This is a genomic window from Blautia sp. MSK17_66, from assembly GCF_020538025.1.
Lineage (GTDB): Bacteria > Bacillota > Clostridia > Lachnospirales > Lachnospiraceae > Blautia_A.
Window position 1 is genome coordinate 1 of the sequence record NZ_JAJBNQ010000012.1, and the last position, 102875, is coordinate 102875.

The window sequence follows — 102875 nt, forward strand, 5'->3', positions numbered from 1 at the left end:
GTTACAGGCGTATCCGCCGATATTTAGCCTTGTCGCTTAAAGCGACTGAGGAGCACGTGACTTTAGTCATGTGAGATCCACGTATATGTAAACCCGAACCTGATTGAAGTCTTTGTAAATGACGGTGAAGCGGTAATTTCCAATACCGTGTATGATCTGGGCAAAGAAATAGAGACAGATGTAAAAATGAGAATAGAAACTCTGGAAAAATAAAGAACTCCGGTCACGAAGAAATTTGTGACCGGAGTAACTGTTTACAGGTAATATTCCGCAATTTTGGCTATAACAAAGACTTTCATGTCACGAATCTGATATTTTCAGCTTGTATTTTGTATATTCAAAATATGATATAGGGTATAGTGTAAGAAAAATCAGGCGAAGAATAGCTGGAACAGGAGATGAGAGATATGAGATATGGATATTTTGATGAAGCAAAAAAGGAATATGTGATCACACGTCCGGATACACCGGCACCGTGGGTAAACTATCTTGGCTCACCAGAGTATGGGGCAATCGTTTCAAATAACGCAGGAGGATACAGTTTTGCAAAATCCGGAGCAAATGGAAGAATCCTGAGATATATTTTCAATCAGTTTGATCAGCCGGGACGGTATATTTACCTTCGCGATAATGAAAGTAAAGATTACTGGTCTGCATCCTGGCAGCCGGTAGGCAAAGATCTGGAGACGTACAAAAGTGAATGTCATCATGGAACAGCATACACAAAAATGATGGCAGATTACAGTGAAATTCACTCAGAAGTAAGATATTATGTGCCGCTGGAGCGGTCTTATGAAGTATGGAGTCTGGCAGTAACAAACTATTCTGAGAAAAAACGTGAACTTACAGTAACAGGATATGCGGAATTTACCAACAACAGTAACTATGAACAGGATCAGGTAAATCTTCAGTATTCTCAGTATATCACACAGACGGTTTTCAGAGGGAACCGTGTACGTCAGATGATCCACGCAAACCTGGATCGTCTGGAAGAAGGTGAAAACATTGATAACAAAAATGTATTCGATAGATTCTTCGGACTGGCAGGAGCTGACGTGAATTCCTGGTGCGGAGACAAAGAAAGCTTTCTCGGAAGATATCACGGATATAACAATCCAGAGGGCGTGATCACGGGAAAACTCAGCAATAAGGGAAATTATAATGAGAATAGCTGTGGAGCACTTTCAACAGTTTTAAGCCTTGCTCCGGGGGAAACAAAAGAAATCACTTTTCTTGTTGGAATGAAAGGTGATGCAGAAGCGGGCGAGATCGTGGAGCATTACAAAAACTGCCAGGATGTATGTAAAAGAGAACTGGAAGAACTGATCGAATACTGGCATGGTCAGCTTTCTCACTTCCAGATCAGAACCCCAAGTCCGGAATTTAATACCATGATCAATACATGGAATGCATACAACTGTTTTATGACCTTTATCTGGTCACGGGCAGCTTCTTTTACCTACTGTGGACTCCGCAATGGATATGGATACCGCGATACAGTTCAGGATATTCAGGGAGTGATTCATCTGGCACCGGAGATGGCAGTGGAAAAAATCCGATTCATGCTTTCAGCACAGGTGGATAACGGCGGTGGACTTCCGCTTGTAAAATTCACACATAACCCGGGACATGAAGATACTCCGGACGATGCTTCCTATGTACAGGAAACAGGACATCCGGCTTATCGTGCAGATGATGCACTGTGGCTTTTCCCTACAGTCTATAAATATGTTTCAGAAACAGGCAATGTGGCATTCATGGATGAAGTGATTCCGTTTGCAAACAAAGGTGAGGCAACCGTATATGAACATCTGAAACGTGCAATTGCATTTTCTGAAAACCATCTTGGAAAACATGGAATGCCGGCAGGTCTTTATGCAGACTGGAATGACTGTCTCAGACTTGGAAAAGATGGAGAGTCAACTTTTGTAGCACTGCAGTATTATTATGCAATGACGATCCTCAGAGAATTTGCAGACTACAAAGAGGATAAAGAATATATTGAATATCTTAACGAAAGTCAGAAGAAACTTGGAAAACTGATCCAGGATCTCTGCTGGAATGAAGACCGCTTTATCCGTGGATTTACAGAAGATGGAGCTGTGATTGGAAAGCGCACAGATCCGGAAGCGAATATGTGGCTGAATCCGCAGAGCTGGGCGGTGATCAGCGGTCTTGCAGACGATGCACAGGCAGATCTTGCACTGGATATGGTTTATAAGAGACTGAATACAGAATATGGAGCAATCCTGATGGATCCTCCATATCATGCTCATGCATTTGAGGGTGCGCTGGCTGTGATCTATAATGCAGGAACAAAGGAAAATGCAGGGATTTTCTCACAGTCACAGGGATGGATCATTCTTGCAGAAGCTCTGAAAGGACATGGAGAGAGAGCTTTTGGCTACTTTATGGAAAATGCGCCTGCAGCACAGAATGACAGGGCAGAGATCCGAAGACTGGAACCATACTGCTATGGACAGTTTACAGAGGGAAAAGCAAGCCCGAATTTCGGACGCTCTCATGTACACTGGCTGACAGGAACAGCATCTACCGTTATGGTAGGGTGTGTAGAAGGTATCCTTGGTATGCGTCCTGACTTTGGCGGACTGCGAATTGCACCATCTGTTCCGAAAGAATGGGATAAATTTGAAATTGATAAAGATTTCCGCGGATGTAAACTTCATATCACAGTCCATAATCCGGGACACGTGGAATCTGGTTTCAAGAAGATGATCGTCAATAGAGAAGAACTGGGAGAAAATTATATTCCTCAGGAAAAGCTTACAGAGATTACAGAAGTAGAACTGTTCATGTCATAAAAAGGAGACAGCATGAAATATATAAAATTTCAGGATAAAAAAGGAACGTTTACCATTCAGAGTCCGGAAAACTACAGTGGTCTGTATTTTCCGCTGGCGGGTGATGGAGGACTGAAATCCAGTATCACTCCGAACCTTGGAGGAGACAGCAAGACAGATCAGAACCATTTTCTTTTGGAACCGGTAAGTATTGAAAATCTTCACAATAATCGCAGTACCAGAAATTTCTGGTATCGTATAGAAGGTAAAGGATGCTGGTCTGCAACGGGAATTTCAGCAGAGCAGGAATTACAGAAATTTACAGAAGCTCAGGATAAAAGCATTCTGGAAGCCGGTTTTATGTGGCAGAAAGTGACCAGAACTTCTGCAAAATATGGTCTTCAGTCAGAAATCACTTCTTTTGTTGATGTGGACGGAGCAGCAGAGATTGAACTGGTCAGAATAAAAAATATATCTGAAGAAGTGACAAAAATAACTCCGATCGCTGCAATACCACTTTATGGAAGAAGCGCGGACAATATTCGAGATCATCGTCATGTGACATCGCTTCTTCACAGAATCAATACAACAGAATATGGTGTGGAAGTCACACCGGTTCTGTCTTTTGATGAAAGAGGTCATCAGAAGAATCATACCACCTATTTTGTATATGGATATTCAGAAAAAGGCGATGCGCCGGAGGCGTTTTATCCTACTGTGCAGGAGTTTGTAGGAGAGGGCGGTACTTATCTGAATCCAGAAGCAGTAAGAGAGAACAAGCCAGGCAGAAAGGCAGGAAGCAGAGCTGAGGGAAAAGAGGCAATGGGAGGCATCCGCTTTGCGGATGTTGAGCTAAAGCCGCAGGAAACAGCAGGTTTTATCATACTGGCAGGACTGACAGAGAAGAAAGAGAGTATTGCCAAAACTGTCGCAAAATACAGGACAGAAGAACAGGTGGAGAACGTTCTTGAAGAGGTGAAATCCTACTGGCAGAAAAAAGTAAATGTATCTTATGAAACCGGTGATGCAGATGCTGATAACTATATGAAATGGATCAGCTTTCAGCCGGTACTGCGAAGAATCTATGGCTGTTCTTTTCTCCCATACCACGACTATGGAAAAGGCGGACGAGGATGGAGAGATCTCTGGCAGGACTGTCTTGCACTCCTGATCATGAATCCGGCTGTAGTGCGTCAGATGATTGTTGCCAATTATGGCGGTGTCCGCATTGACGGAACAAATGCCACGATTATTGGAAATAAACAGGGAGAATTTATCGCGGACAGAAATAATATTGCCCGTGTCTGGATGGATCATGCATTCTGGCCGTTTGGAACGACGAAGCTGTATATCGACCAGACCGGCGATATGGATATTCTGTTTGAAAAAGTTCCATATTTCAAAGATCTTCAGTCAGAAAGAGGAACAACACACGATGAAGAATGGAATACAGCTTACGGAAAACAGCAGAAAGCAGAGAGCGGAGAGATTTATTTCGGAACAATTCTGGAGCATATTCTTCTGCAGAATTTAACTGCTTTTTATGATGTAGGTGAGCATAATGAAATGAAACTCCATGGAGCCGACTGGAACGATGCCATGGATATGGCGTGGGACAATGGTGAGAGTGTGGCGTTTACCTGTGCCTATGCAGGAAATATGAATAACATTGCAGACTGCCTGGAAAACCTGGAACGCATAAGCGGAATTAACCGGGTTGAGATTGCCAGTGAAATGGAATGTCTGTTTTCCTGTGGAAGAGATCTATATGAGAATGCAGACAAAAAAAGAAAACTGCTGGGTTCTTACACAAAAAAATGTGCACACAACATCAGCGGCGACACAGTGATTGTCAGAATTGATGAGATAGTCAGAAATCTGCGTGAAAAAGCAGAATGGATGATGGAAAATATCCGAAAGAATGAATGGATCACAGATGGTGGAGACGGATGGTTCAATGGTTATTATGATGACCACAAGAATCCGGTAGAGTGCTGCGAAAAAGATCGTGTACGCATGATGCTGACCAGCCAGGTATTCGCAATCATGAGCGGAACTGCAACAAAAGAGCAGACTGCCGCGATCAGCAGAAGTGCAGATAAATATCTGTTCGATGAGAAAGCAGGCGGTTATCGACTGAATACGAATTTTAGAGAAGAGAAATTTGATCTCGGCAGAATGTTCGGCTTTGCCTATGGTGAAAAAGAAAACGGAGCTGTTTTCTCTCACATGGCAGTCATGTATGCAAATGCTCTGTACAGTCAGGGATTTGTAAAAGAAGGATATAAAGTGCTCAATACACTTCTTCATGCGGCAATGAACTTTGAAAGCAGCTATATGTATCCAGGACTTCCTGAATATTTTGACAGTGATGGAAGAGGGCTGTATGCATATCTTACCGGTGCAGCAAGCTGGTATATGCTGACCATGATCACAGAAGCTTTTGGAGTAAGAGGAGAGATTGGCAATCTTGTGATCGCACCAGCACTTATGGCAGAACAGTTTGATAAAGAAGGAAATGCATCACTCTATCTGGAATTTGCAGGAAAGAAATTTGAGGTTCACATTTCCAATCCAGACAAAAAGGAGTATGGAGAATATCAGATCGTTCAGGCGTACTGTGACGAAAAAGAAATAGAAAAAAGAGCAGGCGGAAGTGCCTGCATGAAAAAAGAGACGATTGAACAGTTGTCTTCAGATGAGACACATAATATTACTATAGTATTACAATAAAAACAACCCGACATTATGTAGCAAAATGACATAATGCCGGGTTGTTTTCTGTTTTTCTCAATGCAGGGCAGAGGCATGTCTGCTGGTCTACCACATGGATTTGTAGTATTTGTCGCGGTATTTCTTTGGTGTCAGTCCTGTATAGCCTTCAAAAATCTGTATAAAGTGACTCTGTGAGGAAAAGGAAAGATACGCTGCAATATCCACGATAGACTGATCAGAATATCTGAGAAGATGAGTGGCTTTTTCTATTTTCTGTTCACGGATGTAGTCACTGATCGATACACCAAGATTCTGCTTGAATATACGGGAAAGATAATTGCAGGACAGCTCTGTATGTTCAGCCAGATCCTGAATGGTGATTCTTTCTTTTATGTGACTGTAGATATAGTTGATGCATTCAATGACAGGTTTGGACAGAACAGAACTTTTTTTCTGAAGAAGCATTTTTCCGGTAAAATCTTTTGCCATAATATGGTGGAGGTCTGCAACTTCACGGACTGAAGTGCAGGAATCCATTTTTAAGATATAGAAGTCGCTGAGGCGATAGGCCTGCTCCGGTTCCAGTCCTCCGTCAATGCAATAACGGGTCAGCATGGCGGTAGTTACCACAAAATGATATTTGATATTGGTCAGAGGATTTCTTGAAAGGACACCAGTTCCTTCGAGATGAAGAAAGGAATCGTTTTTGCAGTTTGCAGTGACAGTCTCCATGTCTCCGCTTCGGACTGCATTATAAAAAGAGTATTCTATGGAGGGAGAACGGTGCAGGATCTCCATATCATCGTTTTTCATTTCAGTGTGGTACCAGTCTTTTGAAATTGCCATAAACATCACTCCTTAATGTGTTGATTTTTTATATTATGACATGAATCTGACATTTTGTTAAGATTAATAATATATTTTGAATGTCAAAAATGATATAGTATCATCATCAAAGAGAAAACAGTGAAAAATGCTTTGAACAAGGAGGAATTTTTAATGAAAAGAAAATTTGTATCTGTAATCCTGACAGCAGCAGTTGTTGCAGGAACACTCTCAGCAGCAACTGTAGTAAGTGCGGATTCCGGAGAAGGAAAAGTGATTAATATTTATTCCTGGAATGATGAATTTCGTCAGAGATTGGAAGCTGTATATCCGGAAGTAGAATCTACATCAAAGGATGGAACAGTTACAACACTGAAAGATGGAACAGAGATCCACTGGGTCATTAACCCGAATCAGGATGGCGTTTACCAGCAAAAACTGGATGAAGCATTGATGAACCAGGCGGATGCGGCAGACGATGACAAAGTAGATATTTTCCTGTCAGAGACAGACTATGTAAATAAATATACAGACAAAGATGCAGATGTGGCAATTCCGCTTAAAGACCTCGGAATTGATCCTGACAAAGATCTTGCAGATCAGTATGATTTTACAAAAACAACAGCATCTGACACTGATGGAGTACAGAGAGGTTCTACATGGCAGTGCTGCCCGGGAACTCTGGTATATCGTCGTGACATCGCAAAAGATGTATTTGGAACAGATGATCCGGAAGCAGTAGGCGAGAAATTAAAGGACTGGGATACAACAAAAGCAACAGCAGAAGAACTGAAAGCAAAAGGATACTACACATTTGCTTCTTATGCAGATACATTCCGTCTGTATGGAAACAGCATCGAAAGTTCATGGGTAGAGCCGGGAAGCACAACGATCAAAGTTGACCAGAAGATCATGGATTGGATAAGTGATTCAAAAGAATGGCTGGATGCAGGATATCTGAACAAAACTGTAAAAGGTCAGTGGAACGATGACTGGAACAAAGCTATGAGCTCTGACTCCAAAGTATTCGCATTCCTGTTCCCGGCATGGGGAATTGACTTTACCCTGAAACCAAACTGGGATGGCGAAGACGGTGCCTGGGCTGTTACAAACCCACCGCAGGAATACAACTGGGGCGGATCTTATATCCATGTAGCAACAGGAACAGACAACACGGAACATGCAAAAGATATTATCCTTGCTCTGACTGGAAACAAAGACAACCTGTTAAAGATTTCCAAAGACTATGCTGACTTTACAAATACAAAATCCGGTATGCAGGAGGCTGCTTCTGACGATGCATTCGCTTCTGATTTCCTCGGTGGACAGAATCCATTTGAATATTTTGCACCGGTTGCAGAAAACATCAAAATTGCCCCGCTTTCCCCTTATGATCAGGGCTGTGTAGAGCTGATCCAGAATGCTTTCAGCGATTATTTCCAGGGAAATGTTGAGTTTGACAAAGCAAAATCAAACTTTGAAACAGCAATCATGGAACGTTATCCGGAAATCACAGAAGTACAGTGGCCGGAATAAATGATCAGATCAGCAGGGTACAGAGTGCCCTGCTATTTATTGGAAAGGAAAGGCATTTATGAAAAAAAAGAAAAAAAATATTGATTACGGAAAATGGGGCTTGTTATTTATTCTTCCATTTTTTATCGCGTATCTGATATTTTCTCTTATTCCTTTGATCGATACTGTAAGATACAGCTTTTTCGAATATTATCGTTCGGGTATCAAGGTAGTAGGTCCGAATTTTGTCGGCATGAAAAACTACATCAGTCTTTTGAAATCAGATATGTTCCTGTATGGAAAAAACACATTGATCCTGTGGCTGATCGGTTTTGTTCCGCAGATCGTGGTTGCACTTGTACTTGCCTGCTGGTTTACAGATCTTCGAATGAAGATCCACGGCAAACAGTTCTTTAAAGTAGTTATTTATCTGCCGAACCTGATCATGGCGTCTGCATTTGCCTTATTATTCTTTACGATGTTCTCTACCAATGGTCCGGTCAACTCTATTCTGCTGTCTCTGGGCGTTCTGAAAGCACCGATTGATTTCCTGGGTTCTGTTCTGGGAACAAGAGGACTGATCGGATTTATGAACTTTATGATGTGGTTTGGAAATACAACGATCATGCTGATGGCGGCAGTTATGGGTGTAAGTGTGGAGGTCTATGAGGCTGCTGATCTGGATGGATGCAATGGAATTCAGAGATTTTTCTATATTACACTGCCAATGATCCGTCCGATCCTTGCATACACACTGATCACATCTATCATCGGTGGTCTTCAGATGTTTGATGTTCCTCAGATCCTGACAAACGGACAGGGTAACCCGGACAGAACATCCATGACACTGATCATGTTCCTGAACAGTCATCTGAAGAGCAAGAATTATGGAATGGCAGGTGCATTATCTGTTTACCTGTTCATCATCAGTGGTATCCTCTGCTTCTTTGTTTACAGAATGACCAATGACAACGATCCAGATGGTTCAAAAAAGGCAGCTAAGAAACGTGCAAAAGAAGAAAGGAGAAGAGCAAGATCATGAAACCAAATTCAGGAAAACGTGTGATGAGCATTTTCGCACATATTGTACTCATTCTCTTATCTTTTATGTGTCTGTTTTTCTTTGCGATTCTGCTTATCAATGCAACGCATTCACATGCAGAACTGCAGAAAGGCTTTTCTATCATTCCGGGTAAACATTTTCTGGATAACCTGAGAAGTGTGGCAAATGATGGAAGCTTTCCAATGTTCAGAGGAATCATTAACAGTGTGATCGTGTCCGGATGCTCTGCAGCATTATGTACATACTTTTCTTCCCTGACTGCATATGGCATTTATGCTTATGATTTCAAGGGAAAGAAAGTTGCTTTTACTTTCATCATGGCAATCCTTGTTATGCCGACACAGGTAACTGCAATGGGATTCCTGAGACTGATCACAAAGATGGGAATGTATGATTCACTTCTTCCGCTGATTATTCCGTCCATTGCTTCACCGGCAGTATTTTACTTTATGTACAGTTATTTACAATCTTCTCTTCCGCTGTCACTGGTGGAAGCTGCCAGAATTGACGGATCTGGAGAGTTCCATACATTCAACCGTATTGTACTTCCAATCATGAAACCGGCGATCGCAGTTCAGGCAATCTTTACCTTTGTTGGATCATGGAACAACTACTTCGTACCGGCATTGGTTATCCAGTCCAAGAACAAGATGACGGTTCCGATCCTGATCGCAACATTACGAGGTGCTGATTACATGAACTTTGATATGGGTAAGATTTACATGATGATCACTGTTGCTATCGTACCGATCATTATTGTTTATCTGCTTCTGTCAAAATATATCATCGCAGGTGTTACGCTGGGTGGCGTAAAAGAGTAAAAAATAAAAGTTATCATCAGTCAGAAGAACGCGGCAGGATATTCTTGCATAAAGGATAAAGAATGCTGTCGTTCTTTTGTTGTATAAAATAAATTCAAACGTTAGCAGGAGGATTATATATGAAAGATGTATGGGGACACAGTGGAAGTATGGATCAGAGTCTGTCTGAACTTGAAATCAGACACCGGACTCTGGCAAGAGAAGCGGCGGTGGAAGGTATTGTACTTCTGAAAAACGAAGGAGTACTTCCTCTTTCCACAGCTTCAGCTATTGCACTGCTTGGAAGTGGGGCAGAAAAGACTATTAAAGGCGGAATTGGTTCCGGTGATGTAAATAACAGAGAAAATATTTCCATTTATCAGGGAATGAAAGAAGCAGGTGTGACTATTACCAGCGAGGACTGGCTGGAGGATTATGAAGAACGTTATAAAAACGCACGAAATGTCTGGAAAGAAAAAATCCTTGAGGATGCAAAGCACGTAGATAATCCATTTGATGCATACGCAAGCAACCCTTTTATTCTTCCGGAAGGACGGGCTGTTGAAGCAAAGGATATCGCAGATGCAAAAGTAGCTGTGTATGTGCTCAGCCGTATTTCCGGAGAGGGTAAAGACCGCCGCAGGGTAAAAGGAGACTATTATCTGAGTGAAAGAGAAGCAGCAGATCTTTTTTTCCTGAATGAAAAAAAGATTCCGGTCATCCTGCTTCTGAATGCGGGTGGTCCGATCGAACTGACTGACATTCTGGAAAATACAGAGAACATAAAGGCAATCCTTAATATTTCCCAGCCGGGGCAGGAGAGTGGATATGCGGTTGCAGACATCCTGCTGGGAAACTGTGTACCAAGTGCGAAACTGACGACAACCTGGGCGAGAAGATATGAAGACTGCCCTTTTGCAGAGGATTACAGTTATCTGAATGGAAATCTGGATACCGAAGAGTACAAAGAAGGGATTTTTGTCGGATACCGTTATTTTGACAGCTTTGGCAAAAAGCCACTGTTTCCGTTTGGATTCGGACTGTCCTATACAGAGTTTAAAATAGAATTCAAAGGGATTGAGACTTCGGAGAAAGAACTTACAGTTGAAATGAAAGTTACTAATATCGGAGATACTTATGCAGGAAAAGAAGTTGTGCAGATTTATGCATCTCTTCCTCAGACAGAGGTAAAGAAAGAATATCGCCGTCTCGTTGGGTATGCAAAAACAAAGCTTTTGCAGCCGGGAGAAGCTGAAACATTGAAGATCACAGTTGGACAGAAAGAACTGGCATATTTTTCTGAGGAAAAACATCAGTGGATCGTAGAAAAAGGAAACTATGGTATCTGGACCGGAAACAGTTCTGTATCTCTCGAATACAGTAGCACTGTGAAAGTAGAGCAAAGTGTATCGTTGGAGGATACCTGTGTCCTGGAAAACACAGCAGAGATAGAAGAAGAACTGTGGAAAACGTACGAATGCAGAAAAACAACGGCAGATAACAGCCATTGTATTGTTTTTACACCGCATCCAGAAGAGAAAAAAATATACAGATCAGCTTATGCCACGGAACAGATGGCAGAAGATCTGATTCCTCTTCTCTACGGAAATATTGCAGAAACAACAAGTACTCTGGGGGCAGCAGGAATCCGCGTTCCGGGAACCGCAGGTGAGACAACAGAAGGACTTTTTGACAAGTATGGTATTCCATCGCTGATCATGGCAGACGGACCGGCAGGTATCCGATTGCAGCAGCACTATGAAGTGGACAGGGCAACAGATACCGTTTATGGAATCGGTGTACTGGGGGCTCTGGAGAACGGCTTCCTGGTAGACAGAGAAGAGCATGAGGGTGCTGACCAGTATTATCAGTACTGCACTGCATTCCCAGTAGGAACTGTAATGGCTCAGACCTGGAACAGAGATCTGATGCAGAGATTTGGAGAAGCGGTTGCACTTGAGATGGAAGCATTTCACGTCAATCTGTGGCTGGCACCGGGTCTGAATATCCACAGAAATCCTCTTTGTGGACGAAATTTTGAGTATTATTCAGAAGATCCGTTCCTCTCAGGAACGCTGGCAGCATCTGTAACAAAAGGTGTGCAGTGCCATAAGGGATGCGGCGTTACAATTAAGCATTTTGCATGCAATAATCAGGAAGATAACCGTATGGGGGTGGATGTAAAGATTTCAGAGAGGACGCTCAGAGAAATTTATCTTCGTGGATTTGAAATTGCAGTGAAAGAGGGGCAGCCGACAGCAATCATGTCTTCTTACAATCTTGTCAATGGAGTGCATGCGGCGAACAGCAAAGATCTGTGTACCAGAATTGCCCGGAAAGAGTGGGGATTTGATGGAGTTATCATGTCTGACTGGAATACAACCGTACCGGAAGATGGAAGTGTTGCATGGAAATGTGCTGCGGCAGGAAATGACATTATCATGCCTGGAAATACAGAAGATGCCGAGAGTATTCGTAAAGCATACAGAAACGGAGATCTTACAGAAGAAGAAATCCGTTCCTGTGCAGGCAGGATTCTTAAACTGATCAGTCAGCTGGCATAGAATTGTTACATCTTCAATGCCAGATATAATCGCACGGCATCCCGAAATTCCCTGGGATTGCAGCCGCATTTTTTATAAATCTGGTTCAGTCTGTATTGAACGGTATTTTTGTGGAGAAATGTTTCCCCGCAGGTCTTTTTGAGGGATTTGCGTTCCTCCTGGTCAATAGGCAGCAGTTTCCCGTGCTGCCTTGCGCGCTTTTTTTGCAGAGTACATCTTCTGGTCTGCATCAATAAATAACCCCATTGGCAACATTATAACGAATCCTGGGACAAAATACCAGCGGGTTCTTGTATACAAAAAACCCGCTGGTCAGGGAGAAGACGTTACTGTGAACAGTTACGAGAAGACCAACGGGTAAAAAAGGAAAAGGGCTGGTTAAATTAAAACAGACGGAATACCTGCTCAGCGGAAGCAGTCATATTTGCCTTTGCAGTAGCAGGATTCATGGCTTCTTCAAGAGTAGAGATTCCACGAACAATCGGGAAGAAAGCATCAATACCGGCTTCATTGCAGGCAACGGCTTCTTTTGTAACACTTCCTGCAAAAGCAATCGTTTTTGCACCATATTTTTTGCCGAGTTTTGCAACACCGACAGGAGCCTTGCCCATGGCAGTCTGATGATCCAGACGGCCTTCTCCGGTTACGACAACATCAGCATTTTTCATTTCATCCTCCAGATGAACCGCATTCAGGATCAGCTGGATTCCAGGAGTCAGTTCTCCGTTTAAGTAGCTTAAGAATGCAAAACCAAGTCCACCTGCTGCACCTGCACCGGAGGCATTCATATTGTCTCTGCCGATCACATCAGCAGTAATTTTTGCATAGTTTTCCATTCCTGCATCCAGAACCGGAAGCATTTCGGAGGTAACACCTTTTTGTGGACCGTAAATATAAGTTGCGCCCTGGAAACCACAGAGCGGATTGGTGACATCACAGGCAATTTTGAAATTGCACTGGGAAAGAAGCTCTGTTTTGTCAGAAAGTTTCACAGAAGCGACTTTAGCAAGTGCCTGTCCGCCTTCGCCGGTTTCATTTCCGTCTTTATCAAGGAAGGTGAAACCAAGGGCACGGAGCATTCCGATTCCACCGTCATTGGTAGCACTTCCGCCGATTCCGATAATGAAATTGCGGATTCCTCTGCCGATAGCGTCAAGAATCATTTCTCCTACACCAAAAGTAGTGGCAGTCATAGGATCTTTCTGATCGGAAATCGTGATCCCTGAAGCCGAAGCCATTTCCATGACAGCAGTATTGGTATCCTTGAGATAACCATAATAAGCATTGACTGGTTCATGATACGGACCGGTAACGGTGACATCAATGCGTTCTCCGTTCAGGCCTTCGATCAGGGCATCGGTGGTTCCTTCACCGCCGTCTGCCAGTGGTTTAACGATTACTTCAGCATCTTTATGCGCGGCAAGGACACCTGCTTTGACAGCCATGCCGGCTTCCATGGAAGTCATGCTTCCCTTAAAGGAATCAACTGCAACAACAACTTTCATAAACTAAAACCCCCTGTGGTAATGATAAAAAGCTGTTCAGCTGGTAAACGAGATATAAAAAACAATTTAGAGGAATTACCTACTGTGTTTGGAGTAAGCAATAACTGAACAGCTTTGATGATGTTACTATAGCATGGATAATCATAAAAAGATATGTTCCATATACCAAAAAATAAAGAATTGACACAGGAAAAATACAGTATAAATAACAAAACTCTCTGCCTCACACAAATCTGCATGACAGAGAGCTTTGCTGCATATTATCTTGGCTCTTTTCCGGCGGCAAACAGCATCATCATCTCATTGGTAAGACTGATGTCATTTCCCTGTCCGGTGATCTTATCACGGTCAAACCATTGGGCCATAGAAAGTTCTTCGTGGTCAACGGTGAGTGTATCATCGCCGTCTACATCACAGAAAAATCCGAAGAGCAGTGTACCGGAGAAAGACCATGGCTGACTCTTGTAGTAGCGCAGGTTTCTGACCTTCAGACCGACTTCTTCCATGACTTCCCGATGGACGGTTTCTTCAATGGTTTCGCCGATCTCTGCGAATCCGGCGATCAGAGCATGAAGCTTGAAATTTCTTCCCTCATATTTAGAGAGGAGAAGTTTATCTCCGTTGGTGACTCCCACGATAACTGCGGGCATCAGAACCGGATATTCATGACGGCCACAGGAAGGGCAGAGCATCATTCGCTCCTTTGTGTCGTGCTTCATCGGTGTTCCGCAGCAGCCGCAGAATCGACGGCTCTGGTACCACTGGAAAATCTGGTGTCCGGTGATGCCGGCAAAGGCAAGATGACGCGGTGTGGCGGTGCGGAGCTCCCGTATGCTGTGCAGTTCATAATTGTCAGCCAGGCTGATATCCAGATTTGGAATCAGATAAAAATGATCGTCATCTATAGAAAACAGGTAAATATAACTCTCATAAAGAGAAGGAAGCTTTCCTTCCAGTTCCCGAAAACGCAGAAAGGAAATTTCCGTCTCCGGACCGGCCTGATGAAACAGTATTTTCTTATCTTCAAAGGAAAGAATAAAGCTGTCTGCCGTTGGTGGAATCGGCTTGTATTCATTGTGGTAAACATGTGGTGCGATATCCTGTATCATAATAAAACTCCTCCTGGAAATACTTTTGTATTTTTTAACTTTAAGCGTAACAAGTCCCTCAAAGATTGAGGGATTCAGGGAGTTTGAAACGGACTTGTCCGCTTTGTTCCTGCCTGAGTAAAAAATATAAATAAGTATAGGCCGGAGACTGAAAAAATGCAAGAACAGACGAAAAAATAAATTATGTCATGGCAAAATGCCTCGCGGAATATTACCGGTGAAGTAACATCCGGTTCATAAAATTGTGAAAAAAGTATCAGGCACAGTTGACAATAAACAATACTTATGTTATTATAATGTCAGTATAATTCCATATTGAACATATGAAGTGCTGGCTGTTTCCGCGTAGCAGTCAGAAGAGGGAATCAGGTGAGAATCCTGAGCGATCCGGTCACTGTAACAGAGGAGCGACCTTTCATTTATCCCATTGTACGACCGTTGTATGAGAAGGGGAGAGGAAGCGATGATCCTGAAGTCAGGAAACCTGCTTTGTATGGCGAGGTTAAACTTCCGTGTAAAGTGTAACAACCAACTGAGAGATATCCGCAGTCTCGAAGCGTTGTCTGCTTAATTGGAAGCAGGCATTTTTTTATGGAATTCGCCTGTTCGTATGAATTATACCAGCATGCTTTTGTTGCGTTGGCCACCGCAGAGCATGTAGCCCTTTAAGGGTATGATTAAATGGCAGGCGATACTACTCCGGATGCATTCGTTCCCTCCGCATATTTGAACGGATTCATTGTCTACCCCGGAGTAGCATCGCAATCCTCTTAAATAAGAATCTGAACTGACAGCATGATTTATATCATAGCTGCTTTTTTTTACTTTATATTATATCAGATGTGAGATGACTCCCACATCTCTAGGTAGCGAGCAACAAATCAGTATCAGTGGTGGGAGTCGATTCTCCCATCTGATATAGCCAAAGGAGATATTGATGATGGAAAAACCATACTGGGAAGGAAAGCATTACGCTTTTTTCAGCAACAAAGAATGTGAGTATTTTCCGTGCCATAAGGGTGCGGATCCGGAGAATTTTAATTGCCTGTTCTGTTATTGCCCGTTATATGCTCTCGGCGATAAATGCGGCGGAAATTTCAGGATCACCGAAAAAGGAATCAAGGACTGCACGAACTGTCAGCTGCCACATAAAGCAAAGAATTATGGATATGTAACCGGGAAATACAGCGAGCTGGTGGAACTCATGAATAAGATAAACAATGAGATTAAATGACGCAACGGGATGTGTGCCCTGTTTACTGGTTACTTCATTGTTTTCCGTAATCGGGAGCACCTTATTGGATCACGGCCGCAGGCCGCGGCGATTCCCCCGGGGCGTGGTGGCACCACAAAGATGATACCATGCCAGACGAGGGCAGGATACATATATACAGCAGAAGAAAAGGCGTATAGTATACTTTTAAATGACATCTATACAGAAAAAGAAACAGCCTCCTGACAAATTTGACTTAGCAAATTTCCGCAGATTCTGACTGCGCTAATGATGACTGCGTTGCACTGTCTGAGCACCTTCAGGTGCGAGTTTGCAAAAGCAGTCATCGATAGATGCGCGGGAAGAATCCGGAAATGCCGCGTGTCAAAAAGTCAGGAGACTGTTCTCTTTTTCGTGATATAAATCTTAATACTATAACTATATTTTATTTCTATTATTATATATTATATACTTCCTACCTCTCACTCAGTATCATCTTCAACCGAGGAATATTATTGTTTAAGATCAGTTCTTCAGGAAACATCTCCTCATGCACAAACTCTGCCGCATAAGTAAAATCTCCGATATGTCCCGTACCATGACTGTCACTCGACAGCACGATCGGAATTTCGTACTTCGTACAATACTTCAGAATCTCTCTGTTATTTGCCCGGGTATCGCCCCGGTATCCATAAGGAGCAAGAGAAGCCTCGTTAATTTCAAAAATCACCCCAAATTCTTTCGCTGCAACTGCAAGCGTCTCATAGTCGACAGGAAACTGCGGATTATCACAATGTCCAAGAACCTTGACACAGGGATGCTTCATTGCATTCAGATATGCACTTGTATTTTCCTTCACAGATCCACTCTTATAATTCTGTGCATGCATACTTGCAATCGCATAGTCTAGCTTTTCGAGAAGTTCATCGTTCAGATCCACATGTCCGTCCACATCAAGAATATTCAGTTCAATCCCAAACAATAATTCAATCCCGAAACGCTTTTTGGGAGAATAAGAAAGACTCCTGAAATAAGAAGCGGTTCCGGCAGCAAGAGTGGCCGGTCCGTGATCCGTGATGCCAAGTAATTTCAGTCCCCTTCGGGAAGCTGCTTTTGCCATGTCTGAAACAGTACAGATCGTACCGTGACCACTGGCAATCGAGTGAGTGTGTATATCAGAAAGATACATTTTGTAGTCCACCTCCGGCTTAAAATTCAGCTGTAAAATCTTGATAAGTTCAGTATGGCAGTCAAACGGTCAAAAGTCAACCGAAAAATTAGATTCCAACTAAAAACCAACACAAAACCAACAAAAACCACAACAAAAACCGCATAAAAAACAAGAGAATAATGTTGGATTTTGTTGACATAAAAGTGGGGATACGGTATAATGGCTTTATATGAATCATGGCGTTTTGGCGCCGTCAGATTGCATATGAGATATGGCGTTTGAAACACCATAAGAAAGGAGAAGTGTGGAGATGTTTAATACCACAGATGTTCCAAAGTCATCCAGGATCCCGAAGCTGATTGCGGCACTGTATGCACACATGCCGGTTATTGAATCTGCCAGAGCAAAGCTGATCACGGAATCCTATAAGGCCACAGAGGGACAGCCTACGATCACCAGACGTGCGGAAGCTTTTGCACACATCCTTCGTAACATTCCGATCATTATTCGTGATGATGAGCTGATTGTCGGAAGCAGTACGATCGCACCGCGAGGCTGCCAGACTTTCCCGGAATTTTCCTATCAGTGGCTGGAGGATGAACTGGATACGGTTGCAACAAGGACCGCGGATCCATTTTACATTGCCGAGGAAACCAAGCAGGAGTTGAGAGAGGTACATAAATACTGGAAGGGCAAGACCTCCAGTGAACTTGCAACTTCCTACATGGCACCGGAAGCAATCAGAGCAATTGATCACAATATTTTTACACCAGGAAACTATTTCTACAATGGTGTCGGACATGTAACTGTTAAATATGAAGAAGTTCTTGCAATCGGTTATAAGGGAATTATCGACAAAGCTCAGGCGGAACTCGACAGATGCCAGGTTGGAGACGGCAACTATGTTAAGAAATCTCATTTCCTTAACGCAGTTATCCTTTCCTGTCAGGCAGTTATTGAGTATGCAGAGCGTTATGCAGAGCTTGCTTCCAAAATGGCAGCAGAATGTACCGATCCTGTAAGAAAACAGGAACTTCTGCAGATCGCCGAGAACTGCAGCCGTGTTCCGGCAAACGGAGCCACAAGCTTCTATGAGGCATGTCAGTCTTTCTGGTTTGTGCAGCAGCTTCTTCAGGTTGAATCCAGCGGACACTCTATTTCACCGGGACGTTTTGACCAGTATATGTATCCTTATTATAAGGCAGATCTTGACAAGGGTATCATCACAAGAGAATCGGCACAGGAACTTCTCGACTGTATCTGGGTTAAACTGAACGATCTCAACAAGGTCCGTGATGCGGCTTCCGCAGAAGGATTTGCAGGATACAGCCTTTTCCAGAACCTGATCGTCGGCGGACAGGATAAATACGGAAATGATGTTACCAATGACCTTTCTGTTATGTGTATCCTTGCATCCATGCATGTACATCTGCCAATGCCTTCTCTTTCCATCCGTGTATGGAACGGTTCCCCGCATGAACTTCTGATCAAGGCGGCAGAACTTACAAGAACCGGTATCGGACTTCCGGCTTACTATAATGATGAGGTGATCATCCCGGCACTTCTGAACAGAGGACTGACTCTTGAGGATGCCAGAGAATATAACATCATCGGATGCGTAGAGCCTCAGAAGGCAGGTAAGACAGATGGATGGCATGATGCAGCATTCTTCAATATGTGCCGTCCGCTTGAACTTGTATTTTCCAATGGTATGGATAAGGGAGAACTTGTTGGTATCCAGACAGGCGACGTCACACAGATGACAACTTTTGAAGAGTTCTATGATGCATATAAGAAGCAGATGGAATATTGCATTTCTCTTCTTGTAAATGCAGACAATGCGATCGATGTTGCTCATGCAGAGAGAGTACCGCTTCCGTTTGAATCCTGTATGGTAGATGACTGCATCAGCAGAGGACTTGCTGTTCAGGAAGGTGGAGCTGTCTATAACTTCACAGGTCCGCAGGGATTTGGTATCGCAAATATGGCAGATTCTCTGTATGCGATCCGCAAGCTTGTGTATGAAGACAAGAAAGTCACCATGAAAGAATACAAAGAAGCTCTTGCATGGAACTATGACAAGGGACTTGATGAGCAGTCCGTTAAAGATATGTCCGAGATGATCCTCAAAGGAATGCAGGAAGGCGGCATGAATGTCACCGAAGACATGGCAAAGGCAGTTCTTACGACAGTTATGAGACTGAAACCTACAGAGGAACAGCTCCGCAGATTCACAGAGATCCATCATATGATCGATGAAGTTCCGAAATTCGGAAATGCAATCGATGATGTGGATTATTTTGCAAGAGATGTAGCTTATACTTATACACGTCCAATGGAGAAATATCATAATCCAAGAGGCGGACAGTTCCAGGCAGGGCTGTATCCGGTATCGGCAAATGTACCGCTCGGCGGACAGACAGGTGCAACACCGGATGGACGTTATGCACATACACCGGTGGCAGATGGTGTTTCACCATCCGCAGGAAAGGATGTCAACGGACCTACAGCGGCAGCAACTTCTGTTTCCAGGCTGGATCATTTCATCGTATCCAACGGAACCTTGTTTAATCAGAAATTCCATCCGTCAGCACTGGCAGGAAGAGAAGGACTGGAGAAGTTTGTTTCCCTGATCCAGACATTCTTCGATCAGAAGGGTATGCATATGCAGTTCAATGTTGTTGACCGTGAGACACTTCTTGATGCACAGAAGCATCCGGAGAAATACTCACATCTGGTTGTTCGTGTTGCAGGATACAGTGCGCTGTTTACAACGCTCTCCCGTTCTCTTCAGGATGACATCATCAGAAGAACAGAACAGGGCTTCTAAAAGGTAAAAACTATGGATTATTTAAATACAAAAGGCCGTATTTTTGATATCCAGAGGTATTCTATCCATGATGGCCCGGGAATCCGAACAATCGTCTTTTTGAAAGGCTGTGTGCTCCGATGCAGATGGTGCTGTAATCCAGAGTCGCAGGAATATAAGATCCAGACTATGAAGGTTCTCGGTGAAGATAAGGTGATCGGCAGAGATACTACTGTGGAGGAGATGCTTCAGGTGGTAGAGCAGGACCGGCCGTACTATCGCCGGTCCGGAGGCGGACTGACCCTTTCCGGAGGAGAAAGTCTCTGCCAGCCGGAGTTTGCAAGAGATCTTCTTCGGGCCGCCAAAGAACATGGAATCAACACAGCTATGGAAAGCATGGCATGTGTACCGTTTGAGACGATTGAAGAGATTCTTCCGTATCTGGATCTGTATCTTATGGATATCAAGCACACCAATCCGGCGAAACATAAAGAATTCACAGGCCGTTCCAATGAACTGATGCTGGAAAATGCCCGCAGGGTAGCTCTTTCCGGCAAGTGCAGACTGATCATCCGCGTTCCGGTGATCCCGACATTTAATGCAACCGTGGAGGAGATTCAGGGAATCGCATCCTTTGCAGATACACTGCCGGGCGTGGAACAGCTCCATCTGCTTCCGTATCACCGTCTTGGTCAGGATAAGTACACCGGTCTTGGCAGAGAATACAAAATGGACGGAATTCTTCCGCCGACAGCAGAAGAAATGAATACCCTCAAGAGGGCGGCAGAGGCAGTCAGCACACTGAAAGTGCAGATTGGCGGCTGAAAACAACAAAACCAACAAAAGCAACATTTGAAAAGCGACAAAAGCAACAAAAACAACATGAAACAATGATAATTCCTTGACAATTAAGGGATTAAGGAGTACAATCTCCTTAGAAATAAAACAAAATCCAAGCTGTGCTCTAACGGTTATCCTAATCGCTGTTTCAGCACAGCAAAAAACATTGCTTTAGGAGGAAAATAAGCATGGTAAACGAATTTGAAATCAAAAAACAGATCTGTGACATCGGAAGACGTATCTACGCTCGCAACATGGTTGCTGCAAACGACGGAAACATTTCCGTAAAACTGAATGACAACGAATTCCTCTGCACACCTACTGGTGTATCCAAAGGATTCATGACACCTGAATTTATCTGTAAAGTAGATGCTCAGGGTAACGTAATTCAGGCTAATCCGGGATTCAAACCATCTTCTGAGATCAAAATGCACATGAGAGTATATCAGAAGAGACCAGACGTAGGATCTGTAGTACATGCTCATCCTATTTATGCAACATCCTTTGCCATCGCTGGTATCCCGCTTACACAGCCGATCATGCCAGAAGCAGTTATCGCTCTTGGCTGCGTTCCGATCGCTGAGTACGGTACACCTTCCACAATGGAAATTCCGGACAACCTTGAGAAATATCTGCCATACTTCGACGCAGTTCTTCTTGAGAACCACGGAGCTCTTACATGGAGCACAGACCTGAACGCCGCATACATGAAGATGGAATCCGTAGAATTCTACGCACAGCTTCTGTATCAGAGCAAACTTCTTGGTGGACCGAAGGAATTCGACAAAGAAAACATCAAGAAACTGTATGAGATCCGTCGTAAATTTGGTATGCCAGGAAAACATCCTGCAAACCTCTGCCAGAACAAAGACGGCGTAAACTGCCATAACTGCGGCGGCTGCAGCGAAGATTACAAACAGTTCCCAGGATATCAGTATGATTTCGTTGGATCTGAATGTTCCAAAGAAGCAGCTCCGGCAGCAGCTAATTCAGATGCAGAACTGGTTGCAAACATCACAAAACAGGTTATGGCTCAGCTGGGACTGAAATAATCAGATCCATAAATAAGTGGTAGATATTAAAGGAGGACAATCTCATGCCAATCAGTGAGAGCATGGTACAGGATATTGTACAGGAAGTAATGGCAAAAATGCAGATTGCAGATGCTCCGACCGGAAAACATGGTATCTTCAAAGATATGAATGATGCAATTGAGGCTGCTAAGAAGTCTGAACTGATCGTTAAGAAGATGTCCATGGATCAGAGAGAAAAAATCATCACCTGCATCCGTAAGAAAATCAAAGAAAATGCAGAAGTTATGGCTCGCATGGGTGTTGATGAGACAGGAATGGGTAACGTAGGAGACAAGATCCTGAAACATCATCTGGTAGCAGATAAGACACCTGGAACAGAAGACATTACAACTACTGCATGGTCAGGAGACAGAGGACTTACTCTGATCGAGATGGGACCATTTGGTGTAATCGGTGCGATCACACCATGTACCAACCCGAGTGAAACAATCCTCTGCAATACAATGGGTATGCTGGCAGGCGGAAATACAGTAGTATTCAACCCGCATCCAGCAGCAATCAAGACCTCTATCTTTGCAATCAATCTGGTAAACGAAGCTTCTCTTGAATCAGGCGGACCGGATAATATTGCAGTAACAGTAGAGAAACCTACCCTTGAAACAAGTAATATCATGATGAAACATAAAGATATCCCGCTTATCGCAGCAACAGGCGGTCCTGGCGTTGTTACAGCAGTTCTTTCCTCCGGCAAGAGAGGAATCGGAGCTGGTGCAGGAAACCCACCGGCAGTTGTTGATGAAACAGCTGATATCCGTAAAGCAGCTCAGGACATCGTAAATGGATGTACATTTGATAACAACCTTCCATGTATCGCAGAGAAGGAAGTTGTTGCTGTATCTTCTGTAGTGGATGAACTGATGCATTACATGCTGACAGAGAACGACTGTTATCTGGCTTCCAAAGAAGAACAGGATAAATTAACAGAGGTTGTTCTGGCAGGCGGTAAACTGAACCGTAAATGTGTAGGTCGTGATGCAAAGACACTTCTTTCCATGATCGGAGTAAATGCACCGGCAAATACCCGCTGCATCATCTTTGAGGGACCGAAGGAACATCCGCTTATCACAACAGAGCTTATGATGCCAATCCTTGGAATCGTAAGAGCAAAAGATTTTGATGATGCTGTAGAACAGGCAGTATGGCTTGAACATGGCAACCGTCACTCAGCACACATCCATTCCAAGAATGTTGACAACATTACCAAATATGCGAAAGCAATTGATACTGCAATCCTTGTTAAGAACGGCCCGTCCTATTCAGCACTTGGATTCGGTGGAGAAGGATTCTGTACATTCACAATCGCAAGCCGTACAGGTGAAGGTCTTACAAGTGCAAGCACCTTTACCAAGAGAAGACGCTGCGTAATGACCGACAGCCTTTGCATTCGCTAATCAGGAGGAAATTTAAAAATGGATATGAACAATGTAAATATCGAAGAAATCGTTAAACAGGTACTTTCCGGAATGACCGGAAACGCACCGGCTCAGACAGCTGCATCTGCAGCACCGGCTGCACCGACAGCTGGTCCGGTAATCCCGAAAACAGCTCACGTTGCTATGCTGACAGCCCTGGAACATTATGAGATCAAAGAATTCCCGATGCCGGAAGTCGGAGATGACGATATCCTTGTTAAAGTAGAAGGATGCGGTATCTGCGGTACTGACGCACACGAATTCAAGAGAGACCCATTCGGTCTGATCCCTGTAGCTCTTGGCCATGAGGGAACTGGTGAAATCGTAAAAATGGGTAAGAACGTTAAAGTTGATACAGCTGGAAAACCAGTTAAAGTCGGCGATAAAGTTGTTACATGTATGATCTTCAAGGATGATCCGGAAATCACAATGTTCGACCTTAACAAGAAAAACGTTGGCGGAGCAGATGTATACGGACTTCTTCCGGATGATGATGTACATCTTAACGGATGGTTCTCTGATTACATCCTGATCAGAGGAGGATCTTTCGGATCTACATTCTTCAACGTAAGTGATCTGGATCTGGATTCCCGTATCCTGATCGAGCCATGTGCAGTACTTATCCATGCAGTAGAAAGAGCAAAAACAACAGGAATCCTTAAATTCAACTCAAGAGTTGTTGTTCAGGGATGTGGACCGATTGGTCTTATCTGTATCGCTATCCTTCGTACTATGGGTATCGAAAACATCTGTGCAGTAGACGGAAATGCAAAACGTCTTGATTTCGCTAAGAAGATGGGTGCTGAAGTATCCGTTGACTTTACACAGTACAAAGGTGTTGAAGCTCTTGCAGAAGCTGTGAAAGAAGCTCAGGGCGGACATCTTGCAGATTTTGCATTCCAGTGTACAGGAAACCCGCACGCTCATTCAAACATCTACAAATTCATCCGCAACGGCGGTGGACTTTGCGAGCTTGGTTTCTTCATCAATGGTGGAGATGCAACAATCAACCCGCACTTCGATCTGTGTTCCAAAGAAATCAACCTGGTTGGTTCCTGGGTATACACACTGAGAGATTATGCAACAACATTTGATTTCCTCAAGAGAGCAAAAGCAATCGGACTTCCGATGTCTGATCTTATCACAGACAGATTCCCGCTTGAGCAGATCAATGAGGCACATCAGACAAACCTTGCAATGACAGGTCTTAAGATCGCGATCATTAATAAATAATCCGGAAATAAAGGAGAAGCAAAATGGCAGAAGCTGTAGGAATTTTGGAAGTATTTGGGCTGGCAACAGCCTTTGTGGCGGCAGATGCAGGATGCAAGGCAGCCAATGTCCGCCTGGAGGTGTTCGACAAGAACAAACCTGCAAATGCTGACAGCCTGCCAGTACCGCTTCTGGTATGCATCAAATTCCGCGGAAGCGTGGAAGACGTGACCGCAGCTGTGGAAGCAGGAATGGCAGAAGCAAACCGGAGAACTGGTGTAGTGCAGCACTACGTAATACCGAGTCCGACAGAGGATACGGTCAAGATGCTCAAAATCAGCGCCCTGGATAAAAGCTGACAGCTGATATCCCTGGCATAAATATTAGATTAATTTTTACAGACAATGATTCAGGAGGAAGAAACAATGGCACAGGAAGCTTTAGGAATGGTAGAGACCAGAGGACTGACAGCAGCAATCGAAGCAGCAGATGCAATGACAAAAGCAGCAGAAGTTGCACTTGTAGGAACAGAGAAGATCGGATCCGGACTGGTAACAGTTATGGTACGTGGAGATGTAGGAGCTGTTAAAGCAGCAGTAGAGAGCGGAAGCGCAGCAGCATCCAGACTTGGTGAGCTGGTAGCTACACATGTAATTCCGAGACCACACACAGATGTAGAAAAAATTCTTCCAAAGATCTGATCCTGACGAACTATATTCAGATCAGTCAAAAGGGGTTCGCTCATGAGTAAAGCATATGGTTTTATTGAAATCACTGGTGTCGTTGCTGCAATCAATGCACTCGATATCATGTGTAAAACTGCAGACGTTGAGCTGGCGTCATGGGAACGTAAGCTGGGCGGACGACTTGTAACTCTTATCATACAGGGCGATGTATCGGCAGTAAACGAAGCAGTCGAAGCTGCCGTTGCAGGCGCGATTAAGAAACCGGCAAGTTATGCAGTAATCGCACGGCCGCATGAGGAAATTGTTAAACTCGTTGAGCTGAGTGCGAGCCGATGGAAGAAAAAGAAAGACTGCGAAGACGAGACAGAATAAAAAGACAAGTATTTTTTATGATCCATTATGGACAAGGAGGATATAATCATGACACAGGAAGCTTTAGGAATGGTAGAAACCAGAGGACTTACAGCAGCAATCGAAGCAGCAGACCAGATGTGCAAAGCAGCTAACGTTGCACTTGTAGGAACAGAGAAAATCGGATCCGGACTGGTAACAGTTATGGTACGTGGAGATGTAGGAGCTGTTAAATCTGCAGTAGAGAGCGGAAGTGCAGCAGCATCCAGACTTGGTGAGCTGGTAGCTACACACGTAATCCCGAGACCACACACAGACGTAGAAAAAATCCTTCCGGTATTGAAATAATTCCTGACGGAAGAAAGCAGGTGTATCCTTGGAATCAAAAAATATTGAACTGATCACAAAGATGGTCATTGACGCCATCAATCAGTCAGAAGACAAAGGCAATGGCTTTATGGTTCCGATCGGAGTTTCCGCAAGACACGTTCACCTGACACAGGAACATGTAGAGACATTATTCGGACCTGGATATCAGCTCACCAAGAAGAAAGATCTGATGGGCGGACAGTTTGCGTCAAACGAAACTGTTACAATCATCGGTCTGAAGCTTCGTGCGATTGAGAATGTTCGTGTACTCGGACCTGTCCGCAGTGCAACACAGGTTGAGGTATCTGCAACAGATGCCATCAAACTTGGAATGAATGTTCCAGTTCGTATGTCCGGTGATATTGCAGGAAGTGCGCCGATCGCAATCGTTGGACCTAAGGGTGCCATCTATCTCAAAGAGGGATGTATCGTGGCTATGCGTCACATCCACATGTCTCCGAGCGATGCAAGGGCAGCCGGTGTCAAGAACGGCGATATCGTTTCTGTCAAAGCAGATAATGAGCGCGGAACTATCTTTAATCAGGTTGCGATCCGTGTGGATGACAGTTTCACACTGGAGATGCATATTGATACAGATGAAGCGAATGCAGCAAAGATTGCCACAGGCAATACAGTTACCATCATAAAGTAAAGAAATTTCTCCTGAATCAGCCGGTGGCGTAAGTCACCGGCATTAGGGGATTATATAATAATGCGGAGGCACACACATGATAGTAGGAAAAGTAGTTGGAAGCGTGGTTTCCACGCGGAAAAGTGACAAGTTAATAGGACAGAAATTCATGATCGTGGAGCCGGTGCATCATATGAAAGCTGACTTATCCCAGATTGTTGCGATCGATATTATCGGCGCGGGAATCGGGGAATATGTGTTGGTGGCACAAGGAAGCGCAGCAAGAATCGGCTGCGGTGAAGAAACAGCACCAATCGATGCCGCGATAGTCGGAATCATCGATGATGGTGCAGGATTGGAGTAACGCCATGGAAATCAAAGATTTACAGAAAATTATACAGGACAGTGGCGTCGTAGGTGCAGGTGGAGCCGGATTCCCGACATACGCCAAGCTTACAGACAAGGCGGACACAATTCTTATGAACTGTGCAGAATGTGAACCATTGCTGAAACTTCACAGACAGTTACTTGAGAAACATGCATATGAGATCATGAAAACTTTCCATATGGTTATGGAAACCGTTGGAGCTTCACAGGCGATCATCGGAATCAAGAAATCCTATGTTCAGACGATCAAGGCACTGCAGCAGCACATTGAAGAATTTCCTGGCCTGAAGATCCATCTTCTTGATGAAGTGTATCCGATGGGCGATGAAGTTGTGCTGATCTATGAAGCTACCGGACGTGTTTGCAGACCTGGTGGACTGCCGATTGAGCAGGGCGTCATTGTATTCAACGTAGAGACTATCTACAACGTATATCAGGCTGTGACATCACAGAATCCTGTAACAGAAAAATACGTATCAGTAGTTGCAGAAGTCGGTCATCCTGTAACAGTTAAGGTTCCTCTGGGCTGTACACTGGATGAAGTCGTTGCACAGGCTGGTGAGATCACCACAAAGGATCCGGTCTATTTTGTAGGCGGACCGATGATGGGACGTATTGGTAACGGTTCAGATCCGGTTACCAAAACAACAAATGCAGTTCTTGTTCTTCCGCGCGATCACCAGATCGTTATGAAAAAACAGAGAACTTCAGCAATCGATTTAAAACGTGCAGCATCCATTTGCTGCCAGTGTAATACCTGTACGGACCTTTGCCCAAGACATAATCTTGGACATCCGATCGATCCGGCACGCTTTATGAGAGCAGCTTCTGCCGGAGATTTCAGAGACTTAAATCCATACATCGATTCCGCATTCTGCAGTTCCTGCGGTGTATGCGAAATGTATGCCTGCCCGCAGAGTCTTGCACCAAGATCACTTCTTGCAGACATGAAGGGCGGACTTCGTAAAGCAGGTATCAGACCTCCGCAGGGAGTTCAGCCGGTACCGGTTAAACCTTCAAGAGAATATCGTAAGGTTCCGGAAGAACGTCTGATGGCCCGCCTCGGACTGACGAAATACGATAAGGATGCACCGATGGATGAGAACGTAGTTCCGGTATCCAAGGTTAAGATCCTTCTGAGCCAGCATATCGGAGCACCGGCACAGGCAATTGTGAAGACAGGCGACACAGTAACCAAGGGACAGATGATCGCGCAGCATGCTGACGGATTAAGCGTAAGCATTCATGCAAGTATCTCAGGAAGAGTAACTGAAGTAACAGATCGCCATATCATAATCGCAGCAAAGTAGAAAGGACGTGCAGAACATGAGTAAAGCAATCGGAATGATTGAATTTAAAACGACTGCCACAGGTATCACAGCAGCAGATGCCATGGTAAAGACCTCTGATGTAGAGATCGTCGAGGCACAGACCGTATGTCCGGGAAAATATATTGCAATTATCACAGGCGATTTAAGTGCAGTTAAAGCTGCAGTTGATGCAGCTGTAACCACATATGAGGACAAATGCATTGACAGCTTTGTACTTGGTAACCCGCACGAATCCCTTTTCCCGGCAATGTATGGAACAACACAGGTAGAAGGAATCAGTGCTCTGGGTATTCTGGAGACTTATGATGCAGCTTCCATTATCGAAGCAGCAGACCAGGCTGCCAAAACAGCAATCGTAGATGTGATCGAACTGCGTATTGCAAAAGGTATGTGTGGAAAATCCTACATGCTTCTTACAGGAGAAGTTTCAGCAGTAGAAGCTTCCATCGAGAAAGCAAAACAATTCGTGGCAGAAAAAGGTATGTATCTGGATTCATCTGTCATTGCACATCCGGATAAACGAATGATGGATTCTCTTTTATAAAATGTTCTTAGAAGGGGGCAAAGCAGATGCTGGCATTAGAAAGACGGAACTTAATTCTGGAGAAACTTCAGGCAGAAAAAAAAGTTGTAGTTAGTGAACTGAGTCAATTATATGAGGTTTCGGAAGAAACGATCCGCCGAGATCTTGACAAGCTCGAAAAAGAAGGACTTGCGATCAAGAGTTATGGCGGAGCAGTCATAAATGAGGATGTAAGTATTGATTTGCCCTTTAATATCCGCAAGAACCAGAATGTAAGCGGGAAACAAAAAATGGCCGAGATCGCGGCTTCTCTGGTACAGGAGGGAGACCATATTTTTCTTGATGCAAGTACCACAGCTGTATTTGTGGCAAAGGCACTCAAAGAAAGAGAGCGTCTCACTGTAATCACAAATTCCATGGAAATTCTTCTTGAATTATCAGATGTATCCGGTTGGAATATCATTTCAACCGGAGGTGTCATGAAAGAAGGATACCTTGCCTTTTTGGGAGCCAGAACAGAAGAAGCAATCCGTTCTTATTTTGTGGACAAGGTTATTTTTTCCTGTAAGGCACTTGATCATGAATGGGGAATTATGGAATCCAAAGAATCCTTTGGAACAACCAAAAAATCCATGATTGCGTCAGGGCGCGAGAAAATTCTGGTTGTAGACAGTACAAAATTTGATCAGACCGCATTTTCTGTAGCAGGGAAACTGCGGGATGTAGATGTGGTTGTAACCGACAGGAAACCATCTGACAAATGGATGGGATATTTTGAGGAGGCAAATGTCAAATGCCTTTATCCTGACATGCAGCCATAGAAAAGGAGCAGCAATATGAAGACCTTTGAAATGAAAACAGCCATTCATTTTGGGGATAATGCACTGGAACGTCTTGAGAGCATTCCATACCAGAGAGTTCTTATCATTACAGACCCGTTTGTAGTGCAGAGCAAAATGATTGATCTGATTACCAGACCACTGGAAAAAGCTGGTAAGGAATATGATATTTTCCATAATGTTGTACCGGACGCACCGGTAGATAAGATTGCAGATGGAGTTAAGAAATTTCTGAGCTATCAGCCGGAAGCAATCGTCGCAGTTGGCGGCGGTTCTGCAATTGACTCTTCAAAGGCAATCCGTGAGTTTGCACTGAAGATCAACCATTATGGAGATGTTGGTCTGATTGCAATTCCGACCACAAGCGGAACCGGATCAGAAGTAACTTCCTTTGCAGTTGTAAACGATACGGAAGCGAGAGTAAAATATCCACTGGTTTCTGACAGCCTGACAGCGGATGAAGCTATTCTGGACGCAGAGCTTGTTAAGAGTGTGCCTCCGACTATCACAGCAGACACAGGAATGGATGTGTTCACACATGCACTTGAGTCTTATGTAAGTACAGGACACAATGAATTCTCAGCAGCACTGGCAGAAAAAGCAATGGAAATCTGCGGAGTATTCCTCCTCAGAGCATATCTGGATGGAAGTGATATGCATGCAAGACAGAAGATGCACGTGGCCTCCTGTCTTGCAGGACTTTCCTTTAATACAGCAGGACTTGGTATTACACACAGTATGGCTCATCAGCTTGGTGCAATGTTCCATATTCCGCATGGAAGAGCAAACGCGATGCTCCTTCCGCATATCGTGGAATTCAATGCGAACATTAACAAGAGAAGCAGAAGCCAGAAAGAATATCTTCCGTCTGTAGAGAGATATGCAGCAGTTGCACATATTCTGGGACTGAGCAATTACAATCAGGTAATGAGCGTACGTTCTCTCGTAAACTGGATTCAGTTTATGCAGAAGGAAATGAATATTCCAATGACGATCCAGGAGCTTGGTACCATCACTCCGGATGCATATTTTGCAGCAGTGGATAAGATGGCTGATGCGGCACTTGCGGATGCCTGCACACCGTCCAACCCAAGAACACCGACCAAAGAGGATATCATTAAGATTTATACCAAACTTTGGTCATTCTAACAAAATGACACAGGAGATGCCGAGATGAGCATTTATACAGCAAATGGTGACAAGGGAACTACGAATCTTGTCCACACAAAAAATGTCTCCAAGTCAGATGACCGTATTCAACTGGTAGGAACGATAGATGAACTGAGCAGCCATCTGGGACTTATAAAGACCATGATGAGCGAAGCAGATGATATTCGTTTTATCGAAAACATCCAGAGAACGCTGAATGCGGTGTGTTCAGGCGTGGCGGATCCTTTTAACAGAGAATTCAGGACAGAGGATGACCGGACCGGACAGCTTGAAGAAGAAATCAGCCGTCTGGAAGGGTTGTTCCATTGTCCTAAAGAAGAAAATATTCTTCCAGGCAGCAGTCGTCTGTCAGCAGAACTAGATATTGCAAGGGCAGTTGCAAGGAGAGCAGAACGTGATCTTGCAGCTGTCAGTGTGAAATTTGGGGCAGACAATGGTGCAAAGAAATATATGAACCGTCTGAGTGATTATCTGTATGTTATGGCCAGATATATGGAAACCACAGAGCAGCCGGTGCAAAAGAAGGAAGAGATCACACCTTTTGGTGGAAAAGAGGCAGAACCAGTGGTAGCAGTACAGACTCCGATGACAGATGAAGCAGTGATTCAGGAAGTTCTCAAAAGAATGGGAATCCAGGGACGTATTACTCTGGATGCTGCAAAACGCCTGATAGACAAGATTGAGCAGGAAGCGAAACGCCGTGGCAAGAATGCGGTGATCGCAGTCTGTGGTCCGGATGGAAATCCGGTCGCTGTCCATGTCATGGATGGAGCTTTTCTTGTAAGCTTTGATGTGGCTACCAAGAAAGCCTACACTGCGGTCGCAGTCAAGATGTCTACAAAGGAACTGGCAGTCCTGGCACAGCCGGGCGGAACCTTTTTCGGTGTGGATAAGATGGACAATGGCAAGATTGTTATCTTTGGCGGCGGTGTACCTCTCAAAGTCGGTGATACGATCATCGGCGGTCTGGGAATCAGCGGAGGAACCGGTGAAGAAGATCACAGTCTGGCAGAGTATGGTCTGTCCATTCTGAATGAAGTATTATAAATAAAAAAGAATCTGTTTTCTGAGCTGCAGGAAACAGATTCTTTTTTTATGCCCGTTTATATTTGCCGGGGGTCATTCCCTTGTATTTCTTAAAGGTACGGATAAAGTAACTGAGATCATTAAATCCGTTCCGATATGCAATCTCCGTAATGGAATCATCCGTAGTCGAAAGCTGGTAACAGGCCTGCTCAATTCTCTGATGGTTCAGATAATCCATTGGAGTCTGATGTGTCATTTCCGAGAAGAAACGGCAGAAATATTTCGGCGACATGGACACCGAAGAAGAAAGCTGCTGAAGCGTGAGCGGTGATGCATAATTATGCTCGATAAAGTCGAGTACCTGTTTGAGCTGCAGGATGCGCTTGTAATCACGCCGTGTTCTGGTAACGCTTTCCAGGTAGTAATGCTTACCAAAAACAATACCGAAAAAGTGGTAAAATTGTCCAATGACTGTCATCTCATATCCGGTAGGATGCATCCAGAGAGCATCGAAAATACTGTTCACGATGTCACAGATTTCAGCGTATTTCGGGGTAAAATGATGATAGATGAGAATTTCCTGATGAATAATTTTCTGCATATAAGTGGAACAGACGGAATTGTATTTCAGAAAAGTGTTTCCGTCAAAAACAATACATTGATATACACAATCCTCAGGAATTCCGCTGTGCAGGATGCCGCTGTGTATAAAAATGATATCTCCGGCTGTAGCTGTGAAGCTTTTTTCGTCTAAAGTGACAGAGAGAGAACCTTTCAGGATGCGTATGATCTCATATTCGACATGCCAGTGATAGGACATGACATAGCGGGGATGGCTGGGTTCTATATGATGGAATTCAAACGGAAATTCATAGGTTCCCCTCAGGCGGTCTTCGTTACGGTCCAGATCGTGCAAAAAAATCTCCTCCTTATGTGTTTTTTTCAAAAAAATCATATCCACAGTCAAAAAAGTGAATATTGTACTACTTTTTGCCATTATAACACAAGTAATTATCCCTTGGCAATTGTATACTATGAAATATAGAAAACGAGGGAGGTTTTTGTGGACTGTTCACAGTGAACATCAGAAACTCCCGACAGACAATTACTTAATTTATATGGAGGTAATTTATCATGGCAAAGAGCAGATTAGTAGGCAGCTATCCGGTTATCGGTATCAGACCAACAATTGATGGACGTAGAGGAGCCCTGGACGTAAGAGGATCTCTTGAAGAGCAGACAATGAACATGGCTAAGTCCGCTGCAAAGCTTTTTGAAGAAAATTTGAAATATTCCAACGGTGAGCCGGTTAAAGTTGTTATCGCTGATACAACAATCGGACGTGTAGGTGAGAGTGCAGCATGTGCTGATAAATTCCGTAAAGAAGGCGTTGATATCACAGTTACAGTTACACCTTGCTGGTGCTATGGTGCAGAAACAATGGATATGGACCCGCAGACAATCAAAGCTGTATGGGGATTCAACGGAACAGAGAGACCTGGAGCAGTTTATCTTGCATCCGTTCTTGCTACACATGCACAGAAGGGACTTCCGGCATTCGGTATCTACGGACATGATGTTCAGGAAGCTGATGACACATCTATTCCGGAAGACGTTAAAGAAAAATTACTGAGATTCGGACGCGCAGCAGTTGCAGCAGCATCCATGAGAGGTAAATCCTACCTTCAGATCGGTTCTGTTACAATGGGTATCGGCGGATCTATCATCGATTCCGACTTTATCGAATCCTATCTTGGAATGCGTGTTGAATCCGTTGATGAGGTAGAAATCATCCGTCGTATGACAGAGGGTATCTATGATCACGAAGAATTTGAGAAAGCTCTCAAATGGGCAAAAGAAACCTGCAAGATCGGCTGGGACAAGAACCCGGAAGAACTTCAGTTCTCCCCAGAGAAGAAAGAAGAGCAGTTTGAATTCGTAGTTAAGATGGCAGTTATCATCAAAGAACTGATGAACGGTTGTGATAATCTTGATCCTGCATTCTCCGAAGAAGCAATCGGACACAACGCTCTGGCAGCTGGTTTCCAGGGACAGAGACAGTGGACAGACTTCTATCCAAACGGTGACTTCGCAGAAGCTATGCTGAACACATCCTTCGACTGGAACGGAGCTCGTGAGCCGTACATCCTCGCTACAGAGAATGACGTTCTCAACGGTCTTGGAATGATGTTCATGAAACTTCTTACAAACAGAGCTCAGATCTTCGCTGACGTTCGTACATACTGGAGCCCGGAGGCTGTTAAGAAAGCTACAGGATATGACCTTGAGGGTGTTGCTAAAGAAGCTGGCGGATTCCTTCACCTGATCAACTCCGGTGCTGCATGCCTCGATGCTAACGGCGAAGCAAAAGACGAAAACGGCAATGCTGTTATGAAACAGTGGTGGGATATTACAGAAGAAGACCAGAAAGCAATCATGGATAACACAGAATGGTGTATGGCCGACAACGGATACTTCCGTGGAGGCGGATACTCCAGCCGTTATGAAACACGTGCTCAGATGCCTGCAACTATGATCCGTCTGAACCTTGTCAAAGGACTTGGACCGGTTCTGCAGATCGCTGAAGGATGGACAGTAGCTCTTCCGGCAGAAGTATCTGACAAACTCTGGAAACGTACAGATTACACATGGCCATGCACATGGTTCGCTCCAAGATGCGATGGCAAAGAGGGACCGTTCAAGACAGCTTATGATGTAATGAACAACTGGGGAGCTAACCACGGTGCTATCTCCTACGGACATATCGGAGCTGACCTGATCACAATGTGCTCTATGCTTCGTATCCCGGTATCCATGCACAACGTTCCGGAAAAAGATATCTATCGTCCGGCAGCATGGAATGCATTTGGTATGGACAAAGAAGGTGCAGACTTCCGTGCATGCAAGAACTACGGACCTCTGTACAAATAATAATTAACTAAGGAATCAATTAATTGCCATGATTCAGGCATCCCTGGAGAAATCTCCGGGGATGCCATTTTTAACTTTATGGGAAATTACTCCGCTTTGTTCCTTTATAATATCGGTAAAAATGTCGAAAAAAATATGTTTTTTGGAATAAAAAAGGATTATCATTGAGGGATTACTATGGTATGATAGAAGAAGAAACTTTTTGGGATCAACATCGTACAGGAGAAGATAAAATGAAAAAGATAATAACGAGTCTTCTGACCATCATGCTGGGACTTCTGATGAGTGTGAATGTTATGGCAGATGTGCAGGAGGGGAAACAAAGTCCTGATTATAAAACAGATTATTACATGATCGTAGAATCTAAGGCAGGAGGAATTGATATCTATTCTCTGCCGGATCTGAATTCTGCGAAATTAAATGACAGCCAGATTCCGAATGGAACGGCTTTACATATTGAGGGAGAGACCGAAGATAAGGCAAACAACCGAACCTGGGGTTATACAGAATACCATGGTATGTACGGTTATGTTCCGCTAGATGACTGCAGACCGGCACAGTCCCGCAAGGAGGCAATCGATTCAGAACTGTACATTGCAGGCAGAGACAATGTAGATTATAATGCAGACTACAATGTCAGGGCTTACGCAGAGGATGGCACCCAGAAGCTTTATCAGGGACCAGGAACCAAGTACGGTGAAGTTCCGGGAGTACGTGAGATCCAGAATGGAGAGACTCTTCATATTACGGAGGATGCAGATCTGGTTGACGGCAGCCATTGGGGCGTTACAACGATTGATGGCACAGAGGGCTGGGTGGATCTGGAGAAGACCGAAGAATGGGCGAAGGAACACGGTACTTATGAGAACCCACAGACCTCAGAGGCAGTGGACATGACACCAATGCCAATGCAGGAAGGCGATGCGGTATCAGCAGGGAAGTCAGCCTCACCGACTGTCACAGAAGCACCGGAAGCTTCAGCCACACCAACCGCAACAACAGTGACTCCAACGGAAGCACCGAAGGCAACAGAGACCCCTGCACCGACAGAGACTCCGGCGGCAACAGAAACACCGGTACCGACAGAGACTCCTGCACCGACAGAAATCCCGGTGGCAACGGAAACCCTGGAAGTAACGGAAACTCCGAAACCGGCAGCAGACGAACAGGACAATAAAGAGAATGTTCAGACCGCAGGACAGAGTGTAGCAGCAAAGAAGGATGCAGGAAGCTTTAAGCCTCTTATCTGGATTCTGGCAATTGCAATACTTGCAGCAGTCGGAGTTATCATTTACCATTATAAGAAACGTTAAGAATGAAGATCCAATTTCCAGCCATAAATGGAAATTGGATTTTCTACTTATCCGGAGGAGTTAAAATCGGATTTTTCTGCTTTGTTGCTTTTGTTCATTAAAACGGGAAAATTTGTAAATATGCTACATTGCTGAATGAAAATCAGCACATCCGGATGATGTGGAAGTCGGACTTGCAGATGCATTAAATCAATATACTCATTCCGATCATTATGCTACTATTTACCGGATACGCTGTAAGGACGGCACATACAAATACATCGAAGATCGGGGACAGAAAGTAATAAAGAAAGACGGAACCATCGAACATTGGAATCTCATGCTGGATAAAAATGACTTCATGCACAAATCAATTGCATTGGAAAGTGAAAAGAAAGCAAATAAAAGCAAGTCTGATTTTCTCTCCAGGATGTCTCATGATATGAGAACCCCGCTGAATGGCATTATTGGATTGCTGAAGATTGCGGAGAAGTATTTTGATGACAGGGAATCGGATTAACCTTTATCATCAAGATTCCTTTTAAACTTGCTTCCGTACCAGATACAGTAAAGAAAACAGCAGCACAGATGGATATTAGTGGATTAAACTTATTGCTGGTGGAGGATAATGAACTGAACGCAGAAATTGCGAAAACGCTGTTGTCTGATGAAGGTGCAAATCTGACAGTTGCAGAAGATGGACTGCAGGCGGTCAGAATGTTTCAGGAGAAACCGGAAGGTTATCTTGACGCAATTCTGATGGATATCATGATGCCTGTAATGGATGGGCTTACTGCGATAAAAACAATCCGGTCACTGAAACATCCAGATGCTGAGACAATCCCAATCATTGCCATGACAGCAAATGCATTCAGAGAAGATAAAGAAAAGTGTCTGGCAGCGGGAATGAATGCTCACCTTGCAAAGCCTGTAAAAATCGAAAATGTAAAGAAAATTTTATGCGAGTATTCGGTATAGCGGTTAAGATTTCTCGAATCCGTACACCCATTTTCCCCGTAAGAACAGATACAGAAAGATCACGGAGCTGATACCCCAGGTCAATGGATATGCCCAGAAAATCACTCGTATATCCGGGATAATACGAACTGCCACAGTAATGTAGCTTACGCGGAACAGACACCAGTCACAGAGCATAACGATCATCGGAACGGATGCGTTACCTGATCCACGAAGTACTGCTGCGATACAATGAGAAAACGCCAGCAGACAATAAAATAACGCAATTGTTTTGGACTGCATGACTCCATAATGTACAACATCAGGATCTCTGTTAAACGCTGTGATCAGTACCGGTGCTGCCGTATATATGATAATACCGATCAACTCTGCAATAGCAATCGAACAGAGTACTCCAAACCTTGCTCCCTTTTTCGCCCGGTCATACTGTTTTGCACCCAGATTCTGACTGACAAAGGTTGTCAGAGCCATCGTAAAACAGGTCACCGGCAAAAAGGCGAACCCCTCTATCTTAGAGTAGGAACCACATCCTGCCATTGCCATTTTTCCAAATGCATTTATATTTGACTGCACAAAAACATTCGCGATCGCGATCACTGAATTCTGAAAGCCAGATGGTACACCATTCTGGATGATCTGCTTCAGCATAGAACTGTCAAAACGAATCTCTCGCAGTTCCAGACGGTATTCTTCTTCCACACGCAGCAGATGAACCATACAGAGCAGTGCACTGACAAACTGTGAAATTGCGGTTGCAAGTGCTGCTGATCCGACTCCCATGCCAAGACCTGCGATAAAGAAAATATCCAGAACGACATTGACACAGGAAGAAATAATCAGATATATCAGTGGATGGCGTCCATCACCGACCGACTGCAGAACTCCAACAAAGATATTGTACATGACAACACCCATAGACCCTGCAAAATATGTACGGAAATATACAATAGATTCCGGGAGCACGTCCGCAGGAGTTCCCATCAATACCAGGATCTTTGGTGCCAGAAACATTCCCAAAATTGTCAGCACAGCACCGGCCACAAGTCCAAATGCAACCGTTGTATGGATTGCCTTTTGCAGGCAGTCTCTTTTTTTGGCTCCATAATATCGTGCAATAACAACACCTGCACCCATGGCAATACCGTTAATAAAACCTACCATCAGAAAAATCAGATTTCCAGATGAACTGACTGCCGCCAGTGCATTACTTCCAAGAAAATTTCCTACGATCAGGGAATCAGCAGTATTATACAATTGCTGGAACAGATTTCCCAGAAACAATGGAATTGCAAAAAAAATGATCTTTTGGGAGATACTTCCCTCTGTCATTCTCAAACTCTTTTTCATAGCTAAAATTACTCTTCCCTTTCCTGTGTTCTTTGAATCAATAGAGATGAAGGACTGCTCTTCGTGACAGTTTCCTCTCTACCTTATTATTTGTACCATACCATGCATATGTTGCTGATGTCAATGTAAAGACTGCTTGTAGAGCGGGAATTCCCATGCACATCTGTGGTACAGGCAGAAAGTGAAGCTATCAGCGAAAATGTAAAGTGGGCGATTCGCAAAGCTTTCCAGAAAGGAATCGGAAATACAAAACGCAGAACTTTTGGCTATCATTGGGTGGAGGGAACGATGACTGTGATCCAGAAAGAAAGTGATGAACACGGGGGAGCTACCACAGTACTTTGTGAAGGACACCCATGAGGCAATCATCGACATGGATACTTTTGAACGGGCGCAGGAGCAATTTGCCCGAAACAGGGAAATGGGACGGTTTCCTTATAATCACACAGGTAAGAAATATCCATTTACGATGAAGGTGATCTGTGGCCGCTGTAAAAGGCATTACACCAGACAGCTTTGGAATACCAGTGAGATCAGCAAAAAGCGTCCGATTTGGGTCTGTACAGGAAAGAAAGCTGAAAAGTACAGACGGTGTGATTCGAAGAATATCTCAGAAGCGAAACTCATGGAAGCCAGTGCGGCGGTGCTTGGCATCCCGGAATTTGATGAGAATATCTTCTCTGATAAAGTGGAAGCCATCACGGTGCAGGGGACGGACGAACTGCTTTTCTGCCTGAAGGATGGCACAGAGGTTACTCGGCACTGGATTCGGTCCCGCCCTCTGAATTGATGTACCAAAGGTGATGAGGAATGGATTTTGACCAAGTTGCTGTGAACGGAATGAACAGTAATGATTTCATCAAAATATTATTGACGTGTGTAGAACTTCATGATATTTTGTTTTTTGATAAAAATGAAAATTATTTCAAGGCAAACCTGTTGAAAAGCAGGAACGCAAAGCCAGAAGGGACTAAAGTCAGAAAACCTGACCATGTCAGCCGGTTGCCGCTGTTTCCATATGTAGAAAAGATGCGAGATCGGATGAGATTGTGAAAAATACATATGGATGTGTGATATGAAAGAGAAGCAGAAGGGACACTGGCGGGACTTTGGGCAGGTGTCCTTTTTGTGTGCCAGAACGGAGTGAGGATTTTTATAAAATGGGAAATTATGAAGACAAAATATATTCTTTAAATGATACTGTACCGGGACAGACACAGACCGTGTCGCAGGCAGTACAGAGGACACTGGAAAATAATGGTGGGGTAGGCATAATGACAGGATACTATGACCAAAACCTGTCTATTTTGTCTGTAAGTAATCTGCTGTTACGCAGTACGGGATATACATTCGATACTTTCATGGAACAGACAAAAGGCTCATTGAGAAACTTCTTTTATGACGAGGAAGATATACTGGAGCGAGACCGTTTTTTGCAGCTTCACGGAACAGGGGAAGCACAGATCCTTGCAGCAGACGGTACAGTGAATAATGTACGGCTTTGTAAAGAGGATGCGACAGATGAGGCGGGCAGACAGATCTGGGTTATGTCCGTACAGGTCAACTGGGATCATGTAAATTTGACACTGCTCAATGAGGCTATCTATTCCGGCTTCTGGTATTTTGACTGTGACGAAAACAGTGAGATTGTGAATGCAAACTGGAGTCATGAATTCCGAAAAATGCTTGGCTATCATGACACTCTGGACTTTCCGAATAAACTGGAATCCTGGTCAGATCTTCTGCATCCACAGGATAAAGAAAGAGTAATGGTGCAGCTTCAGGCGGCAATTAAGGATAAGACGAACCAGATAAAATACCAGGTAGAGTATCGTATGAGAATGAAGGATAATCAATACCAGTGGTTTCGGGCATCGGCAGAAGTAATACGCCGTCTGGATGGTTCTGCCAGCAGGATTGCCGGGATTTTTATTAACATTGATGGGGAGAAAAAAGAAATCATGCAGGCACAAAAATCTGCTGCTTTCCACCGGGCTTTTACGAAAGCAGATTTGTGCGAGTATTATGTGAATCTGGAAGCGAATACTTTTGATACCTTTAAGGTTGAACCGTCCCTGATGACCGTCTTTGAACAGAGTTATACGTGGGATGAATTGATTCGGCATTTTGTGGATTCCTATGTTGTGGAGACAGATAAGAAGGCGGTATCCTCTTTTTACGACCGTGGTTATATTGCAGAAAGGCTGAAGGGTCTGGAAACCGAATTGGCTTTAGAGTGCCGAATCACTCTGAATGGAGAAGAACGATGGGTCCGTAATGTGATCATACGTGGCAAGATAGAGGATTCGGAATATGCCATGATCTTTCTGCGGGATATTACGGAGGCGAAAGTAGAGAGTGCACGGCATCTGCAGGTTGTAGCAGACAATGCCTCCATGGAGCTGCTGATCCAGAGTATCGTACGTCTGGTCGACCGTTTTGTTGTCTGTGATCTGGAAAATGACAGGTATGAATTCTATAACCTGAATGGACAGATGATATATAAACCTCTGGGATTTTATCATGATTTTCAGATGCAGGTTCTTGAAAAATATAAGACACTGGAACCACTGGAAGCTATGGATATCCTGATTACACCGGGAAATATCCGGAAAAAACTGAAAAGTGAAAATGATATTTATAAGTTTGAGTACTGTAGTCTGGATGAAAAGACTTATAAAATCGCTTCTTATATTCCCCTGGAATGGGAGAATGGAAAGCTGGTAAAGGTATTGCTGGCATCCATGGATGTGACACAGGAGAAGAAAGCAGAGATTGAATCCCGTAAGGCACTGAAAGAGGCTTACCGGTCCGCAGAAAATGCAAATCGTGCGAAGACAGAATTCCTTTCCAATATGTCCCATGATATCCGGACACCGATGAATGCCATTGTCGGTCTGACGGCAATCGCAGGAGCAAATATTGAGAGTCAGGACAGAGTCATTGAATGTCTCAGCAAAATCACAGAATCAAGCCGTCATCTGCTGGGGCTGATTAATGAAGTGCTGGATATGGCACGTATTGAGAGTGGTAAAATGACGCTGGCACAGGAGGATTTCAATCTGTCAGAGCTGGTAGATAATCTTATTACACTTACGAAACCGGTGCTTGATGAACATAAACATAATTTTGATATACACATCAATCACATTGAGCATGAGGATGTCTGTGGTGACAGCCTGAGAATCCAGCAGGTATTTGTGAATCTTATGAGTAATGCGATCAAGTATACACCGGATGGTGGAAATATTACTTTTTCGATAGAGGAAAAACCCAATGGATTCTCAGAACTTGGATGCTATGAATTTACGATTGAGGATAATGGAATCGGTATGTCACCGGAATTCCAGAAAATCATGTTTGATCCTTTCAGCCGTGCAGATGACCACCGGACAACCGGAGTTCAGGGAACCGGTCTTGGAATGGCAATCAGCAGAAATATTGTGAACCTGATGAATGGTAATATTAAAGTGGACAGTACCTTACATAAGGGAACCAGAATTACGGTAACAATTTATCTGGAGCTTCAGGAAAAAGAAAAAGAACAGGACAAAAATCTGATGAATCTGCCGGTTCTGGTAGTGGATGATGATAAGACATGCTGTGAAAGTACAGTTGCCACACTGAAGGAAATCGGTATTATGGGTGAATGGGTTCTCTCTGGCAGGGAAGCGGTTGAGCGCTGTTATGCACGGCATGAGTTGAAAGATGATTACTTTGCTGTTATTTTAGACTGGAAGATGCCGGATATGGATGGTATAGAGACTGCCAGACAGATCCGGAAACGGATAGGAAAAGAGATCACCATCATTGTATTGACATCCTATGAATTCACTGAAATTGAAGAAGAAGCAAAGGCTGCAGGTGTAGATGCTTTTATTGCAAAACCGCTGTTCCGTTCCCGGCTGACGGCAACACTACGGCAGTTTACTTCAGGCAGAAAAGAAAAAACAGCAAGAAATTATCTGGAGGAGCTGTCAGAAGCAGACTATACAGGAAAAAAGATTCTGCTGGTCGAGGATAATGAGTTAAACAGAGAAATTGCTGTTGAAATTTTGGAGATGACAGGGGCAGAAGTGGAAACAGCAGAAAATGGAAAGATTGCAGTTGAAAAGGTGGAAGTGTCTCAGGAAGGCTTGTATGATCTTATTTTTATGGATATACAAATGCCTGTCATGAATGGTTATGAGGCAACGGCGGCAATCAGGAGCCTTCCGGGTGAACAGGGAAAACTGCCGATTGTTGCCATGACTGCCAATGCTTTTGCAGAGGATGTACAGCTGGCCAAAAATACAGGCATGAATGGACATATTGCAAAACCGCTGGATATGAATAAGCTGAATGATGTTCTGGAAAGCTGGCTGTAGTTCATTTCCAGGTGTGTATGGGAAAGAAAAGAGGCAGACATACGGTCTGCCTCTTAATTAATTAATTAATTTCCATCATAATCTCTACTGCATGAATAGCATGTTTGATCATGGACAATACATTGCGGCGATTGTCATTATCAGCGAGTGAATTCCAGACATCATGGAAAAATTCCTCGAAGATGCAATTCAGAGCGATCTTATTTGGAATGCAGATATTGTATTCCGGAGTGAATCTTTTTAAACGCAGATAGCATATGGAATCTGACAAAAAAAGTGTGGGATGTGCGATATGCTGATGATCGGACAGGAGGCCCTCCGGCAGAACACGGATATCCAGATGCTCAAGCTGGGTCGCCATGTACTCCAGATTCTTAAGGCAGCGCAGACGCTGAGATAAATTTAAGCACATTCTGACTCCAAAGAAATCAAGTTCTCCGGTAACGGTAAAATCTTTTAGCACGGAAGCATAAATGAGCAGATGAATCGGGGTGGTCTCCAGAATGCGATGGACAAGATGATTTGATTTTTTCATGTCCTGCCCCCGGAGTTCATTGTTGTTCTGGCAGTATGCATCAAGAAGTTCTATGTACAGATCTTTTGGAAGAAAATGTTCTGTCAGGTGTCCGACAAGGCAATATTGGTTCTGGGAGATCAGGGTCTGTTCATACTCGAAACGGTGAATCATTTCAGGAATGGTTGTTTTGCGGAGTAGCAGAGTTTCTTTATTACAGAGAAGCCGAATCTTGTAATAGAGTTCATTTGTAAGTTCGCTGTCTTCAATCGTGGAAACTCCGAGACAGTGACTGCTGTCCACCAGCATTCCGGAAATAGCGTAGGTATCCTTTATTGCAAAAATCAGCTTTCGCTGTGCCTGTGAACCGCAATAAAGATTAAAATCAATGTTTGACAGATGGGTGAGTACATTCATCAAAAAACAGGCTGTGTAAGTGGCACTGGAGGCTGCTGACTCCAGATCGATCAAAAGTGAAAAATGTACTCCCGGAAAAATCAGATCTCTTCCGACATGTCCACTGTTAAGCTCGGCAATCAGAAACTGATAATTGGGATCGATATTTAAAATATCAACGATCGCATACACATTCAGGGAATTTACTTTTCGAAGAGATGGATGCTTCATTTTAAAAATAAACTGATCCAGGGTAAGCTCCGGATAATAAGAAATCTTGGGTGCAATCTCTGCACCGGTCGTAGTCTGTAATTCTTTCACATAGACATATTCCGATTCGAGATTGTCATAGATCGCTGTCTTTAAGTCCTGAATGTCCTGCAGCTGATATTCCTGGAGCAGCTGTGTTGTGCCGTCCTCAGTAAGAGAGTCTACGACATAATTGCTGATAGCCTGAAGCGTAGCTTCATGATTCTTTTCAGTGGGAAGTAGCTTGCCACTGATCCATTTACTGATGTAAGAGTCGTCATACTGAACAGCCTTTGCCAGGACGCTGTTTTTTAAGTCTGCGACAGACATAAGGTGTTCTAATAAAATACTGAAACGATTTTTGGTCTTCATACTTATCTGTGATGCAGCAGAAAAATACTCCGCAGCATCTTCCTCCTTCTCCATATAATTCGCAATACTGAAATTAATGGTATGATAGTAGTTTAGAACAGAAGAGGGCATATTGCAACAAAATAACTGCAATTTATGAGTGAAACATGAAAAAAATGATTCAAGTGATTCAAGATGATTCCGGCTCCGAGAAATTGTTATTTCAAAAACCCTATGTTAAAATAAAGCTCGAACTTTGTGGAAAAGAGAGAGAAAAGAGAAGAAAAAGGAGATAAAAGATGAATTTTGCAGAACAGAATTTAACAGGTAAAGCAAGTATTGACAAACCGTGGCTTAATTTCTACCCGGAAGAATTCAGAAATCTTGATATACCGAGAATTACTATGGAATCATTTTTAAAAATGAAAAATCCGGATGAAAACAGAGCAGCATTTGAATATTATGGAAACAAGATCACGTGGAAACAGTTTTGGGCAGAGGTTGATATTGCCGCAAGAGCACTGAAAGCCCTTGGCTTTGAGGTGGGAGACAGAATCCCGTCCTTTTTACCGTCCACACCGGCATATTATATCCTGCTTTTTGCAGCAGAGAGAGTTGGTGTGACGGTTATCTGCCGTGACGATGAGCCAGAAGAACTTTGCTTCGCGATTCGTAAGAGCAGAACAGACACTGCATTTGCAATGGATTACGTATCAAAGGAAGATGAGGAGTTATTCCGCACGACAACTCCGATGACACGAATGATCAAGGTATCACCTTTTGAGTATGCAGACAAGAGTCAGATGAAGGACTATGTTCTGAAAGAGATTGAATCCCGTTATCCGGCTGAGACAGAGACTGTAGAAGGAGATATGAGCTGGCAGGAGTTTATGGAACTGGGAAGAAACTTTGAAGGAGAATATCTGGCACCGACAGATCCTGAGAGAGCCGTATTTGGAGCATATACAAGTGGTTCCACAGGAATTTCCAAGCTTGTGATCCATTCTTCCGCAAATGTGGTGGCAACTGCATTCCAGATGTCGATCTTTATTCCACCATCAGAGGTTCAGGAGGTTTGGTGGACACCGATTCTTCCTCCGGCACTGATCGCGGTAACTGTTTCCATGACAATCTTCCCGCTTTCCACAGGACTGCTGGTAGAACTGGATCCTTTCTGCCCGCTGGAGGATATTGACATTGAATTTATGAATCGTAAGCCAAACTTCTGGGCGTTGATTCCGAAATATTGTGATCTGTTAATGAACAGTAAGAGAATTCCGGAGGATTATGATATGTCTCACCTGAGAACCATCGGTGCAGGTGCTGAGGCTATGAATGACCGCAAGTATGCAGAGGTAGAGGAATTCTTCCATAAACACAACATAAAGGCAAAATTAAGTGCTGGATATGGACAGAGTGAGGGATGTTCCAACTTCACGCTGCCAAACCCGATGTTCCCGCTGGAGGATGGATGTGTAGGTATGCCAATGCCGGCTACCGTACTTGGAGTATTTGATAAGGATCTGAATGAGCTGAACTACGGAGAAGCGGGGGAACTCTGCATGACAGGTCCGTCTATGATGCTTCACTATTCTGGATGGAGAGGCGAAGAAATGACAGAGAAGACTCTGATTGAACATCCGGATGGAAATACCTGGTTACATACAGGTGATGAGGCATATATCACGGAGCAGGGAATTATCCATATTCTCGGACGCGGCGCTATAAGAGCTTATGGTGACAAACCACTTCGTGTGATGCGAATGGAGACAAAGGCAGTAAGAACTCCTGGAGTACAGGATGGTTTCTTCTGTGTTGTGCCGGATATGGAACATGAAGGATATTTCCGTCCGTATCTGTTTGTCATTCTCGATGGAAGCAGGACACTGGAGGAAGTGGCAGAACTTCTGAAGGATACACTGGATGAGCATGAATATCCGGTAGAAATCAGAGTAATTACGGAAAGACCTTATTTCCACTTCAAAACAAACAGAAAAGAACTGACAGCTCAGATTCTGGAAGAACTGCAGCAGGCAGAATAAGAGGAAATAAGAAAAACAAAGGTTATACTTGTTCAAACGAGCAATATAATATGCTTAGACCAAGACAGAGCAGGAGACGGCTGATTACCGCCTCCTGCTCTGTTTTGATTATAAGAGGAGCTGATTGCTTTCTTATGTTTAAAAATTCAGTTTCTTTAAATAGGTTTCTTGAAATTGTCTGGAAGTGGCGAGTTCAACAAAATGGGTCTGCTTTGCAAGATGCTGGCTCTGTTCAAGGACAGTGCGGCTGCAGGCAGCCAGTTTTGCACCTTCTCCTGCGGCGTTTCCGATGGCACGAATCCGCTCAAGGAGAGGTTCCGGAATCAGTCCGATCCGGCAGGCACTCTTTGGAGAAAGGTAGGTGCCGAAGGCTCCGGCCAGCAGAACCTGCGAAATATCAGTGTCAGAAACCTTCATTTCCTGACAGAGAAGTTCGATGCCGGAAGCAATAGCAGCCTTTGCAAGCTGAACCTCCCGGATATCTTTCTGAGAAAGATAAATACCGTTTTCATCATCTGTCAGAAGCAGGGCGGAAACATTGTTACGTGTCACAAAGCGTACACCGTAGGTCTCCTTAAGTTCATCCGGCCATTTGGCTGGTTTTTCCAGACGTCCCCGTTTGGAAATGATACCAAGATCCAGAAGGCAGGCGACAAGGTCCAGAAGACCGGAACCACAGATCCCTGTGGGGATTCCGTCTCCGATCACATGAAGCTTCAGCTTTCCGTCTTCAACAGAGACATGGTCGATGGCACCGGGAGCCCCACGCATACCGCAGGAGATTCTGGCACCTTCAAAAGCAGGACCGGCAGCCGTAGAACAGGTGTAGAGCTGGTCTCCTTTTCCGAGGATGAGTTCACCGTTGGTTCCGATGTCCAGTACAAGAGTCAGTGAATCGAAGGTCTGCTGTGGAAGTGAGAGCAAAACGGCAATGGTATCCCCGCCGACGAAGCCGGCAATACAGGGAAGGACTGCCGCCTGGGCACCGATCTGGCACGGAAGTGTAAGAGAGGCTGCAGGAACACAGATCAGCTGATCAATGGTTGCCAGGTAAGGGGCATGAAGCAGAGAATCCGGAGAAACGCCGAGAAGGAGATGCTCCATACAGGTGTTGCCGGCGAGAACCGCAAAGAAGATATCCGAGGAATCAATTCCAAGAGCCCTGATATGTTCCTCTGCAAGGGCTGCGATCGCACTCTGAATGCTGGAGGTCAGGCGGGACTCCGGATCGGAAACAGCATATTCGCATCGGCTGATCACATCTGCCCCGTAGACTGTCTGGGGATTCAAGGTGCTGGAGATATGAACAGTCTTTCCGGAAACAGCGTCCAGAAGATAGGAAACAATGGTGGTAGTTCCAAGGTCGTAGGCCAGAACATAGGCATTTCCAGGCTGTTCACGGATCGCAAGCAGGGTATCTGCCTGAAGAACAAAAAAGCCTTTCCACGCACCGGAAGGATATTCGTCGGAAACCGGAAGTCTGGGAAGCTTCTCAAGCTGCTGATAAAGCGTTGTGGCTGTGGTAAGGGGAATCCTTACAGGTTCCCCTGTAAGCTGTTCCAGAACGGATGAAACTCTTCCGCAGAGCGAGTCACAGTCACCGATGGCCGGACAGGGAATTACTGCGGAGAGGAGCTTGATCTGTGCCTCTTTCAGATGGGCAATTGGAACACTGGAATCTGTCAGGATCTGTGCCTCCGTTCTGGGCGAAAGTGCAACGGTAAGATCCTCTGTCACTGTAAAATGGCATGCAAGAACAGTGACAGGCGATTCCCGGTTCAGGAGTGTGACCTGGCACTTTCCGCATTTTCCCTGCCCGCCGCAGGGAGCATCAATATATAATCCGGCCTGTCGGATCGCTTCGATCAGAAGTGTTCCGTCAGCAACGGTGATGGTCAGATTGTCTGGATAAAATTTGATGTCAGGCATGAGATCCCTCCTGTGATGCATCGACAGAATCCTGCCGGTTCTGAATGTATCCGGAATAACCGGAAAGAGAGCCATAAGGCTGGCGAAGATATTCCTTACTGAATCCGATCCGTTTCCCATCCTGAGTGATAAAAATCCGGCTGATCAGCAGAAGCGGTTCGTTTTTTTTGCATTCCAGAAGAGGAAGAAGATCTGGAACGGGAGATACAGCTGAGATTTCCAGCTGCGTATAATAACTGAAAGAATCTGTTTTGGCATTGGCTGCTTCCGGAAAAACAGCGTAGTTGATCTCGTTTTCGATGGATGGGATACCCTTGTCGTAGGGAAGGTACTTGATCTCTAAGCCGACCTGGAATTCGTCCCGGTAGCTTCCACGGTAGATGGCGATGATCCTCTGGTCAGAAGGAATCTGGAGTGCATTCTGAAGTTCTATATTCGGACGGATCAGGCGTATATCCTTAAAACGGGAAATACTTTCGGTGATTTTGGGACTTATAGTCAGAGAAAGATCGTTATTTTTGGGCTCACTGACAAAGTAACCGCGTTTGGGACGGGAGTATACAAGCCCCTCCTGGGTCAGCTGGGTCAGGCCTCGGCGCACAGTTTCTCTGGTAGTGGAAAATCTCCGGCACAGCTCATTTTCGGATGGGAGTATCTGCCCCGGAAGGAGTTCGCCGTTTACGATCTGGTCTCTCAGATGCATATAAATTGTCTGGTAAACAGGATTATTATTCTTCATAAATACCTCTGGAAATCAGTTGATTGCAAAGTGCAATGGTATCGAGTGGTTCGTTGACGCGGGCATCAGCACCGATATATTCCAGAATAGAATCATTTACACAGCCGCCGCCTATGAGGATGGTAACGCTGTCTCGGAGTCCGGCTTCTGTGATGGCCTCAACAGTACGTTTCATGGAGTCCTGAGAGTAGTGCATCATACCGCTCATCAGAACAATCTGAGGGTGATGCGTCCTGATCGCATTTACAAAGGACGACGGTGATACATTAGTTCCCAGATCGACCACATTAAAGTTATTTGCTTTTAAAAGTCCTGAGACAATGTCCTTTCCGATTCCGTGGATATCACGTTCGACTACACCGATCAGGACACATTTGTGCGGCTGAACGGAGGAATTCTCTGAAACAGGAATCAGGTCCAGAATGGAGCGGTAGAGCATTCCGGCAAACATAAGGTCTGCAAGAAAATATTCTCCCTCTTCAAACAGGGTGTTGACTTGCTTTAGTCCGCGGTCCAGGCAGGATTGAAGCTCTGCGGAAGGAATTCTGAGAGAAATCAGTTCTTCTGCGAAGGCTTGAGCCTGTTCATCATCGAGCTTTGTCATGGCATCGATCAGTTGTTCTTTTAGGCAGGTAATATCAGTCATGTGAAAAAACTCCTACAAATATAAAAATCAGTAACTGTTCAGAAGGTACTGAACAGTTATAAAAATCAGTTTGTACATATGATTCCAGACTGGAAGATCAGAGTGTCAGGACAGTCTGGAAAGATCCTCTGATGAGATTCGGCTGTGTGGAGGAACAATGAGAAAACGATCAGGTTCCCAGTTTCCGGTCAGGAGATCTGTCAGGTAGGAAAGCGTTCCGGGAAGAACATTGAGATCGAGAGAGAAGGCTCTGGCAATCTCAGAAGCTGTTTCTCTTGTCTTTACAAGATCATAGCAGCCTGTATCGATGAGTGTGATCCGCTTATAGTGAGCAAACATAACCTGGAAGATTTTGTCTGCCCGTTCACTCCCGTATCGGGCAACGGCATGTTTGTATTCATCCCAGATATTGCCCTTGCTCTTCAGCCAGCATTCTGTCAGAAAATAAGAATCCATCCAGCTGGACTTGTTCCTGGTTCCGCCGATGAGGAGGGATGTGCAGTCATCCACACGTGGCAGGACAAGCCTGGCATGGTTGCTTTCCAGACCAAGAACCGAGTTTCCGCAAAAACCGGTGGCAAAAAGAATGGTATCATAATTTTCTGCCTCGGAAATCAGATCAGAGAGAGCTTTATTCAGTTTCTTTTTTACGTTATGAAGCCGGGCTTCGATCCATACAAGATCATAGCTGATACCTGCTGCACGCATGACGGCAAGCAGCTCGTTTTCGGTTGTCCGGCATCCAATCACAAGTGTCTTATCCATAAAAACATCTTCCTTTTATCTTCCTTTCATAATAGCTTGAAACCGGAGAAAAGTCAATAAGAGACAAACAAGAGTTGGCTAAAATGCATAAAAAAATAAAAATAACTCAAAAAAAGTATAAGAAATAAACAATGATATTGACATTCTATGCAAACTTGTCTATACTAGTTGTATAAAGATAGCGCGCGAACTATATAATGTAACGGGAGGACAAAGATATGATTATTATCGGAGAGAAAATTAATGGGGCGATTCCTTCGGTAAAGCAGGCTATTGCTGATCGCGATGCGGAGCTGATCAAGCAGAGAGCACAGAACCAGACGGAGGCCGGAGCACACTTTATCGACTGTGCAGCCAGTACTGCACCGGAACTGGAATATGATGCGATGGTATGGCTGATCGATTTGATTCAGCAGGTGACTGACACCCCGATCTGCATTGACAGTCCGAATGCGAAGCTTCTTGCAAGGATTCTTGAGGAGGGTCTGGTAAAGAAGCCTGGAATGGTGAATTCAGTAAATGAAGAGGGAGATAAGTGTGAGATTATTTTCCCGCTGATCGCCGGAACTGACTGGAATGTAGTGGGACTGACCTGTGATAAGGGTGGAATTCCGACAGAAGTGGAGAAGAAGATTGATATTGCGAAACGCATCATCGACAAGGCAGTGAAATATGGGGTTGCACTGGATCATCTGCATATTGATCCATGCGTAATGGCACTTTCCACTATGCCTTCAGCAATGAAGGATTTTGAAGCCTGCATCAGAGGAATCCATGAATATGCACCTGAGGTAAAGGTGACGGGAGCTATTTCCAATATCAGTTTTGAGATGCCGGCAAGAAAGTATATCAACTCCAACTGTATGGCTTATGCGATCCAGGCGGGTCTGGACTCTGCCATTATGGATCCGTGCAATGTAGATATCATGAGTACGATCTACGCCTGCGAAGCACTTTGCATGAAGGATAAGGGTGGAAGAAAGTATAACCGTGCATACCGCAAGGGTCTGATAGGAGCAAAGAAGAAATAACCTGTCGTTTATTTTATTTATTAATGATTAAATGGAAAAGAAAGGGAAAATAACATGATAGATTTTAATAAATTAGCAGAGGCAATGGGAGATCTTGATGAAGACGTTATGGTGGAAACTCTGGAGCAGGTAATGGCAGAGGGCGGTGCTGATGCACAGAAGGCTATGGAAGCCTGCCAGAAGGGTATGGATACAGTCGGCTCTCTTTTTGAAGAAGGTGAATACTTTGTAGGTGACCTGATCTATGCAGGCGAACTGATGACAAAGGCAGTTGAGATCTTAAAGGACGCTCTGATCACGGATGGCGGCGAGGATACCGTAAAAGCAAGAATGATCCTCTGCACAGTTAAGGATGACCTCCATGATATCGGAAAGAACATTGTACGTTCCATGCTGGAAGCAGCAGGATTTGAAGTTCTGGATCTCGGTATCGATGTGGCTCCGGAAAAGATCGTTGAGACTGCAAAGGCAGAAGGAATCAATATCATTGGTCTGTCAGGAGTTCTGACACTTGCGATTGACTCTATGAAAGACACAATTGATGCATTCAAAGAAGCCGGTATGAGAGACGATGTCAAGATTGTGATCGGCGGTGCTCCTGTAAATGCTGAGGTTTGTGAGCAGACTGGTGCAGATGCGTGGGCAAGCAGCCCGCAGACAACCATCGACTACTGTAAATCCTGGGCCAAAACGGCATAAAGCAAAGAGGGGGATCTTATGGATAAAGAGTTAAAAACATCCGCTTCGATCAGTACATTTACCAGATGGATGGTAGTCGCGATCATCAGCTGCGGTGCCTACGTTGTTTATTTAACTTATCTGGCGAGATATTCTTTCTATGATCAGGTAATTGATGGCCTTAAGATTTCTAACAGTCAGCTTGGAGTGCTTTATGGTCTGTATGGTACAACAGCTACCATCGCATATTTCCCGGGCGGCGTTCTGGCAGATAAGGTCCGTGTAAAATATCTGGCAACACTTGGATTTGCCATGAGTTCCATCTTGACATTCTGGTATTCCACAGCTCCGAGCTACGGACAGTTAAAGATGATCTTCCTGCTGTTTGGACTGTGTACCACCTTCATCTTCTGGGGGATCCGTTATAAGGCGATCCGTCTTGTAAGTACAGAAGAGAACTACTCCACAAACATTGGTATCTCCTATGGCGTGGTAGGTGTGGTAGGACTTGTGGTAAGCTTTATTTCCATTGGCATTTTTGGCAAGTTTGCAGATCCGGCAAAGGGATTCAAGACAGTGATCATGTTCTACGCGATCATCAACGCGGTTTTTGCGGTACTGTCCTTTATCTTCATACCGAAGTTTGCGGATGAATTTGAGAATACCGAGAAGAAGAAACTGGATTTCAGCGAATTGGGACAGGCATTAAAGCATCCAGGTGTATGGCTGACTACTTTATGTATGTTCTTTGTTTACACGATTTATACTTCACTGGCATATACAGTCTCCTTCCTGACAGCTATCGGAGCAACAGCAGCGATCGCTTCTGTAGTGGGCACGATCCGTACCTATGGTACCAGCCTTTTTTCCTCTCCGATCGTCGGAAAAATCGCACAGAAGAAGAAACCTTCGATCATGATCATCGTCTGTGGTGTGATCACGGCTGTCAGCCTGGCAGTTCTTGCTGTGGCACCGAAAAAGGCGGAATTTATCATTCCGGCAGTGGTTCTGATCATCATCCTGTCCTTCTTCTTAAATGGTGCTTATGGAGTGACTTCTTCTATGTTTACGGAAACAAAAGTTCCGGCAGCCATTTTTGGATCTGCTTCCGGAATCCTCTCCGTAATTGGTTTTGTACCGGATATGTTTGTATCTCCGGTTGCCGGAAAGTGGCTGGATACATATGATACCGCAGGTGCCTACACAAGGATCTTTGGTGTTCTGGCAGTCAGTGCACTCCTTGCAGTTCTGTGTGCATATCTGGTAAAGGTATATGCAAAGAAGCTGGAAGCAAATGAAAAGTAGATAGAAATAAACAGTATTATGAAAACAAGTGACTGAATGAACAGGAGAATAGATTATGGATTTAGAAAAACTGTTTTTTACTCAGGAGGACGCTGCGTTTATTCATGAGCAGTCCTTAAAGGTTTTAGCCGAGACAGGCTGTGTGTTTGATGATGAGAAAGCAAGAAACGTGCTTCAGAAACACGGTGCACGTGTAGATGGGAATGTGGTTTACTTCACAAAGGAACTGGTAGAGAAGGGGCTGTCTACGGTTGTGGATTCTCTGGAACTCTATCGTCCTGACGGAACCATCTATCAGATGGGACATGGCAGCAAGAGCATGTGTACAGCAGGAAGCCCTCCATATATTCTGGAAGACGGCAAATTCCGTTTTGCAGTTATGGATGACTATGTACGTATCTGTAAGCTGGTTCAGACAAGTGACTGTCTGGATATGACGCACTTAAATCTCTGTGACACCTATGATATCGACCGTAACGAGAGAGCCTATCATATGATGGCAGCTCTGCTTCGCTACACAACTCTGCCGATGTCCATCACTGCACTTATGACGGCGAAGGAAGATACCGGCATGGTAGCATCCAGACTGATCGACATGGTATCTCAGTTTATCGGTAAAGAAAACAATGAGCCTGTCATGATCGGATGTGTCAGCCCGATCTCACCTCTGGCTTATATCAAAGAAGCACTGGATGCACTGTATGTATACTGTGAGCGCAATCAGCCGATACAGCTGGCTGCATGTTCGCTTCCGGCTCTGACCAGCCAGGCTTCCCTGATGGGAACGATCATCCAGAACAACGCAGAGCTTCTGGCGGCGATCGTACTGATCCAGTTATTAAGACCGGGACTTCCAATTTTTTATGGAAATACTTCTACATCCACAAACCTGAGAAAGGTTTCCATGGCACTGGGCAACAGCGAAACAGCACTGATCTCTCTGGCAACAGCTGCGATGGCAAAATTCTATCACATGCCATTCCGTACCTCCGGAGCATTAAACGATGCAGTCGACATTGACTTCCAGGCAGGTGTGGAATCCGCACTGAACCTGACATGTGGAGCATTAAGTGATGTTGATCTGATCTATTTTGCAGCAGGTATGTTAAGTGGATTTAACGTAACATCTCTGGAGAAATATGTGGTTGATGAACAGCTCATCAAGATGGTGAAACGTCTCTACAAAGGTGTGGACATTGACAGAACCAAGGATTATACTGCAGAGATCGCCAAAGTTGGTCCGAAGGGAACCTTCCTTTACGGAAGAACACCAAAAGAATACAGAAAAGAGCATTTCATTCCGGATATCTTTGTCAAGACAGATTACAAGGCATGGGAAAATGATGGCAGCGTAAGCATCAAGGATCGTGCTTCCCAGGTTGTAAAGAATCGAATCGAAAGCTACAAAGCACCTGAGATCACTCCGGAACAGATGAAAGTCATTGAAAAGTATTTGTAATTAACTTATACTGAAATGGGTGAAGGCGGTCCACCTGGATTGCCTTCACCTTTCTGTATAAAGGGGTTGATAAAATAATGATTATTTATAAAAACGTCCAAAAAAGCTACGGGGACAGAGAGATTATCAGGGACGTAAACTTTACGGTGGAGCAGGGAGAGTTTGTGGTGATGATCGGCCCGTCCGGCTGCGGCAAGACGACGACGGTAAAGATGCTGAATCGCCTGATCGAACCATCAGGAGGACAGATTCTTATTAATGGTACAGATAATCGGGAGATGGATCTTGTGAAGCTTCGTACTTCTATTGGTTATGTGATCCAGCAGATCGGCCTGTTTCCGAATATGACGGTGGAAGAGAATATTTCTGTTGTCCCAAAGATCATGAAATGGGACAAAGAGAGAACGAAGAAGAGAGTGCGGGAACTTATGGATATTGTCAATATGCCTTATGAAGAATATGGCAAAAAATATCCGAAGCAGCTCTCAGGGGGACAGCAGCAGCGAATAGGTGTGCTGCGTGCACTGGCGGTCAATCCCCCGATCATTCTTATGGATGAGCCTTTTGGAGCTCTGGATCCGATTACCAGGGAGATTCTTCAGTCGGAGGTCAAGAAGATTCAGACGGAATTAAATATCAGTGTTCTTTTTATTACCCATGATATGCATGAGGCTATGAAAATGGCAGACCGTGTGATATTTATGGACAGGGGACGTATCCTTCAGGAAGCGGCACCGAAGGAGATGGTGCTTCATCCGGCAAACGAGGAGATACGAAAATTTATATCTCTTCAGGAGGTCACTCTTTCGGGAGACCAGCTCACGGCAGGAGATATGATGCTGCCGTATCATGGAATCATAAGTGCAGATGCACCTGTGGTTTCTGCGACAGAGGGAATCAGGGAGATCAGTCGGAATATTGATCTTTCCAAATATAAACAGATCTATGTAAAGGACGAGCACGGAGTGCCTGTTGGCGAGCTTTCTATGGAAAGCATCATACAGTCTCTTTTAAAGAAGGTGTGATCATGCAGACGTTTATCGATAAATATGGTGCAAAATTACTGACTGCCATCGGGCAGCACATCGTTTATGTAGTGATATCAGTGCTGATCGCGGCGGTGATCGGACTGGCTCTGGCGGTATTTCTTTCCCGCTTCCGTAAAGCGGCAGGAATCATTATGCCATTGGTCAGCGTATTCCAGACGATCCCGGGTATTGTTTTTATTGGGGTTCTCATGCTCAAAATGGGAATGACGCTCTGGACTGTTCTTACGGCATTGAGTATTTACGCAGTCTTTCCAATCCTCAAAAATTCTTATCAGGGTTTTCTGAATATCGATCAGAGCTTCATGGAGGTGGCCAGGGGCTGCGGAATGAACAGATGGCAGATGTTCTGGCGAGTGGAATTTCCGATGGCACTTCCGGCGATCTTTTCCGGAATCCGCATGTCGCTGATCTACACCGTGAGCTGGGCGATTCTGGCGGCGATGATCGGCCAGGGCGGACTTGGAGAATTTATATACCGTGGGATTGATGCCAATGTAAAAGAATATATCGTGATCGGTTCCGTTCCGATCGCAGTTTTGGCGGTGCTGTTTCGGCTGGTGATTGATAAAATAGAGAAAATATGTGTGTCAAAGGGGTTGCAGGAAGATGAATCTTAGAATGGTTCTGGAACATTTATACCTGGTGGCTGTATCCTGCTTTTTTGTAATTCTGTCTGGCGTGCCGCTGGGGATTTTTACTTATTATCATCCCAAAGTGGGAAAGGTGATCCTGACAGCAGTGGATCTGATGCAGACAGTTCCGGTACTTGCTGTTATGGGACTTCTGATGACGGTATTTGGTGCCAATGGGCTGACTGTGATCATTGCCATGGTGCTGTATCTGCTTCTTCCTGTTGTTCGGAATACAGACACCGGATTAAAGAACGTCAGTGCAGTTTACAAAGAAACAGCAGATGCCATGGGGATGAATCGATGGGAAAAGCTGAGATATGTGGAGATTCCAATGGCTTTTCCATTTATCCTGACAGGGATCCGGATTGCGGTAGTTACGGCAGTTGGTGTCGCTGTATTTGGCACTTTTGTGGGCGGCGGTGGTCTTGGAAGCGTTCTGTATCGGGGAATTCGAATTCAGAACTTCGCAATGATCTTCAGGGGGACATTTGCTCTGATGGTCATGTCCATGGTATTTGACTATCTGCTCGGCTTTTTGGAAAAGAAGGGGGAAGCTTCTTATGAGGAAAAGAAAACCAGCTAGATTTCTGGTGATATTTGTTGTCTGTCTGTTTCTTCTGTCTTTCTGTGCCTGCGGATCCAAAGACAAAAGGACGGTGACAATCATAGATGGTGACTTTGCTGAGATGCGTCTGTTTACACAGATTGCGAAGCTGATGATCGAGGATCGGACAGATATCAGGGTGAAGGTAAAGGATTCTATGGCCAGCAGCCTTGCCTTCGAGCAGATCAAAAACGGCAAAATGGACATTTACATGAGCTATGACGGCTCTCTTCTGACGGCTTATCTGGGACATGATCCGTCAGAGGTGCCAGAGGGAACAAGCCTGTATGACTATGCAAATGAACTCGGCAAAAAGGAAGCCGGAGTCATGCTTTCACCGAAGCTTGGTGAGCAGAATACCTATGTGGCGGCAGTGATGCCGGAGACGGCAGAAAAGTATCATCTCACAAAGGTCAGTGACCTGAAGAAATGTGCAAAGGAACTGACCTTTGCGGCAGAGCATGAGTTTTTTGATGAGGGATCCAAGCACTTCGATGCTTTTGTTTCCACATACGGACTGGATTTCAGACAGAATAACACGATCGACCGCGGATTAAAGTATGTCGGGATCAATGCCGGAAATATGGATGTGACTGTCGTGTATTCCACAGACGGGCTGAATAAGCGGTTTGGACTGGTGACTCTGGAGGATGATCTGCACTTCTTCCCGGAATACAATGGTGCATATCTGCTCCGTGCGGATCTTTATGAAGATTTTCCGGAACTGGAAGCGATCTTCCAGGAACTCGCAGGAAAATTTGACAACGAGATCTGTACTGACCTGAATTATCGGATCGATGTGAAGGTCGAAGAACCCAAAAAAGTAGCCAGAGAGTTTCTGGAAGAACATAATATGCGTTAAATTTTTATCCAAAGTCGTGGCGGGTATATGAGATGTGAAGATACCTGCCGCGGCTTTTTAACTAAGAGTATTCCTGATCAAATTCTATAACAAATGATATCGTATGCTTCAGTTGTGCTAAACATCTGATTATTAGCAATCAATTTTTATATTTCTACGACAAATAAGCAGATTTCCAACTGCTTCAAAAAATGATATACTCTTATTGATAATACTGTTTATGCAGCTCGATATATTAAATAGTTAGGTAATTATTCAGAAAGCAGTATCCCGCGAGGCATTTTGACTCGTGACTGTGAGGGTGCTGAACAGTTACGAAATAGAATGGAACAGGAAAGGGGACTTTATGGGGGCACATTCATCAGGATATTATAGTATTGACGGGGATTACAATATTATTGGGTTTAACGAGACAGCGAAGGAAATCTATCCGAGCCTTCAGATGGGAATGAAATGTTACAAAGCACTGATGGGACTGGATGCACCATGTCCGCCGTGTCCGGTGGTCAATGGAATCTGCGGTCCAAAGACATATCTGGATCCCATTCGTCATATTTACGAGACTGTGGATGCGGTGGATACCATCCTTCTGGACGGCAGCAGAGGGCATGCACTGGTTTTCAGTACCGTTGCAGAGGGAGAGAGAATGTCAAGTGCGATTCCTACAGGAGAGAAATCTCTGCGTCTTCTGGGGGCAGTCAATCGGCTTGCTTCGGACTATGTGGCAGTTTATTCTGTCAACCGTCAGCAGAAAACAATTTCTGTTTACCGCTCTGAATTTACAAATGATCCGGACGACAGTATTGTGAAAGATAATGCGGATTATGATACAGTGAGGGAATATCTTACCCGCTATATCCATCCGGATGACCGCAGCTACGTCCTAAAAAAAATGGAACTGGATTATCTGGAACAGAAACTTGCAAATTCATCGAGTTTCAGGGTGCATTTCAGGAGTGCAGGAGAAGAGACGCATTATTACTATCTTCTGGTTACCAGAAACGGTGAAACGGAGGATGAGCAGGATTTTATAATCGCTGCCGCATGCGAGGATAATGATGTAAATGCACGCAAAATATATGAAAATCAACTGAATTCCCTGATTGGTTCCATTTCTCATGCTGCGGGATATTTTCATCTGGATATCACGGATGATAAGATACTCAAAACCGGTGGAACATCTGCGATCGTGGATATACTGGAGTCGGATTGTACGATTGATGCGTTTGTCCGGGATACGGCACAGTATATTCCGAAGGAGCAGGACAGACAGGATTTCATTGATGCTTTCTGTCGAAATTCCATGCTTGAGAACTACAATGCGGGACAGGTGGAGATAACAAGAATTTCGAGATGCTATTATGATGACAATATTGCACGTATTTCAAAGTACGTGGTACGGCTTTTGATAAATCCGTCGAATAATCATCTGGAGGGACTTTTGTATGGAGTGGATATTACCCGGTCACAGGAGGAATATGAGACGCAGGTCAGTATTGTCCGTACACTCAGCAGCAATTACAGGGATGTATATCTTCTGAATCTCCGAGAAAAAACGCTCTCGATCATCAAAGAGGAAGAGGGAAATGAAGATGGCCTGAAGAAGAAAGAGGACGGCAGCTATTCTTATAAGAAGTTTCTTGCAAAATACATTGAAGAGCGGGTGCATCCGGATGACCGCGATATGCTGCATGAAGTACTGAGGCTTCGCAATGTGCGTAAGAGGATCAGGAAAAAAGAAGAGTACAAGGGCAACTACCGGGTAAAAAACGGAGATGAGGTTCATTATTATCAGTTCCGCGTTATCAGAAACGAGGATTCAGGGATTATTGTGTTGGGATTTCTGAATGTAGATGATGTTGTGGAGGCTGAAATCCGACAGCAGAAGCTTCTGAAAGAAGCACTGGATACTGCAGAGCGTGCCAATGAAGCCAAGACAAATTTCCTCAGGAGAATGAGTCATGATATCCGCACACCGATCAATGGAATCTGCGGGATGCTCGAGGTCGCGGATTATTACCATAATGATATAAATAAACTGGCAGAATGCAGAGAAAAGATCAGGGATGCCTCTCACCTTCTGCTGGAGCTGATCAATGAGGTCCTTGATATGGGAAAACTGGAATCCGGTGAGATTATGCTGGAGGAGGTTCCGTTTAACCTTTATGATATAGGGCAGAATGTTCTTAAGATAATCGAAAAAATGGCGGAGGAACGAAAAATAGAAATCACCCAGGACAACATTGGAGTTGTCCACTGGAATCTGATCGGCAGTCCGGTTCATGTAAAACGTATCATGATGAATTTTATAAGTAACGCAGTCAAGTATAATAAGGAGCATGGCAAGATTATGCTGAGATGCAGAGAAATTTCTGCAGAAGGTGATACTGCAGTGTTCGAATTTACCTGCAGAGATACGGGAATTGGCATGAGCCGGGAATTCCAGGAGCATCTTTTTGAACCGTTCACGCAGGAGAGGGTCGGCGGTTACAGCAAATATGGCAGTACGGGACTTGGAATGTCGATTACGATGGGGCTTGTAAAAAGAATGGGCGGAGATATTACTTTTGAGAGTGAGAAGGACAAGGGTACTACCTTTGTGATCACGATACCGTTCAAAATTGATATGGAAAAAAGAGAGGCAGAAAAGAAAGCAAAGAAATCCGTATGTTCCATTGCCGGTCTGAATATCCTTCTGGTTGAGGATAATGAACTGAATATGGAAATCGTGGAATTTATCACGCAAAATGCAGGGGCAGTTGTGACAAAGGCATGGAATGGCCGGGAAGCCCTTGAAATTTTTGAAAAATCTGCGGAAGGCTGCTTCGATGCGATCCTGATGGATGTCATGATGCCAGAGATGGATGGTTATGAAGCAACCGAAAGAATCCGCAGATTGAACAGAAAAGATGCCAGGACAATTCCAATCATCGCAATGACTGCAAATGCTTTTACAGAAGATAAAATAAGGTCAAAAGCAGCTGGGATGAATGAACACATTGCGAAGCCGCTGAATACGGAACTTGTACTTCAGGCAGTGGCAAAACTGGTTCAGCCACCAGTGGTGGACTGATCAGAATCGTTTCACAAGGACTGTTTTGGAGTGCTTTCGCAGCAGGCGGTTATAGGCTGAATATTTTGCCTTTGGAACGCGGACGGTCATCTTTTTTACACCCTGATCGATCTTAGAGGAAACGGTGGTAAGGCGGGTGCTTTTGATCGTAATGACGCATTTTGTTTTTACATTCCGGAATGACTGGGAACCGATGCGTGTCAGTCCGGTACCGATCGTGACGGTCTTAAGATTCCGGCAGTTATAAAAGGCCTGGCTTCCGATGGCAGAAACATTATGTCCGATTACAACACTGGAAAGCTTCTTCTTGTTGGCAAAGGCCTTGCTCCATACAGAAGTTACCTTGTAGGTGGCACCTGCATATTTGATGGTGAGCGGTATGACAGCCTTGCCAAGACGGCTGTTGGAAGTTCCATAGCAGGTGACGGTCTGCTTTCCGGTCACACGATAGATCAGAGAGGAAGTGGTATGACTTACCTGCCATTGAGCGTACAGGGTAACATTTCCTTTGATCCTGATATTCTGGCCCGGCAAATAGCGGGTTCCCTTTCCGTCGGCTCTGGTATTCCAGCCGGCAAAGAAGCGGGAAGTACAGTAAGGCGCATTCTTAACTCTGGCAGTTTTGCCGGAAGCATAGCGGGTTTTGTCGGAAGGAATACCGCTTACATTGAGCCTGGTGTTCCTGACATACTTTACCTGATAAGTGCGCGGCTTCGGAGTCGGTGTAGCGGTCGGAGTCGGGGTCGCAGTAACGGTTGGAGTTGGTGTTACGGTAGGAGTAGGTGTCACAGTGACAGTCGGAGTCGGTGTAGCGGTCGGAGTCGGGGTCGCAGTAACGGTTGGAGTTGGCGTTATGGTCGGAGTAGGTGTCACAGTGACAGTCGGAGTCACGGTAGGAGTAGGAGTCGCAGTAACTGTTGGTGTAGGAGTCGCAGTTGGAGTTGCGGTAGGAGTCGCAGTCGCAGTCGGAGTTGGTGTCGGAGTCGCAGTCGGAGTTACGGTCGGTGTCGGTGCAACAGTTGGCGTAGCGGTTGGTGCCTGGTCAAGGGTTCTGGTGTGTGCTTTAATGGAGAAGCAATAGGGGCTGTCCAGGGTTGCGACATCCTTCCAGGTTTTGGAATCTCTGGAATAGAAACTCTGTCCGGGAGTAGTTCCGGCAACAGTTTCCAGCCAGTCCAGATCCCTGGATGCTTCCACATAATAACTGATCTGTGAATCTGCCAGAGTCAGTACAACCGAAAACTGAGAACCGGGAGTCAGCATGACTGGTTCCGGGAGAGTTACGGTATCAATTCCGGCGAGTGCCTGTGTGTACTCAAAGGGGGCTGCATAAGCAGGAACTCCGCTGGCAGGATCTTTTGGATCCGTAAGGTCTGTATAGATCTGAATCTGATAGGAAGCGTTGTCAGTTTTGGAAGCAGTCACGATCTCACCGAGCTGTTCGTAGTTTCCTTTTCCGGCCTTTGCGGTAAAAATATTAGCGATCGAATAGCCAGTCTTTAAAGTGAAAGTTGTTGTACTTGAATTTGCCCCGTCATAAAAATAATTATTCGGATATGCTGGAGCTGTGGTAGCCGTGTTGCATATAAGGTTTCTTAAGGACTGATCCTCATAGGAAATATAGAAATATCCATTATCTCCCCAGTCAGTATCGTAGCTGTTTTTGACGATCCAGGCACCATTATTCTGGACATCGGAAGCGGAGGTGAAATTTTCCTTTGAATAATGATCGTTCCATCCGACAAGGGTGACAGCGTGATTTACGGAGCCTGATGACGGATAACAGGAGGCGGCAGTGTCCGGATTGTAATATCTGCCACTGCTGTCCATATAGATCATGGCAGAAACAGATCCATACTGTGAAAGGAGCAGTTTGGTCCGTTCTTCCCCATACTGCGAAAAAACAGCGTTTTCCATATAGACAGAGGTATCATAGGCAAGGCTGCTGTCAGGAACCATGGATGCCGAAAAATCCCGTGTATGGGTGCTGTCAGTAGGGAGTGGAACCTTATCTTCGGTAGTCATGCCGGACCAGGTGCTTAAGAAAAAGGACGCGATCATACCATTTCCACTGTCATGATAATCACTTCCTTTGTGGATATATTTGTCATTTGGGGTGTTTCCAAGTGGATCATCCGTGCGGTGAGCAAAGAAATAGGCAAGATGTTCCTCAGAAAGATCCCAGCATCCCAGTCCCTGAGAAAGAAGGCTGGTCTCTGCATTGGAAAGAAGGCTGAAAGCCCAGCAGATACCGAAGGGATTCTGAAATTTGACAGGAGTTACAAGGTTCTCATCTCTGGAATCGTATACTTCAGGAAGGACGGCGTATGTGGCGATATCGGAAGAAAGATCACTGTCGACATCGTCCAGGGGTGTCATAGGCTTGAGGTTCTGCAGTGGCGCCAGCTGTGCCTGACGTTCTTCCTCTGTCATAGGACGTCCGAGAATATAGTCTAGATCATCATCTGCCGAAACGGAAGAATCGCCGGAGGTAAAAAGGGAATCCTCTTCTGAGGAAAAAAGTCCATCTTCGGTGCTCAAAGAGATATCGGAAGCAGATTCTGTATTATCAGAAGCAGACTCAGATCCCTGAGTATCATCGATGGTTTCTTCGGTGAATTCTACATCTGGTGAAGTCTCTTCTTCAGGAGAGGAGACAAAATCAATGTCCGCAGATTCAGCAGAAACCGTCTGCATATCGGAAGGAAAGCTTCCGGCAAGAACGGCGGCACAAAGAATGACTGACAGACTGCGCAGTAAGTTGGGTGTTTTCTTATTCATATCATGTCCTCCGTGAAATTAATTTCTGACTCTGTTTTCATCATAACATGAAAAAAAGCTCCGAACAATAAAAGTTCGGGGCTTTTTATAGAAAAGATGGCCGTGATTTAATTGTTGATGACAACACCCTTCTGCAGCATAACGTTTGCATACAGTGCTTTTTCGCTTGTGGAGATGATGCAGTAAGCGGTTTTGGCTTCATCATAGAATGCAAAACGCTCGATATTTCCAACAACTGCGTCTCCTCTGTCATCATATTTACGAATGATTTCTTTGTAGGTATCCCAGATCGGTGTCTCAACAGTATCACCAGGCATAACCTCCATAAGATTTACAGGATGCTCTACATAAGTATCCAGCGGGAAAACCTTGAGGATGGCTTCCAGGATCTCCGGTACGCCGTGTCCGTCACAGCGGATGGTGATCGCATTCTTGCCCATGGATTCAACCGGGAAGTTGCCGTCTGCGATTACAAGACGGTCACTGTGACCCATTTCACATAATACCTTTAATAATTCTGGTGATAAGATTTCAGGAATTCCTTTTAACATATCTTTATGCCTCCGTTTATTAATTTTACTGAATCATGTCATGTCTCACTCTGAAACAACTTGTATATAATGAATGTAACTGTATTCCGGTTACTTTTCAAGAGAATATTTTCCGATAAAAGATGAAAATTTTACACTGCTAAGGATAAAGTGAAATAATATTTTTACGATTGACAGAAGAGCTTTAGGGATGTATGATTAACTCAAACGGAAACGTTTCGGTTTTGGAAATGTTTCCTGTCACTGAGGTATTTATAACAGGAAAACATACACACATTATGAGGAGGAAAATCATTATGCCACTTGTTACATCAGAAGAAATGCTGTCCAAAGCCCAGGAAGGCGGTTATGCAGTAGGTGCATTTAATGCGGAGAATATGGAGATGGTAAAGGCGATCATCCAGGCAGCAGAAGAACTCAAAGCACCGGTTATGATCCAGACAACACCATCTACGATCAAATATGGAACCGTAGAGACTTATGCAGCGATCGTTGCAGCGGAGGCTGAGAAAGCAGCTGTTCCGGTATGCCTTCATCTGGATCACGGCAGCAGCTTTGAACTGGCGATGCAGGCAATGCACGCAGGGTATACTTCCGTCATGATCGATGGATCCAAACTGGATTTCGAGGGAAATATTGCAGAGACAAAGCGTGTGGCAGATGTTGCACGGGCACTCAATATCCCATGTGAAGCTGAGCTTGGCAAGGTTGGCGGCAAAGAGGACGATCTGGAGGCAGAAGCAGATACCAATACAGATCCGCAGGAAGCGAAAGAGTTCGTTGAGCGTACAGGAGTTACTTCTCTTGCAGTTGCCATCGGAACTGCACATGGATTCTATGTAGGTACACCGGTGCTTGACAAAGAACGTCTCAGCGAGATCCGTGAAGTGGTAGATATTCCGCTTGTACTCCATGGTGCCTCCGGTTTGAGTGATGAGGATGTTATGGACTGCGTAAAACGTGGAATCTGCAAAGTGAATTTTGCTACCGAGCTCCGTGCAGCATATTCTAAGGCAGTCAAAGAGCTTCTCAAAGAAAAACCGGATACCATTGATCCGAAAGCATATGGAAAGACGGCTATCGCAGCAGTGAAAGAACTTGTAATGGCAAGAATGAAAGTCTGCGGCTGTGACGGCAAAGCAGAATAAGAAAGCAGAGAGACAAAATGGCAGCGACAATGAAAGACATAGCCAGGCGGACAGGACTTGGCCTGGCTACGATTTCCTCTTATTTTAACGGAGGAAATGTCAGAGAAAAAAACAGAATAAAGATTGAAGAGGCCATCGAGGAACTCCATTACGAGGTCAACGAAGTTGCAAGAGGACTTAAGACCAATGCGACAAAGACGATCGGTGTTGTGATTCCGGAGCTGAATAATATATTCTGTGCTGAGATCATAACGGGGATGGAGGATATTCTCAGAAGTCATGGCTATGCTACGATCGTGTGTGACTGTCGTACAGATAAGAAACTGGAGCGGGAAGCGGTGGAATTTCTGATCCGCCGCCGGGTAGATGGAATCATCAATATGCCGGTGGATGAAACGGGTGCACATTTAAAGAGATTCCAGAAGACGGGCCGGCCGATCGTGCTGATCGACCGCAGGATCCAGGGAATTCCGTGTGACAGTGTTCTAGTAGATAACCAGAAAGCTGCCGAGGAAGCAGTGGAGCTTTTTATAGAAAAAGGACACAGAAATATTGGGATTATCGGCGGACCTGAGGGGATTTTTACAGCAGAGGAACGTCTGACAGGATATTGTACCGCACTTGAAAAAGCCGGGATTTCAATAAAGAATTCGCTGGTTTATCGTGGAGATTATACCATCAAAGGCGGTGTCAGAGGTCTGGAAGAGCTTGTCCGGAACAATCCGGATATGACTGCAGTTTTTGTGACCAACTATGAAATGACAATGGGAGCGATGATTGGAGTTAACGAGCTGGGAATACAGGTTCCGGGACAGCTTTCCATGATAGGGTTTGATAATCTTCCGTTTGCAAGGGCGTGCCGTCCGAAGCTTACGATCGTATCACAGCCGACGGACGGAATTGCCAGAGAGGTTGCAAGGATCATGCTGGAACGTCTTGAAAAGAGAGAAGCAGGATCGGAAGAGCCTTTTATGGAGAAACTTCAGACAGAGATCATGGAAGGAAAATCCGTGTGTGTTCTGAGCAGATAGATTTATAAATGCTGTAATACAGGAAAAACAGGGCTTTTACAAAAAATGGGAGCAGCAAAAGGATGAAATCATATTTATTGGGAATTGATATCGGAACAAGTGCATGTAAGGTGGCTGTGTTTGACAGAAACGGAAAGGTTCTTGCAGCAGCCAGTGGTGACTATCCGGTATATTATCCGCAGGAAGGATGGGCGGAACAGAATTCGGAAGAATGGTGGGATGCCGTCTGCCGGGCATCGAAAGAAACAATACAGAAAGCAGATATTAAGCCGGATGAGATTGCGGGAATTGGAATCGATGGGCAGAGCTGGTCTGCGATAGCAATTGATAAAGAGGGAAAAGTGCTGACAAATACACCGATCTGGATGGATACCAGAGCACAGTCCATCTGTGACAGACTGAATCAGGAGATTGGTGCAGAGAAGATTTTTGACGTGGCAGGAAATTCTCTTCAGCCGTCTTATTCTACCGCGAAGATTCTCTGGTACAAAGAAAATCTTCCAGAGGTATATGCAAAGATCGACAAGATTCTTCAATCGAACAGCTATATCGCATATAAACTGACCGGCGTGATCTCACAGGATGTATCGCAGGGATACGGGCTTCACTGCTTCGACATGAAAAAAGCCTGCTGGGATGAGGAAATGTGTGAACTTCTGGGAATTCCCATGGAGTTTCTTCCGGAAATCTGTGACTGCGACCATGTGATTGGCAGTGTCACCGCAAAGGCAGCAGCAAAATGTGGACTTTCGGAGGGTACACCGGTAGTTGCCGGTGGCCTTGATGCAGCCTGTGGAACACTTGGCGCAGGAGTTATCCATCCGGGAGAAACGCAGGAGCAGGGTGGTCAGGCAGGCGGAATGAGTATCTGTATGGATGCGTACAAAGCCGACCCGCGATTGATATTAAGTTTTCATGTTGTCCCGGGTAAATGGCTCCTTCAGGGAGGAACCACCGGAGGCGGTGGTGTTATGCGCTGGTTCGAGCGTGAATTTGCGGATTATGAGCGGATAATGAAGGAACAGACAGGAATGTCCTCCCTCAGTCAGCTGAACGAGATTGCCGCAAAAGTATCACCGGGCTGTGATGGAATGGTATTCCTTCCATATATGTCCGGGGAACGATCTCCAATCTGGAATCCATACGCCAAGGGAGTTTTTTACGGGCTTGACTTTGCCAAGACCAAAGGACACATGGTCCGTGCCTGCATGGAAGGTGTCGCGCTTTCTCTGAGACATAACCTGGAAGTGGCGAAAGAAGCTGGGGCAGAGGTGGAAGTCTTAAGAGCTATGGGTGGCTCTGCGAACTCTTTTCTCTGGACGCAGATCAAATCCGACATCACAGGAAAACCGATGATAGTGCCAGCATCTGATACGGCAACCACACTTGGAGCGGCTCTCCTTGCAGGAGTCGGAGTTGGGTTCTACAAAGACTATGATGAAGCAGTTTCACTTACTGTAAAAGAAACCCGCCGCCATGAACCAGACCCGGAGAACAAAGTCATCTACGACCAGACTTATCAGACCTACCTTGAACTTTACAAGTCTCTGGCCCATATGATGACAGCAAAACAGAATATATGAAAGGAGAAAATATAGATTATGAAAGCAGCAGTAGTAGTTGCAAATGAGGACGTACAATACCAGGAAATAGAAGAACCAGAGGTGACCAGAGGAACCGTTAAGATCAAAGTCAGATATTCCGGTATCTGTGGATCTGACATCCCTCGTGTCTTGAATCATGGAGTTCATTTTTATCCGATCGTACTCGGACATGAATTCTCCGGTGATGTAGTAGAAGTTGGCGAAGGCGTGACCAAGGTGAAGGTTGGTGATCGTGTGTCAGGCGCACCGCTTCTCCCATGCATGAAATGTGATGACTGCCAGCAGGGCAATTTTTCCCTCTGCAAGCATTACAGCTTCATCGGATCCAGACAGCAGGGAAGTAATGCAGACTATGTGGTAGTTCCGGAACAGAATGCAGTTCCTTTTGACAGCAGTGTTCCGTACGAACAGGGTGCCATGTTTGAGCCGGCAACGGTTGCAATCCATGGAGTGTTCCAGAATGATTATCACGGAGGAGAGTATGTGGCGATTCTCGGCGGTGGCACCGTGGGAATGTTTACCATGCAGTGGACGAAGATTTTTGGCGCCAAAAAGGTAGTTGTCTTTGATATCAGCAATGAACGTCTGGAACTTGCAAAACGTCTTGGTGCGGACGAAGTCATCAACACAAAAGAAGATGACTACATGGAAAAAGCCATGGCGATCACTGGTGGTAAGGGGTATGGTTTCGTATTTGAGACAGCGGGACAGGTTCCGACAATGCATATGGCATTTGAACTGGCTGCAAACAAAGCACACGTCTGCTTTATCGGAACTCCTCACGAGAATCTGACATTTACACCGGCACAGTGGGAAAATATGAACCGCAAAGAATTCAAACTGACTGGTTCCTGGATGTCCTACAGTGCACCGTTCCCGGGACGTGAATGGGATCTGACCGCACATTATTTTGCAACAGGACAGCTGAAATTTGATCCGGGATTCATTTACAAAAAAATCCCGATGAGTCAGGCACAGGAAGCATTTCAGTTATTTAAGACACCGGGACTTGTAAAAGGAAAGATTCTTTTATCAAACGAGGAAGAATAAGATGATACTCACAGTAACCTTAAATGCCGCAATCGATAAGAGATATGTGGTGGATGATTTTAAAGTTGGAGAAGTAAACCGGGTAAAGGAATGTTCCTATGTTCCGGGAGGAAAAGGTCTCAACGTATCCAAACCGGCTTCTATTTATGGCGCAGAAGTAGTGGCTACCGGATTTGTCGGAGGTCATGCGGGAAATTATATTGAAGATGCCCTGAAGCCATTTGGGATCAGAGGAGATTTTTACCATGTGGATGCAGAGAGCAGATCCTGTATCAATATCTGGGATGAAGTCAACCATGTACAGACAGAATTTCTTGAGCCGGGATTTACTCTGACAGAAGAGGATTTCCAGGGATTTAAAAAGAAATTCAGGGAACTTATACAGAACGCAGATGTTGTTTCCATGTCGGGAAGCGTTCCAAAAGGTCTGGATGGAACAGCATACCAGAGCCTGGTCAGAATTGTGAAAGAAGCCGGCAAACCGGTAATCCTTGACACCAGCGGGAAACTGCTGGAGCTTGGAATCGAAGCCTGCCCTACACTGATCAAACCGAACATTGATGAGATACGGATGCTGACAGGAAAGCAGTGCGACAATATGCAGGATATTATGGAAGCGGCAAAAGCAATTCATGCAAAGGGCGTTGAGATAGTAGTGGTTTCACTTGGAGCAGAAGGTTCTCTGGCAGTAGGCGATGAGGAAATTTTCCGTGCAGTGGTGCCAAAGATTGATGCAGTAAACACCGTAGGATGCGGAGATTCCATGATCGCAGGTTTTGCACTTGGACTGAGCGAGGGACTGTCACTGGAAGAGACTTTAAGAAGAGCAAGTGCAATCTCCGCTGCATCAGCCATGCGTGAGGAGACTGGATTCTTTGTGATGGAAGATATGGAAAAACTCCTTCCGCTGATCAAAATCGAAAAACTTTAAAAATCAAAAATTATATAATGTAGAATTTAGGAGGAAACAAAAATGGCAGAATTTATCAATCCGGCAATCGTGCCGAAAGTAACCCTTCCTTCAGGAGAAGAAGTACCCTGTATGGGTATGGGAACCTTTGGTTCTGACCGTGTAAGTGCAGAAGAAGTGTCTGAGGCAGTTGCAGGTGCGATTCGCTGTGGATACCGTATGTTTGACTGTGCAGCATGCTATGGAAACGAGACTCAGATCGGAGAAGTTTTCAAAACCGCCTTTGATGAAGGTGTAGTGGAGCGAAAAGATCTTTTCATTATGACTAAGGTCTGGAATGATATGCACCGAAAAGTAGAGGAAGCCTGCACAAAGAGCATTCATGATCTTCAGTGCGATTATGTGGATCTTTACTTTATCCACTGGCCATTTCCGAACTACCATGCACCATTCTGTGATGTAGATTCCAGAAACCCGGAATCCAGACCATTCAGTGTGGAAGAATTCATGGATACCTACCGTCAGTGTGAAGAACTTGTTGAAAAGGGCAAGATCCGTTACATTGGTATTTCCAATATGACGATCCCGAAACTGGAAGCAGTCCTTCCATTAATGAAGATTAAACCTGCAGCATGTGAACTGGAGCTGCATCCGTGCTTCCAGCAGCAGGAGCAGTATGATTATCTGGTGGCACATAACATCCAGCCGGTAGGATATATGCCGCTTGGTTCACCGAGAAGACCGGAAAGAGACATCTGCCCGGAGGATGTTGCCGATATGCAGACACCTGAAATGCAGGAGATCGCCAAAGCACACGGTGTGCATCCAGCATTGATCGCACTGAAATGGGCTCACCAGAGAGGAGAGATTTCTATTCCATTCTCTGTACATAATTATGTCAGCAACCTGAAATGCGTAACAGAAGATCCGCTGACCGATGAAGAAATGGCTAAGATCGGAACGCTGGAAAAAGGAAACAGACTGGTCAAAGGCCAGGTGTTCCTCTGGGAAGGTGCTAAGGACTGGCATGATCTGTGGGACGAAGAGGGATTTATTATACAATAATCCCCTTATATCCCCTGAGAATTTTTGTAAAAAATATGCGAGGGGAGGGTGCTCACAGTTGCGAAGGCCGCTCTCCCCTCGCGCACCCCACCTGGCCACGCTTTAAATTATTTCTATATGAATTTAGCTACTGGTGATTTTATAATATATGATTCTATGAGTTCGTGGGTTCTTCATCCGTTCTCCCCGCATGGGATTTTTCATATTTTCACAGTCAGCTGGAATGAGAGTTCCCCTGTCCAGTGACTCAGCGAGGCTTCCGAGATTTTGTGAGTGCTAGCTGTCCCTTCCGTTGTTCTGTCTGAGCGAAGCGAGTTAACAAAAGGAAGGGGCAAATAAGCGCACGAATAAAATCCGGAAACGCAGCGTGTCACCAGACAGGGGAACTTCTCATATCCAGCGTCCTGTAAAACATAAAAATCTTCTAATTTTTTTTAAAATCCTCTCTTTTTTTTGTACAAAAATCCCTTGATTCGTGTTAAAATAAAATACTGACAAAAAATAATCAAACTCGTAAAAATTATGATGGGGGAATTATATACATGTATCGAATACTGTTGGTAGATGACGAGATCCTCGTCAGGGACGCAATAAAAGAGAACATCGACTGGAAAAGTATTGACTGTGAATTGGTAGGAGACTGCGAGAATGGCAAACAGGCAGCAGAATTTGTGCAGGAACATCCTGTGGATATCGTACTGACAGATATTCTTATGCCATATATGGATGGCATGGAACTGAGCCATTTTCTGCATGACAACTATCCGGATATTGTGATCGTAGTGTTTAGTGGATTCGGAGAGTTTGAATATGCCAAGAAGGCAATCCAGTATGGGGTCAGCGAATATCTGCTCAAACCGGTAACAGCAACAGAGCTTACCGCTGTGATTCAGAAAATGAAAGAAAAAGTAGATCAGCTCCGCAAAGAAAAAAAGAAAATGGAATCACTGACAAAAACGTCCGAGAATTATCGCGAAAATGTACAGGTTATCCGTTCGAAGGCAATCGAAGCTCTGGTGAACTGCACCACTGACATCCAGAAAAGTCTGAACAGACTGCAGAAAATGGGAATCACTCTTTCTGGCTGCGGATATCGTGTGGCAGTTTTTGATATTGATCTCTATTCCGGAATGTATCAGCTGGATATGGAGAAGCGTCAGGAAAGTGCACTGATGGCATTTGTACTTTTTAATATCAGTGATGAGATCGTGAAGCGTGAAAAAGCCGGAATTGCTTATCAGGAAGGAAACAATCGGGTCTGTGTCCTGTTTCAGACAAAATGGAGCCGCAGTTTTGATGGAAGGATCAAAAATATCTGTCAGGAAATCCAGACGGAGATCAAGAAGGTCATGGGGACAGATGTCTCTATGGCAATCGGCAAATGGGTAAAAAATCTCGAAAACCTCAGTGCCTCTCATGATATGGCAGAGCAGGCACTTCAGTATCGCTATCTTCAGGGAGGCAGTCTTCTGATCGATATGGAGGAAAGCCATCCGGTTCAGGAGATCGATCTCAGAGAATCACTGGATAAACTGAAAGAGGCCCTGAAATCCGGCAAAACAGAAGAAATGGAAACGGAGCTTCAGGTGATCGAAGAGCAGATCAGACAGTCACTTGCAGACAAAAGCCGTGCGTGCATGTATCTGCAGCAGGTGATGCGTGCTGCGGATATGGCGGCTGAGGAGGTTTCGGCAGATATATCAGAAATCCATGAGGATGGAGCAGAACTGCTCTGTCAGATAACAGAACAGAAATCCTTCAGTCAGGCATGTGAGATCGTGCGAAAATATATCCTGCGAGTATACGATGCCATGGCAGAGCTAAATACATCAAGTGGAGAGCGTCAGGCAAGAATGGCCCTGGATTATATCCAGAAAAATTATATGGATCCTAATCTCAGTCTTAATGACATCTGCTCATATCTGAATATCAGTACCAGTTATTTCAGTTCTATATTTAAAGAAATGACAGGAGAAACTTTTACAGAAGTCCTGATACGTACCCGAATGGAAAAGGCAAAGGAATTGTTGGAAAATACAACCCTGAAAAACTATGAGATTGCGGAGAAGGTCGGATTTGCAGATGCACATTACTTTGGAATTTCCTTCAAGAAGATGACCGGCTGTACACCGACAGAGTATGCAAGGGAGAATCGCAGATGAACAAAAAAGGACTTGCAACTGTGATCGTTGGGAAATTCAAAAGTATCCAGAGTGTTATTTTTTCGACGGTCGCATTTCTGGTTCTCATTGCAGTTGTGATCGTGACAGCAGTATCCATGCGCTTTACCAATACGTCTATTTTTGAGAATTCTTCGGAATATACGCATACGATCATCAAGCAGATGAATCAGAATATAGATTCCTATATAGATTACATGGAGAATATTGCCTATCTGATCTCCAGCAGTGAGGACGTTCAGGATTATCTTTTTGACGATGAGATCAATAATGAGGCGAGATACCGTATCCTGAATCAGTTTGAGACGATCCTGGACAGCCGGAGCGATATCCGAAATGTCGGAATTATCAGTAAAAGCGGCAGAATGCTGATCAATCATGGCAAGAAATCAGTAAACAGTGATCTGGATCTGAATACGCAGGAATGGTATACACAGGCACTGGACAGTCCGGAAGGACCGAAGCTCACATCCTCTCATGTGCAGCATATCATCAGCGGGGAACGTCCGTGGGTGATCACGCTGAGTCGCGGAATCCGTGACCGTGAGGGAAGCGGTGAGAAAGAGGGAGTCTTCTTTATCGATCTGAATTACAGTGCGATCAGCGGACTGTGTGATCAGAGTACAGTGGGAACCAAGGGATATGCATTTATCATGGATGCGAAGGGGAATATTGTCTATCATCCGCAGCAGCAGCAGCTCTACAATGAACTGCAGACAGAGAACATCGATCTGATCATGAAGACGGATGACGATACGGTTCTGACAGGAACGGGAAAAGACGGAAAGCTTTATTCTATCTCGCGTTCCGAAAAGACGGGCTGGACGGTTGTGGACTGTACCAGTGTCCGTGAACTTCTGAGCAAAAGCCATCAGGCACAGAGCGTTTATGTACTTACTGCGATTCTCCTGGTAGTTGTGGCACTGCTTTTTTCCAGATTTATGGCAAGAAGCATTACACTTCCAATCCAGAAACTCCGTGATTCCATGAAAAAGGTTCAGGAGGGAGATTTCAGTGTTTCGGATGTTGTTGTGGATTCAGAGAATGAAATAGGAAGTCTTACGAAATCATTTGATGCAATGACCCACCGCATACAGGAACTGATGGAACAGAATGTTTATGAGCAGGAGCAGAAGCGCAAAAGTGAACTCAAGGCACTGCAGTCACAGATCAACCCGCATTTTCTGTACAATACTCTGGATTCCATCATCTGGATGGCAGAGGGTAAGAAAAATGAAGAGGTCGTGCTGATGACGGCATCGCTTGCCCGCCTTCTGAGACAGAGTATCAGCAATGAGGATGAGGTGGTTCCGATCATAAATGAGGTGGAATATGCCAAAAGCTATCTTACGATCCAGAAAATGCGCTACAAAGACAAACTGGAATTCCAGATTGACGTAGATTCTTCTATATTATATATACCACTGATCAAGCTGGTTCTTCAGCCTGTTATTGAGAATGCAATCTATCATGGCCTGAAGTACAAAGAAAGCAAAGGACTTCTTATTGTAAAGGGATTCATGAAAGATGGAAATGCGGTTCTTCAGGTGATTGATGATGGTGTGGGAATGGATGAGGAAACGCTCGCACATATTTATGATAAGCACAAGGTGAACTATCATTCCAATGGGGTTGGCGTTTATAATGTACAGAAACGTCTCAAACTTTATTATGGGGATGATTATGGAATTACCTACGAGAGCAAAAAAGGCGAGGGAACAACGGCAACGATCACGATTCCTGGCAGTCAGGAGGCAATTTGATGACAAAACACAGAAAATGGCTGAGCATCTGCCTGGTGATCTGTCTGATCGGAGGACTGGGCGGAGGCATCTGGTATAGAAATAAGAAGATAGAAGAAAGGAAGCTTTCACTGATCTATATTCCGAAGGTAGTGGATGGTACGAATGATTTCTGGAAATCCGTGATCCTCGGTGCCAAAATGGCAGCAAAGGAATACAACGCAGAGATAAGCGTTCTTGCACCGTCCGAAGAAAACGATGTTAAGCGTCAGAATGAACTGCTGGAAGAGGCAATACAAAATGAACCGGATGCCATTCTTTTTTCACCTTCAAGCTTCACCGATTCAGATGAACTTCTCAAAAAGGCAAAAGATATGGGAATCAGGATCAGTTTTATTGATTCCTATACAAAAGAAGAAATCCAGGATCTGACGGTCTCTACAGATAATCTGGAGGCAGGAGAGAAACTGGGAAAATTTGCAGCCACCCTTCTTGGACCGGATGATCAGATCGCGATCGTGGCTCATGTGAAAGGCGTATCTACCGCAGTAGAGAGAGAAGAGGGATTTCGAAAGGGGCTGGGTGAACTGGCGGATAATATTGTGGAGGTAGTCTACTGTGATTCGCAGTATGAGAAGTCGCGCAAGCTTACTGTTGAACTGATGCAGAAATATCCGGACCTCAAGATGATCGCGGGAATGAATGAGTATTCTTCGGTCGGTGCGGCCAGGGCAGTAAAGGCAGCAGGGGCAAAGGACAGTATCCAGGTTGTAGGTGTGGACAGTTCCCAGGAAGCAGTTCAGCTGATGGAAAATGGAGTTTTCAGGGGACTGGTCGTGCAGAAGGCCTTTAAGATGGGATACATGGGTGTGAAAGAAACCGTTCTCATGCTGCGGGGCAAAAGCTATGAGAAGAATGTAAATTCCGGCTGCGAACTGGTAACACCGGACAATATGTACAACAGTGAGATTGAAAAACTGTTATTTCCGTTTAATACGTTGAAATTTTCATGAATTAAATAATGAAATTATTATAAAAAAGGTTAAATATTTATGTACGAACCGTAAATATTTAACCTTTTTTTGGAAGATATTCCATTACAATTGTGCAGAATTCACGTTATTATATAGAAAACGCAGATATAAAAAACTTTTAAGGAGGGTGAAAAATTGGAAAAGCTTAAACAAAATCCAATCGTAAAAAAGCTCGGCTTGAACAGAATCCTGCTTGTCTGTATTCTCGTTCTTATGTTCGTGGTTTTTAAAGTAGTTCTGGGAAGTAAATTCCCTGTTGGTGACAGTATCAAGTCTACTTTAAACTATGTATACTTCCTGGGCTTTTTGTCACTGGGTGTTACATTTGTAATTGCAACTGGAGGAATTGATTTCTCTATCGGACCGGTAATGTTCTGTTGTGCACTGGTAGCTGGTTACTGCATGACATCTTATGGTCTTCCTTGTGCAGCAGCTATCGTGATCTGTATCCTGATCGGTCTTGCATTTGGTACCTTTAACGGATGGCTGGTTTCTTACCTGTCAGTTCCGGCATTCATCGTTTCCATGGCTTCCATGAACATTGCAAAAGGTATTGCTTCCGTATTTACAAAGACACAGTCCGTAAGCTGGCCACTGGGAAGTGACCCGGTAAACGGATGGTTCCGTAATATTGTATCCTACAAGGGATTCCCGGTAGGTCTGGTGATTTTCCTTGGAATGGCAGTTGTATGTGGAATTGTTCTCTACAATACAAAACCTGGACGTTATATCCTCTGCCTTGGTTCCAACAAAGAAGCAGTTCGTCTTTCCGGTGTTAACACCAAGAAATGGAACATGCTTGCATACATGATCTGTGGTTTCCTGGTAGGAATTGCAGCACTGTTCTTCGTAGCTACATATACAACCGTTCAGCCTGGTTATGGTGATCAGTACAACAACGAAGCAATCGCAGGCTGTGTAATGGGTGGTACATCCATGGTTGGTGGACTTGCTTCCATCGGCGGTACTGTAATCGGTGTATTTATTATCTCTCTTCTGCAGCAGGGAATCATGGCATTTGGTCTTGGTAAAGGACAGCAGATGATCATTACAGGTATCATTGTAATCGTAGCTGTATATGCCGACGTTTCTGCAAGACGTAGAAAGAACTGATCGAAAGGGAGGATGAAACAATGGGTGACGTTATTTTAACAATGAAGGATATTGATAAGTCCTTTCCTGGTGTTCATGCCCTGGATCACGTTAACTTCGAAGTGAGACGCGGTGAAGTACATGCACTTATGGGAGAGAACGGTGCCGGTAAATCTACACTTATGAAAGTTCTTACCGGTATTTATCAGAAAGATTCCGGTTCTATTACATACAAAGGTCAGGAAATTGCTTTCCACAATACTCGTGAAGCACAGGATGCCGGTGTTGTAATCGTACACCAGGAATTGAACATGGTCGGAGACCTTACTGTCGCACAGAACATCTTCATCGGACGTGAGCCGAAGAAGGGATTCCGTGTAGATGACAAGAAGATGATTGAAGACTCCAGGAAATTATTCAAGGATCTGAATATCGAGATCGATCCGCGAGAGAAGATGAGCAACCTTACTGTTGGTAAACAGCAGATGTGCGAGATCGCAAAAGCAATTTCCCACAAAGCAGAGATCATCATCTTCGATGAGCCGTCAGCAGCTCTTACAGAGAAAGAAATCGCTGACCTGTTCGTAATTATTCGTGATCTTCGTGCGAAGAATTACGGTATTGTATATATCTCACACCGTATGGATGAGATCAAGATGATCACAGACCGTGTAACTGTCATGCGAGATGGTGGTTATGTAGGAACTCTGATCACAAAAGACAGTACAAAAGAAGACATCATCAACATGATGGTTGGTCGTGTTATCTATGAAGATCCTAAGGAACACAGCATGGTTGCACCGGATGCACCGGTTGTTCTTAAGGTAGAGAACCTGAATGCAGGAAAGATGGTTCAGAATGTAAGCTTTGAACTTCATAAAGGTGAGATTCTTGGTTTCTCCGGACTGATGGGTGCAGGACGTACTGAGACAGCGAGAGCACTGTTTGGTGCAGACCCGAAACAGAGCGGCAAAATCTCTATTATGGACAAACAGAGCGGACAGCTTCGTGAAGTAACGATTAACACACCACAGGATGCTGTTAAATATGGTATCGGTTATCTGTCAGAGGACAGAAGAAGATACGGAGTTGTTGTTCAGAAATCCGTAAATGAAAATACCACACTGGCTACAATGGAAGATTTCACCAATGGACTCTTCATCAACAAAGCAAAAGAGAAATCAGTCAGTGAGAAATATATCAAAGAACTTGCTACCAAGACTCCGAGTGGAGATCAGCTGGTTGTAAACCTTTCCGGTGGTAACCAGCAGAAGGTCGTAATCGCGAAATGGCTTACCCGTGACAGTGATATCCTGATCTTCGATGAGCCGACCAGAGGTATCGACGTTGGTGCCAAGAACGAAATTTACAAGTTAATGAGTAAACTGGCAGCAGAAGGCAAATCCATCATCATGATCTCTTCTGAAATGACAGAAATTCTCCGTCTGAGTGACCGTATCATCGTTATGTGTGAAGGTAAAGTAACAGGAAATATCGATATTTCCGAAGCAACACAGGAACACATCATGGATAAGGCTACAAGGAATATTGATTAAGGAGGAAAGTCATGACTAAGAAGAAAAAAAGTATTATAAGTGATCAGAGATTTATTGTTTTGCTGGTTATTATCGCATTAAGTGCGGTATTCTCTATCATGAGTAAGGAGTTCAGACAGTATACAACACTCTTAAGTATGCTTGATTTCTCCTACTATGATCTTCTGATGGCAATTGGTGTTACATTCCCTCTTATTACTGGTGGTGTAGACCTGTCAATCGGAACCGGTATGGTGTGTTACGCACTGATCGCCGGAACAATGGTAAGAAGCCATGGATGGCCGGTAGCAGCGGCTATGCTGCTCTGCCTGGTACTTGGAGTCGCTGTCGGAGCACTGAATGGTGTGCTTATTGGTGTAATGAACCTGCCGCCGTTCCTTGCAACTCTTTGTACATGTATGATTACCCGTGGTGCAGGCTCTCTTTGCAGTGCAACACCATGGCCGGGACTTACACAGGATGGTGGATGGTTCCACTCCATCTTTAAGCTTACAATAGGAACAGGAAGAAGTGCTTCTCGTTATCCGATCGGTTTCCTGTGGATGGTTCTTCTGGTTCTTCTGATGGAATTCGTTCTGAATCACACAAAATTCGGACGTTACACCATCGCAATCGGATCCAACAAAGAAGCAGCAGCTCTTTCAGGAATCAACGTTAAATTCTACCATGTAATGGTATACGTAGTATGTGGTCTGTTTACAGGACTTGCAGCTATTGCTTATGCAGCAGTAACACCTACAGTACAGCCTGGTACAGGTGCCGGACTTGAGATGGACGCGATCGGTGGTGTATTCGTCGGTGGTGTTGCAGCAACCGGTGGTTACGGTTCCGTAATCGGTACATTTGTCGGTATCTTTGTCATCATGCTTCTGAAGACTGGTCTTCCATATGTAGGACTTCAGGCAAACTGGCAGCAGATCATCACAGGTCTTGTCCTGATCGGTGCGGTTCTGATCGATATCGTAAAAGAAAAGAAAAAAGCAGCTATGTAACAGCAATTTGGGATATATATTTGGTTAAGGTATGAGGGGCGCCGGAACTTCCTTCCGGCGTATCATAAAATAAAAACTATATAATATATTATTTAAGGAGGAAATAAGTTATGAATTTCAAGAAAGTGGTAGCATTAAGCATCTGTGCAGCAATGGTAGCAGGAATGTCTATGTCAACAGTTATGGCAGCTGATCTCCCGGATCAGTTCAAAGATCTGAAAGCAAACGAAGCATATGAATTCCCGATGATGGTTAAATCTTTCCAGTCTACCTACTGGGATGCAGCTCAGGAAGGTATGAAGAAAGCTGCTGAAGAACTTGGTGTTACTTACACACCACAGGGACCGAACAGTGAGTCCGATATCGCTGACCAGGTTAACATGATCAACACAGCAATCGCTTCCAACCCGAAAGGAATCGGTATTGCAGCATGCGATACATCTTCTGTTCTGGATGCACTGCAGACATGTGCTGACAAAGGAATCCCGGTTGTAACATTTGATACAGGTATCGCAGATGCTCCGGAAGGATCTGTAGTATGTGAAGTCTGCACAGACAACGCACAGGCTGGTGCAGAAGCAGCAACTCATATGTACGATGCGATCAAAGACGTAGTAGCTAATGCAGACGGACAGGTTGTTATCGGTGAAGTTAACCAGGATGCTACAGCTCAGAACATTCAGCAGCGTGGCGGCGGATTTATCGACAAAATGATCGAACTTCTTCAGGCTGATGGCAAAACAGTAGCAGTTGCAGGAAACGAATTCTATGTAAACGCAGCAAAAGGCGCTGATGCAACAGAAGCAGATGCAGACGTTGTTATCCAGGTTGCAGTTCCGGCACAGACAACTGTAGAGCTTTGCTCCAATGAAGCACAGGCTATCCTTTCCAAAGAAAACTGCATTGCTATCTTCGGTTCCAACCAGACAGCCGCAGAAGGTGTTCTTGCAGCTAACGCAAACCTGAACGTTCTTGGATCTGACGCAGCAGCAGGCGACGTTATCGGTGTTGGTTTCGACGCTGGTTCTATCATCAAAGCAGCTGTTCAGGACGGAACATTCCTCGGAGCAGTTACACAGTCTCCTCTGATGATGGGATACTACGCAGTATACGCTCTTACAGCAGCAGCAAACGGACAGGAACTTGAAGATGTTCCTACAGATGGATACTGGTATGATTCCACAAACATGGATGACGAAGAGATCGCTCCAAACCTTTATGACTAATCTGAATACAGCTTTTGAAGCAGTGTTCTGAAGACATAAAAAGAAACCCCGGATTTTCCGGGGTTTCTTTTTTATGTCTTTTGGGAATCAATCCGTCAAATTTTTGCCAGAGAAATATATTCCGATGAAAGATTTAGTATAATTCTCTGTATTCGGAAGGTGTCATATGCTCCAGCTTCTCGAAGTTTCTCGTGTAGGTAAGTGCATTTTTGAATCCGACAGAGGTTGCAATCGCAGAGATTGAGAGTTTGGAATAACTCAGAAGTTCCTTGGACTTATTAATACGGAATTCAGTGACATACTGGTGGATCGAGATTCCCATATGTTCCTTAAACAGCTTGCAGAAGTAATATTTTGAGAAGCTGACGCTGTTGCAGACTGCATCGATACTCAGATCACTCTGATAATGCGTCTGGATATATTTAAGTGCTGTGTTTACGGCACTGTCCTGAACAGGAGTCTGTTTTTTGGCGTTCAGAATATTCTGGGAGAGAATGTACAGTTCCAGGTAGATCTGATGCACTACAGAACTGGCATGCATCTGTGCTGACATAGGGTCTGATTTATAGTCGATCTCAAGGCTCTCAAGAAAGAGATCCAGCATGTGATGAAGCTTGTTGAAATGAAACGTACAGTCATGCCGTCTGATATAATTGTAAAACTGCTGTGCGTGGGATCCACCGATGATAAAATACAGGTATTCACGTCGTGTCTTTCCATAAGAAATAGGAAGAGAGAAGGTCAACGGTGTATTGCAGGCAGATACAATGATATCATGGGAATGAACAGGATGTTTCTCATCGTTTTTTTTGAACTTCATGGTACACAGGGAGTAGACGAATAAGTAGTCTGAATAATTGTTGCAGGCACCACGGATAAATTTACGGTCATTGCAGTATCCGACTTCCTTTATATAGAAGGGAAGGGCTGTGATCTGGACATCTGTTTTGGGGGTGACTGAAAAATAGTCATCAGGCATAATGTGTTTTGGCAGTCGCATAAAAACCTCCGCAAGAAATGATAGTCAGTTACTGTGCACGAAGGGACCCGTAACTGGTAATGCTTTTTATTATATCAATAATACAGAAGAAAAAAAAGTGTACAAAGAACCAAAATAAAGGAGAAAATTTATGTAAAAACTGTCATTGGCAATATAGATAAACAAAATCTGACAGGTACATGTAACTGATGTGAAGATTGTTAAAAGATAAGATGTTTTTTGCTGTAAAATATAAAAAAGTGCCAAAAACGCAATTTTTGATACCTGTAAAGCAATTTTATATATTGAAAAACTCTATGATTTGTATAAAATCAGATACATAAAGAACGCAACGCAGTTCAATCACAACGAAGGAAAGGGAGGAGTAAGACACAAAATGAGTGAGTATATCTTGGAACTGAAAGATGTAGTAAAAACATTTGGTGGAGTTAAAGCTCTGAATGGAGTTCACTTTCAGTTAAAAAGAGGCGAGATTCATGCTCTGATGGGAGAAAACGGAGCTGGTAAATCAACTTTCATTAAGGTCATTACCGGTGTACATCAGCCGGACAGCGGAATTATGCTGCTGGATGGTGAGCAGGTAACATTAAGAAACACTACAGACTCAGCAAAACTTGGAATTGCTGCTATTTATCAGCATGTAACAGCGTTCCCTGATCTGACTGTTACAGAGAATATTTTTATGGGACGGGAAATTAAGAATAAATTTGGCTTCTATGACTGGAAGACAATGAGACAGCGTGCGAAAGAACTGATTCAGCCTTTAAGTGCAGAGATCGATGTAAACAAACCGATGGGCAACTTGTCTGTTGCAGAGCAGCAGCTGGTTGAGATCGCAAAGGCACTTTCCTGTGACGCAAGAATCCTGATCATGGATGAGCCGACAGCTTCTCTTACAAGAAATGAATGTCTTCAGTTATATCGTATCGCAAAGGATCTGAGAGACAAAGGCGTTTCTATTATCTTTATCACTCACAGATTTGAAGATATGTATGAGCTGGCTACTCGTGTTACCGTATTCCGTGATTCTACATATGTTGGTTCCTGGGATGTTGACAAGATCACAAATGCAGATCTTGTAAAGGCAATGGTTGGTCGTGAACTGAATTCCATGTATCCTGAGAAAACAGCCAAGATCGGTGATGTGGTACTTGAGGTTGATAATATCAGCAAAGAAGGATATTTCAAGAATATTTCCTTCAATGTACGTAAAGGTGAGATCCTTGCACTGACAGGTCTGGTAGGAGCAGGACGTACTGAGGTATGTCAGACAATTTATGGTATCATGCATCCGGACAGCGGTGAGATCCGTCTGGAAGGAAAGAAAGTAGATATCAAGAGTCCGATTGATGCTCTGAATCTTGGAATCGGACTTCTTCCGGAGAACAGACAGACACAGGGGCTTGTAAATGAACTTCCTATTTATCAGAATGTATCTTCCGCTTCCATGAAGCAGTTTGTAAAGAGCGGACAGATGGATGTTGATAAAGAAATGGAAAATGCGATTGCTCTGTGTAAGAAGATCCAGCTGAAAGCAAACGATATCACTGCACCGCCGTCATCTCTGTCAGGTGGTAACCAGCAGAAAGTCGTTGTTGCCAAGATGCTGAGTTCCGATCAGAAGGTTCTGATCATGGACGAGCCTACAAAGGGTATCGACGTTGGTGCAAAATATTCTATTTATGAGATTATGAACAGTCTGGCATGCAAAGGATACGGAATCATTATGGTTTCTTCTGAAATGCCGGAGGTTCTTGGTGTTGCAGACAGAGTCGTTGTAATGAAGAGCGGCCGTGTGACAGGTGAGTTTGGCGATATGGAAACTGTAACCCAGGAAATGCTGCTTGAAGCATCTCTGAAAGAAAGAGAGGGGCATAAATAATGAAAAATTTATTAAAATCCAGAAATACCGGATTGATCGCAGTTCTGATCATTTTGCTGGTGATCGCCCGTTTCCTTACACCGGGTATGTTTACTGCCACATCTCTGGTAAGTATGCTTCAGAACAATACAATCTATGCACTCCTTGCGATTGCTGAGATGATGGTTATTCTTACTGGTGGTATTGATATTTCCATCGCTTCCCAGCTTGCATTTGTTGGTATTTCCTGTACCACTCTTGCATGCAGCCATCCGGGAATCCCTGGAATCGTATGGGTATTATTTGCAATTGTTCTCGGCGCACTCTGTGGTGCACTGAATGGTTTCCTGGTTGGATACCTTCACATGGTTCCGATGATCTGTACCTTGGGTACGATGTACATCTTCCGTGGTCTTGCGTTTGTAGTTTCTGGCGGACAGTGGTGGTTCGCAGCACAGTACGAAGAACTGAACGGATACCGTACGTTTGCAATCGGACAGTTCTTAGGACTGCCGATCATCCTCTGGATCACGATCATTCTGCTGGTTGTAGCAGGACTGTTCCTTGGATATACTTCCGCAGGAAGAAGAATCTATGCAATCGGTACATCTCGTGAATCTGCAGCAGTTGCAGGTATCAAAGAACCAAAGGTAACATTTTATTCTTTCGTGATCTGTGGTGCAGTGACAGGTCTGGCAGGTATGCTTTATACTGCAAACTATGCAATTGGTTATTATGGAATGGCAGACGGTTTTGAAATGACTGCGATCGCAATCTGCGTTCTCGGTGGAGTATCTATCACCGGTGGTAAAGGACGTATGGATGGTGTGGCGATCGGTGCACTTATCATGTCTGTGATCACATATTTCATTAGTATGATTCCTGGTATGAGTGTATGGCAGAAATCACTCCAGGGCGGAATTATCATTGTTGCCGTTGCAATTAACTACTTTACCGAGCAGTCCGCTAAGAGACAGGCTCTCAAAGAAAGGAGTGCGTTGATCTAATGCCAGGAAGTAATTACGACAGAGACCTCAGTGTCAAGGAAGGATTTGTATTAAAGAAATTCCTTGTCAAATGGGAAATGATTCTTGTATATATCATGGTTTTAATTAATGTACTGTTGGCGGTTATAAAACCGGATCTTTATTTTACCCACGGTACAGTTCAGTCAATGATTAATGCAGGTCTGGATGTTTCTCCGCTTGTACTTGGTATGGTATTCATCCTTCTGCTGGGTGACATTGACGTATCAGTAGCAGCACAGATGATCCTGGGTGGAATGGTAACAGGACTTCTGATGGATAAAGGACTTCCGTCACTCATCTGTGTTATCGTCGGAATCATTGTTTGTATGCTCTGTGGAGCATTCAATGGATTCTGTGTTGCTTTCCTTGAAATGCCGGCGGTTATCACTACAATTTCTACATCCATGTTATTCAGAGGTATTGTGGAAATCGTTCTGGGTGAGAATTCTCTGAAGAATTTCCCGAAGTGGTACAACAAGATCGGATGGATGAACATTGGTGGAATCATTCCGCTGAGTATGGTGCTTTTCCTTATCATGGGTGCTATCTTCATCTTTGTTCTTCACAAGTCACCATTTGGACGTAAAGTTTACATTGTTGGTAACAACCCGACATGTGCAAATTATTCAGGTATCAGTGTTAAGAAAGTCAAAATGCAGGTATTTATCCTCATGGGATTTATGGCAGGTATCGGTTCCATCTTCTTTATCGGACGTATGGGTGGAGGTCTTTCCTCTTCCATGGGTACAGGATATGAAATGACAGCGATTGCCTGTGCTGTACTAGGTGGTGTTTCCACTAATGGTGGTAAAGGTAAAATGTGGGGACCTATCATTGCAACCTTTATCATGGCTTTCCTTACATATGCACTGGGACTTATGGGTATCGACCCGAACACAAAGAAAATCGTTATCGGTGTTATCCTTATCGTAACGATCCTGATCTCCACGATCAACAAACAGATGATCAAAGATATCAAACTGAGACTGTTCTATCATAACAATAAGAACATTGAAGCAATCAATGACAGAACAGCAGCTGCTGTTAAAGATATGAAGAAACAGATCAAAGAACTTGAAAAAGGCAATGCATCTGACAAGGCAGCTCAGATCGAGAAACTCAATAAGAAGATCGAAGCAGCTCAGAAAGAATGTAAAGAGAAATCTGCTCAGTGGTGGGCAGAACAGCAGGAAAACGCAAAGAAAGCAAAAGAGCGTTTCAAATAATCTTACCTGTCTGAACTACGAAATATAAACACAAAGATGTTTATATATATATAAAAAGGAGGAAGTGTTTCATGAAGAAAAATCTCAAAAAGGCAATGGCTATGGGCCTTGCAACAACAATGGCGTTGGCAGCTCCGGCAGCAGTTTCAGCAGCTGGTAACACATCAGATGTATCTGGTTCCCACGTATTTATGTTCAAATCCGTAGGTAACGCATTTGGTGTTATCATGTATGAAGGTTTCTCATCTTATATGGAGCAGGTTGGGGAAAACTGCACAGAGAAATCACCGGCTGAGACAACTGTAGCAGCTCAGGTACAGCTCATTGACGAAGCAATTACTCAGGGATGCAAATCCATCTCCATTTCTACAAATGGTGACACAGGATTTGATGAAGTATTTGCAAAAGCTCAGGAAAAGGGTGTTCCGATCGTATCCGTTGACTCTTCTGCATCTGCTGATTATCGTGTAACTCACAACAATCAGGCATCCACAGAAGATATCGGAGCTATGCAGGTTCGTGCAGCAGTTCTTCAGGTTCTTGGCGTAGCTTATGATCCGGAAGACGTAACAATGGAAAAAACTGTAGAGGCAGCTCTCGCTGATTACGACGGAGACGAGATCAGACTTGGTGTTCTTTCCGCTGGTATCGATACACCTGTACAGAATGGATGGATCGCAGTTATGGAGCAGGAACTTCAGAAAGACATCTACAAAGGCAAAGTAAGCCCGGAACTCAACAAGAAATATGGTGATGACGAAGCAACAAAATCTACTACACAGGCTCAGGCATTCCTGGCTGAAAACAATGTAGATGCAATCATCTCCCCAACAACAGTTGGTATCGCAGCAGCAGGTGAAGTTCTTACACAGGCTAAATCTGATATCAAACTGACAGGTCTTGGACTTCCTTCAGAAATGAAGAACTACATGCCGGCTACCGCAGATGATGATGAGTTCTCATTTGTTTGCCCATACATGATGCTGTGGGATGTATCTCATCTTGGAGCTTCTACAGCAGCTATCCAGATGGCAGTTCAGAACGATGGATTCGACGGATCCGCAGGATCAACTGTTGATATGGAAGCTTGGGGCGAATATGAAGCTGAGACATTCACCGCTGAAGACAATGGCGATGGTGGCACAGGCGTTCTCACAGGTCAGCCTTATGTATTCTACAAAGACAACATGGCAGAGTGGGTTGACAAACTTTAATCTGTATTGCAGTTCTGTTTAATGGAAATAAATTAGAAGTGTGATAACAAAGGCGTTCGCCCGCGGGCGAACGCCTTTTCTTTCATACATATCAGGGACGACAGTGGCATATTTTCTGATAATGTATTATAATTGGGGAAGAGTTTGATCAACAGGAGGGAATATCTTGATTGAAGTTAGAAATCTTACAAAGAAATACGGAGATCATTTTGCCGTACAGGACATCAGTTTTTCACTTGAAAAAGGAAAGATCTATGGACTGTTAGGACCAAATGGTGCTGGAAAATCAACTACAATGAATATAATGACCGGCTACATTGCCGCGACATCAGGGGAAGTCATTATTGAAGGACATGATATTTTTAAAGAGGCAGAAGAGGCCAAGAAGCATATTGGATATCTTCCGGAAATTCCCCCGTTGTATATGGACATGACAGTCTGGGAGTATCTGTTCACAGTGGCAGATCTCAAAGGCGTGCCGAAATCAGAACGAAAGTCCATGATAGGAGATGTCATGGAAAAAGTGATGATCACCAATATGAAGGATCGGCTGATCAAAAATCTTTCCAAAGGATATAAGCAGAGAGTCGGAATTGCACAGACACTGATTGGAAATCCGGATATCATTATTCTTGATGAGCCTACCGTCGGATTGGATCCGAAGCAGATCATAGAGATCCGCACACTGATAAAGCAGCTGGGAGAAGATCACACCGTTTTGATAAGCTCGCATATTCTTTCTGAGATTGGGGCAGTGTGTGACCATGTAGTTATTATCAACAAGGGACATCTGGTAGTGAGTGACAGTACAGAAAATCTGGAAAAACTGTTTAAGGGACAGGATATCCTGTGTCTGAGTGCACAGGGAGAACTGGAGAAGATCCAGAATATCCTGCGTGAATTCCCGGCACTCAGTATCGCTGATATGAAAGAAGCAGAAGAAGCTGAGACATACAGGTTCCAGCTGAAAGTACAGGATCAGGCGGATTACAGAAAACAGTTATTCTTCCGTTTTGCAGAGGCAGGAATCCCGCTTCTTGAGATCAGCAGGGCAGGAATGTCGCTGGAAGACATCTTTCTTGAAATTACTGAGGAGGGAAGAGCATGATCGCTGTATGTAGAAAAGAATTAAGAAGTTATCGGATCTCAATGATCGGATATGTGTTTATTGCATTTATGCTGGCAGTCGTAAGCCTGTATTTTGCCTATCAGAATCTGAATCTTGCTTCGCCGAGATTTGAACTGGTACTTCAGAATGTTCAGTTTATTTTTCTGGTATTTGTTCCAATCCTGACGATGCGTGTTCTGGCAGAAGAGAAAAAACAGAAAACAGACCAGTTATTACTTACATTGCCAATGACAGTAAAAGACATTGTGATCGGTAAATATCTGGCAGTTGTAGTTCTGTTTACCATTCCGATGCTGATCATCTGTATTTATCCTCTGATCCTTACTATGTTTGGTTCAGTAAACCTTCCGGCAGCATATTTTTCAATCCTTGGATTCTATCTCCTCGGATGTGCCAATATTGCAATCGGAGTATTTTTCTCATCGGTCACAGAAAACCCGGTGATCTCAGCGGTTATGACATTCGGAACTCTGCTGGTCTGCTATCTGATGAACACGATCGGCAAAATGGTTCCCAATACTGCAATCGCATCTGTGAGTGCATTTACGGTAGTGATCGTTCTTGTGATGGCCCTGGTCTATAATATGATCGGAAATCTCAAGGTCGTGATCGGAGCAGGCGTGCTTCTGGAGGTGGCACTCCAGGTGGTTTATTTTGCAAAAGCATCTCTTCTTGAAGGAAGCTTCCGCAAGGTTCTGTCTGTATTTTATATGAATGGAAGGCTGACAAATTTCTTTGACGGTATTCTGGATATATCCGCGATCGTGTACTATGTATCTGTTATTGTTTTCTTTTTGTTCCTGACAGTTCAGACGATTGCAAAAAGACGCTGGAACTAGGAGGTAGGGACGACATGAAGAATAAAGACAACAAACAGAACAGCAAAATTCTGATAAACGGTTCTTACAGTATTTTGCTTACCGTACTGCTTCTGGCAGGACTGATCATAATGAATCTGATCGTGAATCATCTTCCGGTCAAAGTAACCCAGTTTGATTTCAGCAACGCAAAACTGTATACACTGACCGATACTACGACAGGAATACTCAAAAATCTGGATCAGGATGTGGAGCTTTATTATATCTGTGAAGGCGGAAAAGAAGACGACACAATCCAGAAGCTTCTGGACCGTTATGAGTCTGCATCCTCCCACATTAAGGTAGAGCAGATCGATCCGGCACTGTATCCGGGATTTACTTCCAAATATACCCAGGAAGATGTTGCAAATAACAGTGTGATCGCAGTCAGCGGTGATGTGAGTAAAGTAGTGAATGCGGATTCCATGTATGTGGAGAGCATGAACTATAATACTTACAGTTATGTAAAGACCGGATTTGACGGTGAGGGAATGATAACAAGTGCTGTAGATTATGTGACAGCCAAAGACATCCCGAATCTGTATATCTTAAGCGGAAATGGAGAGACAGCACTTGGAAGTGCATTTGGAGATGTGATCTCCAAGGATAATGTAAATCCACTGACGCTGAATCTGATGACTACAGATAAGGTTCCGGATGATGCAGATGCAATTCTTATCAATACGCCGACGGTAGATTATTCTGAGGAAGAAGCACAGAAGATCATTGATTATCTGGAAGACGGAGGCAAAGCGATCATCTTCTCAAATTATACCGTAGAGGATATGCCGAATTTTGACTCCATCCTCGCAAATTATGGAGTTGAAAGAGAAAAAGGAATCATCCTGGAAGGCGACTCTGATAAATATATGTCTTATCAGTATTGTCTGGTTCCGGATATCAGTTATTCGGCAATTACCGAAAATGTATATGGCAATGGTTCTGTTCTGGCACCGATGAGCCAGGGAATCCTTACTTCGGATTCACACAGAGATTCCATCACCTATCAACCGCTTCTGACGACTTCTGATGCATCCTACAGCAAAGAAGATGTGGAAAACATGACAACCTCTGAGAAGGAAAAGGGAGATAAGAGCGGTCCGTTTACGATCGGTATGCTGATCCAGGAAGATACGAATAACGATGATGAGGCTGATACGGAGATCGTCTATTACAGTACAGGATATTTGCTGGAATCCAATTATAATCAGGCTGTATCCGGAAGCAATGCACAGCTTCTCGGCGGAACTGTAAATTACCTCTGCAATGGAGAAAAAACTTCAGCGGCAGTACAGACAAAGAGCCTTCAGGTCAAATATCTGACACTGACAGACCGGGCAGCAAATATATGGACAGCGATCTGTGTATTTACACTTCCACTTCTGTTTATTATTGCAGGACTGGCAGTCTGGGCATCAAGGAGAAAACGCTGATGGATGGAAAAAAAATAAAAAAACTGGTCATTGCACTGATCCTGGTCATCCTTGCAGGACTGGCCTATCTGTTTCTTCTGCGTTACTCAGATAAACAAAAAGAGGCAGAGAGCCAGAAAGAGCAGGAAGAGGCTGCGGCATCTGTTGTGTTTGAGACAGACACGGATGAAGTGAGCAGTATTTCTTTCAGCGGTGACGACGGGATACTGACCTTTGAAAAAAAGAATGACACCTGGATCTGTCCGGATGACTCTGTATTTCAGATGAATGAAAATAAGATCCAGAAGCTGCTTGCAGATATTTCTTCTGTGAGCTGTACCAGAGAGCTGGACGCAAGGGGGGACTTGGCGCAGTTCGGACTGGAAGAACCGGCAAATACGATTCAGATATCACTTTCTGACGGAACAGAGAAGGATTTGTATATCGGAGATAAGAATACGTCCACGCATGAACTGTACTTCCAGACAGAAGAAAAATCAGATAAGGTTTATATGACAAAAACTGCCTTTGACTCGGATTTCGCAGGTAAGCTGCAGGATTTTGCAGCCTATACGGACTTCCCGAAGGTAAAACCGGAAACGATGACAGAGTTTGATGTGGACAAGGAAGAAGATTCTTATGTTCTTATCATGACAGGGGATGACCAGTGTACGGTGGAGGATGAAGAGGGAGAAAGCCAGCTTGCAAACCTGAATCTGGTCGGCATGGTCCAGGATAATGTGTCCAATATTATCTGGTATCAGGATCTTGAATACAATTGTTCCGATTATGTAAAATATGGATTGGACGATCCGCAGATGGTACTCACCGTAAAATACAAAGACGGAGAAGGAGCAAAAGAGTTTGACCTCTCCGTAGGCGATGAGGATGAAAACGGCAACTATTATGCAAGGCTGAATGAACTTCCGGAGATTCATACGATTCGTGGAGAGTATCTGACAGACCTTCTGAAATCCAGTGCGGCTTCTTACTGGAGTCTGACATACAGCTTTGTTTCGATAGGGGATCTTGATAAACTTGAAGTTACAAGAGATGGTGCAACGCATGTGCTCAGAAAAGAAACACAGACGACAAAGGGTGGTCTGGAGTCAGTAAAATGGCTTGTAGATGAGCAGGAAGTGGATGAAAAATTATTTACAGATTTCTACTATGCATGTGTCAGTGTGACCGCCCAGGAACGTCTGGAGAGCGTGCCGGAAGAAACCGGGGATGAGGCTTTGAAGCTTGTATATACACTGACGGATGGTTCAAAGAAAGAAATTACATATTATGAAGAAGACCAGAATTTCTACACGGTCATCTATGAGGATGGCACAAAAGCAGCACATACAAATAAACTGTATGTAAAGACAATGACAGAGAAGCTGGACAGACTTCTGGAAGAATTAAAATAAAAAATCATATATAAAAAGAGGAGGTATGGCATGAAATACTTAATGGGGATTGACAATGGGGGTACTTTTTCAAAGGCAGCGCTCTTTGATGAAGACGGAAAGCAGATTTCTGTGGCCAGTGTACCGACTGTGACGATCACTCCGAAGCCAGGTTATACAGAAAGGGATATGGATGAACTCTGGGAGGTAAATGCACAGGCTGTACGTAATGCGATCGAGAAGAGTAATATCGATCCAAAGGACATTGCAGGGGTTTCTTTCTCAGGACATGGAAAAGGTCTGTACATGGTAGGCTATGATGGAAAGCCTTCCTATAACGGAATCATTTCTACGGATACAAGAGCCTGGGCACAGGTCAAAAGATGGCATGAGGATGGCACTGACAAAAAGGTTTATGAGAAAACTCTGCAGGACATTCTGGCAGTACAGCCGGTAAGCATCCTGGCATGGTTCAAAGAAAATATGCCGGAAGTCATTGAGAGAACACAGTATATCTTTGCAGTAAAAGATTATATCCGTTACATGCTGACAGGAGAGGCATACAGTGAATACACAGACTGTTCCGGATCAAATCTTGTCAATATGATCACACACGAACATGACCGTGAACTGATGAAGCTTTTTGATCTGGAAGAATGCTACGACAAGCTTCCACCGCTTCGCAACGCTGCCGATATCTGTGGACATGTGACGAAAGAAGCGAGTGAGAAGACCGGTCTTCCGGAGGGAATCCCAGTAGCTGCAGGTATGTTTGATATCAACGCATGCGGAATCGCATCCGGACTTTCTGATGAAGAACAGATGTGTATGGTGGCCGGAACCTGGAGTATCAACGAGTATATTTCGAAAGAACCTGTGACAAACGGCACAGTTGCACTGAATTCTCTGTTCTGTATGCCGGGATATTATCTGATCGAGGAGAGCAGCCCGACATCTGCCGGAAATATGGAGTGGTTCATCCGCAATCTTATGAGTTATGAAAAAGCAGAAGCGAAAGAAAACGGAGGCTCCGTATACGATATCACCAATGAGTGGGTAGCTTCTATCGAGCCGCAGGACAACAATATCATCTTCCTTCCATTCCTGAACGGCTCCAACGAAGATCCACTGGCAAAGGGAACCTTTGTAGGCCTGACTGCTTATCATAATAAGAAACATATGCTTCGTGCAGTTTATGAGGGAATTGTTTTCTCCCATGTGACCCATGTCAACAAACTGCTGAGAAACCGTGAACGTCCGAAGAGTGTACGACTTTCCGGAGGCGCTGCAAATTCAGATGTATGGGTACAGATTTTTGCAGACGCGCTTCAGCTTCCGATCGATGTGATCGAGGATAAGGAACTCGGTGCACAGGGTGCAGCGATGGCAGCCGGCATTGCAGCGGGAATTTACAAAGATTATCAGGATGCAATGAGACGTACAGTGAAGATCACCAAGACAATACAGCCAAGACCGGAATATGCAGATATCTACAAAGAAAAATATGCGGCATACCGTGCGGTGATCGACGGACTGAATGGTGCGTGGAAGTATTTCAGAAACTAGGAAAAGGAGAAACCACAGAATGAGTAAGGCATATGAGCTTGGACTGTATGAAAAGGCAATGCCGGGTACGCTGACATGGAAAGAACGACTGGAGGCGGCAAAGGCAGCAGGCTATGATTATGTTGAAATCAGTATTGATGCAACAGAAGAAAAAATCGCCCGGCTGGATATGGACAGAGAATCACGCCTGGAACTTGTAAAAACCATGTATGAGACCGGAATTCCGATCCGGACAATGTGTGTCAGTGCACTTACCAAATATGCGATCGGAAGCAGTGATGAAGCATGCTGTGCAAGAGGAATGGCGATTCTGGAAAAATCACTTCAGCTGGCAGATGATCTTGGAATCCGTGTTGTGATGATCCCGGGATATGATGTTTATTATGAAGAATCAACACTGGATACAAAACACAGATTTCTTGAAAATCTGAGAAAGGCTGCAAGACTGGCAGAAAAGACCGGCGTGCTCATTGGACTTGAGACGATGGAAAATGAATTTATGAATACGGTTGAGAAAGCCATGAAATATGTAACACTGTGTGGCTCCAATTATCTTAAAGTCTATCCGGATATCGGAAATCTCACTAATGCAGCGGTTCTTTACAAGTCAGATGTACTGGAGGATATGGAACTGGGCAGAGGAAATCTGACTTCTCTTCATCTTAAGGAGACTGTCCCTGGAAAATTCAGAGAAATTCCGTATGGAACCGGACATGTGGATTTTGAGGCGGCAATAAAGAAGGCCTGGGATCTGGGAGTACGCAGATTTGTGACGGAATTCTGGTACACAGGAAATCCGGAATGGAAAAAAGATCTTAATGATGCAGTAAAAATGATGTGTCCGATACTGGATGTTCAGAAATAAAATTCAGGAGGAAAGAACAATGTTAGAAAAATTAAAAGAAGAAGTTTACAAAGCAAATATGGACCTGCCGAAATATGGGCTGGTGACATTCACCTGGGGAAATGTCAGTGGCATCGACCGTGAGAAAGGACTTTTTGTAATTAAACCAAGCGGTGTGGATTACGATAAGCTCAAACCAGAAGATATGGTTGTTGTTGACCTTCAGGGAAACAAAGTAGAAGGCGAATACAATCCGTCCTCTGACACCGCAACACATGTTGTACTGTACAATGCATTTCCGAACATCGGTGGAATCGTACATACACATTCTTCCTGGGCAACAAGCTGGGCACAGGCAGGAAGAGGCATTCCATGCTATGGAACCACACATGCAGACTACATCTATGGAGAAGTACCTTGTGTGCGAAACCTCACAAAAGAAGAAATCGACGAGGCATATGAGAAAAATACAGGAGTGCTGATCGCTGATTACTTTAAGGACAAAGATTACGAGGCAGTTCCTGCAGTACTCTGCAAAAACCACGGACCATTTACCTGGGGCAAAGATGCTCATGAGGCAGTACATAATGCAGTTGTACTTGAGGAAGTTGCCAAAATGGCATCTCGCTGTGAACTTATCAATCCGCAGGTAAAACCGGCACCACAGGAACTTCAGGATAAACATTATTACAGAAAACACGGTGCAAACGCTTATTATGGGCAGATTGTAAAATAACAATTGCAAATAAAGACACTTTTTTAAACAAACAAGGTTCTTCACACTTGAAGAACCTTGTTGTATTATGTTATTATTAAGAAGAAAACGAGAAGGAATATACAGCAGTTTGCACAAAGAAATTTGCTGTATAAAAGAAAAACATTTAGGAGGTTTTTACAATGACTAAGTATTACGCAGCAGTAGACATGGGAGCATCCAGTGGACGTCTGATCCTTGGACACATGGAGAATGGCAGAATGGAGCTCGAGGAGATTCATCGTTTTGAGAATGGTATGGTAAAGAAGGATGGAGAACTCTGCTGGGAATTTGACCGTATTTTTAAAGAAATCGTTGCAGGTCTTAAGAAATGTAAAGAGATCGGCAAGATTCCGGTAAGCATGGGCGTTGATACCTGGGGTGTTGACTTCGTTCTTCTTGATAAAGATGACAAGGTACTTGGTAACACAGTCGGATACCGCGACCATCGTACAGAGGGAATGGATGAAGAAGTTTACAAGATCATTCCATTTGAAGAACTGTATGCAAGAACAGGTATCCAGAAAGCTATTTACAATACGATATACCAGCTGATGGCAGTTAAGACAAAACATCCGGAATATCTGGAGCAGGCAGAGACTCTTCTTCATGTGCCGGATTACTTTCACTTCCTTCTGACAGGACAGAAGACCTGTGAGTATACAGAGGCTACAACAGGCCAGATGGTAAATGCACAGACAAAAGACTGGGATTATGAGATCATCGACAAACTGGGATATCCGAGAAGAATTTTCCAGAAACTGATCATGCCTGGCACAAGTGTAGGACATCTGACAGAAGAACTTCAGAAAGAAGTCGGCTTTGACGTAGAAGTTGTCGCACCGGCAACACATGATACAGGATCCGCAGTCCTTGCAGTACCGGCAAACGATGATGACTTTATCTATATCAGTTCCGGAACATGGTCCCTGATGGGAATCGAAAGAAAGACTCCGGACTGTTCACCAAAGAGTTGCGAACTGAACTTCACAAATGAAGGTGGTTATGAAGGACGCTTCCGTTATATCAAGAACATCATGGGACTGTGGATGATCCAGTCAGTTCGTCATGAAGTAAATGACAGATACAGTTTTGCAGAAATCTGTGCTATGGCAGAAGAAGCAAAGGATTTCCCATCCAGAGTAGATGCAAATGATGAGTGCTTCCTTTCCCCGGAAAACATGACAGAAGAAGTAAAGGACTACTGCCGCAGAACCGGACAGCAGGTTCCGGAGACAATGGGCGAGATTGCAACAGTTATCTACACTAGCCTTGCTGAGTGCTATGCAAAAGCAGCAAAAGAACTGGAAGAACTTACAGGAAGAACTTACAGCCGTATCCATGTAGTTGGCGGTGGTTCCAATGCGGGATATCTGAATGAACTTACAGCAAAGGCAACAGGTAAAGAAGTTCATGCAGGTCCTGGAGAAGCAACTGCAATCGGAAATATCACTGCACAGATGATTAAGGAAGGCGAATTTAAATCTGTTGAAGAGGCTCGTACAACCATTCATGAGTCTTTCGGAATCAAGATTTTCAAAGCCTGAGAGATCATAGATGGAGGCTTTTTACCCAATCATCCTGTTATTGAGCTATATGCACCTGGAATAAGGTGAGTATATACATTAATAAAATAAATTGGAGGTTTTATTATGTTAGTAAACACAAAAGCAAGAGTCGGCGTATTTTCTATTGCTTTAGGAGCATACCTGCCTCAGTTCCCGTCACTGGTACCTGAGTTTGAAGCTCAGTATGAGGCATTCAAAAAAACAATCCCTGATACAGTAGAGATCATCGATGGAGGAATGGTAACAACAAAAGAGCAGTCTATGGAAGCTGGAGATAAATTCCGTGCTGCAGACGTTGATATCGTATTTCTTCAGATGCTGACCTATGCGACATCCTACAATATGCTCCCTGCAATCCGTGATCTTGATGTTCCGGTTGTTCTTGTGAACGTTCAGAAGCTCAAAGCACTGGATTATGATCACACAGATATCGCTGCATGGCTTGGTGAAGGATATGCCTGCGGTGCTGTAGGTGAAGCAGTTGCCGATCTGGAAAGAGCAGGCAAGAGACATGCTGTTATTACAGGTGTAGTTGAGGGTGGAGATCCGGCTGTTCAGGCAGAGATCGAAGACTGGTGCAAGGCTGCACAGGTAAGAAGAAGATTCCGCGATACCAATATCGCTCAGATCGGAAGACCTTATCCGGGTATGATGGACCTTTACATCGATGAGACAAACCTGTACAACAGAATGTTCCTGTACACCAAACAGTTTGATTGGGAAAAAATGTGGGCGATTGCTGACGATATCACAGATGAAGAAGTGATCCGTGCAAAAGCACAGGATATTCTTGATACTTTTGATATTGAGGATGGCGGCACAATCGAAAAAGTATGGGATATGGCAAAATACGTTGTTGCATTCGAGAAATGGGTAAAAGACGAACATCTCAGCATGGTTGCTTCCCATTATGACGGATTTGCACAGGGTAAGGCAGGTGTCCTTGACAGTATGCTGATCCCGGCATTCTCTATGCTGATCAAACAGGGTACAGCATGTGCCGTTGAGGGTGATATGAAGGTTGCCATGGCAATGAGTATCCTCAAGACCATTTCCGGTACAGGCCAGCTTTCTGAGATGTACTCCATCGACTTCAACGATGACATCTGCATCATCGGACATTCCGGAAGCGGAGATGCTGATATCTCTGATAAGAAACCTACCATGAAGATCGTACCAGTATTCCATGGCAAAACAGGCGGTGGATATCTGACCCAGTTCTATCCATACACAGGTCCGGTTACCTATCTTGCGATCACACAGGATGCTGACGGACACTTCAAATTCGTTGTTGCTGAAGGCGTAAACGAAGAAGGACCAATCCTTTCCTTTGGTGATACCAACATGAGAACACGTTTCACCTGTGGCGCAAGAGAGTTTGTAAACCGCTGGAGTGAAGCCGGCCCGACACATCATATGGCCGCTGCTACAGGAAGACATATCGATACCATCCTGAAGGTTGCAAAGATCTTTAATATTCCGGTTGATATTGTTACAAGATAATATACCACACCCCATATGCAGCAGGTTTTATTAGATCATTTAAGAAAAATCACAGAAGAAGAACAGCGCATTCTGGACGGGGTGGCAGAGGTAGATAAGGATCTCTACACATCTGGTCAGGATTTTACCGTGGACAGCGCCAAGATGCTCAGCGAGGGAAAGCTGATCGCGGTGCGTACACACACACGGTTTGTACATTTTCCGTCGCACAGGCACAATTTTATCGAGGTGCTTTATGTCTGCCAGGGACGACTTGTCAATATTATTGGCGGGAAGGAAGTTGTGATCCAGAAGGGAGAACTGCTCTTTCTGAATCAGTTTACGCGGCATGAGATCCTGCCAGCGGGAGAAGAGGATATAGCGATCAATTTTATGATCCTTCCCGAGTTTTTTGATGTGGCATATACGATGGCGGGGAATAACAATGTGCTTGCGGATTTTCTTGTAAATGTTCTGCGCCAGGATGAGGAGAGGGGAGAATATCTTCATTTCAAAGTGGCAGAGGTGTTGCAGATCCAGAATCTGCTTGAAAATATCATCTATTCTCTGGTAACGGGACGGGGAGAGCAGAATCGTATCAATCAGACAACGATGGGGCTTATCTTTCTGTATCTTCTGGAGTCAGTACAATATGCAGAGATGCGCCTTCCAAACCAGTATGAGAACATGATCGCAATGACCACCCTGGATTATATTGAGCAGCAGTACAGGACAGCTACACTTACGGAGCTTTGCGAGAAACTGCACCTTCCGATGCATGTGTTGAGCAAAATGATCCGAAAAAACACAGGATTTAATTTTAAAGAACTGCTTCAGCGTAAACGCCTGAATAAAGCAGCGGAGCTGATGTGTGAGACAGACCTTCCGGTCAGTGATGTGATTGCGGCGGTCGGGTATGAGAACGGAAGTTACTTCCACCGGGTTTTTAAAGAACATTACCATATGACACCGAGGGCCTTTCGGATCGCAAACAGCAAAGAAGAACGGGTAAGACTATAAGATACACAGAATAAAGAGATAAAAAGACACCAAAGGATGTACGAACATACAGCCAATGGTGTCTTTTTGGATGATACAGCTTATCTCGCACTTCCGGCAAGGTTTCTTACAAGCTCGATATCAGATTCTCTGACCTTAAGATTTGTTTCGATGGTTTTGCCCTCAGGTGTGGTGACCTTGATCTCGATGATCGTATCAGGTCGGATCGCACTTCCGGCAGCCTGAAGAAATTTGGGAAATTTGGGATGATTCCGGGTAAATGTGGCCCAGGAATTTTTTAACTGCATTAAGTTTCCAAGATTCATATGAGTACCTCTCTTTTCAGTTCTGGAAATTGATTTTTTCACCCTGAAGGACAGGATAACAGATCAGGAGATTACTGTCCAGATTTTCTCTGTTCATATCAACTGCACTGATCTGATGGTTTTCGTAGGTGGTGTAGTAGTAAATTCCCTTTGCAGTATTGCAGCAGGACGTATAGAGAGTGATCTCGTATTTGCCATCTGTGACCTCACAGCAGCCTCTCTGCTGATCGACAGAGCCGAGGATGTGGAAAAACTGGCTGATGCTTTCGAGTTCGGAATCACCGGATTTTGCGTTCATTTTGGTAAAAGCCACACGAACAAATCGGGATGCGGAAGAAAGATCACCCGGAAGTCCGAGAGCACCCATGCCGCGGCTGTAAGCAGCAAGACCGAGGTCATCAGAAAATGTATTTGCAGGCTGCTTTGGAGACAGGTGCATATAGTTGTTTAACTGGAACATCTGCTGTGGAAACGGCGGGTTATTGGTAAGAACTCCTGCCGGATTGTCATAAATATGAAGACCGTCGGACATGGACTCTACAGTGATGGAACTGTCTTTGTCAGCAATGATCCAGTGAAGCTGTGCCAGAGGAAACTGTTCGCTGAATGGTGTGTTGGCAAGGTTTATTCCGGACAGAAGTGCACGGGCTTCATCGACAGAAGCACACTGGCAGAGAATCCATGGAATGAATTCAAACTGTGCGACATTGTCAGCACCTGGTTTCACATCTGCATAGGCTGCGTTTCCTACGAAATTCAGACCGGCCATGCCAAGCCCCTTTTCGTTGATGGCATCATAATATAAAGGATAGTTTTCGGCGACATGAGCCATCCCGATGATCGCAAAATGCTGATCGATAACTCCCATGTGACGGAAATGGAATGGGTAGTTTCGGGGAGAAATGGTGATCTGATCCCCATAGGAAAATTCATAATCAAGAGTTCTTCCGAAATAAAAATCTCTGGTTTTGTAAGTTGCTGCGGTACACATAAAAAAGCCTCCTTATCAAAAATCGAAATCGGTATAGTCTTCTGGAAGGAAACGATGGTAGATGATGTGGCATCCTTCGTCTTTGAAACAGTAGTAATAGGTATCATCCGGATTATCTGCAAAGCGGATCAGGCGGTCGAACTCGCCGTTATCCATTTCTTCCGTAATGATATTCTCAGAATAAGTATGGAATAAATCCAGGATTTCATTCATGGTACAGCCATGTCTGCCGACCAGATTGACAAGTTCCTTAATAAATTCATTTCCGGCAGTGTTGTCGTGTACATAGACAGTTCCCTGCGGTGGAATATGGAAACAGAAACGGTCTCCCTTGTGGGAAACCATGATGTCTCCGAGTTTATCTGTGAGAGAAGCCGGAAGTGCATCAAGACGTTTTTGCATTTCATCGGCAGTATCATTGGCAGCAAAGAAATGATTCAGAGAGGAAAGCGGATAATACAGACGGATATCTTCTTTAAAAAATCCAAGCTTCGCCTGCTCTTCTTTGATGATGTCAATCAGATTCTTTTCAAGTTTATCATAACCCATAATGGGACCTCCTTTACAAGTTAAATCACTGCAACACATTGTACCAGATTTCCCGTGAAAATGCCAGTGGGGACGTGGGAAAATGGTTCAATCTATGTCCCGAATGGCAATACAGATCTGACAAAATGTTATAAAAAATGTTCGTTGACAGTGTGGGGGATGTAGAGTATGATGAAATCAAAAGTTCTAAAGAAATATTCTATATACAGATTTTTTTATTAGCAATTCTGGCACATCGCCGATAGTTTCATTGAAATTAAGAAAGAAAAGATAAGGCAGTGCCAGGAGCATACAAAAAATTTTGCTTGCCGGATCAAGGGAGGGAATAAAATGTTAGTTCTGGTATATCGAAAATGCAGCACCTGTCAGAAAGCACTTAAATGGCTCGAGGAGCACAAGATTTTTTTTGAGGAGCGAGCGATCGTGGAGGAGAATCCCACATATGAAGAACTGAAGGAATGGTACGAAAGAAGCGGGATGCCGCTTAAGAAATTTTTTAACACAAGCGGTATGCTCTACAAGCAGATGAATCTGAAAGAAAAACTTCCGCAGATGACAGAGGACGAACAGCTGAAACTGCTCGCAACCAATGGCATGTTAGTAAAACGCCCTCTTGTAGTCGGAGAAGATTTTGTCCTGACCGGATTTCGTGAGAAGGAATGGGAAGAGAAAATACGGGGGTAGGTATGATTCCGTTAAAATTAGAAACATTACTTGCAGGACGGACGGTTGAGCAGAACAGAGTTGAATATAAAGAAGGATGGAATCCTAATGACATTATCCATACGATCTGTGCATTTGCAAATGATCTTCATAATGTAAACGGTGGATATCTTGTAATCGGAATCCGTGCCGAAGATGGAATTCCGGTTCTTCCACCTAAAGGTCTTCCGATGAATATCCTGGATTCTGTGCAGCAGGAGATTTTTCAGTATTGCAATCTGATCACACCGAGATATATTCCAAGAATTGAAGTAATTAATTACAAAAATACAGGGGTTTATCTTCTCTATTTGTGGTGCAGTGCAGGAGACAGTGGACCGTATCAGGCTCCGGTGGATGTGTATGCAGAGAAAGGAAAGAAGAAAGACCGCCGGATGCAGTACTGGATAAGGCCGTCTTCACTTACGGCAGCGGCAGACCGCGAAGAAATTGCAGAGCTGTTTGATAAATTTAACATAATATATAGCAAGAATTCTCCTTCCTCTACAGGTGGGAGATGAATTGCAAAAAATAAAAAGAACGCTTGTTTGGTAGCGAGATCCATGGTATAATAGAATCAGTCGATAAGATAATTATTCAAAAAAAGGACTGATTTTATGGAAAATATGGATCATAATGCACATTCAGTGTACTTGATGTATTATCACCTGATTATGGTGGTGAAATATCGAAGAAAAGTTATCAATGATCCGATTTCAGAAAGAGCAAAGGAAATATGGGGATATATTGCCCCACGGTATGGAATTGTTTTGGAGGAATGGAATCATGATATTGACCATGTGCATGTAAT

89 protein-coding genes, 1 pseudogene and 2 riboswitches are annotated in these 102875 nt (G+C 44.2%); of the genes and pseudogenes, 72 read left to right on the forward strand and 18 right to left on the reverse strand.

Annotated elements, in window-relative coordinates; all coding sequences use genetic code 11:
* The first annotated feature begins 75 nt into the window (after window positions 1-75).
* From LIR34_RS17960 to LIR34_RS07775, 3 genes are all read left to right on the forward strand, one after another.
* Window positions 76-213 (forward strand): GH32 C-terminal domain-containing protein, encoded by a 138-nt coding sequence (locus LIR34_RS17960; RefSeq protein WP_227239487.1) that lies wholly within the window; start codon window positions 76-78, stop codon window positions 211-213.
* Window positions 214-407: 194 nt separating this feature from the next.
* On the forward strand, window positions 408-2822 hold the full coding sequence (locus LIR34_RS07770; RefSeq protein ID WP_173902442.1) for a GH36-type glycosyl hydrolase domain-containing protein: 2415 nt from the start codon (window positions 408-410) through the stop codon (window positions 2820-2822).
* Window positions 2823-2834: 12 nt separating this feature from the next.
* Window positions 2835-5534 (forward strand): GH36-type glycosyl hydrolase domain-containing protein, encoded by a 2700-nt coding sequence (locus tag LIR34_RS07775; RefSeq protein WP_173902443.1) that lies wholly within the window; start codon window positions 2835-2837, stop codon window positions 5532-5534.
* A gap of 87 nt (window positions 5535-5621) precedes the next feature.
* On the opposite strand, the gene LIR34_RS07780 is transcribed toward LIR34_RS07775, so the two are convergent.
* Complete coding sequence (locus tag LIR34_RS07780; protein ID WP_173902444.1) at window positions 5622-6362, reverse strand: helix-turn-helix domain-containing protein; 741 nt, start codon at window positions 6360-6362, stop codon at window positions 5622-5624.
* 153 nt (window positions 6363-6515) lie between these two features.
* On the opposite strand from LIR34_RS07780, the gene LIR34_RS07785 reads away from it, so the two are divergent.
* From LIR34_RS07785 to LIR34_RS07800, 4 genes are all read left to right on the forward strand, one after another.
* A complete protein-coding gene (locus LIR34_RS07785) occupies window positions 6516-7877 on the forward strand; it encodes an ABC transporter substrate-binding protein (RefSeq protein ID WP_173902445.1) in 1362 nt (453 codons plus the stop codon).
* Window positions 7878-7935: 58 nt separating this feature from the next.
* Window positions 7936-8898, forward strand: a complete 963-nt coding sequence (locus tag LIR34_RS07790; RefSeq protein ID WP_022215751.1) for a carbohydrate ABC transporter permease — start codon at window positions 7936-7938, stop codon at window positions 8896-8898.
* Window positions 8895-9740 (forward strand): carbohydrate ABC transporter permease, encoded by an 846-nt coding sequence (locus tag LIR34_RS07795; protein WP_173902446.1) that lies wholly within the window; start codon window positions 8895-8897, stop codon window positions 9738-9740. Before LIR34_RS07790 ends, LIR34_RS07795 begins: the two co-directional genes overlap by 4 nt.
* Window positions 9741-9859: 119 nt before the next feature.
* Window positions 9860-12283: a glycoside hydrolase family 3 protein gene (locus tag LIR34_RS07800; RefSeq protein WP_173902447.1), complete on the forward strand. Its 2424-nt coding sequence runs from the start codon at window positions 9860-9862 to the stop codon at window positions 12281-12283.
* A gap of 5 nt (window positions 12284-12288) precedes the next feature.
* Here LIR34_RS07800 and LIR34_RS17965 read toward each other — a convergent pair whose 3' ends face one another.
* The 3 genes from LIR34_RS17965 to nudC all read right to left on the reverse strand — a co-directional run bounded on the left by LIR34_RS17965 (window position 12289) and on the right by nudC (window position 14897).
* Window positions 12289-12513 (reverse strand): helix-turn-helix domain-containing protein, encoded by a 225-nt coding sequence (locus LIR34_RS17965; protein WP_173902448.1) that lies wholly within the window; start codon window positions 12511-12513, stop codon window positions 12289-12291.
* Window positions 12514-12666: 153 nt separating this feature from the next.
* Window positions 12667-13788, reverse strand: a complete 1122-nt coding sequence (locus tag LIR34_RS07810; protein WP_173902449.1) for a glycerate kinase family protein — start codon at window positions 13786-13788, stop codon at window positions 12667-12669.
* Window positions 13789-14048: 260 nt separating this feature from the next.
* Window positions 14049-14897 (reverse strand): NAD(+) diphosphatase, encoded by an 849-nt coding sequence (nudC, locus tag LIR34_RS07815; RefSeq protein WP_173902450.1) that lies wholly within the window; start codon window positions 14895-14897, stop codon window positions 14049-14051.
* Window positions 14898-15206: 309 nt separating this feature from the next.
* A riboswitch (cobalamin riboswitch) is annotated at window positions 15207-15403 on the forward strand.
* A 434-nt stretch (window positions 15404-15837) separates the two neighbouring features.
* Between nudC and LIR34_RS07820 the strand changes: the two genes are divergently transcribed.
* Window positions 15838-16131 carry a cysteine-rich small domain-containing protein gene (locus tag LIR34_RS07820; RefSeq protein WP_161286206.1) on the forward strand — a complete coding sequence of 98 codons (294 nt, stop codon included), beginning with the start codon at window positions 15838-15840 and terminating at the stop codon, window positions 16129-16131.
* Between the two features lie 454 nt (window positions 16132-16585).
* Here LIR34_RS07820 and LIR34_RS07825 read toward each other — a convergent pair whose 3' ends face one another.
* Window positions 16586-17299, reverse strand: a complete 714-nt coding sequence (locus LIR34_RS07825; protein WP_173902451.1) for a phosphatase — start codon at window positions 17297-17299, stop codon at window positions 16586-16588.
* Between the two features lie 292 nt (window positions 17300-17591).
* On the opposite strand from LIR34_RS07825, the gene LIR34_RS07830 reads away from it, so the two are divergent.
* The 16 genes from LIR34_RS07830 to LIR34_RS07905 all read left to right on the forward strand — a co-directional run bounded on the left by LIR34_RS07830 (window position 17592) and on the right by LIR34_RS07905 (window position 31982).
* Window positions 17592-20111 carry a glycyl radical protein gene (locus LIR34_RS07830; protein ID WP_161286018.1) on the forward strand — a complete coding sequence of 840 codons (2520 nt, stop codon included), beginning with the start codon at window positions 17592-17594 and terminating at the stop codon, window positions 20109-20111.
* Window positions 20112-20123: 12 nt separating this feature from the next.
* Window positions 20124-20915, forward strand: a complete 792-nt coding sequence (locus LIR34_RS07835; protein WP_173902452.1) for a glycyl-radical enzyme activating protein — start codon at window positions 20124-20126, stop codon at window positions 20913-20915.
* Window positions 20916-21118: 203 nt separating this feature from the next.
* Window positions 21119-21982: a class II aldolase/adducin family protein gene (locus tag LIR34_RS07840; RefSeq protein ID WP_161286016.1), complete on the forward strand. Its 864-nt coding sequence runs from the start codon at window positions 21119-21121 to the stop codon at window positions 21980-21982.
* 44 nt (window positions 21983-22026) lie between these two features.
* Complete coding sequence (locus tag LIR34_RS07845) at window positions 22027-23415, forward strand: aldehyde dehydrogenase family protein (RefSeq protein WP_173902453.1); 1389 nt, start codon at window positions 22027-22029, stop codon at window positions 23413-23415.
* 18 nt (window positions 23416-23433) lie between these two features.
* Window positions 23434-24669: a zinc-dependent alcohol dehydrogenase gene (locus LIR34_RS07850; RefSeq protein ID WP_161286014.1), complete on the forward strand. Its 1236-nt coding sequence runs from the start codon at window positions 23434-23436 to the stop codon at window positions 24667-24669.
* A gap of 23 nt (window positions 24670-24692) precedes the next feature.
* The gene (locus LIR34_RS07855) at window positions 24693-25007 is read left to right on the forward strand and encodes a BMC domain-containing protein (RefSeq protein ID WP_161286013.1); all 315 of its coding nucleotides are present in this window, start codon (window positions 24693-24695) and stop codon (window positions 25005-25007) included.
* Window positions 25008-25073: 66 nt separating this feature from the next.
* Window positions 25074-25349: a propanediol utilization microcompartment protein PduA gene (gene pduA, locus LIR34_RS07860; protein WP_022215767.1), complete on the forward strand. Its 276-nt coding sequence runs from the start codon at window positions 25074-25076 to the stop codon at window positions 25347-25349.
* A 42-nt stretch (window positions 25350-25391) separates the two neighbouring features.
* Window positions 25392-25706 carry a BMC domain-containing protein gene (locus LIR34_RS07865; RefSeq protein WP_173902454.1) on the forward strand — a complete coding sequence of 105 codons (315 nt, stop codon included), beginning with the start codon at window positions 25392-25394 and terminating at the stop codon, window positions 25704-25706.
* Between the two features lie 48 nt (window positions 25707-25754).
* Entirely contained in the window at window positions 25755-26033 is a 279-nt protein-coding gene (locus LIR34_RS07870) for a BMC domain-containing protein (RefSeq protein ID WP_005427721.1), read from the forward strand.
* Between the two features lie 61 nt (window positions 26034-26094).
* Window positions 26095-26706, forward strand: coding sequence for a phosphate propanoyltransferase (locus tag LIR34_RS07875; protein WP_373091472.1), 612 nt, complete (start codon window positions 26095-26097; stop codon window positions 26704-26706).
* Window positions 26707-26782: 76 nt separating this feature from the next.
* A complete protein-coding gene (locus LIR34_RS07880; RefSeq protein ID WP_022215771.1) occupies window positions 26783-27049 on the forward strand; it encodes a EutN/CcmL family microcompartment protein in 267 nt (88 codons plus the stop codon).
* Window positions 27050-27053: 4 nt separating this feature from the next.
* Window positions 27054-28382 (forward strand): 4Fe-4S dicluster domain-containing protein, encoded by a 1329-nt coding sequence (locus LIR34_RS07885; protein ID WP_161286010.1) that lies wholly within the window; start codon window positions 27054-27056, stop codon window positions 28380-28382.
* A gap of 16 nt (window positions 28383-28398) precedes the next feature.
* Window positions 28399-28947, forward strand: coding sequence for a BMC domain-containing protein (locus LIR34_RS07890; protein WP_161286009.1), 549 nt, complete (start codon window positions 28399-28401; stop codon window positions 28945-28947).
* Between the two features lie 26 nt (window positions 28948-28973).
* Window positions 28974-29747 carry a DeoR/GlpR family DNA-binding transcription regulator gene (locus tag LIR34_RS07895; protein WP_161286008.1) on the forward strand — a complete coding sequence of 258 codons (774 nt, stop codon included), beginning with the start codon at window positions 28974-28976 and terminating at the stop codon, window positions 29745-29747.
* 15 nt (window positions 29748-29762) lie between these two features.
* The gene (locus LIR34_RS07900; protein WP_161286007.1) at window positions 29763-30914 is read left to right on the forward strand and encodes a 1-propanol dehydrogenase PduQ; all 1152 of its coding nucleotides are present in this window, start codon (window positions 29763-29765) and stop codon (window positions 30912-30914) included.
* A gap of 24 nt (window positions 30915-30938) precedes the next feature.
* The gene (locus LIR34_RS07905) at window positions 30939-31982 is read left to right on the forward strand and encodes a cob(I)yrinic acid a,c-diamide adenosyltransferase (protein ID WP_173902455.1); all 1044 of its coding nucleotides are present in this window, start codon (window positions 30939-30941) and stop codon (window positions 31980-31982) included.
* A 46-nt stretch (window positions 31983-32028) separates the two neighbouring features.
* Here the strand turns inward: LIR34_RS07905 and LIR34_RS07910 are convergent, their stop codons facing one another.
* Window positions 32029-32877 (reverse strand): AraC family transcriptional regulator, encoded by an 849-nt coding sequence (locus LIR34_RS07910; RefSeq protein WP_173902456.1) that lies wholly within the window; start codon window positions 32875-32877, stop codon window positions 32029-32031.
* 218 nt (window positions 32878-33095) lie between these two features.
* Here LIR34_RS07910 and LIR34_RS07915 point away from each other — a divergent pair, with 218 nt between their 5' ends.
* The 5 genes and pseudogenes from LIR34_RS07915 to LIR34_RS07930 all read left to right on the forward strand — a co-directional run bounded on the left by LIR34_RS07915 (window position 33096) and on the right by LIR34_RS07930 (window position 37162).
* Entirely contained in the window at window positions 33096-34892 is a 1797-nt protein-coding gene (locus tag LIR34_RS07915) for an L-fucose isomerase (RefSeq protein ID WP_161286004.1), read from the forward strand.
* A 233-nt stretch (window positions 34893-35125) separates the two neighbouring features.
* A complete protein-coding gene (locus LIR34_RS07920) occupies window positions 35126-36205 on the forward strand; it encodes an SH3 domain-containing protein (RefSeq protein WP_173902457.1) in 1080 nt (359 codons plus the stop codon).
* 157 nt (window positions 36206-36362) lie between these two features.
* A pseudogene (locus LIR34_RS17750) lies at window positions 36363-36506 on the forward strand (PAS domain-containing protein); the annotation flags it as partial.
* Between the two features lie 39 nt (window positions 36507-36545).
* The gene (locus tag LIR34_RS17755) at window positions 36546-36704 is read left to right on the forward strand and encodes a histidine kinase dimerization/phospho-acceptor domain-containing protein (protein WP_279606855.1); all 159 of its coding nucleotides are present in this window, start codon (window positions 36546-36548) and stop codon (window positions 36702-36704) included.
* A 68-nt stretch (window positions 36705-36772) separates the two neighbouring features.
* Entirely contained in the window at window positions 36773-37162 is a 390-nt protein-coding gene (locus LIR34_RS07930; protein ID WP_173902458.1) for a response regulator, read from the forward strand.
* Between the two features lie 3 nt (window positions 37163-37165).
* Here LIR34_RS07930 and LIR34_RS07935 read toward each other — a convergent pair whose 3' ends face one another.
* On the reverse strand, window positions 37166-38509 hold the full coding sequence (locus LIR34_RS07935) for an MATE family efflux transporter (protein ID WP_173902459.1): 1344 nt from the start codon (window positions 38507-38509) through the stop codon (window positions 37166-37168).
* A 165-nt stretch (window positions 38510-38674) separates the two neighbouring features.
* Between LIR34_RS07935 and LIR34_RS07940 the strand changes: the two genes are divergently transcribed.
* The 3 genes from LIR34_RS07940 to LIR34_RS07950 all read left to right on the forward strand — a co-directional run bounded on the left by LIR34_RS07940 (window position 38675) and on the right by LIR34_RS07950 (window position 42876).
* A complete protein-coding gene (locus LIR34_RS07940; RefSeq protein WP_173902460.1) occupies window positions 38675-38869 on the forward strand; it encodes a hypothetical protein in 195 nt (64 codons plus the stop codon).
* Window positions 38853-39299, forward strand: coding sequence for a zinc ribbon domain-containing protein (locus LIR34_RS07945; protein ID WP_173902461.1), 447 nt, complete (start codon window positions 38853-38855; stop codon window positions 39297-39299). The genes LIR34_RS07940 and LIR34_RS07945 overlap by 17 nt, the downstream gene beginning before the upstream one ends.
* Window positions 39300-39428: 129 nt before the next feature.
* Window positions 39429-39519, forward strand: a riboswitch (cyclic di-GMP riboswitch).
* Between the two features lie 150 nt (window positions 39520-39669).
* Window positions 39670-42876: a hybrid sensor histidine kinase/response regulator gene (locus tag LIR34_RS07950; RefSeq protein WP_173902462.1), complete on the forward strand. Its 3207-nt coding sequence runs from the start codon at window positions 39670-39672 to the stop codon at window positions 42874-42876.
* Window positions 42877-42937: 61 nt separating this feature from the next.
* On the opposite strand, the gene LIR34_RS07955 is transcribed toward LIR34_RS07950, so the two are convergent.
* Window positions 42938-44407, reverse strand: coding sequence for a hypothetical protein (locus tag LIR34_RS07955; RefSeq protein ID WP_173902463.1), 1470 nt, complete (start codon window positions 44405-44407; stop codon window positions 42938-42940).
* Window positions 44408-44685: 278 nt separating this feature from the next.
* Here LIR34_RS07955 and LIR34_RS07960 point away from each other — a divergent pair, with 278 nt between their 5' ends.
* Complete coding sequence (locus LIR34_RS07960; protein WP_173902464.1) at window positions 44686-46428, forward strand: AMP-binding protein; 1743 nt, start codon at window positions 44686-44688, stop codon at window positions 46426-46428.
* A gap of 138 nt (window positions 46429-46566) precedes the next feature.
* Here LIR34_RS07960 and LIR34_RS07965 read toward each other — a convergent pair whose 3' ends face one another.
* From LIR34_RS07965 to LIR34_RS07980, 4 genes are all read right to left on the reverse strand, one after another.
* A complete protein-coding gene (locus tag LIR34_RS07965) occupies window positions 46567-48357 on the reverse strand; it encodes an ASKHA domain-containing protein (protein ID WP_173902465.1) in 1791 nt (596 codons plus the stop codon).
* Window positions 48350-49096 carry a GntR family transcriptional regulator gene (locus tag LIR34_RS07970; protein WP_161285994.1) on the reverse strand — a complete coding sequence of 249 codons (747 nt, stop codon included), beginning with the start codon at window positions 49094-49096 and terminating at the stop codon, window positions 48350-48352. The genes LIR34_RS07965 and LIR34_RS07970 overlap by 8 nt, the downstream gene beginning before the upstream one ends.
* On the reverse strand, window positions 49086-49742 hold the full coding sequence (locus LIR34_RS07975; RefSeq protein WP_161285993.1) for a cobalamin B12-binding domain-containing protein: 657 nt from the start codon (window positions 49740-49742) through the stop codon (window positions 49086-49088). The genes LIR34_RS07970 and LIR34_RS07975 overlap by 11 nt, the downstream gene beginning before the upstream one ends.
* Before the next feature lie 105 nt (window positions 49743-49847).
* Window positions 49848-50507 carry a DUF1638 domain-containing protein gene (locus LIR34_RS07980; protein WP_173902466.1) on the reverse strand — a complete coding sequence of 220 codons (660 nt, stop codon included), beginning with the start codon at window positions 50505-50507 and terminating at the stop codon, window positions 49848-49850.
* Window positions 50508-50725: 218 nt separating this feature from the next.
* On the opposite strand from LIR34_RS07980, the gene LIR34_RS07985 reads away from it, so the two are divergent.
* The 9 genes from LIR34_RS07985 to LIR34_RS08025 all read left to right on the forward strand — a co-directional run bounded on the left by LIR34_RS07985 (window position 50726) and on the right by LIR34_RS08025 (window position 61200).
* Window positions 50726-51538, forward strand: coding sequence for a dihydropteroate synthase (locus LIR34_RS07985; protein WP_173902467.1), 813 nt, complete (start codon window positions 50726-50728; stop codon window positions 51536-51538).
* Between the two features lie 54 nt (window positions 51539-51592).
* Window positions 51593-52237, forward strand: a complete 645-nt coding sequence (locus tag LIR34_RS07990; RefSeq protein ID WP_161285990.1) for a cobalamin B12-binding domain-containing protein — start codon at window positions 51593-51595, stop codon at window positions 52235-52237.
* Window positions 52238-52255: 18 nt separating this feature from the next.
* Complete coding sequence (locus tag LIR34_RS07995; RefSeq protein ID WP_173902468.1) at window positions 52256-53521, forward strand: MFS transporter; 1266 nt, start codon at window positions 52256-52258, stop codon at window positions 53519-53521.
* A gap of 55 nt (window positions 53522-53576) precedes the next feature.
* Entirely contained in the window at window positions 53577-54980 is a 1404-nt protein-coding gene (locus LIR34_RS08000; protein WP_173902469.1) for a trimethylamine methyltransferase family protein, read from the forward strand.
* A 77-nt stretch (window positions 54981-55057) separates the two neighbouring features.
* Entirely contained in the window at window positions 55058-56005 is a 948-nt protein-coding gene (locus LIR34_RS08005; protein WP_161285987.1) for an ABC transporter ATP-binding protein, read from the forward strand.
* A 2-nt stretch (window positions 56006-56007) separates the two neighbouring features.
* Window positions 56008-56646, forward strand: coding sequence for an ABC transporter permease (locus tag LIR34_RS08010; RefSeq protein WP_161285986.1), 639 nt, complete (start codon window positions 56008-56010; stop codon window positions 56644-56646).
* Window positions 56636-57244 (forward strand): ABC transporter permease, encoded by a 609-nt coding sequence (locus LIR34_RS08015; protein ID WP_173902470.1) that lies wholly within the window; start codon window positions 56636-56638, stop codon window positions 57242-57244. The genes LIR34_RS08010 and LIR34_RS08015 overlap by 11 nt, the downstream gene beginning before the upstream one ends.
* Window positions 57222-58127: a glycine betaine ABC transporter substrate-binding protein gene (locus LIR34_RS08020; RefSeq protein ID WP_173902471.1), complete on the forward strand. Its 906-nt coding sequence runs from the start codon at window positions 57222-57224 to the stop codon at window positions 58125-58127. The genes LIR34_RS08015 and LIR34_RS08020 overlap by 23 nt, the downstream gene beginning before the upstream one ends.
* A 346-nt stretch (window positions 58128-58473) precedes the next feature.
* On the forward strand, window positions 58474-61200 hold the full coding sequence (locus tag LIR34_RS08025) for a hybrid sensor histidine kinase/response regulator (protein ID WP_244092272.1): 2727 nt from the start codon (window positions 58474-58476) through the stop codon (window positions 61198-61200).
* Here LIR34_RS08025 and LIR34_RS08030 read toward each other — a convergent pair whose 3' ends face one another.
* Window positions 61201-63981 carry a C1 family peptidase gene (locus tag LIR34_RS08030; protein ID WP_173902472.1) on the reverse strand — a complete coding sequence of 927 codons (2781 nt, stop codon included), beginning with the start codon at window positions 63979-63981 and terminating at the stop codon, window positions 61201-61203.
* Window positions 63982-64088: 107 nt separating this feature from the next.
* Window positions 64089-64532 (reverse strand): RbsD/FucU family protein, encoded by a 444-nt coding sequence (locus LIR34_RS08035; protein ID WP_161283784.1) that lies wholly within the window; start codon window positions 64530-64532, stop codon window positions 64089-64091.
* Window positions 64533-64828: 296 nt separating this feature from the next.
* On the opposite strand from LIR34_RS08035, the gene LIR34_RS08040 reads away from it, so the two are divergent.
* The 13 genes from LIR34_RS08040 (at window position 64829) to LIR34_RS08100 (ending at window position 81162) form a co-directional block, all read left to right on the forward strand.
* Window positions 64829-65680: a class II fructose-bisphosphate aldolase gene (locus tag LIR34_RS08040; protein WP_161283785.1), complete on the forward strand. Its 852-nt coding sequence runs from the start codon at window positions 64829-64831 to the stop codon at window positions 65678-65680.
* A 17-nt stretch (window positions 65681-65697) separates the two neighbouring features.
* Window positions 65698-66711 (forward strand): LacI family DNA-binding transcriptional regulator, encoded by a 1014-nt coding sequence (locus LIR34_RS08045; RefSeq protein WP_173902473.1) that lies wholly within the window; start codon window positions 65698-65700, stop codon window positions 66709-66711.
* Window positions 66712-66773: 62 nt separating this feature from the next.
* Window positions 66774-68294: a xylulokinase gene (gene xylB, locus LIR34_RS08050; RefSeq protein WP_173902474.1), complete on the forward strand. Its 1521-nt coding sequence runs from the start codon at window positions 66774-66776 to the stop codon at window positions 68292-68294.
* Window positions 68295-68312: 18 nt separating this feature from the next.
* Window positions 68313-69365: a galactitol-1-phosphate 5-dehydrogenase gene (locus tag LIR34_RS08055; protein WP_161283788.1), complete on the forward strand. Its 1053-nt coding sequence runs from the start codon at window positions 68313-68315 to the stop codon at window positions 69363-69365.
* Between the two features lies 1 nt (window position 69366).
* The gene (gene pfkB / locus LIR34_RS08060; RefSeq protein ID WP_173902475.1) at window positions 69367-70296 is read left to right on the forward strand and encodes a 1-phosphofructokinase; all 930 of its coding nucleotides are present in this window, start codon (window positions 69367-69369) and stop codon (window positions 70294-70296) included.
* Window positions 70297-70338: 42 nt separating this feature from the next.
* Entirely contained in the window at window positions 70339-71340 is a 1002-nt protein-coding gene (locus LIR34_RS08065) for an aldo/keto reductase (RefSeq protein ID WP_173902476.1), read from the forward strand.
* Window positions 71341-71882: 542 nt separating this feature from the next.
* Entirely contained in the window at window positions 71883-73502 is a 1620-nt protein-coding gene (locus tag LIR34_RS08070; protein ID WP_173902477.1) for a response regulator, read from the forward strand.
* The gene (locus LIR34_RS08075) at window positions 73499-75283 is read left to right on the forward strand and encodes a cache domain-containing sensor histidine kinase (RefSeq protein WP_173902478.1); all 1785 of its coding nucleotides are present in this window, start codon (window positions 73499-73501) and stop codon (window positions 75281-75283) included. The genes LIR34_RS08070 and LIR34_RS08075 overlap by 4 nt, the downstream gene beginning before the upstream one ends.
* Window positions 75283-76275, forward strand: a complete 993-nt coding sequence (locus tag LIR34_RS08080) for a substrate-binding domain-containing protein (RefSeq protein ID WP_173902479.1) — start codon at window positions 75283-75285, stop codon at window positions 76273-76275. The genes LIR34_RS08075 and LIR34_RS08080 overlap by 1 nt, the downstream gene beginning before the upstream one ends.
* 156 nt (window positions 76276-76431) lie before the next feature.
* Entirely contained in the window at window positions 76432-77409 is a 978-nt protein-coding gene (locus LIR34_RS08085) for an ABC transporter permease (RefSeq protein ID WP_161283794.1), read from the forward strand.
* A gap of 20 nt (window positions 77410-77429) precedes the next feature.
* On the forward strand, window positions 77430-78944 hold the full coding sequence (locus LIR34_RS08090) for a sugar ABC transporter ATP-binding protein (RefSeq protein WP_161283795.1): 1515 nt from the start codon (window positions 77430-77432) through the stop codon (window positions 78942-78944).
* A gap of 11 nt (window positions 78945-78955) precedes the next feature.
* Entirely contained in the window at window positions 78956-79936 is a 981-nt protein-coding gene (locus LIR34_RS08095; protein WP_173902480.1) for an ABC transporter permease, read from the forward strand.
* Between the two features lie 110 nt (window positions 79937-80046).
* Window positions 80047-81162 (forward strand): substrate-binding domain-containing protein, encoded by a 1116-nt coding sequence (locus LIR34_RS08100; protein WP_161283797.1) that lies wholly within the window; start codon window positions 80047-80049, stop codon window positions 81160-81162.
* Window positions 81163-81295: 133 nt separating this feature from the next.
* Here LIR34_RS08100 and LIR34_RS08105 read toward each other — a convergent pair whose 3' ends face one another.
* Window positions 81296-82162 carry a helix-turn-helix transcriptional regulator gene (locus tag LIR34_RS08105; RefSeq protein ID WP_173902481.1) on the reverse strand — a complete coding sequence of 289 codons (867 nt, stop codon included), beginning with the start codon at window positions 82160-82162 and terminating at the stop codon, window positions 81296-81298.
* A 376-nt stretch (window positions 82163-82538) separates the two neighbouring features.
* Between LIR34_RS08105 and LIR34_RS08110 the strand changes: the two genes are divergently transcribed.
* The 14 genes from LIR34_RS08110 (at window position 82539) to LIR34_RS08175 (ending at window position 99517) form a co-directional block, all read left to right on the forward strand.
* Window positions 82539-84044: a sugar ABC transporter ATP-binding protein gene (locus tag LIR34_RS08110; protein WP_173902482.1), complete on the forward strand. Its 1506-nt coding sequence runs from the start codon at window positions 82539-82541 to the stop codon at window positions 84042-84044.
* Window positions 84044-85030 carry an ABC transporter permease gene (locus LIR34_RS08115; RefSeq protein ID WP_161283800.1) on the forward strand — a complete coding sequence of 329 codons (987 nt, stop codon included), beginning with the start codon at window positions 84044-84046 and terminating at the stop codon, window positions 85028-85030. The genes LIR34_RS08110 and LIR34_RS08115 overlap by 1 nt, the downstream gene beginning before the upstream one ends.
* Complete coding sequence (locus tag LIR34_RS08120; protein WP_022214491.1) at window positions 85030-86277, forward strand: ABC transporter permease subunit; 1248 nt, start codon at window positions 85030-85032, stop codon at window positions 86275-86277. The genes LIR34_RS08115 and LIR34_RS08120 overlap by 1 nt, the downstream gene beginning before the upstream one ends.
* A gap of 71 nt (window positions 86278-86348) precedes the next feature.
* Window positions 86349-87491, forward strand: coding sequence for a substrate-binding domain-containing protein (locus tag LIR34_RS08125; RefSeq protein ID WP_161283802.1), 1143 nt, complete (start codon window positions 86349-86351; stop codon window positions 87489-87491).
* Window positions 87492-87657: 166 nt separating this feature from the next.
* Window positions 87658-88599 (forward strand): ABC transporter ATP-binding protein, encoded by a 942-nt coding sequence (locus LIR34_RS08130; RefSeq protein WP_022214489.1) that lies wholly within the window; start codon window positions 87658-87660, stop codon window positions 88597-88599.
* Entirely contained in the window at window positions 88596-89459 is an 864-nt protein-coding gene (locus LIR34_RS08135) for an ABC transporter permease (protein ID WP_173902483.1), read from the forward strand. The genes LIR34_RS08130 and LIR34_RS08135 overlap by 4 nt, the downstream gene beginning before the upstream one ends.
* 14 nt (window positions 89460-89473) lie before the next feature.
* The gene (locus LIR34_RS08140; protein ID WP_161283804.1) at window positions 89474-90910 is read left to right on the forward strand and encodes a GldG family protein; all 1437 of its coding nucleotides are present in this window, start codon (window positions 89474-89476) and stop codon (window positions 90908-90910) included.
* On the forward strand, window positions 90910-92304 hold the full coding sequence (locus tag LIR34_RS08145) for a DUF4340 domain-containing protein (protein ID WP_173902484.1): 1395 nt from the start codon (window positions 90910-90912) through the stop codon (window positions 92302-92304). The genes LIR34_RS08140 and LIR34_RS08145 overlap by 1 nt, the downstream gene beginning before the upstream one ends.
* 30 nt (window positions 92305-92334) lie before the next feature.
* Window positions 92335-93849 carry an FGGY-family carbohydrate kinase gene (locus tag LIR34_RS08150; protein WP_161283806.1) on the forward strand — a complete coding sequence of 505 codons (1515 nt, stop codon included), beginning with the start codon at window positions 92335-92337 and terminating at the stop codon, window positions 93847-93849.
* 19 nt (window positions 93850-93868) lie between these two features.
* A complete protein-coding gene (locus LIR34_RS08155; RefSeq protein WP_161283807.1) occupies window positions 93869-94714 on the forward strand; it encodes an L-ribulose-5-phosphate 3-epimerase in 846 nt (281 codons plus the stop codon).
* Between the two features lie 19 nt (window positions 94715-94733).
* Window positions 94734-95429, forward strand: coding sequence for an L-ribulose-5-phosphate 4-epimerase (locus LIR34_RS08160; RefSeq protein WP_022214484.1), 696 nt, complete (start codon window positions 94734-94736; stop codon window positions 95427-95429).
* 161 nt (window positions 95430-95590) lie between these two features.
* A complete protein-coding gene (gene rhaB, locus LIR34_RS08165) occupies window positions 95591-96994 on the forward strand; it encodes a rhamnulokinase (protein ID WP_173902485.1) in 1404 nt (467 codons plus the stop codon).
* 105 nt (window positions 96995-97099) lie between these two features.
* Window positions 97100-98518 carry an arabinose isomerase gene (locus LIR34_RS08170; protein WP_173902486.1) on the forward strand — a complete coding sequence of 473 codons (1419 nt, stop codon included), beginning with the start codon at window positions 97100-97102 and terminating at the stop codon, window positions 98516-98518.
* A 15-nt stretch (window positions 98519-98533) separates the two neighbouring features.
* Complete coding sequence (locus LIR34_RS08175) at window positions 98534-99517, forward strand: AraC family transcriptional regulator (protein WP_173902487.1); 984 nt, start codon at window positions 98534-98536, stop codon at window positions 99515-99517.
* A gap of 80 nt (window positions 99518-99597) precedes the next feature.
* Here the strand turns inward: LIR34_RS08175 and LIR34_RS08180 are convergent, their stop codons facing one another.
* Genes LIR34_RS08180 through LIR34_RS08190 form a run of 3 tightly spaced genes read right to left on the reverse strand, consistent with a single transcriptional unit; the run spans window position 99598 to window position 101362 of the window.
* Window positions 99598-99822, reverse strand: coding sequence for a hypothetical protein (locus LIR34_RS08180; RefSeq protein WP_161283811.1), 225 nt, complete (start codon window positions 99820-99822; stop codon window positions 99598-99600).
* 16 nt (window positions 99823-99838) lie between these two features.
* Entirely contained in the window at window positions 99839-100813 is a 975-nt protein-coding gene (bsh, locus tag LIR34_RS08185; protein WP_173902488.1) for a choloylglycine hydrolase, read from the reverse strand.
* A 15-nt stretch (window positions 100814-100828) separates the two neighbouring features.
* Entirely contained in the window at window positions 100829-101362 is a 534-nt protein-coding gene (locus tag LIR34_RS08190; RefSeq protein WP_173902489.1) for a DUF3877 family protein, read from the reverse strand.
* Window positions 101363-101692: 330 nt separating this feature from the next.
* On the opposite strand from LIR34_RS08190, the gene LIR34_RS08195 reads away from it, so the two are divergent.
* The 3 genes from LIR34_RS08195 to tnpA form a co-directional block, all read left to right on the forward strand.
* Complete coding sequence (locus LIR34_RS08195; RefSeq protein ID WP_173902490.1) at window positions 101693-102046, forward strand: arsenate reductase family protein; 354 nt, start codon at window positions 101693-101695, stop codon at window positions 102044-102046.
* Complete coding sequence (locus LIR34_RS08200; protein ID WP_244092274.1) at window positions 102022-102585, forward strand: AlbA family DNA-binding domain-containing protein; 564 nt, start codon at window positions 102022-102024, stop codon at window positions 102583-102585. Before LIR34_RS08195 ends, LIR34_RS08200 begins: the two co-directional genes overlap by 25 nt.
* 96 nt (window positions 102586-102681) lie before the next feature.
* On the forward strand, window positions 102682-102875 hold a 194-nt coding region (gene tnpA, locus LIR34_RS08205; RefSeq protein WP_173902491.1), incomplete at its 3' end, for an IS200/IS605 family transposase.

Coding starts and splice junctions, on each gene's coding strand:
- LIR34_RS07770 (WP_173902442.1), top strand. CDS start 408: ATGAGATATGGATATTTTGATGAAGCAAAAAAGGAATATGTGATCACA.
- LIR34_RS07775 (WP_173902443.1), top strand. CDS start 2,835: ATGAAATATATAAAATTTCAGGATAAAAAAGGAACGTTTACCATTCAG.
- LIR34_RS07780 (WP_173902444.1), bottom strand. CDS start 6,362: ATGGCAATTTCAAAAGACTGGTACCACACTGAAATGAAAAACGATGAT.
- LIR34_RS07785 (WP_173902445.1), top strand. CDS start 6,516: ATGAAAAGAAAATTTGTATCTGTAATCCTGACAGCAGCAGTTGTTGCA.
- LIR34_RS07790 (WP_022215751.1), top strand. CDS start 7,936: ATGAAAAAAAAGAAAAAAAATATTGATTACGGAAAATGGGGCTTGTTA.
- LIR34_RS07795 (WP_173902446.1), top strand. CDS start 8,895: ATGAAACCAAATTCAGGAAAACGTGTGATGAGCATTTTCGCACATATT.
- LIR34_RS07800 (WP_173902447.1), top strand. CDS start 9,860: ATGAAAGATGTATGGGGACACAGTGGAAGTATGGATCAGAGTCTGTCT.
- LIR34_RS17965 (WP_173902448.1), bottom strand. CDS start 12,513: ATGCAGACCAGAAGATGTACTCTGCAAAAAAAGCGCGCAAGGCAGCAC.
- LIR34_RS07810 (WP_173902449.1), bottom strand. CDS start 13,788: ATGAAAGTTGTTGTTGCAGTTGATTCCTTTAAGGGAAGCATGACTTCC.
- nudC (WP_173902450.1), bottom strand. CDS start 14,897: ATGATACAGGATATCGCACCACATGTTTACCACAATGAATACAAGCCG.
- LIR34_RS07820 (WP_161286206.1), top strand. CDS start 15,838: ATGGAAAAACCATACTGGGAAGGAAAGCATTACGCTTTTTTCAGCAAC.
- LIR34_RS07825 (WP_173902451.1), bottom strand. CDS start 17,299: ATGTATCTTTCTGATATACACACTCACTCGATTGCCAGTGGTCACGGT.
- LIR34_RS07830 (WP_161286018.1), top strand. CDS start 17,592: ATGTTTAATACCACAGATGTTCCAAAGTCATCCAGGATCCCGAAGCTG.
- LIR34_RS07835 (WP_173902452.1), top strand. CDS start 20,124: ATGGATTATTTAAATACAAAAGGCCGTATTTTTGATATCCAGAGGTAT.
- LIR34_RS07840 (WP_161286016.1), top strand. CDS start 21,119: ATGGTAAACGAATTTGAAATCAAAAAACAGATCTGTGACATCGGAAGA.
- LIR34_RS07845 (WP_173902453.1), top strand. CDS start 22,027: ATGCCAATCAGTGAGAGCATGGTACAGGATATTGTACAGGAAGTAATG.
- LIR34_RS07850 (WP_161286014.1), top strand. CDS start 23,434: ATGGATATGAACAATGTAAATATCGAAGAAATCGTTAAACAGGTACTT.
- LIR34_RS07855 (WP_161286013.1), top strand. CDS start 24,693: ATGGCAGAAGCTGTAGGAATTTTGGAAGTATTTGGGCTGGCAACAGCC.
- pduA (WP_022215767.1), top strand. CDS start 25,074: ATGGCACAGGAAGCTTTAGGAATGGTAGAGACCAGAGGACTGACAGCA.
- LIR34_RS07865 (WP_173902454.1), top strand. CDS start 25,392: ATGAGTAAAGCATATGGTTTTATTGAAATCACTGGTGTCGTTGCTGCA.
- LIR34_RS07870 (WP_005427721.1), top strand. CDS start 25,755: ATGACACAGGAAGCTTTAGGAATGGTAGAAACCAGAGGACTTACAGCA.
- LIR34_RS07875 (WP_373091472.1), top strand. CDS start 26,095: ATGGTCATTGACGCCATCAATCAGTCAGAAGACAAAGGCAATGGCTTT.
- LIR34_RS07880 (WP_022215771.1), top strand. CDS start 26,783: ATGATAGTAGGAAAAGTAGTTGGAAGCGTGGTTTCCACGCGGAAAAGT.
- LIR34_RS07885 (WP_161286010.1), top strand. CDS start 27,054: ATGGAAATCAAAGATTTACAGAAAATTATACAGGACAGTGGCGTCGTA.
- LIR34_RS07890 (WP_161286009.1), top strand. CDS start 28,399: ATGAGTAAAGCAATCGGAATGATTGAATTTAAAACGACTGCCACAGGT.
- LIR34_RS07895 (WP_161286008.1), top strand. CDS start 28,974: ATGCTGGCATTAGAAAGACGGAACTTAATTCTGGAGAAACTTCAGGCA.
- LIR34_RS07900 (WP_161286007.1), top strand. CDS start 29,763: ATGAAGACCTTTGAAATGAAAACAGCCATTCATTTTGGGGATAATGCA.
- LIR34_RS07905 (WP_173902455.1), top strand. CDS start 30,939: ATGAGCATTTATACAGCAAATGGTGACAAGGGAACTACGAATCTTGTC.
- LIR34_RS07915 (WP_161286004.1), top strand. CDS start 33,096: ATGGCAAAGAGCAGATTAGTAGGCAGCTATCCGGTTATCGGTATCAGA.
- LIR34_RS07920 (WP_173902457.1), top strand. CDS start 35,126: ATGAAAAAGATAATAACGAGTCTTCTGACCATCATGCTGGGACTTCTG.
- LIR34_RS17755 (WP_279606855.1), top strand. CDS start 36,546: ATGCACAAATCAATTGCATTGGAAAGTGAAAAGAAAGCAAATAAAAGC.
- LIR34_RS07930 (WP_173902458.1), top strand. CDS start 36,773: ATGGATATTAGTGGATTAAACTTATTGCTGGTGGAGGATAATGAACTG.
- LIR34_RS07935 (WP_173902459.1), bottom strand. CDS start 38,509: ATGAAAAAGAGTTTGAGAATGACAGAGGGAAGTATCTCCCAAAAGATC.
- LIR34_RS07950 (WP_173902462.1), top strand. CDS start 39,670: ATGGGAAATTATGAAGACAAAATATATTCTTTAAATGATACTGTACCG.
- LIR34_RS07955 (WP_173902463.1), bottom strand. CDS start 44,407: ATGAAGACCAAAAATCGTTTCAGTATTTTATTAGAACACCTTATGTCT.
- LIR34_RS07960 (WP_173902464.1), top strand. CDS start 44,686: ATGAATTTTGCAGAACAGAATTTAACAGGTAAAGCAAGTATTGACAAA.
- LIR34_RS07965 (WP_173902465.1), bottom strand. CDS start 48,357: ATGCCTGACATCAAATTTTATCCAGACAATCTGACCATCACCGTTGCT.
- LIR34_RS07970 (WP_161285994.1), bottom strand. CDS start 49,096: ATGAAGAATAATAATCCTGTTTACCAGACAATTTATATGCATCTGAGA.
- LIR34_RS07975 (WP_161285993.1), bottom strand. CDS start 49,742: ATGACTGATATTACCTGCCTAAAAGAACAACTGATCGATGCCATGACA.
- LIR34_RS07980 (WP_173902466.1), bottom strand. CDS start 50,507: ATGGATAAGACACTTGTGATTGGATGCCGGACAACCGAAAACGAGCTG.
- LIR34_RS07985 (WP_173902467.1), top strand. CDS start 50,726: ATGATTATTATCGGAGAGAAAATTAATGGGGCGATTCCTTCGGTAAAG.
- LIR34_RS07990 (WP_161285990.1), top strand. CDS start 51,593: ATGATAGATTTTAATAAATTAGCAGAGGCAATGGGAGATCTTGATGAA.
- LIR34_RS07995 (WP_173902468.1), top strand. CDS start 52,256: ATGGATAAAGAGTTAAAAACATCCGCTTCGATCAGTACATTTACCAGA.
- LIR34_RS08000 (WP_173902469.1), top strand. CDS start 53,577: ATGGATTTAGAAAAACTGTTTTTTACTCAGGAGGACGCTGCGTTTATT.
- LIR34_RS08005 (WP_161285987.1), top strand. CDS start 55,058: ATGATTATTTATAAAAACGTCCAAAAAAGCTACGGGGACAGAGAGATT.
- LIR34_RS08010 (WP_161285986.1), top strand. CDS start 56,008: ATGCAGACGTTTATCGATAAATATGGTGCAAAATTACTGACTGCCATC.
- LIR34_RS08015 (WP_173902470.1), top strand. CDS start 56,636: ATGAATCTTAGAATGGTTCTGGAACATTTATACCTGGTGGCTGTATCC.
- LIR34_RS08020 (WP_173902471.1), top strand. CDS start 57,222: ATGAGGAAAAGAAAACCAGCTAGATTTCTGGTGATATTTGTTGTCTGT.
- LIR34_RS08025 (WP_244092272.1), top strand. CDS start 58,474: ATGGGGGCACATTCATCAGGATATTATAGTATTGACGGGGATTACAAT.
- LIR34_RS08030 (WP_173902472.1), bottom strand. CDS start 63,981: ATGAATAAGAAAACACCCAACTTACTGCGCAGTCTGTCAGTCATTCTT.
- LIR34_RS08035 (WP_161283784.1), bottom strand. CDS start 64,532: ATGTTAAAAGGAATTCCTGAAATCTTATCACCAGAATTATTAAAGGTA.
- LIR34_RS08040 (WP_161283785.1), top strand. CDS start 64,829: ATGCCACTTGTTACATCAGAAGAAATGCTGTCCAAAGCCCAGGAAGGC.
- LIR34_RS08045 (WP_173902473.1), top strand. CDS start 65,698: ATGGCAGCGACAATGAAAGACATAGCCAGGCGGACAGGACTTGGCCTG.
- xylB (WP_173902474.1), top strand. CDS start 66,774: ATGAAATCATATTTATTGGGAATTGATATCGGAACAAGTGCATGTAAG.
- LIR34_RS08055 (WP_161283788.1), top strand. CDS start 68,313: ATGAAAGCAGCAGTAGTAGTTGCAAATGAGGACGTACAATACCAGGAA.
- pfkB (WP_173902475.1), top strand. CDS start 69,367: ATGATACTCACAGTAACCTTAAATGCCGCAATCGATAAGAGATATGTG.
- LIR34_RS08065 (WP_173902476.1), top strand. CDS start 70,339: ATGGCAGAATTTATCAATCCGGCAATCGTGCCGAAAGTAACCCTTCCT.
- LIR34_RS08070 (WP_173902477.1), top strand. CDS start 71,883: ATGTATCGAATACTGTTGGTAGATGACGAGATCCTCGTCAGGGACGCA.
- LIR34_RS08075 (WP_173902478.1), top strand. CDS start 73,499: ATGAACAAAAAAGGACTTGCAACTGTGATCGTTGGGAAATTCAAAAGT.
- LIR34_RS08080 (WP_173902479.1), top strand. CDS start 75,283: ATGACAAAACACAGAAAATGGCTGAGCATCTGCCTGGTGATCTGTCTG.
- LIR34_RS08090 (WP_161283795.1), top strand. CDS start 77,430: ATGGGTGACGTTATTTTAACAATGAAGGATATTGATAAGTCCTTTCCT.
- LIR34_RS08095 (WP_173902480.1), top strand. CDS start 78,956: ATGACTAAGAAGAAAAAAAGTATTATAAGTGATCAGAGATTTATTGTT.
- LIR34_RS08100 (WP_161283797.1), top strand. CDS start 80,047: ATGAATTTCAAGAAAGTGGTAGCATTAAGCATCTGTGCAGCAATGGTA.
- LIR34_RS08105 (WP_173902481.1), bottom strand. CDS start 82,162: ATGCGACTGCCAAAACACATTATGCCTGATGACTATTTTTCAGTCACC.
- LIR34_RS08110 (WP_173902482.1), top strand. CDS start 82,539: ATGAGTGAGTATATCTTGGAACTGAAAGATGTAGTAAAAACATTTGGT.
- LIR34_RS08115 (WP_161283800.1), top strand. CDS start 84,044: ATGAAAAATTTATTAAAATCCAGAAATACCGGATTGATCGCAGTTCTG.
- LIR34_RS08120 (WP_022214491.1), top strand. CDS start 85,030: ATGCCAGGAAGTAATTACGACAGAGACCTCAGTGTCAAGGAAGGATTT.
- LIR34_RS08125 (WP_161283802.1), top strand. CDS start 86,349: ATGAAGAAAAATCTCAAAAAGGCAATGGCTATGGGCCTTGCAACAACA.
- LIR34_RS08135 (WP_173902483.1), top strand. CDS start 88,596: ATGATCGCTGTATGTAGAAAAGAATTAAGAAGTTATCGGATCTCAATG.
- LIR34_RS08140 (WP_161283804.1), top strand. CDS start 89,474: ATGAAGAATAAAGACAACAAACAGAACAGCAAAATTCTGATAAACGGT.
- LIR34_RS08145 (WP_173902484.1), top strand. CDS start 90,910: ATGGATGGAAAAAAAATAAAAAAACTGGTCATTGCACTGATCCTGGTC.
- LIR34_RS08150 (WP_161283806.1), top strand. CDS start 92,335: ATGAAATACTTAATGGGGATTGACAATGGGGGTACTTTTTCAAAGGCA.
- LIR34_RS08155 (WP_161283807.1), top strand. CDS start 93,869: ATGAGTAAGGCATATGAGCTTGGACTGTATGAAAAGGCAATGCCGGGT.
- LIR34_RS08160 (WP_022214484.1), top strand. CDS start 94,734: ATGTTAGAAAAATTAAAAGAAGAAGTTTACAAAGCAAATATGGACCTG.
- rhaB (WP_173902485.1), top strand. CDS start 95,591: ATGACTAAGTATTACGCAGCAGTAGACATGGGAGCATCCAGTGGACGT.
- LIR34_RS08170 (WP_173902486.1), top strand. CDS start 97,100: ATGTTAGTAAACACAAAAGCAAGAGTCGGCGTATTTTCTATTGCTTTA.
- LIR34_RS08175 (WP_173902487.1), top strand. CDS start 98,534: ATGCAGCAGGTTTTATTAGATCATTTAAGAAAAATCACAGAAGAAGAA.
- LIR34_RS08180 (WP_161283811.1), bottom strand. CDS start 99,822: ATGAATCTTGGAAACTTAATGCAGTTAAAAAATTCCTGGGCCACATTT.
- bsh (WP_173902488.1), bottom strand. CDS start 100,813: ATGTGTACCGCAGCAACTTACAAAACCAGAGATTTTTATTTCGGAAGA.
- LIR34_RS08190 (WP_173902489.1), bottom strand. CDS start 101,362: ATGGGTTATGATAAACTTGAAAAGAATCTGATTGACATCATCAAAGAA.
- LIR34_RS08195 (WP_173902490.1), top strand. CDS start 101,693: ATGTTAGTTCTGGTATATCGAAAATGCAGCACCTGTCAGAAAGCACTT.
- LIR34_RS08200 (WP_244092274.1), top strand. CDS start 102,022: ATGGGAAGAGAAAATACGGGGGTAGGTATGATTCCGTTAAAATTAGAA.